The 103510-nt window shown below is 39.1% G+C and carries 85 protein-coding genes (1 of these 85 only partly in view); 66 read left to right on the top strand and 19 right to left on the bottom strand.

Annotated elements, in window-relative coordinates; all coding sequences use genetic code 11:
• The 19 genes from IQ13_RS21550 to IQ13_RS05140 all read left to right on the top strand — a co-directional run.
• Positions 1–223, top strand: a 223-nt coding sequence (locus IQ13_RS21550; RefSeq protein WP_206751761.1) for a hypothetical protein, incomplete at its 5' end; no start/stop codon positions are given.
• 176 nt (positions 224–399) lie between these two features.
• Positions 400–798 (top strand): single-stranded DNA-binding protein, encoded by a 399-nt coding sequence (locus IQ13_RS05225; RefSeq protein WP_144884992.1) that lies wholly within the window; start codon positions 400–402, stop codon positions 796–798.
• 66 nt (positions 799–864) lie between these two features.
• The gene (locus IQ13_RS05220) at positions 865–1899 is read left to right on the top strand and encodes a DUF932 domain-containing protein (RefSeq protein WP_144884990.1); all 1035 of its coding nucleotides are present in this window, start codon (positions 865–867) and stop codon (positions 1897–1899) included.
• Between the two features lie 134 nt (positions 1900–2033).
• Entirely contained in the window at positions 2034–2912 is an 879-nt protein-coding gene (locus IQ13_RS05215; protein WP_144884989.1) for a caspase family protein, read from the top strand.
• A gap of 195 nt (positions 2913–3107) precedes the next feature.
• Positions 3108–3581, top strand: a complete 474-nt coding sequence (locus tag IQ13_RS05210) for a JAB domain-containing protein (RefSeq protein ID WP_144884988.1) — start codon at positions 3108–3110, stop codon at positions 3579–3581.
• A 54-nt stretch (positions 3582–3635) separates the two neighbouring features.
• Positions 3636–5099, top strand: a complete 1464-nt coding sequence (locus tag IQ13_RS05205; RefSeq protein ID WP_144884986.1) for a DUF3375 domain-containing protein — start codon at positions 3636–3638, stop codon at positions 5097–5099.
• 1 nt (position 5100) lies between these two features.
• Positions 5101–5697, top strand: coding sequence for a DUF4194 domain-containing protein (locus tag IQ13_RS05200; RefSeq protein WP_144884985.1), 597 nt, complete (start codon positions 5101–5103; stop codon positions 5695–5697).
• On the top strand, positions 5675–9073 hold the full coding sequence (locus IQ13_RS05195) for an ATP-binding protein (RefSeq protein ID WP_144884984.1): 3399 nt from the start codon (positions 5675–5677) through the stop codon (positions 9071–9073). Before IQ13_RS05200 ends, IQ13_RS05195 begins: the two co-directional genes overlap by 23 nt.
• Complete coding sequence (locus tag IQ13_RS05190; protein WP_144884983.1) at positions 9070–10218, top strand: DUF3322 and DUF2220 domain-containing protein; 1149 nt, start codon at positions 9070–9072, stop codon at positions 10216–10218. Before IQ13_RS05195 ends, IQ13_RS05190 begins: the two co-directional genes overlap by 4 nt.
• 4 nt (positions 10219–10222) lie before the next feature.
• Entirely contained in the window at positions 10223–11944 is a 1722-nt protein-coding gene (locus IQ13_RS05185; protein WP_144884982.1) for a hypothetical protein, read from the top strand.
• Positions 11945–12183: 239 nt separating this feature from the next.
• Positions 12184–12579: a plasmid mobilization protein gene (locus tag IQ13_RS05180; RefSeq protein ID WP_242009478.1), complete on the top strand. Its 396-nt coding sequence runs from the start codon at positions 12184–12186 to the stop codon at positions 12577–12579.
• Positions 12564–13844, top strand: a complete 1281-nt coding sequence (locus IQ13_RS05175) for a relaxase/mobilization nuclease domain-containing protein (protein ID WP_144884981.1) — start codon at positions 12564–12566, stop codon at positions 13842–13844. The genes IQ13_RS05180 and IQ13_RS05175 overlap by 16 nt, the downstream gene beginning before the upstream one ends.
• Before the next feature lie 15 nt (positions 13845–13859).
• Positions 13860–15818, top strand: coding sequence for a conjugal transfer protein MobC (gene mobC / locus IQ13_RS05170; RefSeq protein WP_144884980.1), 1959 nt, complete (start codon positions 13860–13862; stop codon positions 15816–15818).
• Between the two features lie 113 nt (positions 15819–15931).
• On the top strand, positions 15932–16804 hold the full coding sequence (locus IQ13_RS05165; protein ID WP_158637317.1) for an AAA family ATPase: 873 nt from the start codon (positions 15932–15934) through the stop codon (positions 16802–16804).
• Positions 16801–17268, top strand: coding sequence for a CBASS system Cap8 protein (locus tag IQ13_RS05160; protein ID WP_144884978.1), 468 nt, complete (start codon positions 16801–16803; stop codon positions 17266–17268). The genes IQ13_RS05165 and IQ13_RS05160 overlap by 4 nt, the downstream gene beginning before the upstream one ends.
• Before the next feature lies 1 nt (position 17269).
• Complete coding sequence (locus IQ13_RS05155) at positions 17270–17773, top strand: HORMA domain containing protein (protein ID WP_144884977.1); 504 nt, start codon at positions 17270–17272, stop codon at positions 17771–17773.
• On the top strand, positions 17770–18651 hold the full coding sequence (locus IQ13_RS05150; RefSeq protein ID WP_144884976.1) for a CBASS oligonucleotide cyclase: 882 nt from the start codon (positions 17770–17772) through the stop codon (positions 18649–18651). The genes IQ13_RS05155 and IQ13_RS05150 overlap by 4 nt, the downstream gene beginning before the upstream one ends.
• Positions 18652–18663: 12 nt before the next feature.
• Positions 18664–20151, top strand: a complete 1488-nt coding sequence (locus tag IQ13_RS05145; protein ID WP_144884975.1) for an SAVED domain-containing protein — start codon at positions 18664–18666, stop codon at positions 20149–20151.
• Positions 20152–20154: 3 nt separating this feature from the next.
• Entirely contained in the window at positions 20155–20793 is a 639-nt protein-coding gene (locus tag IQ13_RS05140; RefSeq protein WP_144884974.1) for a LexA family protein, read from the top strand.
• Between the two features lie 78 nt (positions 20794–20871).
• Here the strand turns inward: IQ13_RS05140 and IQ13_RS05135 are convergent, their stop codons facing one another.
• Positions 20872–21975, bottom strand: a complete 1104-nt coding sequence (locus tag IQ13_RS05135) for a PDDEXK nuclease domain-containing protein (protein WP_144884973.1) — start codon at positions 21973–21975, stop codon at positions 20872–20874.
• Between the two features lie 18 nt (positions 21976–21993).
• Positions 21994–23286, bottom strand: a complete 1293-nt coding sequence (locus IQ13_RS05130) for a site-specific integrase (RefSeq protein WP_144884972.1) — start codon at positions 23284–23286, stop codon at positions 21994–21996.
• Positions 23287–23759: 473 nt separating this feature from the next.
• Here IQ13_RS05130 and IQ13_RS05125 point away from each other — a divergent pair, with 473 nt between their 5' ends.
• Positions 23760–25010 carry a site-specific integrase gene (locus IQ13_RS05125; RefSeq protein ID WP_144884971.1) on the top strand — a complete coding sequence of 417 codons (1251 nt, stop codon included), beginning with the start codon at positions 23760–23762 and terminating at the stop codon, positions 25008–25010.
• Between the two features lie 58 nt (positions 25011–25068).
• Here IQ13_RS05125 and IQ13_RS05120 read toward each other — a convergent pair whose 3' ends face one another.
• On the bottom strand, positions 25069–25272 hold the full coding sequence (locus IQ13_RS05120) for a hypothetical protein (protein ID WP_144884970.1): 204 nt from the start codon (positions 25270–25272) through the stop codon (positions 25069–25071).
• Positions 25273–25410: 138 nt separating this feature from the next.
• Between IQ13_RS05120 and IQ13_RS05115 the strand changes: the two genes are divergently transcribed.
• The 4 genes from IQ13_RS05115 (at position 25411) to IQ13_RS21465 (ending at position 27026) form a co-directional block, all read left to right on the top strand.
• On the top strand, positions 25411–26169 hold the full coding sequence (locus tag IQ13_RS05115) for a hypothetical protein (RefSeq protein ID WP_144884969.1): 759 nt from the start codon (positions 25411–25413) through the stop codon (positions 26167–26169).
• Between the two features lie 73 nt (positions 26170–26242).
• On the top strand, positions 26243–26644 hold the full coding sequence (locus IQ13_RS05110) for a DUF5675 family protein (protein WP_144884968.1): 402 nt from the start codon (positions 26243–26245) through the stop codon (positions 26642–26644).
• Entirely contained in the window at positions 26644–26853 is a 210-nt protein-coding gene (locus IQ13_RS05105) for a hypothetical protein (protein WP_144884967.1), read from the top strand. The genes IQ13_RS05110 and IQ13_RS05105 overlap by 1 nt, the downstream gene beginning before the upstream one ends.
• On the top strand, positions 26850–27026 hold the full coding sequence (locus IQ13_RS21465) for a hypothetical protein (protein WP_199758173.1): 177 nt from the start codon (positions 26850–26852) through the stop codon (positions 27024–27026). The genes IQ13_RS05105 and IQ13_RS21465 overlap by 4 nt, the downstream gene beginning before the upstream one ends.
• A 463-nt stretch (positions 27027–27489) precedes the next feature.
• On the opposite strand, the gene IQ13_RS05100 is transcribed toward IQ13_RS21465, so the two are convergent.
• The 5 genes from IQ13_RS05100 to IQ13_RS05080 form a co-directional block, all read right to left on the bottom strand.
• A complete protein-coding gene (locus IQ13_RS05100) occupies positions 27490–27930 on the bottom strand; it encodes a DUF6943 family protein (RefSeq protein WP_144884966.1) in 441 nt (146 codons plus the stop codon).
• Between the two features lie 374 nt (positions 27931–28304).
• Positions 28305–29657 (bottom strand): hypothetical protein, encoded by a 1353-nt coding sequence (locus tag IQ13_RS05095; protein WP_144884965.1) that lies wholly within the window; start codon positions 29655–29657, stop codon positions 28305–28307.
• A gap of 85 nt (positions 29658–29742) precedes the next feature.
• Entirely contained in the window at positions 29743–30606 is an 864-nt protein-coding gene (locus IQ13_RS05090; RefSeq protein ID WP_144884964.1) for a hypothetical protein, read from the bottom strand.
• 19 nt (positions 30607–30625) lie between these two features.
• Positions 30626–31444 (bottom strand): hypothetical protein, encoded by an 819-nt coding sequence (locus IQ13_RS05085; RefSeq protein ID WP_144884963.1) that lies wholly within the window; start codon positions 31442–31444, stop codon positions 30626–30628.
• A gap of 1234 nt (positions 31445–32678) precedes the next feature.
• On the bottom strand, positions 32679–36908 hold the full coding sequence (locus IQ13_RS05080) for an NACHT domain-containing protein (RefSeq protein ID WP_144884962.1): 4230 nt from the start codon (positions 36906–36908) through the stop codon (positions 32679–32681).
• A gap of 168 nt (positions 36909–37076) precedes the next feature.
• Here IQ13_RS05080 and IQ13_RS05075 point away from each other — a divergent pair, with 168 nt between their 5' ends.
• Positions 37077–38390: a HEPN domain-containing protein gene (locus tag IQ13_RS05075; RefSeq protein ID WP_144884961.1), complete on the top strand. Its 1314-nt coding sequence runs from the start codon at positions 37077–37079 to the stop codon at positions 38388–38390.
• Positions 38391–38425: 35 nt separating this feature from the next.
• Here IQ13_RS05075 and IQ13_RS05070 read toward each other — a convergent pair whose 3' ends face one another.
• The 7 genes from IQ13_RS05070 to IQ13_RS05045 form a co-directional block, all read right to left on the bottom strand.
• On the bottom strand, positions 38426–38923 hold the full coding sequence (locus tag IQ13_RS05070) for a hypothetical protein (RefSeq protein WP_144884960.1): 498 nt from the start codon (positions 38921–38923) through the stop codon (positions 38426–38428).
• Positions 38923–39237, bottom strand: a complete 315-nt coding sequence (locus IQ13_RS21335) for a hypothetical protein (RefSeq protein ID WP_158637316.1) — start codon at positions 39235–39237, stop codon at positions 38923–38925. Before IQ13_RS21335 ends, IQ13_RS05070 begins: the two co-directional genes overlap by 1 nt.
• Positions 39234–39536 carry a hypothetical protein gene (locus tag IQ13_RS05065; protein WP_144884959.1) on the bottom strand — a complete coding sequence of 101 codons (303 nt, stop codon included), beginning with the start codon at positions 39534–39536 and terminating at the stop codon, positions 39234–39236. Before IQ13_RS05065 ends, IQ13_RS21335 begins: the two co-directional genes overlap by 4 nt.
• 25 nt (positions 39537–39561) lie before the next feature.
• Positions 39562–40026 carry a helix-turn-helix domain-containing protein gene (locus tag IQ13_RS05060; RefSeq protein ID WP_144884958.1) on the bottom strand — a complete coding sequence of 155 codons (465 nt, stop codon included), beginning with the start codon at positions 40024–40026 and terminating at the stop codon, positions 39562–39564.
• A gap of 10 nt (positions 40027–40036) precedes the next feature.
• On the bottom strand, positions 40037–40369 hold the full coding sequence (locus IQ13_RS05055) for a type II toxin-antitoxin system HigB family toxin (protein ID WP_144884957.1): 333 nt from the start codon (positions 40367–40369) through the stop codon (positions 40037–40039).
• Positions 40370–40467: 98 nt separating this feature from the next.
• Positions 40468–40911 carry a hypothetical protein gene (locus tag IQ13_RS05050; protein ID WP_144884956.1) on the bottom strand — a complete coding sequence of 148 codons (444 nt, stop codon included), beginning with the start codon at positions 40909–40911 and terminating at the stop codon, positions 40468–40470.
• Positions 40901–41755 (bottom strand): hypothetical protein, encoded by an 855-nt coding sequence (locus tag IQ13_RS05045; RefSeq protein ID WP_144884955.1) that lies wholly within the window; start codon positions 41753–41755, stop codon positions 40901–40903. The genes IQ13_RS05050 and IQ13_RS05045 overlap by 11 nt, the downstream gene beginning before the upstream one ends.
• A gap of 210 nt (positions 41756–41965) precedes the next feature.
• On the opposite strand from IQ13_RS05045, the gene IQ13_RS21330 reads away from it, so the two are divergent.
• Positions 41966–42103, top strand: coding sequence for a hypothetical protein (locus tag IQ13_RS21330; protein WP_158637315.1), 138 nt, complete (start codon positions 41966–41968; stop codon positions 42101–42103).
• Positions 42104–42345: 242 nt separating this feature from the next.
• On the opposite strand, the gene IQ13_RS05040 is transcribed toward IQ13_RS21330, so the two are convergent.
• A complete protein-coding gene (locus IQ13_RS05040; RefSeq protein WP_144884954.1) occupies positions 42346–42621 on the bottom strand; it encodes a helix-turn-helix domain-containing protein in 276 nt (91 codons plus the stop codon).
• 162 nt (positions 42622–42783) lie between these two features.
• Here IQ13_RS05040 and IQ13_RS05035 point away from each other — a divergent pair, with 162 nt between their 5' ends.
• Both IQ13_RS05035 and IQ13_RS05030 read left to right on the top strand, forming a co-directional pair.
• On the top strand, positions 42784–43911 hold the full coding sequence (locus IQ13_RS05035) for a hypothetical protein (protein WP_144884953.1): 1128 nt from the start codon (positions 42784–42786) through the stop codon (positions 43909–43911).
• A gap of 45 nt (positions 43912–43956) precedes the next feature.
• The gene (locus tag IQ13_RS05030; RefSeq protein ID WP_144884952.1) at positions 43957–45252 is read left to right on the top strand and encodes a hypothetical protein; all 1296 of its coding nucleotides are present in this window, start codon (positions 43957–43959) and stop codon (positions 45250–45252) included.
• A gap of 1 nt (position 45253) precedes the next feature.
• Here IQ13_RS05030 and IQ13_RS05025 read toward each other — a convergent pair whose 3' ends face one another.
• Together IQ13_RS05025 and IQ13_RS05020 are read right to left on the bottom strand one after the other, a co-directional pair.
• On the bottom strand, positions 45254–45775 hold the full coding sequence (locus tag IQ13_RS05025) for a hypothetical protein (protein ID WP_144884951.1): 522 nt from the start codon (positions 45773–45775) through the stop codon (positions 45254–45256).
• A 49-nt stretch (positions 45776–45824) separates the two neighbouring features.
• Positions 45825–46043: a helix-turn-helix domain-containing protein gene (locus IQ13_RS05020; RefSeq protein ID WP_144884950.1), complete on the bottom strand. Its 219-nt coding sequence runs from the start codon at positions 46041–46043 to the stop codon at positions 45825–45827.
• 125 nt (positions 46044–46168) lie between these two features.
• Between IQ13_RS05020 and IQ13_RS05015 the strand changes: the two genes are divergently transcribed.
• Positions 46169–46393, top strand: coding sequence for a hypothetical protein (locus IQ13_RS05015; RefSeq protein WP_144884949.1), 225 nt, complete (start codon positions 46169–46171; stop codon positions 46391–46393).
• A gap of 146 nt (positions 46394–46539) precedes the next feature.
• Here IQ13_RS05015 and IQ13_RS05010 read toward each other — a convergent pair whose 3' ends face one another.
• Positions 46540–47814 (bottom strand): hypothetical protein, encoded by a 1275-nt coding sequence (locus tag IQ13_RS05010; RefSeq protein ID WP_144884948.1) that lies wholly within the window; start codon positions 47812–47814, stop codon positions 46540–46542.
• 318 nt (positions 47815–48132) lie between these two features.
• On the opposite strand from IQ13_RS05010, the gene IQ13_RS05005 reads away from it, so the two are divergent.
• The 37 genes from IQ13_RS05005 to IQ13_RS04825 all read left to right on the top strand — a co-directional run.
• Positions 48133–48738, top strand: coding sequence for an RNA polymerase sigma factor (locus IQ13_RS05005; RefSeq protein ID WP_144884947.1), 606 nt, complete (start codon positions 48133–48135; stop codon positions 48736–48738).
• A gap of 152 nt (positions 48739–48890) precedes the next feature.
• Positions 48891–50153: a FecR family protein gene (locus IQ13_RS05000; RefSeq protein ID WP_144884946.1), complete on the top strand. Its 1263-nt coding sequence runs from the start codon at positions 48891–48893 to the stop codon at positions 50151–50153.
• A 339-nt stretch (positions 50154–50492) separates the two neighbouring features.
• A complete protein-coding gene (locus IQ13_RS04995; RefSeq protein WP_144884945.1) occupies positions 50493–53834 on the top strand; it encodes a SusC/RagA family TonB-linked outer membrane protein in 3342 nt (1113 codons plus the stop codon).
• 2 nt (positions 53835–53836) lie between these two features.
• On the top strand, positions 53837–55216 hold the full coding sequence (locus IQ13_RS04990) for a RagB/SusD family nutrient uptake outer membrane protein (protein WP_144884944.1): 1380 nt from the start codon (positions 53837–53839) through the stop codon (positions 55214–55216).
• 108 nt (positions 55217–55324) lie between these two features.
• Positions 55325–56665, top strand: a complete 1341-nt coding sequence (locus IQ13_RS04985) for a TlpA family protein disulfide reductase (RefSeq protein WP_144884943.1) — start codon at positions 55325–55327, stop codon at positions 56663–56665.
• Between the two features lie 78 nt (positions 56666–56743).
• Positions 56744–57121: a hypothetical protein gene (locus IQ13_RS04980; protein ID WP_144884942.1), complete on the top strand. Its 378-nt coding sequence runs from the start codon at positions 56744–56746 to the stop codon at positions 57119–57121.
• A gap of 180 nt (positions 57122–57301) precedes the next feature.
• A complete protein-coding gene (locus IQ13_RS04975) occupies positions 57302–57754 on the top strand; it encodes a protein-disulfide reductase DsbD domain-containing protein (protein WP_144884941.1) in 453 nt (150 codons plus the stop codon).
• A 28-nt stretch (positions 57755–57782) separates the two neighbouring features.
• Positions 57783–59717, top strand: a complete 1935-nt coding sequence (locus IQ13_RS04970; RefSeq protein ID WP_144884940.1) for a protein-disulfide reductase DsbD family protein — start codon at positions 57783–57785, stop codon at positions 59715–59717.
• 544 nt (positions 59718–60261) lie between these two features.
• Positions 60262–60816, top strand: a complete 555-nt coding sequence (locus IQ13_RS04965) for an RteC domain-containing protein (protein ID WP_144884939.1) — start codon at positions 60262–60264, stop codon at positions 60814–60816.
• Between the two features lie 64 nt (positions 60817–60880).
• On the top strand, positions 60881–61147 hold the full coding sequence (locus tag IQ13_RS04960; RefSeq protein WP_144884938.1) for a hypothetical protein: 267 nt from the start codon (positions 60881–60883) through the stop codon (positions 61145–61147).
• 261 nt (positions 61148–61408) lie between these two features.
• Entirely contained in the window at positions 61409–63175 is a 1767-nt protein-coding gene (locus IQ13_RS04955; protein ID WP_144884937.1) for an amidohydrolase family protein, read from the top strand.
• A gap of 18 nt (positions 63176–63193) precedes the next feature.
• On the top strand, positions 63194–65359 hold the full coding sequence (locus IQ13_RS04950; protein WP_144884936.1) for an AAA family ATPase: 2166 nt from the start codon (positions 63194–63196) through the stop codon (positions 65357–65359).
• On the top strand, positions 65356–66177 hold the full coding sequence (locus IQ13_RS04945) for an HNH endonuclease family protein (RefSeq protein WP_144884935.1): 822 nt from the start codon (positions 65356–65358) through the stop codon (positions 66175–66177). The genes IQ13_RS04950 and IQ13_RS04945 overlap by 4 nt, the downstream gene beginning before the upstream one ends.
• 787 nt (positions 66178–66964) lie before the next feature.
• A complete protein-coding gene (locus IQ13_RS04940) occupies positions 66965–70279 on the top strand; it encodes a T9SS type B sorting domain-containing protein (RefSeq protein WP_144884934.1) in 3315 nt (1104 codons plus the stop codon).
• 233 nt (positions 70280–70512) lie between these two features.
• Positions 70513–71763, top strand: coding sequence for a glycoside hydrolase family 88 protein (locus IQ13_RS04935; RefSeq protein ID WP_144884933.1), 1251 nt, complete (start codon positions 70513–70515; stop codon positions 71761–71763).
• On the top strand, positions 71741–72580 hold the full coding sequence (locus IQ13_RS04930) for an endonuclease/exonuclease/phosphatase family protein (protein WP_158637314.1): 840 nt from the start codon (positions 71741–71743) through the stop codon (positions 72578–72580). Before IQ13_RS04935 ends, IQ13_RS04930 begins: the two co-directional genes overlap by 23 nt.
• A gap of 101 nt (positions 72581–72681) precedes the next feature.
• Positions 72682–73260 carry an RNA polymerase sigma factor gene (locus IQ13_RS04925; protein ID WP_144884931.1) on the top strand — a complete coding sequence of 193 codons (579 nt, stop codon included), beginning with the start codon at positions 72682–72684 and terminating at the stop codon, positions 73258–73260.
• A gap of 68 nt (positions 73261–73328) precedes the next feature.
• Positions 73329–74507 (top strand): FecR family protein, encoded by a 1179-nt coding sequence (locus IQ13_RS04920; RefSeq protein ID WP_144884930.1) that lies wholly within the window; start codon positions 73329–73331, stop codon positions 74505–74507.
• 234 nt (positions 74508–74741) lie between these two features.
• The gene (locus IQ13_RS04915) at positions 74742–78164 is read left to right on the top strand and encodes a TonB-dependent receptor (RefSeq protein ID WP_199758172.1); all 3423 of its coding nucleotides are present in this window, start codon (positions 74742–74744) and stop codon (positions 78162–78164) included.
• Positions 78165–78250: 86 nt separating this feature from the next.
• Positions 78251–79714: a RagB/SusD family nutrient uptake outer membrane protein gene (locus IQ13_RS04910; RefSeq protein ID WP_144884929.1), complete on the top strand. Its 1464-nt coding sequence runs from the start codon at positions 78251–78253 to the stop codon at positions 79712–79714.
• A 129-nt stretch (positions 79715–79843) separates the two neighbouring features.
• On the top strand, positions 79844–81292 hold the full coding sequence (locus IQ13_RS04905; protein ID WP_144884928.1) for a BNR-4 repeat-containing protein: 1449 nt from the start codon (positions 79844–79846) through the stop codon (positions 81290–81292).
• 82 nt (positions 81293–81374) lie between these two features.
• Positions 81375–82790 carry a PQQ-dependent sugar dehydrogenase gene (locus tag IQ13_RS04900; RefSeq protein ID WP_199758171.1) on the top strand — a complete coding sequence of 472 codons (1416 nt, stop codon included), beginning with the start codon at positions 81375–81377 and terminating at the stop codon, positions 82788–82790.
• A gap of 6 nt (positions 82791–82796) precedes the next feature.
• Complete coding sequence (locus IQ13_RS04895; RefSeq protein ID WP_144884926.1) at positions 82797–83999, top strand: NRAMP family divalent metal transporter; 1203 nt, start codon at positions 82797–82799, stop codon at positions 83997–83999.
• 34 nt (positions 84000–84033) lie between these two features.
• A complete protein-coding gene (locus tag IQ13_RS04890; RefSeq protein ID WP_144884925.1) occupies positions 84034–85050 on the top strand; it encodes an NAD-dependent epimerase/dehydratase family protein in 1017 nt (338 codons plus the stop codon).
• On the top strand, positions 85050–86120 hold the full coding sequence (locus tag IQ13_RS04885) for a dihydrodipicolinate synthase family protein (protein WP_144884924.1): 1071 nt from the start codon (positions 85050–85052) through the stop codon (positions 86118–86120). The genes IQ13_RS04890 and IQ13_RS04885 overlap by 1 nt, the downstream gene beginning before the upstream one ends.
• On the top strand, positions 86117–88072 hold the full coding sequence (locus tag IQ13_RS04880) for a ligand-binding sensor domain-containing protein (RefSeq protein WP_144884923.1): 1956 nt from the start codon (positions 86117–86119) through the stop codon (positions 88070–88072). The genes IQ13_RS04885 and IQ13_RS04880 overlap by 4 nt, the downstream gene beginning before the upstream one ends.
• A gap of 26 nt (positions 88073–88098) precedes the next feature.
• On the top strand, positions 88099–90663 hold the full coding sequence (locus tag IQ13_RS04875; RefSeq protein WP_144884922.1) for a family 20 glycosylhydrolase: 2565 nt from the start codon (positions 88099–88101) through the stop codon (positions 90661–90663).
• 8 nt (positions 90664–90671) lie between these two features.
• Positions 90672–91691: a Gfo/Idh/MocA family protein gene (locus IQ13_RS04870; RefSeq protein WP_144884921.1), complete on the top strand. Its 1020-nt coding sequence runs from the start codon at positions 90672–90674 to the stop codon at positions 91689–91691.
• An 8-nt stretch (positions 91692–91699) separates the two neighbouring features.
• Positions 91700–92878: a M20 metallopeptidase family protein gene (locus IQ13_RS04865; RefSeq protein WP_144884920.1), complete on the top strand. Its 1179-nt coding sequence runs from the start codon at positions 91700–91702 to the stop codon at positions 92876–92878.
• A gap of 155 nt (positions 92879–93033) precedes the next feature.
• Positions 93034–94065 (top strand): LacI family DNA-binding transcriptional regulator, encoded by a 1032-nt coding sequence (locus IQ13_RS04860; protein WP_144884919.1) that lies wholly within the window; start codon positions 93034–93036, stop codon positions 94063–94065.
• Positions 94066–94339: 274 nt separating this feature from the next.
• Positions 94340–95068 (top strand): ImuA family protein, encoded by a 729-nt coding sequence (locus tag IQ13_RS04855; RefSeq protein ID WP_144884918.1) that lies wholly within the window; start codon positions 94340–94342, stop codon positions 95066–95068.
• A 1-nt stretch (position 95069) separates the two neighbouring features.
• The gene (locus IQ13_RS04850) at positions 95070–96569 is read left to right on the top strand and encodes a Y-family DNA polymerase (RefSeq protein ID WP_144884917.1); all 1500 of its coding nucleotides are present in this window, start codon (positions 95070–95072) and stop codon (positions 96567–96569) included.
• Positions 96570–96580: 11 nt separating this feature from the next.
• Positions 96581–99691 (top strand): error-prone DNA polymerase, encoded by a 3111-nt coding sequence (locus tag IQ13_RS04845; RefSeq protein WP_144884916.1) that lies wholly within the window; start codon positions 96581–96583, stop codon positions 99689–99691.
• Positions 99692–99995: 304 nt separating this feature from the next.
• On the top strand, positions 99996–100511 hold the full coding sequence (locus IQ13_RS04840; protein WP_144884915.1) for a DUF2975 domain-containing protein: 516 nt from the start codon (positions 99996–99998) through the stop codon (positions 100509–100511).
• Between the two features lie 2 nt (positions 100512–100513).
• Entirely contained in the window at positions 100514–100723 is a 210-nt protein-coding gene (locus IQ13_RS04835; protein ID WP_144884914.1) for a helix-turn-helix domain-containing protein, read from the top strand.
• Positions 100724–100804: 81 nt separating this feature from the next.
• Positions 100805–101668, top strand: coding sequence for an ABC transporter ATP-binding protein (locus IQ13_RS04830; protein WP_144884913.1), 864 nt, complete (start codon positions 100805–100807; stop codon positions 101666–101668).
• Between the two features lie 123 nt (positions 101669–101791).
• Positions 101792–103510, top strand: partial view of an ABC transporter permease/M1 family aminopeptidase gene (locus tag IQ13_RS04825; RefSeq protein ID WP_199758170.1) — the 5' portion only. The gene runs 1377 nt beyond the window's last position; the window shows 1719 of its 3096 coding nt (coding positions 1–1719); it begins with the start codon at positions 101792–101794; the stop codon falls past the right edge of the window.

Genomic DNA, 103510 nt, shown 5'->3' with positions numbered 1-103510 from the left:
TGCCCCGGTTAAACACTATTGGGAATTGAGATTGCTTCATTCTTCAGCAAACACAATTCCAGATAAACAAATCTCAGAGCAATCTCAACTTATATTTTTTTCTTCTTCTCTCGAAGACACAACAAGTAGTTATAACCTGTTTTGTAAGAAAATGGGCAAAGCGAAAGCGAAGTTATGCGGCTGCATTGATGATTTATTAAACGCCAAAAAGACTACGGCATAAACAAGTCTATCCCACACTACTTCAGATTTAATTTATTCCGTTTCCTTTTTGTTTTTCCTGCAGCCGCCTTACTGTAAGGCTTTCTTTTTTTCCATTTTTTCTTTTACAAAACAATTTTTTTTTCATCATCAGAACACAGTTAAACAATCATTTTTTAAACATTTAAAATTTCAGTTATGGAAATCATCGGAAGAATTACAGCAGACGCAACCGTTAGCGAAACAAAAGCAGGGAAAAAAGTAGTGAACTTTTCCATTGCGATCAATGACACTTACAAAACAAAAGGAAGCACGGAGGTACAAAAGTTTACGACGTATGTAAACTGTTCGTACTGGATTAATCCGGGTGTATCGGCGTATTTAACCAAAGGCACGTTGGTGGAGTGTTATGGCCGCATTGGTGCAAATGCCTGGACAAACAAAGAAGGGGAAGTAAAGGCCAGTCTTACATTTCATGTAAACACAATCAAACTGCATGGCCGTTCCACAGGGGGCAATACAGCATCTGCACCGGTAGTGCCAATGAACACCGCACCGGCAGCAGTTTCAGAAGTTGCAGAGGACTTACCATTTTAACTTTCATGGCATCCCGTTAAATGGCGGGATGCTTTCATTTTTTTTAAACAATCAAAATTTACAACTATGGCACACAATATTAATTTCAATGAACAGACAGGTAAACACAGTTTCTTTTCAGTAAAAGAAAAAGCATGGCATGGTTTGGGGCAAATTGTGGAAGACTATCCCAACAGTAAAGAAGCATTGCAATTTGCAGGGCTTGATTTTGAAGTATTGAAACGACCCAATACACACCGTTTAGATGATGGTACAGAAGTGATCTCTAAAAGTTCATTCTACACTTACCGTCCTGATACGGGTGCAGTATTGGGCGACCGATTGGGTAAGGATTATGAAGTGGTGCAAAATGCAGATGCTTTCAGTTTCTTTGATGCTATTGTAGAAGGTGACGGCATTCAATACGAAACTGCCGGAGCATTGGGCAAAGGCGAAAAGATTTTTATTACAGCTAAACTGCCCGGTTATATTAAAGTGGGTAATGACGATATGATTGAAAAGTATTTATTCCTTACCACTTCGCATGACGGGTTTGGTAGTATCATGGCGGCCTTTACACCTACAAGAATTGTTTGTAACAATACTCTCAATGCTGCTTTGAAAAACTGTAGTAATTCCATTAAGATCCGTCATACTGCCAATGCTAAAGAACGATTAGAAGAAGCTCACAAAGTAATGGGTATAACTAACCTGATTTCTGTACAGTTAGAAGGGATTTTTAATCAATGGGCAAAGGTTCGTATTACAGATAAAGAAGTACAGAAATTGATACAACTCGCAATGGTTCCCAATAAAGAAGTATTGCAGAATATTGAAAAAGGTGAATTGGATGAATTAAGCACCTGTTTTAAAAATATGTGCGATGATGTGTATGAGTACAACATGAGCAGCCCATCCCAGCAATATGAAACAACAAAGGGAACAGTGTTTGGCGCATACAATGCCATTACCGGCTATTTTCAAAATGTGAGGAATTACAAAGATGATGAAGCCAAAATGAAATCATTGTTATACGGTGGCACGGCACAGTTAAGAACACAAAAAGCCTTTCAGCTTTGTGAGGATTTTGTAAAGAGTGAAATGGTGGGTATTTATAATTGACGATTATCAAGGGGCATTGCAAAATGCCCCTTGATCTTATAAAAAAGCTGCCCCGCAACATTGCAGCAGAGTTTCGAAAATGGCGGGGCAGCTTGGGGGTTGGTGAAGATTAATTGTATCGGTAAATTTGGATAATGCGCTATACTAATCAAATAGAACCTGTCAGGAAAGCCCTGATAATTGGTAGCCCTGGTACTGAGGGTGTGGATTATTTGTATAGTGCCTCAACAGATGTTACGAATATCACCAATCACTTGCTTTCTTCAAGAGGAGGTAAATGGAAGGATAACGAGATACAAGTGCTATGGAATCCGGGCATTGCAGAATTAGCTGCAATTATTGAGAACATAATCGCAGATTATCTTTTTGTTTATTATGCCGGTCATGGTTATGAGAATACTATCGGAGAAAGAAAAATATGCTTATGTGATGCAGATGTTTCTGACTTTTTTCTGCTGAATAATAGCCCCCGGCAATTAATAGTAATTGACGCCTGCCGTGAAAAAGAATATCCTGCAATCAGTGGTATTCCGGAGGAGGAAGAATGGTTGCCATTTGATGGTTATTATCCGGAAAGAGAGGCTTTTGATAATTATATTTTACAATCGCCGGTTGGAAAGAAAATAATCCATGCTACAAAAAGCGGGTTTGCCTCATGGGAGGATAAAAAAGGGAAAGGTGGTGTATTCACCACAAACCTCATATTAAGTACAAGGAAGATCCAGTGTAATGATTTATATGCACCCATTAGTATAGAGCAGTCAATTTGGAAAGCCAGGAAAATGATTAAACAGGCAGGCGATGAACAAGAACCCGAAATTGTTTATTCAATCGGCAATCTCCAGGTTCCGTTTGCTGTGTATGTTAAAAGCGAAGCAAAGACAGTTTATTCAAATCCCTCCAATTACAATAAACCCCGAACGATGCCACGAAGAGAGCCATCAAATTCCGGAGCATTAACCTTTGGCTTACTCTTAATTGGGATTGCTTTAATAGCAAATAATTCTGATTAATAAATTCTGATTTTCCCTTCATTAATTCCTCACAAAGTTCGCCGTTTGTCTCCGTGGCGGCAATGAAATTCCGGCATAAAGAAAACTATTCCTGCATTATATCAGATACTATTTATTCCGTTGCTTCATTGCCTTGGTCGCCAAAAGGCGGATGCGGTTCCATAATTAATTTCTTAAATCATTAAATGAAATGTTATGGAACAGTTAGCAATGCGATTTCCGCAATGGACAAGAGTAGCAGAAGTAGAATTGGTTTATAAAACAAAAGTGAAAGCTTCCGAACGACCCAAAGTAAATTCTTCAAAGGATATTTATAACATACTCCTGCAGGTTTGGGATGAAAACAAAATTGACATGCTGGAAGAGTTTAAAGTAATATTTCTGAACAGGGCTAACAGGGTTACCGGCGTTTACGATGCTTCATCCGGGGGTATTACGGGCACAGTGGCTGATCCACGATTGATTTTAGCCGCCGCTATTAAGTCTCTGTCTGTATCAATTGTATTATCGCATAACCATCCCAGCGGCAACTTAAAGCCCAGTCGTGCTGATGAGGAATTAACGCTTAAAATAAAAGAAGCGGCCAGCTACCATGATATTAAGGTGCTGGACCACATAATCATATCCAGTGAAGGTTACTATTCCTTTGCTGATGAGGGGCTTATATAGTCCCTTTAAACCTTTCTATTTCATTCTTTTAATCAAAATTTGCTATTTTGAGGAATGACCTTTGAGGAAATCCTTTTACAGTTTAAAACAGCCAAACCTTTACTGCTTTTACGGGCAAAAAATGCTGCGTTTATCATTTCTTTTTTTCAAAAAGTATTTTCTGATGCTAACATAACTACTATTACAAATAGCGAATTGCGAAGTAAACTGGAAGGCTACATGGAAGAACTGTCCTATGAAGAAAGAGATGAAGAATTGGAAGCAGGGACACTGTTTGATGATTTTTCGGTAAGAGCAGCTCAGTATATCGATAAATGGAGCAATAGCGGTTTTTTAAGAAAATACCCTAATGATGAAGGAGAAGATCTGCATGAGTTAACGCCTGATACCATCAAAGCTTTGAAATGGCTTTCTGATCTCGAACGCAGAGAGCATGTTGGAACCAACAGCCGGTTCAAGGATATTTTTTTTAAGCTTCAGAAAATGATTGAACAAACCAATGAAGATGCAGAAGCACGAATAGAAGAACTCCAAAAGAAAAAATGGGCCATTGAAGATGAAATAAACCTGCTGAAATCGGGAAAGAAGCCATCGGTATTTGACGAAACGGAAATAAAGGAACAGTTTTACGATTTAAATAAAATGGCAAGGGAACTGCTTGCCGACTTTAGCGAAGTAGAACAAAACTTTGAGCAAATACGAAAAGATATTCAACGGAAATACACGGAAAAGGATGTAGCTAAAGGAACACTGTTAGTATTTGCCCTTGATGCTCTCGATGATATTGACCAGAAACCGCAAGGAAAAAGCTTCAAAGCATTTTGGGAGTTTTTGATGGATGAAAGAAGGCAACAGGAATTTACACAACTTACAGAAAGGCTTTACCAACTTTTAAATGAACACAATATTGATTATAATAATGATAGATTTTTAAAACACCTGAAACGTTTCCTGCATGTGTCTGGCCGAAAAGTGATTGATTCTAACCGAAAGTTAAGTGAAAAAATAAGCCGGGTACTTTCTGAAAAAAATCTTTTGGAAAGAAGAAGGGCTATGGAATTGATTGGTGATATACGACAGATGGCGTATTCCCTTATCGAAACAAAAATTAAGGAGGATGATTTTATAGTTATTGAAGATGAACCATACATTAATCTTTTTGACAGATGGGAACCTGGTGAAGAGAAAGACGATATTACCGGTATATTATTTCCAGATGGTAGCGCAGATGAAGAAGATGCTGATTTTAAAATACTGTTCGATCAGTTTACAATTGACAGAAAGAAATTATTGCAAAGAATTGATGCAATGCTCGAAGAAAAAACCCAGGTTACTTTAAAAGAAATAATCGATGAGTATGGAATTGAAAATGGTCTAAGCGAAATTGTTGGCTATTTTTCGATAGCCACTTCAAGTACACATCATATTATAATAGAAGAAGCAAAAGAACCAATTTTAATTGGCGAAAGAAAAGTAAATGTGCCAATGGTAATCTATACAAAGCCAACAACAAAGTAATATGGAAATAAAAATCGCAAGGGCTCCATTTGCCGCAGTCATTATTAAACTATTGCAGGGGCCCGTGTATGCAGATGATAAAAACATCTGGCGGGAACTGCTGGGCTGGCAATCTGCCATACAGGAATATTTTGGTAAAATAGGTATGGAACTAATCATTACTGAACAGGATGGCTTTGCAAGGGTGATGCAGCCCGAAACTGATGAAAATGATGATAATCCACTACCACGCCTTATGAAAAAACAATCCCTGAATTATGAAGCTACATTGCTGGCTGTAATGCTCAGGGAAGGACTTGAAGAGTTTGATGTAAAAAGCGAAGGAACAAAATTCTATCTCACCCAAAAGGAAATAAAAGAACGGATTGAATTGTTTTATAAAGAACAAACCAATAAAAGTAAACTTTGGAAAGATTTATCAAAACCAATAACCAGTTTAATAAATATTGGCATACTAAAGCTAAATCGTGAGGATACTGTCAATAAGGATAACAACCAGTACGAAATAAAAAGAATTATCAAGGCATTTATCAGCAATGATAAACTTGAAGAAATAAAGAATAAGTTAAGCAACTATGTCAACCCTATTCAGCAATAATAATTCAGATAGTGGATACCGGCTAAGATACCTTGAGGTGTTTAACTGGGGTACGTTTAACGGGAAAGTATATAAACTGCAGCCGGATGGTCGCACTTCCCTGCTAACCGGCGCAAACGGCAGTGGTAAAACAACGCTGATTGATGCGTTACTCACCATACTTGTTCCTACCAATAAAAGATTTTACAATCAATCTTCGGGTGCTGAATCGAAAAAGGAACGGGATGAAAATTCCTATTTCTGGGGTTATCACGGTAAAACATTTTCGGAAGCTGAAGAAAAATCAAAGACAGAGCAGTTGCGCACCAAAGCAGATAATCCTTACTCAGTTTTACTGGCCTGTTTTCAGAACTCCGGTACACAGCATACAATTACATTGGTACAGGTTAGATGGTTCAGTAATGGCGGGCTTCAGAAAATATTTATAGTTTCTCCTTATCCGCTGAATATTAATGATCACTTTGGCAAAGACCATTTTGATTTTAAAGGGGACTGGAAAAAGAAATTGGTAAAGCAATATGCCAAAACTGAAGTTTATAACAGCTTTAAAGAATATGCGGCCAGGTTCAGCGAACTGTTTGGTTTGAGAGACAAAGCCCTCTCACTTTTCAGCCAGACGGTTGGAATTAAAGTATTAGGCGATTTAACCAATTTTATCCGGCAGGAAATGCTAGAGGAATCAGATGCTGAGGAACAATTCAAAAGCCTCTATAATCATTACAGCGATTTATTGATCAGCCACAAGGCCATTCAAAAAGATGAAAAACAACTTGAATTGCTGGAGCCTGTAATACAAAACAAACACAGATTGGATGAATTGCGACAAAAAAAAGAACAGCTGGATTTTATAGAAGAACAGATGCCTTTTTATCTTGGTAAAATTGAGTATGGACTGCTTGAGAAAGATGTTGAGAGACTTGAACTGGATATTGAAATTGCCAACAAGGATAAAGAGCTAATTTCTACCTCCATAGATAGACTTGACAAAGAAAAGGAACAGCTTGTTATGCAACGGGCTGCATTGAATATTGATAGCCAGATTTCCCTGTTGAATAAAGATATCGAAGGAGAAACGGAAAAGAGAAATCGTAAAAGTGCTGAAAACACCCGGTATGTAAAATTTTGCGAGCAGCTAAAATTGGATACTGAAATTGATGTAGCTGTATTCAGAAATAATTACAATAAAATACTTGAATTAAATACCACTGTTCCTGCGGAATCAGAAAAGTTTGCTGAAAAGAAATTGAGACTAAAAATTGAACAGGAAAGCGTAGGTAACAAAATCGAGGATCTGCAACAGCAAATTACTTCGCTTTTAGCACGGAAAAATCGTATCCCTGATGACCTGATTAATGCGAGAAAAAGATTGGTTGATATACTGGAAACAACGGAAGATGAAATTCCGTTTGTAGGTGAATTAATCAAAGTAAAAGCAACTGAAAATCTTTGGGAAGATTCAATAGAAAAATTGCTGCATAACTTTTCGATGCACCTATTGGTTCCGGAAAAATTCAGCAAGGCAGCTAACCAGTTTATTTATAACAATGACATGCGGACAAAACTGGTATATCATAAAATTGACCGAAGACCATCCAACAGTATTGTACGTTGGCCAACTGAGAGCGATGCTTTGGTAAATAAACTTGAACTAAAAGAATCAGAATATTCGAAGTGGCTTGAAACCACTCTGCTTGACAGGTTTAATTATTATTGTACCGATGATTTGGAAGTATTTTATGGTTCACCCAAGGCCGTTACATCAAATGGCTTGATGCGAAATGTAAACAGGCATGAAAAGGACGACCGGCCGGGAAGATGGAATAAGTCAAAATATAGGCTTGGATGGGATAACAAAGCAACCATTCAATACTTGCAGCAGCAGAAGCATAATGAAGAAAAAATACATGCTGCACTTTCCGGAGAGATCAAAGAACTGACACCGCTTATTGCAGCTTTGCAGCTAAAGGTGCAAACCATTTCTAATCTGATACAGATAAAAAATTATGATGACATAAACTGGGCGCAACATGCAGAAAAGATTAACACATTGAATAAGCAGGTCCAGGATTTAAAAAAATCAACAGATGCTTATGAGTTAATTGAAAAACAAATCAAAGAAGTAGGAAAACAATTACAGACCGAGAACGAGAAAAGGGATGCTTTAATAACAAGGATTAGTAAACTTGATGACGAATATAACAGCAAGAACCTGCGTAAGCTCAACCTGAAATTTGAAGAATTATTGGAAGCAGGCGAACAGGCAATTATTGAATTTCTAAATGAAGAAGAAATTGCTTCATCCGGTATTCAAACATTAACGCAGTTTGATAGTATGATGATGCAATCTGCAATTAAATTAAAGGCAAGGCAAAAGACAGCAGGTAATGCCGTTAATAAACTTGAACTTGATACCACTACGTTAATTGCGGCCTTTATAAATCCGGGAGAAAAAATTACCAATGAATTTGCTAACTGGAGTGGTGATGTAATGAATATTAAACCCGACCTCACAGGACTTGGTGACCTGGAAGATTTGTATAAAACTATACAAACACAGCGGCTCGTTGAACATAAGCGAAGGTTCAGGGACTATATGGATAAAAGTATGCTGGATGCCCTCACCAGCTATAGGGCTTGGCTCAACAATGAATTGAGTAAAATTGAGGATATGATTGAGGAATTGAATGTGCCGTTAAAGAAGATAACCTTCAACCGCAATCCTGATACTTATCTTCAATTGGAATGTCGTCAGCTAAGGGGTGAAAATGAAATAAATATTTTCAGAGGTCAGTTAAACGCTGCTATACCCAATACACTGGATTTTGCAATTCAAAAAGATGAGAGTTACCGGCAGGAGGTTTTTAATAATATCAAGGAGTTAATTACTGAATTACAGAAAGAAGAAACCTGGCGAAGAAAAGTAACGGATGTAAGAAACTGGCTTGTATTCAGTGCCAGGGAATATTCTGCAATGGAAAACAAAGCAGGTCAATACCATGACAATACTGCCAGCTATTCCGGTGGGCAAAAAGCACAGTTTACATACGCTATTTTAGGTGCTGCAATTGCCCACCAGTTTGGAATATTTCAGCAAGGAAAACAGCATAAAAGTCTCCGCTTTATCACAGTTGATGAGGCATTCAGTAAGTTAGATCCTGAAAAGAGCCGGTTTCTGATGGAGTTTTGCGCACAGCTAAATCTTCAGATATTAGTGGTTACCCCGCTCGACAAAATTAATATTGCTGAGCCCTATATTAATGCGGTTCATTTTGTGGAAATAAAAAACAAGAAAAGTTCTGTTCTGTATAACCTTACAATGGAACAGTACTACGAGAAGAAAGAAAGTTTTAAACAGTTAGCCGAAACAAGAGAATGATAACACCAAATGAACTTTTTGAGAAATCTGATAAACTGTTTTATAAGGTTATTACTTCAGTTTTGAAAGAGCAGGATATTTTTCCTCTGGTAATCCCTTCCAACAAGAAGTTGTCAGGTACAAATTTCAGCGAACTCAAGGCCGCAATCGTTCCGCTTTATCAGCAATCAAAGCAAGTAAAAGGAAAAGGTTACACTATTGAGTGGAAAGAAAAAGTGGTTGACGGCACAAAGCAAAAAATACCATCAAAAATCTTTTTTGAAAGCTTCGATGATTACCTTTTTTATACTAAGCGAATAAAAGACTATGAAGCAATTAATAATGCTTTTGATAACATAACCGCATCATTTAATAGCTTGTCAGCCTGGGCGAAAGAAAACGTTATTTTCTTATTTAACCAAGCGGATAAAATAGACGATTTAATAAAAGTCTGTATTTATTTCTGTAATAATAAACCACCTCATAATCTATATTTAAGAGAGTTGCCAATTGAAGTTCATTCTAAATTTGTTGAGGATAATACCACAGCATTAAAAAAAATGCTGGATGTAATGTTACCTGCTAATTGGATAAACAAAACTGAAATTGATTTTTCCAGCCGATACTATATCAAGAAGCCTAATATCTATGCCCAGATAAGAATATTGGATGAAAGTTTGAAACCAATAATTGGATATGATGAGTTAGCATTGACATTAGAAGATTCCGCATTGCTGAATTGGAAGCCTGAAAGAGTTTTTATAGTTGAAAACAGGGCATGTTTTCTTTCATTTCCCAAAGTAAAAAATGCCGTAGCAATATTTGGAGAAGGGTTTAAAAGCAGGATAAGCAAACACATTCCCTGGCTTGCAAAAGCAGAATTATTTTGCTGGTTTGACCTTGATGCGGCTGGGTTTGAAATGCTGAATATAATCCGGCAATATTACCCCGAAGCAAAAAGTTTTTTAATGGATGAGAAAACCTACAATCAGTTCAGTCAGTTTTCAGTTACTTCTCCATACAGAAAACTGCAATTAGAAAAATTAGATACCAATGAATTGAAACTATATGAATTTTTGCAAGCCAATAGCATGAGATTAGAGCAGGAACGCATAACCAATTATTATATTTCAGAACAACTTAAATCACTCTCGGTTGGGGTTTAAAAGAATGGCTAAAAATGAAAAGTTGGAAAATGCGATTGATAAACTGATTCGTAAAGTAAGTACGTTTGAGCCTGAAAGCTTTGCTGGTTTTTTTGCTTATTTGATTAAACGTCGGCCAAAAGATTTTATAGATATAGAACTAAATAAATTCGAGTCCAAACTTAAAGACTTTTTCTACCTTATTGCACTTAATTCATTTACAGAAAATAAAGGTTATGAGCCGTTTGACTTTAACCCGGCGACCATTAGCGAATTAGCTGATTTAGTAAATGAAATTCGTAGCTGTTATCATGTCCAGAATTTCGAGGATTATACTGAAGATGCGGCTATTCATGAGATGGCCTTCAGAAACCATTTTGATAATGGTGTACTAAGTTATGTGGAACAGGATTTAGAAAAAATAAGAACAGTTTTTCAGCCATTTGAAGAGAAAATAAGTGAAGCTTTTGGCCTTGATATAGATTTCCTTATTGAAGTTTATAAAGCAACCGAATTAGTGGCAAAAATCAGGTTCGAACAGGTAATGAAGTTTACCCATACCAAAGAGTTCAATGAGTTTCATGCAAAGTTTCATTCCAAACAAATAACATTCTCTGAAGGTATTGATCAGCTGCCAGAAGAAGTCAGCGATGCGTTGCTATCATTTCATGCTAAAACTCATGCTTATCTGTTGTTTTCAAAAGAGGATTTATACCATACACTTGATAAAGTTAAAGTTGATAAATTCCTGGATCTGTTTTCTTGTAAACCCTCCTCATTAAAATCTTTCAGATACTACACCGAAAATAACCCAATCGAACTGGCACCGATTATCGAAATATCTGAAAATAAATACTTGCATATATGCCAGAAACAAATCCCCATTGCCATTTACAGGCGCATGTATGATTTCCTGTCAAAAGACGAAAGTTTTAAGGACAAAATTCGTAAGCATCGGGAGAAAGAATTGGAAAGAAAAGTTGCGGAGATTTTTAGGTCTGTTTTCAATGACTCTTCTTCATTCTTATATGAAAACTATTTTGTTGTTGAAGGCCATGAACAGGACTTGCTTGTCCTGACGAAAGGCACGGCTATTATTGTTGAAACCAAAGCATCCAAGTTAAGAGAACCTTTCAGGGATATGCAGAGAGCTATTGTAAGATTAAAAGATGATTTTGAAGATTCTGTACAATACGGATATAATCAATGCAAACGGGTTGAGAATTTATTTGCAGGCCAGGAGCGATTTGATATTGAAGACGACAAAAGAAAGGTTCTTTATACAGTAAATCCTGCCAGGTTTCATTCTGTGTTTTCCATAGTAGTTACATTAGAAAGATTCGGGAGTTTGCAAACAGATCTAAACCTGCTGTTGAAAAAAGATAAGACTGATAATTATCCCTGGAGTGTTTATATTGATGACCTTGAAATTTTTCTGCTCACATTAAAGCATCACAGGCGCAATCCGCAAGGTAAATTTTTAGATTTTTTACGCAGCAGAAGGCAGCTTCATGGTCACATGTATGCAATAGATGAACTGGATGTTTGCGGTTATTATCTGAAGCAACCGGAAAAGTTTAAAGACTTTGCTCAAATGTCTGATACACTTTGTCAGTTTTCAGTGTATGAACAGGCAATTTTTGATGAAATTTACCACTCTGGCGGCCTACGTTTTAAGGAAGAACCTATGCCTGATTTTCACAGGTATTTCAGCTCAAATAAACCCCACTCAAAAGCAAAAGACTAACTTCTAAAAATTGTTTTTGCCTGACTAAATTATAGCCATGCAAATGGCAATACTGGTACAGATTTTACACCTGTTTTACTATGAATTTGCAAGAGCTTAAATATTCTCAACGGATAGATTTTATAAAGGCATAATGTGCCCGGTCTTGCACATGGCAAGATGTACAAATGTGCCACATTTGAAATCTTGCCCTTCACTCCGAAGTCGTTTCGGGGAATTGAAACAGAAAATAAAAAGCTATGAAGAAAAGTGAAAAGGAATTGAGGAAGCATTTTGTTAAGACAAGGATGAATGATGATGAGTTAAATCTGTTGCTAAAACTGCAACAAAGAACTACCGAAAAAGACACAAGCAGTTACCTGAGAAAAGTAGCGTTGCAAAAACCAGTAACAATCAAATACAGAAACGAAAGTGCAGATGACTTTTTATTGGACATGCTGAACCTGAAAAAAGAACTCAACGCAATCGGTAATAATTTTAACCAGGCAGTGCACAAATTGCATTTGTTGGATAAGATACCCGAGTTCAGGGTTTGGGTGCAGCAGTATGATAGCTTGCAAAAAGCGTTAATCAGCAAAGTAGATGAAATCAAATTACGGATGAACCAACTCTATGATCAATGGTTGCAAAAATAACAATACCAAAAAGTATTGAAGCGGCGCTGAACTATAACGAAAAGAAAGTGCAAAAAGCAATTGCTTATTGTCTTCATGCAGCCAATTATTTAAAAGATGCAAAAGACATGGACTTTTATCAGAAGCTGGCAGGTTTTGAAAGGCTGAACAGTTTGAATGAAAGAGCCAGCACTAAAACCCTGCATGTGTCTCTCAACTTTGATCCATCAGAAAAATTAGCTGAAAGTAAGTTACTGCAAATTGCATTTGACTATATGCAGAAGATTGGCTTTGGTGAGCAACCTTACCTCGTTTACAAACATGAAGATGCCGGGCATCCGCACATTCATATTGTAACTACTACAATAAAAAATGACGGTAGCAGGATTAATACTCATAACATCGGCAGAAACCAATCTGAGAAAGCAAGAAAGGAAATTGAAAAGCAGTATGGATTGATAAGAGCGGAAAAACAACAGCAGTTGAGAAACCCCCGCATCAAACCTGTTGATGCAGAAAAAGTGGTTTATGGAAAATCAGAAACTAAAAGGAGTATCTCTAATGTCGTGGGTGCAGTTTTCAGTAGTTATAAGTTTTGTTCATTGCCTGAGTTTAATGCAGCACTCAAACAATTTCATGTAGTTGCCGACAGAGGCAAAGAAGAAGGCAGGATTTACAAGAACCGTGGATTGGTTTATCGGGTGCTGGATGCAGATGGGAATAAAGTGGGTGTTCCGATAAAAGCAAGTTCAATTTCTTGCAAACCAATATTAGACAACCTGGAGAAGAAGTTTACAGCAAATCAAACAGCCAAAGAAAGTCTGAAGCCTTTTGTAAAAGTAAAACTAGATGAATGCCTTGCTCTATCTCCTGTTTCAATTAAAGAACTAATGAACTATCTGAAACAAAAGAATATCTACACGGTTCTGCGGCAGAATGCAGAAGGCAGATTGTATGGAATTACGTTTGTTGACAACCAGAACAAATGTGTTTTTAACGGAAGTGATTTAGGCAAGGGTTACAGTGTGGCGGCTATACAAAGCAACCTCTCTAATCATCCTATTGAAAATGCAATCAGGCAGGATGAAAAGGAAAGTAGTCATTCGCCTGGTTCTGCCGGTAAGGGAATGCAGATTTCTAAAGACAAAGAAAAAACTGTTATTGTTTCAGCATCTAAGGAAAACCTGCTCGATGTGTTGCTTACAGCAAAAGAACAATTCGGAAATACACCTTACTCACTACTGAAAAAGAAGCGAAAGAAAAAGCGGACGAATCCAAATTCATAATTCAACAAATATTTTATGTCAGTTACAGGAGAGAATGAACAGGGGCTGCGGAAAATAATTGACCTCACAAGATTTGCAAGCATCTTTGTTTTGCTGCTGCATTTTTATTATTTCTGTTACCGGGCTTTTGAGCAATGGGAAATCACCAGTGCCATTACAGACAGGCTGATGAAAAATATCAGCCAGACGGGTTTGTTTAATGGAGTGTTTACTTCAAAACTGATTGCTGTTGGTTTGCTGATCATTTCTCTTCTTGGAGCGCAGGGCAAAAAGGATGAGAAGATAAACAAGCGAAGTATTGCTGCGTATTTACTAATTGGGTTGCTGCTGTTTTTCGGCAGTAGTTGGTTCTTTAGATTGAATGAAGCTATTGAAATTGTAGCGGTCGTTTATATCGCCGTTACAGGCATTGGTTTCTTATTGATATTGGCAGGTGGTAATTTGTTGAGCCGCTTAATCAAATTAAATCTTTCTGATGATGTTTTCAATTCATTGAATGAAACCTTCCCGCAGGAAGAAAGATTACTCACCAACGAATACTCTATCAACCTTCCGGCCAAATATAATTTGAAGCGAGAGGCAAGAAAGAGTTGGATAAACATCATCAATCCATTTCGGGGGTTACTGGTTATCGGCAGCCCGGGTGCAGGTAAAAGCTGGTTTGTTATCCAGCATGTCATCAAGCAGCATATTGAAAAAGGCTTTGCCATGTTTGTATATGATTTTAAGTACGATGACTTAAGCAGGATTGTTTACAACTGGCTGCAGCAAAATAAGCATCGCTATACTGTAAAGCCATCTTTCTATGTTATCAACTTTGATAACCTTTCTGTATCACACCGCTGTAATCCATTAGATCCATCCACGATGAATGATATAACTGACGCTACAGAAAGTGCCAGGACAATTTTGCTGGGTTTAAACAGAGAATGGATAAACAAGCAGGGCGATTTTTTTGTGGAATCTCCTATCAACTTTGTAACTGCCATTATTTGGTTTCTGAGAAAATATGCGGATGGTAAATATTGCACCCTACCGCATGTCATTGAACTGATGCAGGCAGAATATGATGAACTGTTTCCGGTACTCAATACACAAGCAGAGATTGAAGTGTTGGTAAATCCGTTCATCACAGCCTATCAGAACGATGCGATGGAACAATTGGAAGGCCAGGTAGCCTCTGCAAAAATTGGTATGGCCCGTTTGGCTTCTCCGCAGTTGTACTGGGTATTGAGTGGAAATGATTTTACATTAGACATCAACAATCCTAAACATCCCAAAATTGTTTGCGTTGGCAACAACCCTGAGAAGCAACAGATTTATGGTGCTGTGTTATCATTGTATATTTCAAGGCTGGTTCGACAAGTAAATAAAAGGGGGATGCATAAATGCAGTCTGGTGTTTGATGAATTTCCCACTATTTATTTCAATAACATTGATAGTCTCATTGCAACTGCCCGGAGTAACAAAGTAGCCACTACTTTAGCAATGCAGGATTTTAGCCAGTTGAAAAAGGATTATGGAAGAGAACAGGCAGATGTGATTGTAAACATTACCGGTAACATCATTAGTGGTCAGGTAATGGGAGAAACTTCCAAACTCTTATCGGAACGTTTCGGAAAAATTATGCAGGACAGGCAGAGTGTTTCCGTAAACCGTACCGATACCTCTATTAGCCATTCTAAACAGTTGGATAGCGCTATACCAGCTTCCAAAATTGCGGCCCTTTCTTCTGGCGAGTTTGTAGGTATGGTTGCTGATGACCCCCACGAAAAAATCAAACTTAAAATGTTTCATGCGGAGATTATCAACGATACTGATCAACTGAATAAGGAAGTAAGCTTGTACAAAGAAATACCAGTTGTCTCCAACGTAACCCAGCAGCAAGTAATGGATAATTTTTATCAGGTGAAGATGGAGGTAAAACGATTGATTGGGGAAGAGGTTGAGAAATTAAAGTCTTTAAGCAGTTGATTATCAATCCAAATGACTATATCCACAACTTCTGAATAAATTTTTGAATATAAATTAAAATTATTTCGTCAATTTTGTGTCAAATCGTTTGACGGACAAAAAAAATGACACAAATGCAGGATAAAGGAATATTGGATTTACGGAATTTACCGAATGATGAGTTTGAAGAATTATGGAAGCGAATCGTTCTACCGGACAATATAAAGACCCAGCTACAGGCACAGGTTCTTCTTGAACTTACCCTTCGTACACAAATTACATCAAAAGCCGCAGTTCCATTGCATGGGATAATTCTTTTAGTCGGCCCTCCCGGGACCGGAAAAACATCGATTGCGAAAGGTGTTGCGTCAGCTGCTGTTTCTGCGCTGAATAACGCCAAAGTAAAATTCATCGAGGTTGAACCACACAATTTAAGTAGTTCGGCTCTTGGCAAAAGCCAAAGAGAAATAAGAAGATTTTTAGAAGATGTTATAACGGAACACGCAAAGCAGGGACCGCTCATTGTTTTATTAGATGAGGTTGAAACTCTTGTTTCGGACAGAAGCAAAATGAGTATGGAGGCTAACCCTGTTGATGTACACCGTGCTACAGATGCTATGCTGGCCGGACTTGATAATTTGGCTGCAAGATTTCCTCAACTGCTATTTATTGCTACCAGTAATTTTGAAGGGGCACTTGACCCTGCCTTTATCTCAAGGGCTGATTTAGTCTTGAGAATTGATAAACCTACCCGTGAAGCATGTGAAGAAATATTAAAAGATACACTGACGGCTTTTTCTGAGAAATGGAAAGAAATCAAAAAATTAATGACAGATCCAAAATTTCAAAAAGTGGTTGAAGAGGCTGAAGGATTAGACGGGAGACAGATAAGAAAAGCTGTAATAGGCGCACTTACATTAAGTATTGACACCGTCTTAAACCCTAACTTATTAACCAATCAAATGTTATTAAAGTCATTGAAACAAGCCAAAACAATAAAATTATGAGTGTAGTTGCAAGAAAATTTGCAGCCAGCCCTGCAAGAATACCATCAACAACCTGGCAAACAATTGTAAATATAATAGCTGCTGAATCTGATGAAGTTGAGAAGGACTTGAATGACATTGCTGGAATTGCTGCCTCCTTAATCGCTGACGAGACACCGCTTAACGATGCGATAACGATAGTAGGTAATGGGCCACGGCTAAGAGTCTATTGCTTGTATGGAGATGATGCAATCGGTGACGAGGCTAACGAAGCTTCCTTATCCTGGAAGCCTTTTGAAGGGGAATGGAAAATTTACTTCCCGGTTCACCAAGCGGATTACGATTGGGTAACAAAGGCATTGAAGGAAAAAAATAGCCGGTTCAAAACCTATAAGACCGGCGACCAAATTGAGGAAGAAAAAAGTGAAGAAAACAGAAGTGATGGTTTAACACAATTAACAATAAATACAAATAAATTAAAATAGAATGGCCAGTACAGTAACGGTATATACCTATGCCCACAGTGTTGCTTACGTAACTGAAAAAATGCTTAGCTCAATCAAACAAATCATCCGTGATGTTGGATTGGATCCATCGAAGTTTGCAAGCAATTTTAATGTCTACGATGTCGGTGTAAGAACCTGGCTTGAATCAAAGCATTTAAAGCAGGCTGTACTGGAAGTAGCTAACGCATCGGGGTCTTTGGTTACACGTTGCGACTTTTCCATTGATTATAGTTATTCAAGTGGTGAAGGCTCAATGTGGGTTGATACGGATGCAATAAAATATTCGATTACAAAGTTGGGGGTCCTTCCAAGCTCCTGTACATATAGGGTTATTTTAAGTGTAGCTCCCGGAGCGCCACATGTGGATGGCTGGAGTGATTGTGAATTTCTATCAACTGCTGGATTCGTGAAACAAAGTTTAGGAACAACAATAGGAACAAATTCAATCGGTACACAAGCCGGTTATTGGAGGAAAGCATCATGATAACGACAAATGAAGCGTTTAAAAAATTTAAGTCACGTCTCGAATTGAGAGATGCAGAGCAAAAAGATGCAAGCAGGTTACAGAAAGAAATCCGAGAGCATATTGGTAACAATTTTTCAGTGAAAACTGATTTTCTTACTGGTTCTTATGGTCGTCATACGAAGACAAGGCCATTAAAAGATGTTGATATTTTCTTCGTGCTCGATAAAGAAAAGGAAAAAAAATATTTGACAGATCCATTATTGGTTTTAACAGATTTTAAAAAGTGCCTCGTAAAAAAATATGGTGAATCGAAAGTTTCAATTGGCAGAAGGTCCGTTGGAATTGATATTGCATTAGGCACGACCGATGAAGATAAAGTATTAAGTATCGATGCTGTTCCGGCATTTGAAGTCAGTAATTATTATCAAATCCCCGATAATGTACTTGTTGATTGGGTTAAAACAGATCCGCAAATACATGCCGAAAAAGCAACACAGGCAAACAAAGCCTTTGATGGTGAATGGAAACCTATGGTAAAGATGATTAAGAAGTGGAATGAAACACAGGGTAAGCCAATAAAGCCATCCTTCTTAATTGAAGTAATGGCTCTGCAGATTTTGTATCCTCCTTTCTCCGGCGGCTATGTGTATGAATTAAAAAGTTTTTTTGCGACAGCTTTTGACAGAATAAGTGAGACATGGAATGACCCGGCAGGATTAGGTTCGCCTGTGTCCGACCAAATGGATTCATCAAGAATAACTTTGGCAAGACAGAAATTATCTGAGGCAGGGAAATATATTGACCAGGCAATATTATTAGAGAAGCAGGGAAATCAAGGGGGCGCTCTTCGTATTTGGCGGGATAATATTTTTGGTGACATGTTTCCTCTCTCATAGAAGTTATAAAAAATGGCTACAGTAAAAAAGAAAAATTCAATGCCCGTCTTCTCACTTGTATCGCCACAAGCGATGGGAGGAATACATGGTGGTGACGGCTATTCTTATCAAGATCGATACATCGTTTGTAATATTCCAAAATGGATTTCTGACCCCACGTTTGTCCGGCTTATGCCTGAAGGAACAGGCGATGTTGATGTTGTGTTCATACAAAATAGAAAGCATTTCTATGACCACATTCAGGTAAAAAATCATTTAGTAACGAACAGTGAATTTGCAGATGTGATTAAGACATTTTTACAAATTCATTCAGGTACGAAAAAAGTATATCGAACTTTTTATCTGGCCTGTCCGCAGGTAAGCGCCGATATAAGTACATTTTATAATAAACTAACCAGGTATAGGGATGCTCAAAAGCTATATACGGGTTCAGACAAAAAGGCTTTAAAAACTACAGAAGCGGCATTAAGGGCCAGCCTTGCTAAATTAAAGCTTCAAAAATATTATTCTTTTATTGTCAACCACTTTGAACTTGAAATTGGCAAATATGATTTTGGAGATACTATAATTTGTAAAAGGCAGTTTGTAAGTTACCTTAATGAGCATCCCAAGTATAAAGAAAAAGTATTTGAATTATTAAGCCCTGCCTATCCACACTTAATTGAACAAATTGTTTCTAACAGAGGTAAAGTATTTACAGGTCAACTACTACATAAGCTTATTGATGAGGCAATTGCCGGGAAGAAAGCAGGTTTTAAAACTAATGTTATACATATTCATAATTGGGAGAAAGGAATATTTGAACCAAAGGCTAATATTACAATCGATTGGACAAAATATTTTGACCGCTCAATTAAAAAAGTTCCTGATTCAACACTTTGGGATGATGTTTTAGTTCCTGAAATAGTTGCTGCAAAAAATAAGCTGGCTAATAAAACGTCTGTCCGTCATATTACTTTTCGAGGCAAATGTGCTTTGTCAACAGGAATATCACTTGGCATGATTTTTCCAGAAATTGGGAATTGGACATTTGAGTTAATGCAACCGCCATTAATTGATCCGTGGAGGTCGGATGCTGAAAAGAAATTAAAGTACAAGCCTATTTATTCAGAGATAAGCCCATCGACATTGGGCATAAAATCTAAAGGAGATGAACTAGCTATCGTTTTTAATATAACTGGAAAAGCATTAAGTGATGTTGCAGGATTTTTTAAGAGTTCCGCAATGCCACTAAAGAAGATTATCACCATCCAGCCGGAAGCAATACCGGGAACGTTATCGATTAAAAACGATTCAGAAGCTGTAGCTTTGGCCAGTGCATCAAAAGACATAATAAAAAGGATGATCACTAAATATAATTCAAAGAAGATTCATTTATTCTATTTTGGCCCATACGGATTAGCTGTTTTTTTAGGTCAAAAACTTACTTCAGTCGGTTCTATTCAGTTATATGAATTTCAAGATCCAGGATACAAGCCCTCTTGTTTATTAAAATCCTGATTTATGCATACCATTCAACAAAAGTTGTTAAGGCTTGCCGATACCTACAATATCGGTAATATGTCGTTAAGGGATGTGGCTAAAATTATTGATGTACCCCATCCGCAAATCGTTAAACATCACTTGGAGCAACTAGAGCGTAAGGAACTAATAGAATGGGATAGAGAAAACAAAACCATTGTGAAAAAGACTACAGGGGTAGTTTCTAATTCTGATTTCAGTATAGTGCCTGTGTTGGGTTCTGCCAATTGTGGACAGGCTGACATTTATGCTGATGAGAGAATTGAGGGTCATATCAAGGTATCCAGCCTCCTTTTAAAGAATAAGAAATCAGTTTTTGCAATTAAAGCTGTGGGCGCATCAATGAACAAAGCTAATATTGATGGACGAAGTATTGAGGATGGAGACTATGTAATTATTGATTCAACAGATCAAAATATCCGAAGTAATGATTATGTTCTATCTGTGATTGATGAAACGGCTAATATAAAAAAGATTATTATTGACAAGCAGTATGGACAAGTGTGTTTGATTTCAGAATCCACTCATGAATATCCTCCAATCTACATAGATGAATCAGAGGCTACAAAATATTTCGTTAGCGGGAAAGTCATACATGTTATAAAACATCCAGTTAGTTAGTTTGCTTTTATACCAGCATCCGATGAAGTGATACGCTAAGATGCTGTTATAAAAAGCGGAGGAGGTATCACAAAAAAATTATTTCATCTTTTCTTCCTCCACAATCCTCAACAATTCCTGCTCACTCGGCAAATTCACCAAATACTTACTAACAAATATTGACTGAGGCAAGCCCATAGTAGCATATTTTACCAATGCCTCATTTTTACCACTGCAAAGAACAATGCCAATTGGCGGGTTGTCTCCATTATGACTTTCGTTTTCTTTGTAATAGTTCAGGTACATGTTCATTTGTCCGGCATCTGCATGATCAAATTCGCCAATCTTGAGATCCAGCAACACATGACATTTGAGTATTCGGTGGTAAAAGACAAGGTCAATACGATAATGCCGGTTATCGAAAGTGATACGGCGTTGTCGGTGTTCAAAACAAAAGCCCCGACCAAGTTCAAGCAGGAAGTACTGCAGGTTTGAGATGATGCGTTCTTCAAGGTTGCTTTCGGTGTAAGGGGTTTTATCCTCCAGGCCGAGGAATTCAAGAAGATATGTATTCCGGAATAGAGCCTCTGGTAAGCTGTCGGGCTGTTTGTCAAAGTCTTTCAAGGTTGCAGATTTGTCAGTACTTAGCCCGGTCCTCTCACACAACAGGCTTTCGATGGCCCGTTTTAACGTCCTCACACTCCAGTTATTTCGGATGGCTTCTACTTCGTAAAACCGTCTTTTAATTCCGTTTTCAGTCTTTAAAAGCTCAATAAAATGGGAGAAGCTGAGTTGAGTTAGGAGGGTATTAAGATCAGGATCTCTGCCGTTGAAAGGAGCTGTTTCTGCGGACAGTGTCCGCAGAAAGTCAGTTGATTGAAAATCAATCAAATATGATTTTGCGGACGCTGTCCGCAAAATTTGGGGATAGGCCAAATAAAAGTCCTTACACAGATATAAATGTCTCTCCCGGATTGATTTTATCCCATTCTGAGCCAGTCGTTCAGCAATGGCTTTATAAAGTCCGGAGCCATAATCGGCCCTGTCCTTGCCGGATTGTTCATATTCCAGGATATAAAAACCGATGACCCAATTGCGTAGAGTAAGAGAGGTATTCACCTGCTTTTGTGCCTGTAAAAGAAAGTATTGATTGGTTTGTTGAATTGTATTGGTCAACTGTTCCAGATTTCTCACGGTATTCATACTGCTTCATTTTATGTTTTATAAACCGGGGCGATTATCCCAAAGTTTTTTGATCATGTGGGCCTTTTGCACCTGGTCGGCTTTTATATAGCGGCGAAATGCCTTTTCGGTTTTATGCCCGCTAATTGCCATAATGAGATTAGTAGGTGTGCCATCTAAATATTCGTTTGTGCAAAAACTGCGGCGACAGGTATGTGAAGTAACCCATGCATACTTGGGCTTGATTTCTTCAGTAACCTTGTTCCCCCGTTTGTGAGTTATCTTAATTTGCTCATCAATGCCTGCCAACCTTGCTACTTCTTTGATATGATAATTGAGGTTGACATTGCTTACCTGTGGCATTTGCATGTTGTACTTATCAATCAGGATTTTCTTTGCATCTTTCTTTAATGGCACGACAACCGTTGAGTGTGTTTTGGTTTGATTAACGTATAACATACCATCTCTCACTTCCTCCGGTTTAATATCTGAATAATCACTAAACCGAAAACCAGTAAGACAACCTAAAACAAATAAGTCACGGTATTTTTCTAACTGAGTCTGCTTGGATAAATCAAGATGGTATATAGCAGAGATTTCTTTCCAACTGAGATATATTGCATCCACTTCTTCTTCCATTACTTTAAATGCACCTAAATCCATAAACGGGATAACCTTCTTCCGCATCCTGTCTCTCAGAAATGATTTCAAGTGTTTGATGGTTTTGCCAACACTGTTTGCTTTTAATCCTTTAATTAATTCCTTTCTCCGCACCTGCGGCATTTCATAAGTGAGATAGAATACAAAATCTTCGTAAAACTGTGCATCAAAAGAATCAAAAGTGATAGGTTCCTTTCTGTATTCTTCAAACAATCTCAGATGAGCCTTCATGGCATTAATTACGTTGATGGTACATCTCTTTACTGAACCTTCTTTGCTTTTTGAATAATCATCAATATTGCAGAAGACATCTAATGATTTTTTTTCATCGCTCATTTGTTCAAGCCCCCACTTGTCGTTCCGGTTGAAATTTTCCTTCAGGAATTTCATGGGGCAGGTATTTCTCCGCTTCAATGCATAGCTCACCATGTCTTCAGCCTTACGAAGCTTTTGAGTGAGAGATGTTTCGAGTATTTGCACATCTCCGAATTCAGGGGGTAAATCTTTGGAGATTCTTCCTGTTTTTTTATTCCAGTATTGAAATGGAATACTGATGCCAGTGCTTAATACTACACGCTTGTCAGCAGAATGGCAGTATTGCAACGAGACGGGTGTAACACCATTTTTGTTTACCTTTGCCTTTCGGGCAATGAGCTTAATTGGATAACGCATAGCTTGGTCTATTTTTAGGTCTATAAAAGTGTTACCAAGCTTAATAAAGTTAGAATTGAAGTAAATGCTGAGATGTTTATAAATGTTTAAAAACCAGCATTTAGTGTTAAGATAGATAAAGGAAAGTAAAGTTATTTTTGCGGAACAGAACGGTCTTGAGCACCGTCCGGTCCGCTGAAAGAACTACAAACAGTTCAAAAGCCACTTAAAGCGCAAGTTTTAAGTGGCTTTTCTGCTTTTATACTGCAATTACAACCTAATACCTGCAATTCTAAAAGGGAGCAATCGAGGGAGCAAACCACTTAAATATATTTGGTCCCGAATTGAAAAGAAAAACTGACAAAATAGCTGGTTGAACTGATCACTAAAAAAACCAGATACAGTTAATTGAATTTCAGTTTGAAAGCCTACGTAACAAGCGCAAATAGTTGAGGTGCATTTAACCAAATTTTTCACAGTTAAATGTTCACCACATGTCCAATCAACCGCAAACTTTCAGCATCCTTTTCCGGGTTGCGAAAGCAAGAACAAAAAATGGGAAAGCGCCCATCTCTGTCCGTATCACAGTAAACGGGCAACGTGCAGAAATCTCCACTCATCGAAGCGTATCTCCATTTGAATGGGATGCCAAAAATCAACTGTGCACCGCTAAAGGTGCTGAAGCAAGAGAGTTGAATAATCTGCTTGCTGTAATCAAGGGCAAACTTGTTGGCTGCTATGGAAGGTTATTAGCTACGCAAGAGTTTATTACTGCAGAAGCTATAAAGCAAGCTTACACCGGTGTCGTTGAAAAGCCCAGGATGTTACTTGAAATCATTATTCAACACAATAAGGATATAGCTGCCTTAATTGGACAGGAATATTCACGAGCTACTTGGGTGAAATATGAAACCACACGGAAGCATATTAAAGACTTTCTGCTCTACAAGTACAAACGGGCTGACATCAGCTTAAAGGAGTTGAATATCGAGTTTATCTCTGACTTTGAATTCTATCTCAAAACAAAAAAGAAGATTGATCTTAATACAAATGCGAAGTACATTAAGAACTTAAAGAAAATCATTAATGAATGTGTTGCAAAGAACTGGTTACAAAAGCATCCCTTTCTTGGCTATAAGCTAAAAACAAAACAAACAGAGCGGCCTTACTTATCTGAAACTGAATTGAAAAGTTTGGAAGAAAAGGAGTTTATGATTGAACGGCTGGCCCATGTAAGGGACATGTTTGTTTTCAGTTGTTACACCGGTCTTGCTTTTATTGATTTAGCCAATCTTACTAAAGATTCAATCACTATCGGCATTGACGGGGAAAGGTGGATATACACAAGCAGACAGAAAACAAAAACTGCAAGCAGAATACCTCTCCTTCCTCCGGCACTTGCAATCATTGAGAAATATAAAGACCATCCGCAAGCCAACAATAAGATGAAGTTATTGCCAATACCTTCCAATCAGAAAGCAAATGCTTATTTAAAAGAGATTGCTGATTTATGCGGGATCAAAAAGCAACTAACTTTCCATGTTGCCAGGCACACATTTGCTACAACTGTAACGCTCACGAATGGTGTGCCAATTGAAAGCGTAAGCAAGATGCTTGGGCATAAGAAACTTCAGACTACACAGCATTATGCAAAAATTCTTGACAAGAAAGTTAGTGCAGATATGCAAATGCTTCGTGATAAATTTAAAACAGATACGGTAGAAAAAGAAATGACTGGCTCTTAGGCCTGTCATTTTATTATTTCATGCACTATCCATGCTTTATCCCAGGCTTTGGTATGCTTCATATGAGGAAGGACTTCACAAGATCTTCATCTATTTTGGTGTAAGCACAAAACTCTTTGATGGTAATAAACTCCCCGTTTTCTTTTTTGTACTCCTTTCTGATTTTGGCAAGCAGTTTTCTTGCGGCCCGTTCTTTACGGCCGGTGATATTCATAATGTCTTTAGCATAAATAACTATGCGGTTTGGGATTGATTGCTGCATAACCCTGCATGTTCGGAACGCTTGCTTTAAAAGTTGAAAGCTTCATTCTATTCTTGTGTTGTAAACAATGCAAAGTTATTTATCAGGCGCCGGGTAAGTGAATTGCAAAATGTATCAAACTAAAACAATCCAAATCTTATGGCAAGACAAAAAGGGATTATTAAACTCGAAGGCACTATTGCCGACATCAGCTTTTACAAAAGCAAAGATGGTTACCTGGCAAGAGAAAAAGGTGGAGTGCCTGCCGACCGTATCGCCAATGATCCTGCGTTTCAACGGACCCGTGAAAACGGTGCAGAGTTTGGCCGTGCCGGTAAAGCCGGTAAAATTCTGCGAACTGCAATCCGGGGTCTGTTGCAAAATGCAAGTGACAGCAAAATGGTAAGCCGGTTAACTACTGAAATGTTGAAAGTGATCCAGGAAGATGTTACAAACCCCCGTGGTTTACGTAACGTGATCGATGGTGAAGCAGAACTCATTGAAGGTTTTGATTTCAACATCAACGGTAAACTTGGTACCACCATCTATGCACCTTTCACTTCAACCATTGATCGTGCAGCAGGAACGCTTGTAGTGAACATGCCATCCTTTGTTCCATTGAACATGATTGCAGCACCCGGCGGTGCAACACATTTTAAACTCATCTCTGCCGGTGCTGAGATTGATTTTGAAAACGAAGTGTTTGTTGTAGATGCACAGGCGGCTGCTATTCTTCCGTGGGATGCTGTTGGAACTGCGGTAATCAATCTTTCGAATGCGGTGACACCTAACAGCACAAAGCCGTTGTTCCTTGTTCTCGGTATTGAGTTCTACCAACAAGTGAACGGGCAGATGTATGCGTTGAAAAACGGTGCTTACAATGCATTAAACATCGTGAAAGTGGATGGTGGTGTGTAACCTCACCCTAAATCCCCCTCCTTAAAGAGGGGGACTTTGAGAACAAATTATTAATCTTAAAATCCTATGAAAGATGGAACTGGAATTAATCAGAACTTATTTTCCTGACGGCACGAACGGAGAGTTGCTCCATAATAACAAGCGGGTATGTTCAACTATAGAATTGCCATGGCTTGCGAATAAACAAATGATTTCGTGCATACCTGAAGGAAAATATGAACTGACCAAGCGATACAGCCAACGATACAAGCATCATCTGTATGTGAATGATGTTGATGGAAGAACACTGATATTGATTCATGCATACAATGATGCGTTGAAAGAATCTAAAGGCTGTATCGCCCCGGTTTCCATTTGTACCGGTGAAGGAAAAGGAAACAACTCAATGCTTGCATTAAAGAAGCTGCTTGCAATTACATCCATTGAGTTTGAGAAAGGCAACAAAGTATTTATCATAATAAAATCTGTTATCTGATGAAACAATTAATTCAACGGGTGAATGCACCCACACCAAAATTCTTCAAGAAGCTTCGAACAATTGGATTGGCACTGGCAGCAGTTGCCACAACAATTGCTGCTGCACCGGTGGCACTTCCTGCGGTGATCATTAAAGTGGCTGGTTATATTGCGGTGGCCAGTGGTGTATTGAGTGCAGTCAGTCAGACTGCAGTGGAGGGCGAATGATGTTTGATAAAACAACCAAAGCCGGAACTGCAGGCGGCACTCTCCTAAGCATCTTTGCTAATATCAATAGTGAAGATCTGATCAAGACAGCAGTACTTGCTGCCGTTGGTGCAGTCGTGAGTTTTGCAGTTACATTATTGTTGAAGCTTCTTGCAAAACGAATAAAAAAATAATTGCTTCGATTGTGGTGACCGAAGTGATAGCCCAGGATTTTTATCCCGGGCTTTTTTTTGAACGAAAGCCCTCTTAAAACGGAGGCTCACATGATGAGGAATAACACCAGCCCAGGATGGATGAAAACACAAACACACCCAGAGATACATGCCAACATGAAACCCAGATACTGCCAACGAACCAACGATTAACAAGAACTGCCATAACAAACAATTGAAGGATTAAAAAATAAAATGACCGTCCAATGAATGCGAAGGGTTTGTGGCTGGCTGTATAAATGAAAGGCTTGTGTGTTGGCTATGTGTTTATGCTGCGCTGCTTAGGTCTGTGCCCCGGAGCTAACTTGGCGGTAATTTTATTTTTTTTTCAATTGGATGGTTAGTTCTTGCGTTGGTGGTCGGTTTTACATTGTTGTAATTGGCCTCCTGAAAATTGTCGGTTGCGATGCCAGCATAATGCCCCTTATTTAGGGGCATTTTTAATTTGCTGGAAGTATTGCTGCAGTAAAGCTTTTTGCAAATTTTCTGTTGCAATGATTTGTTGTGCAAGATTTGATTTAAGCTGATTGCATTTTTCAAGTGCAGAAAGGATTTCTTGAAATCGTTGCCAATTGGGATGAATGAGCAAAGCAACCTCCCTGATGCATGTGCGGACATCTTCTAAATTGATGTAAGGAATAACAGAGCCACGCTGATGCACTTTAAACTTACCAGACTGATGCAAACCATACACCAGCCAAAAGAAGAATTTGTAATACTCTTCATTTGAGCAAGTGGCAATAAACGAATTTGGCCATGGAGTTAAGGAGGGCTTGCCAGCATTGTTTCCTTTGCAAAGAATAAAAAATGAGTGTTGCGGAATGGAAGCATTTTGATGATAGCAACGAACCATTGGATACATCATAAATTTTGTAACGCTGTTTTTTTGCTATGCGGCAAGACACCACATTTGGCCAGCGATAGGCAACCCAAATGCAGCGTGGGCAGGAAGGCAAGGTTTTTTGCATAAAAAATACTACCCGGAGTGAGTATAAATTAGCGAAGCAAAAAACGAAATGAAGGGTGGAGATTTTTTTGCAAAAACCTGAAGGGCAAACGGAACGAAGTGGAGAGCAGACCTTGCCGACTAAAGAAGCATAACTTGCCTATTGGCTGGCCATAGTGGATTAGGAAGATGTAAATTGGTGATTATTGATAATTAAGGAAATATGAACAACGAATTAGGTTGTTTTACCGAGGAAATGTAAAGACCTATATTGTCAACTTTTACAGCCTTTTTTATACAAGGTGTTCCTTCAGTCTATGTTGCCATTCTACAAAACCTTCTTTAAAAGCTGAGTTGATGTTGCTATGTTCAATAGTACAGAAAGACAAGTCGTTGTCTACTTTGTTACTTTTAAAATTATTCTTGTAAGCTTCTCTACCCATATCCCTAATGATATTGATTATTTCTTCAACTCTTTTAAATTGAAACATTACGTCCGGTTCAATTTTGTCGAAAGACCAAAGATATGTTGCATGTGAATTTAGCAGCTCCCAACAAAAATGATTTTTAGTTTCGCCCTCAATGAAAAATAGAAAACCAAATAAAGGCTTTAGTGTAAAACGTAATTTCTGTTTTGCGGAGTGCTTCGAGCCGGATAAAAATTGAAGATGCTTTGCATTTCTAACATTCCTTATCTCTATTAAGAAGTTTAAAATGTCTTCTTCTGTTTGTTTGAAAACATTTCCATCTTTCAGATCGTCATCGAAACTGTTAAATATGTCGTCTGATGTGAAAAGAGATTTATCAATTGATTTTCGTAAGGGAGTGGATGTAAGATTTGCAACCCGTTCTCGTTTTATACTGTCAATGATATTTTCATTGATACCCGCAATTTCCATAGACGTAGTAACAATATCAGTAACCACGTTGTCTGTTATGGTAAATGTGATGTTTATTATAAACTGCTTTTTGCCACCAAATGCCTTGGGAAAATAAGATTTAACAGCATTAAACTCAGGTAGTAAAAAGTAGTTTTCAATTTTGAGGTTGTATGTATTGTTCAGCATTTTTGATTTGTAGCTAAAAGCAACAAATCCTAAGTTAAAATCAACGTCTTTAAAATAAATCTTTGCCTCTTCTGTAATTTTTTCAATGACTGGCTCTCGTTGCTTAAACTCTACATTGTGCGGTAGAGATGTATTATAATTTATGCTTAGTTTGTCAGCATATTCTTCTGCCTTTGATTTAAACGTACTTAAAAACGATTTCTCTTTGTCTTCATTTGCTCTAGGTGTTTTATCCTCAATTACGATTTCTTCTTTTAGTAATATTGATTTTGTATAACTTCCCAGGTGCCTCTCAATAAAAGACCACTTTAACGGTTTAAAATGGACAAATAATACAGGGGCTTTAGCGTTTTGTTCTTTGAATTTTTCAATATTCTTGGGTTGATAGTCGATTACATCAAGGGTGATTTTGTTTTCGACTTTGTCATAGTCTAATACCTCTACCTCAAAATAAATATCTTGAACTGACCTAAAGCTAAGGTGCGTACCAGCCAAGCTTGTTTGGGAGAGGTTTAAGCTCATTTCAGGCGTCAAAAAAACTTTGTTCTTTGTGATGCGTATGAGTTTTTTTCTTTCCATCTTGAATCATGTATTTACAGTTGCCGAAAAGTTCAAACATAGACAGTGGCCTTTGTCCAATTGGTTTTAAATTTGCAGGTGGGTTTTAGTAGTCGTTTGGTTTTTCATCAAGATGTACAATGGTTAAAGTATTGCCGTTTAGTGTTAGCTCAGTAAAATATGTCTTTCTATCTTCTCCAATATATTCAAGTAGTAGTCGTAAGCCTTGTAATTGGTCCGGGAAATGAGGCTTCATTATTTGATTAGCTTCTTCACCAGTTCCTTCAAAAAATTTTGATGTTTCAGCCCTTAATGATAAGTCCCGGTAAGGTGGGAGATTATTTATTTTCGGCAGCTTTTCTTTCAAATGAAAGAATGAGTTACAGTGATGATGATGAAGCTTTAAGTTAAATAGGCCCACTGATGAATTGTTGTATATTTTCAATTCGTAGTTCCATGCGATATGATTGTACCAAATAACTTGCATTATTGAAATGGGAGTGTTCCCGTATATTTCATTTGTCTTTTGACTTGCTCCTTGAGGTCTTTTAAAACCATGAGTCCAGATAAGCTCGGCTTCAGCATATGGCCTTGATTGGTCTGCTTTTGGCGTGTCCGTATAATTCTTTTGTTGCAGCGCTTTAAAAGCTTCGTCTTCTGCGTCTATTTTCCATTTTTCCAATAACGACACACTGTACTTAGCAGTGTCTTTATCAATAAGAGTAGAACAATTCTGGCATAGCCAAATTGCGTTGTCTATATCAGCTCGTTCTTCTTGTGTCAAGTCAGAATTGTAACGTGGGCCGCCTACCGAAGCAGCTGTAATATGTGCTGCTACTCCAATTAGAACAGTCTTGTTAGGGTCAGAGTTGGGTCCAATGGTAGGTTTTCTACAGTCAGGGTTGCTACATTTATATGTGACCCTTTTAGCTAAAATTTCTTTTGTTTTTGCTGAAAAATCATCTCTCATAAAATGTATGTTAGCGGTATTACTTTTCGTTTTGTATTTTCTCGTGTAAAATTATTGTGTCCAAAAGCGGCAATATTTCATTAAATGGCTTCACAAATACAGACTTTGTACCTTCAATAACTGAACAAAGAACACCTATACATTTTCCATCCTGATTTAAAACTGGGGACCCGCTTAAGCCAGCCCAATCTTCATAATCTGCGATTTCGTCTTGTGTGTTTAGAAGAAGGTAACGTCCAAATTTGGCAATAAACTTTAGGTCAGATTTAAAAGTACTATCCCAATGCAAAAATAAACCTTTAAAACGTGGTCTAATTTTACCGAATATAAAAAAGGTATCAGCCGATAGTGGTTCTATTATATGTTCATCCATAAATTCAAACTTCAGCTCTTTAGGCGCAACAAGTGACTTCCCATTTTCATCTTTGATATCTTCATCAGTAACAAATGGGGCTTCAAACTTTTTTTTATCTACGAGACTTATCGCTACATCAATTAATTGAGGATTTAAGTCCTCCTTTGCAATGTCGAAACTTTCCATATAGTAAAAGCCTCCAATTGGAGTCATCATTGTTGTGAATGTTTCTCTGTCACTTATGTTGTTGAAAACACAAAGAAAATTATCTACACCTGTTCTTTCGTTTATTTTATGATCGTCAATGTGTATGTTATGGTCTGCAGTAAGAAAAAATAGATTGCTTTTATAGTTTAAGAAAAAACCTGCACCAAAGGCTATTGGTATGCTTTGAAATGATTTTTCTTTACTTATGACAATTTGATACGTAGTCTTCACCAAAATTTCAGTCAAGGGAAACTCTTTTTCAATTACGTTACTCATATATTAAAGTGTGAAAATGTGTAATACTGATAATGGTTGTATTTATGAAAGATTTATAACTCTGTTTCGCATTGTAAGCTAATTTAATGTGTATTTAATAAAGAAAATGTGTGGCTGCTTGAATTATTGAATTTCCCGGTAAAAGCGCCTGCGGCAAAAAAGAAGCAGCGCCCGCCGGGAGTAACGGCGGGGAAGGGCGGGAGCAGAGCGAGCCATGAGGAGCCGGAGAGAGGGACGAACGGAGGCGACGGCGAGCCCCCGCAAGGGGCCAGCAGTAAAGCAGCAGCCCCATTTCAGGCCGAAGGAAAAGAAGCTAAGCTATGGGGCTGCTGCGGTGCTGGCTACATAGGGAGTCCGTGCCGTAATTTATGCGAAGCTTACGGCACGGGCGGACGTATGCAAGTGAACTGAAGTGCAGCTTTGCGAACTGGAGGTACGACAGCAGCAATTAGCAGCACACAGTGAACGCAGCCTGAAGGGGCGGCCGGCGAGCAAAAAAGTGTGGCAGCGGGTGGACTGAACAGTACTGAATGAAACCCGACGGAATGCAGTGCAATGGAACCCGGTGAGCGGTGTGTGCAGGCTTGCGGAAGTGCATGTGCATCCTGCGAAGGGTGTGCTTGTGTGTTGGGCAGGATGCCAAGCGCTGGAGCATTAAAGGGTCAGCGAACGAGGTGCAATGAAACGCAATGCAGGAGTGGTTGAATGAAGGGCTGTGAAGGACACAGGAGCTGCCGTGAGGAATGCGAAGGAGCTGCAAGCAATATGACAAACTGCAGAGTGAAACGGAGCACCCGAGACATGATAAGGGACGAAGCATGCGAAGGGCATTGCAGCTATAAAAATGCCTGTAAGGAACAGCTATTGAATTCATTTTTTTTGCTGCAATGGTTTGGCATACCTGCTTGCCGACGACAAATGACGAACACCATTTTACCGGTCTTTGCCAGCAGAGAGAAACGGCGCTGCAACTAAATAAAGTCGTGGCTTTGCCACACAAAATGGAAAAGCAGAGTTGACCATGTGCGAAGGCCAAGGAAGCGTGGCTTGGCAGTTGTTGCACTGACGCTGCTGATCGGCTTGCCGTCACTGCATCCGGACAAGTACTGCCAGAGGTGGCAATTGAAACGGATGATGGTAGCCGGAAGGCGGTTTGATTGATCCTGTATGCATTTCAATCAAATATGTATTTGTACAGGATAAATCAAACGGCCTGGAGCGACTTTGTTATAATTTATTTCACCAACAGTAGGCAGAATTGTAAGAAGCGATTAAATAACGTAAGGCATTGTTCTTTATCTCTAAGCACCTCATAAGCCTTCATTGTATTAACAAATCCTCCATGTCCTGAATGAAGTGATAGGTAATCAAGGGCCTCTTTTTGGGTGTTACTGTTGCCCAAAGCAGCAGCAAGTCCAAAGTGAAGAAACGATGCATTATGTGTAAAATAATCAGAATGTGGATATAGATTTTTTTCCATAACCTTTAAAAATGGAGATATATTTCCTAGTATTTCATAAGTTTTATTAACCAATGTTGACCATGATTCCTGATTATGCAGAAGCACACTATCACTCTTGTACAACTTATCATATAAAAGATTAATGGCTCTTTTAGTTTTCGCAGATGAAATTTTATACATAAACGCTTTTTCCCTGATTGGGTCATAAGCAGATTTATAAGAATTGTCATCCTTTCGCCGTGGAATATTAAATGGCTTGTTGTAATGAGTGCACAACGACTTATAATTTTCTAAGTCCTCCGAAATGCTATCGCTAAAATTCAGATATTCATAATTCTGAGAGAGTACTTCTTCTATTTGGGAATAAGCACTTTCAAATGCTTTGGCTCTTTCTGCATCAGAATAAAAATAATTTAACGCTGCTGCTAAGTAAGTTTTAAATTTTTCAAAATAATAATCTTCATTTGGTTTGCCATTATTTCTATAACCAATAGAAATGGCATCAAGCTCCCCTTCCAAGTTTTCGAAAGGAAGTCCGTCTTCGATTTTGGCTCTTATAATAGCCGCTTTTGTTGAATTTCCAATGTTACCCAAATCTGACTTCAGTTTCTTTACTAGTTTCTCTGTCAAACTCATATCGTATAAGGCAACAGTTTTGATGAATGTATAAGGGCCATGCTGGGTGCCTTTACCATCGGTTATTTTACTCACACGGATTGCAAGCGACAGAATTTCAAACGCACATTTATTCAACTTTTTTTCGTCTAGCCACCTGTTTCTTAAAACAATTTCAAAGGCATCTACCAAAAGATAGCTGACGATATAATCTTTACGCCAACCGTGACGCAGAATACCATCGTTAATTCCTTTAATAAAATATTCAACAGATTTAGTATCGTTTACCTCGGAAAATAAAATCGATAACTCAAAGCAGTAATCAATATAATCCTGGAAGAAGCCATCTGATTTATTCAAGTCTTTTTCAAATGACTCTAAAACAGGTTCTGTTATCAACGACAAATAAAGCTTGTTATCCGTATGCTTTAAGTTGAGAAAGAATTCAAAAGGATTTATGTTGTATTCGGATCGAACAGTTATTTTGATAAGTTTTTTCAGAAAATTAATGTCAGACCACCCATGATTAATAATGCAAGCTAAAAGCTGAGTTATTTCTGATGTGAAGTAACTTTCGAATTTATTTTCATTATACAGAGTGCAGTATTTAACAAAATCGCCACAAATTGAGGCAACGTTTCTTTCCTTCGATAGCAACAATACAAATTCCTTGAACAGGGTACAAAATATACCTAATTCATTATAGATGTACAGACTGCTTTTTCGTTGCTCGTTTAAAAACAATGAGAATGTGTAGCGATCAAAAATAAAAGAAAGCACTGCACATTGAAAAGCAACTCCCCGCATTTTAAGATCAATTCCTCGCAGCTTTTCCAATTCCTGGAATCTGCTTTTTGCAGCGTTAAATTCCTCTTCCAAGACTGCTTTCCCTAAGATCTTTTTAAAAAACACATAGGCAAAGTGAAACTCAGTCACTTGAAACCTGTTGCTGTCAATTGAGGTATCTATGAATTTTCGAATATCTGCATTGGAATAAAAGTAAGGTAGGAATTCAGGAGTTGATAGGACTTCTAATAATGAAAGGAATTGAAATTTATCAAATTGATCAAGAATAGTCCCCAATTCGTTTATCTTATATTCAACCCCAATTCGTATAAAGTCGTTAATCAATTTCTTTTTGCCTTGTTCTTCACGACTTTCATAATCCATGCCCTTCATAAGCGGATAGTTTCGTTTTATTTCGTCATCATAAACATCAGCAATGCTTTTATTTGAAATGACAACCAGGTGATAGAGATAACTATACCATTCCTTCCAATAGGGGTCAAGAAGAGTATCATTGTAGATTTTTTGATATTTTGAAGCAAAACCTTCCTTAGCATAAATTGCTCTAAGTTCTTCTATTTGTGAGAATATTGATTGCTGAAATCTTGTTTTACCATGTTTATGAAGCTCTGCATTAAGTTTTAACAAGTTGGTCATATGTTCTTCCCAAATGTTTTTCAAATACTGTTCGTCAGGGAATCGTGCACTACTTTGTCTATAATCTTTGATTGCCTGTTTTAAAAACGCAGGTTTAATGAAAAGCTCTTCTGCAATTTGCAGAGACTCATCATTAATGATTTGTTCAAAAACACCGGGGCTTTGGACAGAGAGAGCTGTTACAAATTGCTTTGAATCTTTATAGTAAGCATTGTCTGCGCCCCACCCTTTATGCTTACCTAAATAAACATCAATAAGATTCAGACCAAGAAACCCTGTCAAATTGTTCTCTTTTTGATATTCACTTCTGAGGAAAGGAAGAAAAAGGGTTTCAAAAAAATCATGGCTTGAGAGAACCTTTAACTTCCGAATAATAGAAGGGTTGATTTCAAACTCTTTTTTAAGCTTTTGGGCAAAAAAGAATTCTTGGTACCGCCTATGTTGATATATGAAATTGGTCTCTGAGGGTTGAGAATTATTTCTTTCGAAAAATAACGCAGCCAAATAATCAGTTAAAATATTTACGGAACGATAGTCGAGTCTTGGGTATCTTTTAATAATAAACTCCTGCAGCTCATTTTGTGGAAATCGAAATTGAAACCTTGTCTGAAAAAAATAGGACAGCTCCTGATTTAGTTCCAATATCTCTTTTTCTTTAGGATTTAGCAAATTCAGTTCTTCAATGTTTTTGTGATGTTTTGGATCTTGTATTAAATGAGTAACCTTTTTCTCTAATAAATGTATTGTTGTACTATCAGGGCCCAATTCTTCGATTATTTCCCATAAAATAGTAATAAGAAGAACGTCTTTTATTTCGCCAAGCAATGAGCTATTTTCCTTTTGAAGAAGAGCAAGTTTTTGGGTTTTATTTATATTTCCTTTTGCTTTGAAATATTTTAATGTGTATGAATAATCAAGCTGGTCAATTTTATAGTCAGTAATTGTTTTCAAATAATTTCTTGCTCTTAAAGCATTTAGATTACCAGACCTGCAACTGATAATTATTTTAGCTGTCTGTGCATGATTGCATAACTCTGCAATATATGATAGTGCTTGATTTGCTTTGAATTCATTCAGTTCATCTAATCCGTCAAACAAATAAATAAAACTTAGTGCCTTTCTTCTAAGGTTGTTATCCGTTTGCCTACCCCTGATAATATTTTCCAGTGTATCGGAATTACAAAGTTTAAGATTGATAAGCATTGGCACAGCTCCCTGCTTAACTATAACAGATAACATTTTTGTATCAGTTTTTTGGTCGAGTCCTCCAAATTTTTGAAATAGCCTATGCATCAAAATACTTTTGCCTGACCCCGGGCTTCCAGAAATAACGAAAATGTTGGAACCCGGTTTAAGTATTTCAGTGGTTAAATCGATGCCTCCTTTAAATCCATCAGCTGATAAAGGAAGATTTATGAAAGATGCCGAAAGTAACAGCGTGTTAATTTCCGGTGAGATGTTGTTTTTTATAAAACCCAGCTCATGGCCTAACCCAAAGTATAACTGAGCCAGATCAAGATTCCCTGGTTGAAAGAGAAGTGACTGAAAATTGCTTTCAGTAATCCATTGAATTTTTACAGGGTTTGCTTTTGTCTCAATGTCTTTTTTATATTTAGGACTTCCTGATCCAAATGATTGATGCGTATAAAGTACAATCCTAGTTAATCCGGGATAAGCTTTCTTTGCCTTTGCTATTGAATGATTAATTTGATCAATAGAACTTTTGTCTGAGAGTTTATTGTCGAAAAACTTTGATTGAAAACCTATTACTTCTTTCCCGTTTGTTATAGGATAAGTTTCAAGACCTACCTGATTATAGTCAACCCGAATACCTTCCAGTTGTTTATACTTTCTGCAAAAAAGGTGATAACATAATTCTTCAAATGCCTTCGTATTGTCTTCATTCTTAACTCTGAAAATTTGCCAGTTTATTTTTAACGCCATACCAGGTGTAGATTAATTGGGTAAAGTAAAATAGTCTTAAAAATAAAACAAGTTTAATGACTTTCGACTATTGATGGTTGAGATGATTTGAATAATTTTAACACCTTGAAATGAATGTAACTGAAGCAACTATAAGAAACAAAACGATCTTCCGAAAAAAATAACTTTATGAAAATCGGTATTGACATTGAGTTTTATGAGCCAAACTTGCCCAATGAAGTGAGAGAAGGACTACTTTTTATAGACCAGGACGGTAAAGATTATTTTGAATATAACGGCAGTATGAAAGACTGGATTAAGTCTTACAAAGTTATTTACGCTACCGCAGTTGCCACAAATGAAAAGTACACTTTTATTAACTGTTATTTTAGCCAATCTTCTTCAAGTAGATGCAAGTTTGTTATTAATGAATTATATGAGGGGGATTTTGTCAGTGAGGCGACTGAAAAAAACTGTATTGAAGCCGAGGTGCGGATTACAGGACTTACGAACTGGATTAACCACCCAAGGATAAAGCCTGAAATAACTTTCTCCACTTCGGAACAAAGCAAAGTAATACTTAAAGAGTTTTTCACCAGAACCTTCCAAATTTCAGAGCACACCCAGCTTGAACTATGTGAATTTTGTGGTGAAAATTACAGTCGCAATCAAACCATTCTCCAAAATCTCAGTTTTGTAAAATTAAAAAATAGTAAGCCAACCAGCCGGTTGGAAATGTATCACATTGCAACGGCTTTTTCCAAGCTTCTTTCTTTGTTTTCTGATGATGTGCCAAGGTTTACTTATTTGCAATTTTCTTTCACTAGTAAAAAACAGGTTATTTCTCTGAGTACAAAAGGAGTTACAGAACCTGATAATAATGACACATTGCTTAGTTATGATAAATTGGAATTGTATTGGCCAAAAATTCTTGAAACATATTATAGTAAAAGAGACAAATATGTTAAAGTGATTGACTTGCTGATTGCGAGTATAAAAAACAATACTGCTGAAATTTCATTTCTGAATATCACCACAGCATTCGAAGTTTTTCACAAATATTTTTATGAGAAGGAAAATGAAGCACTTCGTAAAGTATTGCTGAGCGAATTATCAGAAGTTGGTTTAGTAAATCGACCCACTAAAAGATGGGAGCAAATAATCAGATACCATCATCTTTTTAAGATTATTGAAGGTATAGATTTCTTTAAACAAAACTTTCAGAACCCTTTAAAAACAATTGACCTGATCAGGGAATCTAGAAATTACTATACACATTATCATGAAACAGAGAAAGAGATATGGACACCTAACAGACTTCTTTATGCAAACAAAGCTCTTCGGCAACTTTTAAAAGGTGTCATTCTGAAAGAGTTGCAATTACCTGATCACCTTATCAATAAGCTCTTAAGTAATCGAGCTGCAGTATTTTACCAGGATTATGAGAATAATGAATACTCTTTGCACTTTACAGGAGCTGCTTCAGCTAAGAGATCATTATAACGCAATTCAAGAACTATAACCTGATTTACCATGCTTTATTCATTTTCCCTGAGCGGCTCCGGCACTGCGGTTATTGGGCTTGTTTTAGATAGAGCCAATTTTACATTACCTATAAAATCTGTAATTCCATCAAATAACAGATACAAGACAACTATCCCGATAAAAGTGATTTCCAAGTTTGAAAAATCAACGAAAACCTTTTTTATATTACGAAGTTGAAGAAATAGCCCTTTAGCAAGCGATAATGAACAAACTAATGTTAAAGGGTTGGAGATAAAAGACCATACTTCTTCAACAGGCACTTTAAATTGGCTAAATGTCATTGGTCTCGAAAATGCCAATTGCTTATACTTGATTTTAGAAAGAATAGCGGCGGCAAACGATAGGATACCTGCAACAATTTGTGTCCATTCTGAAGAAAGGAACAGCTCTACTCCTTTAAGAAGTTGCTTATTATACATAATAGCCAGAAGAACACAAGCAATAAGGCCTATAAAGTAAAGCGTGTATTTTATATCAATTTTCTTAAACATTACGCTCTGCTATTGTTAAAAATGATTACTCTTTCATTTTCTGTAGTATCTGACCCATTTCCAAGCAGGCCGCCCAATGCTCCACCAATAAGTATTCCAACAGGCCCGCCAAGAATACCAATTAGACCACCTACAACTACTCCTGTTGAAGTATTGTCATCGGAGGCCTCTGCATATACCTGGTTAACATTATAAACCTTCCCCATGATCTGGAATTGTCGACTTCCGAGATGCCTGAACAGCTCCTCCCGTGTACCTGCTGTAACATTCAGGTGAATTTTTTGGCCGTTTCGATCTTTTACATACAGTTTCATACAAAAGGTTGCATAATTTTTTTAGCAATATCATCTTCGATTTCAGCATTCTTACCCCAATCTATTAATTGAAAGGTAAAGGATGACTTAGACGAGATTACAATAGTTGTATTTTGACCGGATTCGGTGAGGGAAATTTCAACATTGTTGCCAAAGGAAAGTAAGGATGTATTTAATGATCCTTTAAGAAAATTTTTCTCCTGACATTCTTCTTCAATATCAATTTCGCAGGAAGTTAAAGCGGTTTTGCAAATATCAAATGCGGTAGTTTTAGGTATGGGCAAGGATAATTCTTTCATAGTCTAATGTTAGAAATTTCAATTGTTATAGATAGGCTAGGGCTTTATTGTCATTCATTTTTTTAGCAGTATTCATTACACTTGCATTACGCAAATGAGAATTTTCAGGTACAGTCAATTTATAAGGTCTGTTAAATGCTTCTTGGGAAACCTTATAATATTCTGCAAGCTTGCGAATTACATCTTTGGATAGTCCTTTTTTGTAGTTAAGGATGTCAGATACATAACCTTTGCTGTGATCTAATAACTCCGCCAAGTCTTTTGCTTTCATGTTATGGTCTTCCATGAGAGATTGAAGTAATTGTATAGGATTGAGTTCGTCAAAAGTATTATGCTCGGCATCCCACTTTTCAATTAATAAGGTAAGTAAGGCAATCTCGTCTTTTGTATTACGATCTTTTGAACCGGAAAAAATAAGCTCTTCCAATGCATTGCTATACTCTTTGTATTGCGTCTTACTTGTGATGACTTTATATTTCAGTGTTGTCATGATTACTATTTTAATAAATACTAACTGTGTATTGCTTATTACTGTCGCAAAGTTTATCATACTCTGCATGTGTTCCTATCCAACAAACAAAAAGATGCACCTGTTTATCTCCAAAGGCATACTTACAAATCATCCGGTAATTATTGCCTCCAATGTCAAAGACTACTCTGTTTGAACTTTTTCCCAATAAATCTGCACTGGGAAAAGTGTTTTGTATATCCGTTGGTTTTTCCCAATCTGCATATTTGATTTTTGACAACCAATCACCAAATGGCAGTTTGCTTTGTGGGTTATGCCGGACAAATTCCTCAATTGTTTCTTTTCGAATCAGGTGAACTTTCATATCAAAGATAAGATTAATTATTGAAAAGTTCTCAAAATGAGAACTTTTTCACATTTTGAGAACCCTCTTATAAATCAATAGTTTACGAATATAGGAATTCATGGCATTAGTAGTTTCACCTTCCCGTTTGTTACTTTATCAAACAAGGTTTCGTTGGATTTGTGATCGTACATGAATGGTAAAAACATCTGCAAGGGTTTGGCCTGACCGAGAAGGATCATGCTGCATTGAATTTCGGTCCAGTTGGAAAGAATCTGCCAGGCTGTTTTGTTTGCCTGGGCCTGCAGTGTTGCTTTGGTATCGGGACGGGGACGTTTAACATCTTTCCAAAGTACCAGGAAACATTCTTCGGTTTGTGCTTTTAGGTGAAAGGGTAAGGTTTGCTGCAGTTGTTGATCGAAGAGCAGAAAGGTGATGCCGGTGCAGACTTTGTTTGCGTATTGCTTGTTTATGTTGGTTGCTCCTATCTCAACAAGTAGCTCTTCAATACGTGCCATGGATTTACTTGCTTCCACGTTTGAAGTATAGTTCTTAATGTTCATTGGTTTGATTTTTTTGTGATTGAAAATGTTTTATTACTGCTATTCGTTTTGCCAGTTCCATTACATTGGGCAAATCTTTTTGTACGATTGGATTGTTTGGGTTATTTGTTAAGTAGGCTTGCCAGATTTGCCCTATTGAATATTGATTGGTTCCTTCAATGTCTTTGATGCGTTGTTGTTTTGCCTGTTCTATTGTTTGATCATCGAGTAAAAGGTTTAGTTGTTCGAAATGCTGTGTTGTGATGTGCTGAAAGATTTTCTTACCGCCTAAAAAGCTTTCATAGAGAAACTGTACTTCTCTTTCTATGTCATTGCTTGTTTGCTCTGGTATGTTTTCTTGCTTTGGTTTCTTTTTAATGTTGAGCATCCACTTGTGAGCAAGTGCCTGCCAATCTTTAATCTTTAGTTTGTCGGTGAGCATCCAGTTCTTGCCCTGGTTGTAGAGGAAGAATTTTTTTGCTTCATCAGGTGGGTATGATTGCAGATGAAAGAACTCTTCGACTTGGTTTAGCGATGGCATATTTCGACTGCGCTCAATATTGCCATCGTTACGCCCTTCGACTTCGCTCAGGACTTTGCTCGATACGTGTACTGATTTTGGGACACGACGGCGGGCATTCTTTTCTTTTGCTACTTCATCTCCTTTCAAAAGAACTACATGTGTGTTGCACACTGTTTTTTGTTTAGTACTGTTTGGTTTTATAATGTGTACCGATTTTGGGACTGGTGCAGTATCATTATCGGTACTGGCCGGTACTGATTTTGGGACACTACCGGTATCATTTTCAGTACCGAAGAGATCAAGCTGTTTGTAACGACTGGGCAGTTCTGGTTGAACATCCAAGGGAATGATGCTGATACGGACAAGATGAAACTTGTTGACGGATGGATGATAGAAAATGTATTTGGCTTCATGCAGTTCTTTGATGCATTTGTGATAGGTATTCTTGCTGCCGATCTTTGATAGCTGCATGATGTTGTCACGGTAGATCGAAAAGGGATTGTGAAAGCGATTGAAGTTCCAGTACTGGAATAAAGCCATATAAAGGCTCACATGCGAAGATGTAAGCCTTTGATCACTACGAACAAGCGCAAAGAAGGCGTTGAGGTGCCTTACATAGTTCATGATGCTGAATGGTCAATGGTGAGTGGTGAATTGGGTTTACCTGCATTGAACATCCTCACTGAATAACATGGTAACAAGTGTTTCCATGTCGGGAATGTTTTTATAAACTGCTTTTGTTGTTTACGTTTTTTCTTTTCGGCAATAGAAAGAGCAGGCTTGCATTTGCATTTCTGCTTTTTGGTATGGTTGCGGCCACGGTAGATGGAATGGTTCATGGTTGATAGTTCATGGTTCATGGAGAATGCAATCGTGAATCGTGAATGGCTAATCCTTCAACGCTTCGACAGGCTCAGGGTGCTCAGGACTTGTTATCGACGGAGGGGCTTTTTGTTTTTGGCCATGAGTGCAAGGATGTCATCGTGATCGAAGAACATGAGGCCGCCGATTTTGGAACCAATGAGTATTTCGTTTTCCTGCATGTTTTGCAATGTACCGGGTGAGATACCGAGCAGCTCCCGGACTTCATAGGACTTTAGCCATTTCTTGGGCTTATTGGGAGCCTCCTGCAGAAGTGCCTTGATGTCGGTAAGTAGTTCTGATTTGAATTGCTGGAGGTCTTCTTTGGTTAGAATGTTTACTGCCATGTGGTGAAATTTTATGACAGCAAAAAGAGAAGGATGTTTGCAGATTTCAAAACTGCAAGGCTTGTACAAGTTGCATGAAATGCAATACCGTTAATGGTTTTAGTAATAAATTTATGTCTGTAAAAAGTCAGATTTATAGACACATAAATTAAAGACGACGCAATGAGTGAAATTATAGATGTTACATTAACGCCGCACGAATCTTATCTGGATTTGTATAAGGACTTTTATGAAAAATACGAGTTGCTTGATATGGTTTTTCCAGAGGACCCAAGGTTTAGCAAGAAAAACCTTAAGCCAAAAGCAAATAGGCAATGTCGATTCTGTGGATTAAAATTCCCAGAGGTCAGTTTTAAAAGTTACTCGCATTTGTTATCTGAACTTATTGGCAATAAGGATTTGTTTACCGACTTCGAGTGCGACATCTGTAATAACAAGTTTAGTAAACTGGAAAATGACCTTGCCAGTTTCCTGGGCATTTCAAGAACAATTCAACGAGTATCTTCAAAAAAAGGAGTACCGGGATTTAAGTCTGCTGGGAAGAAATTAAAAGCGAAATCTAAAAGTTATTTGGGAAATGACTTTGTGGTAATTTCCACTGATGATTTTGAGAATAACGTTATTGATGTTTCTGATAGAGAAAAAGGAATTATTAATGTAAAGTATATTAAGAACCCATATACGCCACTATCTGTGTACAAAGTATTATTGAAATGGGGCTTGTCATTGTTTAATGAAAAACTGCTCCCTTTTTATAAATATGCGTTCATGTTTTTAAATAATGCTGTTGATTTAAAAGGTGCAGCCGTGTATGGATACCGTTTGCCTTTCCATGCAAACCTACTGCCCCGGGCATATATTTTTCAAAAACGTGACTTGACGAGCAGCAACTTTACACATGTGATTGCCTTTGGTTTTCAGAATTATTTTATATGCATTCCTATGCCCCTTTGTGCAAATGATTTTAAACTTAATGGCACAGAAGTAAAGCTGGCAGCATGTCCGCCTTTGTTTACACAATTTGAACCTTACAGCAATGCTGAAGTCGCACCATTTATTGAACAAATGGAGAGTAATTTACAAGTGAAAGATGTTGAGGAATCATTTTTCTTCCAAATAGACCCTGAACAGTTAAGCAGGTCTGCTGCGTATGATTATAATACAGATACACATTTAGAAGGAGTATATAAACCTGAGAAATTGAAGGCTCTTGTTTTTATGCGAGATGGAATCGAGTTTGGCAAAGATGAGATAAGAGATTTTGTGCAAAGTATATTGGAAGATCAGTAGTTTAAAACAAGAAACCTTACGATTATTAATCAATAAGAATATATAATGTCATATCATTTCGTATTTGGAAGCTATGTAGCATCTCATTTATTAATCAGAATAAGAATACCAGATCCAATTAACAACATTAAGGAACTGAGTATAGCAGATCAAAGGGTATTTGTTCATGAGTATATTCACTTTCTTCAAAACATTAGCGGTGGATTTGGAGTAGCACATATTTGGAGTACATATGATCAATTGAGGCAGTTGGTTTATGAACAACAAAAGACTAACGGCGATATTGAAATACCAGTACGAAGTGACAATGCAAATACGCAACGATTTTTTATGAGGTCGCTAACGGCTATTGCCGGTGACAAATATTTGCCGGAGGCCATTGACGATGGTAGTGCAAAGGTTGTTCACATAAGCTTGAAACCAGACGAGAGCTACGATAAACTTGTACCTAATTCTGGTATGCGATTTCTTAAGCTCAAAATCAAGGATGATAAAAACAACGAGGCGGATTATTTATTTGGTGATACGGCTGTTACAGAAACGATGGCCTACTTAATTGAGAAGAAATTCTTTGGAGAAGATACGATTAACAATTTCCCATACCGGGCCTGTCAGAAGGTAGGAGAATACTTAGGCTCAAATCTTGTGGATAACGATGAGTATTTGTTCGCTCTTTGTGATGTTGCAATACTTTCAAGTTACCCAGGAAGAATGTTTTATCAAGTTCTTTTGAAAATGCATCAAGAAGAATTTGTGCCGAGTAAGGCTGAAGAGATTTACGAATTTGGTATTAATTATCTGTATGATAATGGTTGGAGAGTGTGGGATGATTTTAAATCCAGTAAGGATGGAGCGATGATTGTTTTTAATGATTTAATTCAAAGCCCCTTTTTTAAAAATACTGTTGAATGGTTTAAGTATGTTATAGAATCAGGATTTGTTTCAAGATATAACAACCCTTATTTTATGTTGCAACTCTATCGAGAAAACGACCCCTATTCGGGAATGTGGGAAAATGCGATGAAGCAATTTGGCACTCCTCAAATTCATAATTACCATGAGCATCGGTTCTTCAGACCACCACATGAGTTACAGGAGCTGCAAGATATTGAGCCACTCTACTTACTTGCATTACAACAAATAAATAATACTTTGATGTATGGCAAAACAGAATGTGGGTTAGTTAAATGTTGTGGAAATTCATTTAATGGGAATACTGATGATAGATGCTCAACTTCTCCATGGGTTAGGGCAAAGGATGAAAAAACTTGTGCTTACGGTAGTCTTTGGAAATTGTATGGGTTTTCAGATCGAGCAGTAATAGTCGAAGAAGCGAAATAGTTTAATTAGCGAAAAGGCTTTTGCTCTGAAGTGCTTTTAGAAAGTATTCAAATTCATCTGACCATTTATCCTTGTCACTATCAACATCTTCTAATGCTGTCATATATCGGAGTTTGAGCAAATAAATAAATCCTTTAAAAAATCTTTCAAGTGTGTTTGACATCATACCGAATTGTGTGCAGAATTCGAGGATTATTTTGGCTTGAACTATGTCTTTGGAAAACATATATTTCTCCCAAAAACTATGAATAAATTCATTTCTCATTTGCACATAAACATCAAGATCATTTACCAACACCAATTTGGGATTCAGTTTGAGTTGATTGAAAACAGTCCCCAAGGTTGGTTTCTTTAGTTTTTTAAATTTCCGTGATTCGTCTAAAAAGTCTTTGGTATTGAACCCCTTAAAGTCGTCATTAAATTCAATTAAAAAACTTACCAGTGCTTTCGTCATATGTTCAACTCTTTGTGCTGAAATAAGTGCTTTTCCTATGGCATGATATGCTTGTTCCTCGATAGTCATGATCGAAAGATAGAAATGAAAATGATAATTTTAGGTGATTAATTTGTAATCAGTAGTTCAATAACTCAGACTGTGGTAATTCAAGCCCATCTGCAAGGGCTAAGATGGTGGTGAGTGCAAGATTTACTTTTCCTTTTTCAATACGTTGTACCTGGCTATATTCTAAACCGGAACGGGCGGCCAGCTCTCGTATGCTGATGTCTTTATCCTCCCGAAGCTTCTTCAGGTGATTAGCAAACTTTAAGAGTTGTTTTTCCTTGCCCGTCATTGATGGCCAAGGTCATTTGTTTCTGAATATCTAATGACGTATGAACATACTTCATTGTAAAATTTCGATTAACTTTGACCCCTATTCAACAAAATAGGTCCTGTATTTGTATGTTTAACTTGGCTATGGATCAAAGGCAAAATGATTTCCTGAACAAAAAAGTGGAATCACTTACACTGAACAGTGACTTGATAGAGTTATTGACTTTCCATGGCTATCATACATTGGGGGATGTGCTGGAGAAAGAAGTTAGTTATCTCCGTAACAGGAACGGATTAACGCTGCATGATGAACTGGAGCTGTATAAGATAGTGAACGAATATGGCTTAATGGAGTTGTGGAAAGGATAATGGAAAAGGCACAAGATACAAGGTGCAAGAAAAAATCCAAGGTCCAAAAAACAAAATCCAAAGGAAGGCAAGCAGTGAGTGGTGAACGTGCAAGTATCGCCTTCGACTCCCGCTTTGCGGGACAGGTTCGCTCAGCACACGCTTATTCAGGATTTATTTACTTTACGTTTTGTAGTGATTTTTTCTTTTTGTTTCTGGACAACTTCTGATTTTATTTTCTGCAGGTGATTGATGAGTAAGAATAATTTATCGTGCAAGGAGTTGATTGTTGAAAGATCTATGTTGTAAAACAGGTTGTAGAGGTTCTTTGGCGAAATGTTGTGCTGGGTTGATGTGTGTGCAATTTTTGCAAAGTCATCAATCATCGGACGAATTTTTTTATTGCTGATCAAGCCTGCTTCGTGTTCTATGCGTTTGAATAATGCGAGTTCTTCGATGCTGTAATTGTACCAGATGCCTTTGTTGTAAACATCCTGGTTAAAGTTGGCAGGTGTAATGAAACCTATGGTATGTGTTTTCTCCTGGTATTTTATTTCCCGTGCCAACCAATCTTTCAGATCTTCTTTTACTGATTTCGATAAAGGACGTAGCGTTGCCCCTGGACGTACGTGCAACTGACTTATCTGCTTGTAGAAAAATGAAAGTCGTTCTATCCTTGCTTTTGGATCAACCAAGCCAGCTGCATTTTCACAAATGAAATCGACGAGATAATCTTTAAACTCTGTTGTATTGAAATCTAAATAAATGAGCAGGGTTGTTATAGGAGGACATTGGTTTGCAATACGCTTTGTATGCTTCAGATTACTGATGCCTATTAACAGATCGTTCAGGTACCGCATTTTTCGGTACGAGATGGTTGGTTGTATTGTTGAATCAGTAATGTTGTAGAGGTATGCCAGCAGCATATCGATCAAAGATTTGTCTGTTTTTAACTTTGAAAGTTTTTGTTTGATGTTTTTTATTTCATTGCTCCATTTGCTTTGTAATAAGGACCATTCATGGTCGGGTATTTTGTGATCGTAGTTTACATATTGCGGAAAGCAGGTTTGCAGTTCTTCTAAGGTTTCACTACAGGAAATGTACAGGGATTTGTAAACTTTGGAAAGCTGTGTATCGCCGGGGAGTACAGAAAAGGTTTCATTTATGCCAGGCATCAGGAAGTGTGTGAGTGTATCGAGCAAATGAATTAAGGCTGATATGTGTTGGCGTATAAACAGTTGCCGGTGTTTCTCTTTTTCTAAACTATAAGCAACCGGTTTAATGCGTTTCCGGAACCTATTGTTTTCATCGTGTGCCAGTTGTCCAATTATTATCAATTGCTTTTCGAGTTCGGGTGTTGTTGTTTCATGCAGCCAGTGTTTCGGATGAAGGTTTTCTGAAATCATTGTATCTAACGACTCCAATTCGTAAGGTAGCGCCATAGTGTTTTTTTCTCTATCTACTTTCACCTCAACTGAAAGAAGAATAGCAGTGATTTAAATGTCATAAGCAGCATTTATTTTCATTGTGCCCGAAAGGTAGCGGGTGCTCTGAAAAAAATGTCAATATAGTATAACGTTGGTAACCAGTTTTTGTACTTGATAATTTGTACGCCTGTACAATGAATTTGATTTTAATGCAGCTACCGATGTTTATTAACAGTCTTGAAATTGATGTAGTTTGACAGATTATCTTTTAATTTGATAATTTTATATTCACTTGCAGTGAGCAAGTTCTGCCAAAAGCCACTAAACTTATACATGAGGATACTAACCGGGGATACGGAGTTACTTGATGCATTGAAGCAAGGTGAAAGCCATGCATTCACTGAGGTGTATGGTATGTTCTATAAACCCCTGTGTTACTTTGCTGAAAAAATCACCGGTAACAGTTCTCATGCGGAAGATATTGCGACAGAAAGTTTTGTAAAACTGTTGCAAAAAAATCCTGACTTTGAAACGTTACCACATTTAAAATCTTTTCTCTACACAACAACAAAGAATGCCTGCTATGATCTGCTTCGCATGCAAAAGCGGCATGAGCAAACTCATTCAGAAATTAAGTATCTCGCTGATATAAGTGAGGAAGAAACAGAACAGGCCGTTATCATGGCTGAAGTATTACAGGCTATATATGAAGCCATTGATCAGCTGCCTGACAAGTATAAAACCGTACTTAAACTGGCATTGATCGAAGGAATGAATAATGATGAAATTGTGGTACAAACCGGCATGGCTTACCAAACGGTGCGGAATCACAAATCTGAAGCAACCAAATTGTTACGCATTTCACTGTTTAAAAATGGAAGCATCAGTTCTGTTGTGCTTTTCTGCAGTCTTCTTTATATTGGTGAGAAGCTGCAATAGAAACTGCCCGAAATAACCTGCCAAACCGGTTCTGATTTTTTTTTGATCCGACAAAGTACAAACCCGTATTTGAAACGTTCTATTTAAAGCGGCCATTACTTTTTGATTATTTTTCTGTAAAGTTTTGACCATCCTTTTGTTAAATATCATACATGCAGGATAGATTATTTTATATCAGTGAGCTTATTGGCAAAGAGTTGAACGGAACCATTACTGTTGAAGAAGCCGCTGTATTAAATGAATGGATCAACAGTTCTGTTGCCAACAAAACGTTGTTTGATCAATTGCATAACGATGCATTTGTAAAACAACAACTTGAAAAATTTGACCGCTACGATTTAGAGAAGAACAGGGCGTATTTGATGGAAAAGCTGGAGGAAAGGGTGAATGGTGAATCCGTCGACTGGCGCTCAGGACCAATGGTGAATAGTACCCCTTCGACTATCGCTCAGGGTACAAAAAATATTCAACTGTGGAAACGGATTGCGGTGGCGGCGAGTGTGGTTGGGTTGGTGTTTATTGGGTATTGGTTAATGAAAGGCAAGACTACAGACGACGGACCAAAGACCATAATCGTGCAGACAAATGATGTGAAAGCACCAGATAAGAACCGTGCACAAATTACACTTGCAGACGGAACAACAGTTTATTTGGATAGTGCAGAGAATGGACAGCTTGCTAATCTGAACGGAGTCGTTGTTAAGAAAACAGATGAAGGAAGAATAGAATACAATGGGCAATTGACAACAGGCAATGAGCAAATGGTTTATAATACCTTAATGAATCCAAGAGGAAGTAAGGTGATCGATATTACATTAGCAGATGGGTCTCGGGTATGGTTAAATGCAGGAAGCTCTGTTACCTATCCCGTAGCATTTGTTGGATTGGAACGTAAAGTGAACATAACAGGTGAGGCTTATTTTGAAGTAGCTCACAATTCTGCCAAGCCATTTATTGTAGCCAAAGGAGATTTAAATGTAACGGTTTTGGGCACACATTTTAATGTGAACGCCTACGATGATGATCGTGAGATTAAGGTGACGTTGCTAGAAGGCAAAGTGAAAACTTCAATTGGTCCTTCGACAGGCTCAGGAGGTGAATGGGCAATGCTAAATCCTGGAGAACAGGCGCAGATTAGAAAAAATATCAGCATTGTTAAGGGAGTAAATGTTGAAGCTGTAATGGCGTGGAAAAATGGAATGTTCAGTTTTGATAATGCAGACTTGCGGACTGTAATGAATCAGATTGCAAGATGGTATGACGTAGAAATAGTTTATGAAGGTTCATTACCTAATGAAGAATTTAATGGGGGGACATCACGACAGGAAAATGTATCTGCCCTGTTGAAAGTGTTAGAGGCAACGGGTAAGATAAAATTCAGGTTGGAAGGGAAGAAAGTGTTTGTAAGGAAATAGTTTATATATGGCTGAAAGTCGGTAAGACAGAAAAGACAGAAGATACAGATGATAGCTGGTAGAAATTAGTAGCATTAGGGATGCTAACTTGCCTGGGGAATATCCTTAGCTTGAGTTAAGCGATTTTAACCCATTGATCATAAATAACCTTTGAAGAATACTCTGAAAAGTTAACTGAAAAAAAACTGTAGTTCTTTTGCCGCTTATGGCGGTACACTGGTTGGTTCAAATGAAAACCGCTCCGGATTAGGCCCCGAAGCGGTGAGTTGGTTGAGCTGATCCCATAAATGACAATTGCGAAACTGCTTATTATTTCATCAACCCAAACAATGCAAAGTTATGCGAAAGGTTCTTTGTATCCATTCCCCAAAGGGGTTTAACCCAACCCACCTGTCTTCAGGGCAGGCATGGAAAATTATGCGACTTATAACTATTTTTTTATTTGCAGCCTGCATGCAAGTATGTGCCAAAGGCTACACCCAAACTGTAAGCCTGCAGGAACGTAATGCCAAGTTGGAAGATGTATTTCATCTTTTAAAAAAGCAAACCGGACTGCCTGTTTTATATACCCGAAGCATGCTGAAAAACAGTAAGCCTGTAACGGTTAACTTGAAAAATGTTTCACTGCAACAGGCATTAAATGAAATACTGAAAGACCAGGGGCTTGATTACAGCATCGTAAGCAACACCATTGTAATTAAAGTAAAGGAAGCGTCTTCTTCAAAGCAAACAATCCCAAACGAAAAAGTAGAAACAATAATTGATGTAAATGGCCGAGTCACTGATAGTGAAGGTAGCCCTCTCGTTGGGGCCTCAGTAAAAGTAAAAGGAACTACCAACGGTACCACTACCGATGCCAGTGGAGTATTTCTGTTAAAAGGAGTAGATGAAAATGCAATTCTGCTGTTTAGTTATGCAGAACATGAATCGGTGGAATTGAAATTAGGAGGAAGAACCAATGTAACGGTGGTGTTAAAAAGTAGTGAAGCTGAATTAAAAGAAGTGGTTATAAACAAAGGCTACTATACAGAAAAGCAAAAGTATTCTGTAAGTAGTGTAGGTAGAGTTACGTCCAAAGAGATTGAAAGGCAACCTGTATCGAATCCCTTGGCAACTTTAATTGGTAGAGTACCGGGTTTAGTTGTCTCACAACAATCAGGCGTACCTGGTTCTTCATTTAATGTACAGATACGTGGTAGAAATTCAATTGCCCAGGGCTCGCAACCGTTAATTTTAATTGATGGTATTCCTTTCGCTGCAGGTAATGAGAATATGCAATTGATCAATTCTGCAATTAATAATACACTCCAGGGAAGCGGTCTTAGTCCCTTTAATGCTTTAAGTCCTAATGATATCGAGAGCATTGAGGTTTTAAAAGATGCCGATGCAACTGCAATCTATGGTAGCCGTGGGGCAAATGGGGTACTGCTAATTACAACCAAAAAAAGTCGCATAGGTAAAACTAGAGTAACCGCAAACTTTAACTCGGGCATGGCAAAGGTAGGTAATCTGTTGCCTTTGATGAATACACAACAGTATATAGCTATGCGTAATGAGGCTCTAGCAAATGCAGGAACTCCAGCTTCAACAAGCAATGCTCCTGACCTGTTAGTTTACGACCAAACTCGATATAAAGATTATCAAAAAGAATTCTTAGGAGGAATCGGTCATGTAACCAATGCTGGATTATCAATCTCAGGTGGGAATATTAGTACACAATTTTTATTAAGTGGGAACTATTACAGGGAAACAAGCATATTTCCAAATGATTTACCAAATCAACGTGGCAGCTTGTTAACTAACTTAAGCCATAAATCAACGGATAATAAACTCAGTATTAATTTCTCCGGAGGTTTTACAAGTGTGGAAAATAGGTCCGCATCAAGTGATCTTACTTTATACACGTTCATGAGTCCCAATAGTCCTGATTTTTTTGACACTAATGGGAAATTGCAGTATGTATATAATGGCGTCCAGTTTGAAAATCCTTATTCGTATTTACGAGAAAAATATAAAGTACGAACCAACAACCTAACCAGTAACTTAACATTAGCATATACAATATGGAAGACGCTGACCGCAAAAGTGTTGATGGGATATAACCAACAATTCACTGATGAACAGAAATTGTCACCTGCAGATGCAAAAACTCCTACAAGCACTATCCAAGGACATTCAGGTCTATTTGGAAAGAATCAATATAATAGTTGGAATATTGAGCCCCAGCTAGAGTATAGTACAAATCTGTGGAAGGGAAAGTTTTCGGTATTGTTAGGAACGACATTTCTTTCAAAAGTTAATAGTAGTACATCAATAGATGCCCAAGGGTTCAGTAGTGAGGCTTTATTGGAAAGTCTTGATGCGGCAACATTGATCGATGCAACAAGCACTTTGACCAAATACCGCTATCAAGCTGCTTTCGGTAGATTGAATTACAATATTGCCGACAAGTATATTGTAAATGCAACGGGGCGACGTGATGGAAGTAGTCGATTTGGCCCAGGAAAACAGTTTTCAAATTTTGGTGCAATTGGAGCGGCCTGGATATTTTCTGAAGAGAAATTTATTAGTAATAAGTTTAACTTTTTAAGTTTTGGAAAGCTAAGAGGGAGTTATGGTGTTACTGGCAATGATCAAATAGGGGATTATCAGTTTGTAGAAACATGGCGCCCTGCGAGTTTTAGTTATGTTAATGATCCTACATTAGTTCCAAATAATTTAAGTAATCCGGATTATGCCTGGGAACGTAACAATAAGCTGGAAGCTGGATTAGATCTCGGTTTTTTAAAAGACCGGATAGTTTTAGCCGCATCGTATTATCGTAACAGAAGCGGAAATCAATTGATTAATTACAGGCTGCCCTATATAACTGGCTTCTCAAGTGTGATCACGAATTTTCCTGCTGTAGTACAAAATCAAGGTTGGGAATTTTTATTGGAGACAACCCCAATACAGTCGAAAAAATTGCGTTGGAATAGTGTATTTAATTTGACTGTACCTAAAAATACATTGTTATCTTTTCCTAATATTAATACCTCCACTTACAGGAGTCTATACGTTGTTGGTCAGTCTCTGAATTCAATCTATTTATATAGATCCTTGGGAGTTGATCCGACAACCGGCCAGATCTCATATGTAGATGTAAATGGAAATAATGCTGTTGATATAGAAGATAGGCAGATCAACGGACGCACGGATCCACGATTCTATGGAGGATGGCAAAACACTTTGACATATGCCGGAATAGAACTACAGTGCTTCTTTGATTTTAAAAGCCAAACCGGAAGAAATCCATATTATTTTCTATACGGACTTATATTACCCGCAGGTTCGCAAAAGAATCAACCCCTGTTAATTGATGATAGATGGAGAAAGCCGGGAGACGTATCTGATCTGCCAAGGATTACATCAGCATTCCCAGGAACGATTGGCAGCAACAGATCACAGAGCAGCTTCGTTTATAGTGATCAATCTTTCATACGCCTTCGTAATGTGTCATTAGCATATACTTTTCCAAAGAATCTTTTGACAAAGATCGGTGCTACGTCGGCAAGGGTATATATGCAAGGTCAAAACCTTATGACCTTTAATCGTACCAAAGGCTACGATCCTGAAACTCAAAACATATTAGTAATGCCGACACTGCAATCTTATTCAGTGGGTATCCAAATAACTTATTAATTATGAAAAATAGATATTCATGCATATTGTTTCTGACGATTGCATCATACTTCGTCAGTTGTAAAAAGTTTGTTCAAGTTGGGCCTCCTTCAAATCAAGTAGCAAGCAGCACCGTTTTTCTTACAGCGGAAACCGCAACTGCTGCAATCAATGGAATGTATAGTGCTATGTCCAGCACGAGCCTTAATTTCGCAGCTGGTGGCCCAACTGTATATTTGGGCTTATATTCAGATGAGTTAGCAACCGTTACGACAACTGCTAACATTTTGGAATTTGCGGATAGCAAGCTCTCGCCAGCGAATTCTATTGTCTACAATAATTTTTGGAGATTTCCTTATCAATACATTTATCAAGCTAATAGTTGTATCGCTGGATTGCAAGAGTCCCCAATACCCAATACTTTGCGTTCACAGCTTTTAGGCGAGTCTTATTTTATAAGAGCATTTTGTTATTGGCAATTGGTAAGCATGTTTGGCGATGTGCCATTGGTGGTGAGCTCAAGTGATTTTGACAGTAACTCTAAAATGGAAAGAACAACTTCAAATGAAGTAATGAAACAGATATTAAGTGACCTTGCACAAGCAAAATCTCTTTTAAGTACTTCATATCCAACATCAGGAAGATATAGGCCTAATTATTATACTGCATTAGCGCTATTATCCCGTATTCATACTTATTTGGGTAATTGGAACGAAGTTTTGAATAATAGTAATGAGATAATTGCCCAATCAAGTACTTATTTATTAGAAGCTGATTTAAGTAAAGTGTTTCTTATTGGCAGCAATGAAGCAATTTGGCAGACCAGTGCAGGGCAGTCAACTACAGACACATATGAAGGGTTCACATTTGTGCCTGCGACTAGTACGACAATACGGCCCAGTTATTTAGTACGGACTACATTATATGATGCTTTTACAGCTCTTGATAAGAGGAAAGCCAATTGGATTGCTTCGAAAGTAGTGTCAGGCACTACTTATAGATATCCTTTTAAATATAAAGTTCGAATAGGTACAGGAACTAAGGTGGAGACTCAAATGATGATCAGGCTGGCTGAGATTTATCTCAATAGAGCTGAAGCTAAAGCAAAACTCGGAGACGCAACTGCTATTGATGACCTCAATAAAATCAGAACTCGTGCAGGGTTATCTATTTTAACATCATTGAATGGTCAGGCACTAGTAGATGCCATTATACAAGAAAGACGTTTGGAGCTATTCGCCGAATGGGGACTTAGATATTTTGATCTTAAACGAATTGGTCAACTTGACGCAACACTTGCGCCAATAAAAAGTGGGTGGGTTATAACAGGATCTTTGTTCCCTATTCCGTTGACTGAAATGTTGGCAGCCCCAAATCTCACACAAAATCCCGGATATAATTAGGCTTTAGAAGTTTTTCACAGTAAATAAATAAAGCAATGAAGTGACATCGAAAGGTGATAGGATTTGCCTTGTCAAAAAAATCATGTATTAATAAAAAACAGTTTTAAGATGAAAAATAGTGTCAGAATATTATTTATTGCAATTATGCTTTTACCCACGTTGGGCATCGGCCAAGTGATGCCGTTGAATATCGGTTCAAAAGTTCCAGATATAGTTTTTGAGAAGATGTTAAATCATACTTCACCCAAAGGCAAACTTTCAGATTTTAAGGGTAAAGCGATAATTATTGATATGTGGTTTTTAGATTGTGCACCATGCGTAAGTGCGATGCCAATGCTGGACAGTATTCAAAAGGTATATCAAAAAGATGGCTTGCAAATTTTGTTGTACAATATACGAGATAAAAAGGAAGCCATTCAGGATTTTTGGGCAAACCATCGTTATTTAAAATCTTTAAAAATGACGCAGGTTGTGGAAGATACTATGATCAAACAATATTTCCCTGCTATAAGTTTCCCGACACAAATTTGGATCAATAAGGCAGGCTATGTTATAGCGATTACTGACGGGAAAGGTACTACAACAGAAAATTTACAAAAATTTGTAAATGGCGAGAAAGTAAAGCTTCCTTTAAAAGTCGATGAATTAGATTTGAATGTGCGTCATGCAACACTTCCACAGATAAGTATTAGATACGGAGAAAATCTAAATAATTTAATCTATTATTCATATTTCAGTAAATATCGAAAAGAATTTTCCGGAATGTATGCACACCAGTATGACAGTGTCAATAATATAGTTCGAGTGAAATTCATGAATACAAGTATGATCAACCTTTATAATATGGCATATGCGGGAACAATACATGCCAGGTTACCTATTTATGCAAAAGGTGCAGAGTTCAGGATTGTTAGAAAAGATTCTAACCCGATAAGCTCTATTCCTGATTATGAGAATAAGACAAATATTTTTTGCTATGAGCTTATGTACAAGCCGACTAAGGGTGATCCGGTCTATGCAAGTATTTCAACGAAAGATTTGAAGTTAAGTAAGTATATGGTAGCTGATCTGGACCGTTTTTTTGGGTTTAAAAGTCATGAGGAGGACGCAATGATAGATTGCTATGTGATCAGTCCTAACGGCAATGGGAAGCGATATTTAAAACCTTTGGACTCAACAAAAAAGCAATTTGTTTATGGAATAACTCAAAAAGTTGGCAAGCCGCTTTCTGTAAACATGGTTCCCCATTGGGCTCTTGACAATCAATTGACTACCTATTGTGATCGACCTTTTTATCTCGACCTAGAGCCGTCCAAAAAAATAAATTTTGAAGTCACTTGGAATCCTGAACATCCTGAATTAATGAATGCCGAACTGGAGAAATATGATTTGAAGTTTGAAAAAACAAAAAGAAAAGCAAAGGTCATTATTCTTGAAGATGCAGATTAATGGCTAACTGTTCAGGGGTCAAATTCTAAACAATTGAGAAAACATAGCAAAGGAAATATAACATATCAACCACTAAAAATGGCAAAACAACCACTCACAGCTGACGGAGTAGAAGACAAGATTGCAGAGATTTATGCAATGACAACCGTTGACAGGATGGCTGAGGCATCAGCGATCGAAAGCGGATTTAAAACCTGGGTATCTGACAACTTTAATTTGTCAACTGATCAAGGAAATTATCTAACAGGTATGAGCAGTACCATAGCTACCAACTACGGAAGGAGTTGTGCAATTGCTTTTCGTAATATGTTGGGTGTTTCTTTGTACTGGCCTGCACCACCAACACCCCCGCCTACAAAGTGGCTTAAGATGACAAATAATATTTTGATTTCTACTAATACTTACGGCGCTGAAGAATATACAGGCTCATTAACATTCGAATTTGAATATCGTTGAGAGATGCCAAGCTCTTAAATTTTAGTGTGAATTTTTGACGATGATGTAACTGAAATTAATGACATAAAGAAGCGGTGATCCAAACCAAGCGACTTCGGTATATATTATAAATCTTCAAAAAACTATCCTCAGTCGCAGCCTTTGCTGCGACTGAGGTAGCAGAAATAATAAAAAGCATCAATGAATTTACTTAGAACAGTTGCTACATTTTTAAGTGTTTTGACGATAAGCGTTACTGGTTATTGCCAAGATGTTGTGAAATGGAACTTTACAGCGAAGAAAATCGCAGATAAAACTTATGAGATCCATCTCGCAGCGAAGTTAGAAGAAGGTTGGCATATCTATTCTCAATCCTCACCCGAAGGTGGCCCCTTGCCAACGAAGATTGTATTCAGTAAGAATCCATTGATAATGCTGCAGGGAAAGATTAGAGAAGAAGGTAAAATGGAAATATATCATGAAGATGTCTTTGATGTTGACGTGTATTCTTATAACAACAAGGTTGATTTTGTACAGCTGGTAAAGCTGAAGGCTAATGCGAAAACAAGTATTAATGGCTCAGTAGAATTTATGGCATGCAGTAATGGCAAATGCCTTACACCGGAAAAAGTAACCTTCTCATTAAAGCTTTGACATAAGCGATATACCCTAACCAGTTGAAATGAAACTACTGTATTCAATATGTTTTTGTTTAATGTCAATGGCTGCTTCATCTCAGTCGTCGGTAATAAAATGGACTGCATCCGCTGTGTCTAAGGGTGATAATATCTACGAACTATCACTAACCGGTACAATAAATAAAGGGTGGTACGTTTATGCCAGATCAAACAACGATGATGGTTTGGAATCGCTAAGTATTCAATGGGATTATGATAGCATTAATGCTCATGCATCGATTCAGTTTGCTACTCCTTCAAACAAAATAAACGATAGGATATTTCAAAAATCTATCGATGTATACTCCACAACACTTATCTGTTCACAGCTTATTAAAATTAACGGTCAATCACCCAGACAGTTGAAAGTCAACGTCACAGGGTTTGCTTCCAATGGGGATGAATTCTTACCTATTGATGATACCATCAGTTTCCGGTTGCAGCAAGATGTTGAAGTAGTTGATCAGAATCGCATTAAGCTAACTAGCATTAAACTTGATACTCCGGTAGCAGTCTGTGGGGAAGAGCAATCCTCCAACAAAGGAATACTAACCATTTTCTTTATTGGATTTTTAGGAGGTCTTATAGCGTTACTTACTCCCTGTGTTTTTCCAATGATTCCTGTTACTGTATCCTTCTTTATAAATAAATCTTCGTCAAAAGGTGTGGCAATTCGTAACGCTGCAACTTACGGTGTATTTATTTTGTTAGTATATCTCTTGGCAAGCATTCCATTTCATTTGTTTGGTGACATCAATCCGGAGATTTTCAATTCAATTTCTACCAACACTTGGCTAAATCTATTCTTCTTTATCGTGTTCCTTGCTTTTGCGTTATCATTTTTCGGGCTGTTTAATATTCAGTTGCCTTCTGCGATAGCAAACACAGCAGATTCAAAAAGCAGTATCAAAAGTGTTGCAGGAATTTTCTTTATGGCACTAACAATAGCCATTGTTTCATTCTCTTGTACGGGCCCCATATTAGGTTCCCTATTAGTAACCTCTATTTCTGCAGAAGGGGGTGCCTGGCAACTCACGGCAGGTATGGCAGGCTTTGGTTTGGCCTTGGGTCTTCCATTTGCATTATTCGCAATGTTCCCGAATTGGATTCAGCGGTTACCAAAAAGTGGTGGTTGGCTTAATACAGTCAAAAAGAGTTTAGCCTTTATAGAGCTTGCTTTGGCAATTAAGTTTCTCAGCAATGCAGATCTTGTAAATCATTGGGGCATCTTAAAAAGAGAAATATTCATTGGGGCATGGGTTATCATTGCTTTGTCTCTTGCAATTTACCTGTTTAACATAGTCTTGTATTTCAGGTATGGGAAGTTCAATCTCTCTGCTGTAAGAATTGTTTTTGGAGTAATGGCATTGGCATTCGCATTATACCTGATACCTGGAGTTACTAAATCCGAATATGCAAAACTCTCTTTACTAAGTGGCTTTCCCCCACCATTAGAGTACAGCATCTATAAGGACCGTGCTAACATTATGGGAACTGCACCTCCGGTCATTAATGATTATGAGAAGGCCCTAGCATTATCAAAGAAAACAAACAAACCCCTGCTGATTGATTTTACAGGTTGGGCATGTGTTAACTGCCGTAAGATGGAAGAACTGGTATGGACTGACCCATCTGTAATGAACTATATGAAAGAACATTTTATAATGGTGTCATTATACGTGGATGACAGGAAGAAATTGCCTGCAAAGGAACAGAGGTTAGTGCAATTACCTGATGGTACAGAAAAAGAAATTAAAACAGTAGGAGAGCGATGGTCGCTGTTTCAAGCAATAAATTTCAAACAAGTTACACAGCCGCTGTATGTGATATTGAGCAAAGATGAGCAATTACTGAATCATCCGATAGGATACACAGCGGATGTGAAAAAGTATAAGGAGTGGCTTGAGTGTGGTGTGAAGGCGAGTCGTATGCCGTTGTGACGAGTTTTTTGATTATTATTTAAGTGAGTTTCTTACTCTAAGTTTTGTGTATTCAACAATTTGTTTATTTATAAACCATAACGATTTCAATATCCTCCGGGGCTTATTTTAATTCGCTCCTAAAAGTAAAGTTTTGAATAAAGAGGCAGTGGATCAAGAACGTCTGACAATATGTGAAGCTGCCTTTTTTACCCTTCGACTCCTTTTAAACGGGACAGGTTCGCTCAGGATTGATTGATGGAATAAATAAGATTCAGGAACTAACCAGTTCTTTATTATAAAAGAATTTTTCTCATGCTCATTGTTTAGGAATGAGGCGGAGGTTGTTTCTACTGCCTCCTCGTTTTATAAAATGGAACAAAACGATTTCTCATGTTGGTTTAGTCATAAATCAATGGAGTGCTGTTTCTACAGGACTCCGACTTTTAAAAAAATATTATTCATAATCAATAGAGGCTGGCTGTTTGCGCAAGTGTCAGCAGCCCTTTTTCTTTGAAAGGAAACTAGTCAGCAATAACCATTTGTTACACTATAAATCATTTATATGCTCCAGATTCCGGCGAAAACTGAACAAGGTGTCTTTTTAAGGAACTGTATTGACCTTTATGAAGAAATGCACAGGGAAATAAAGAACTGCAAAAATAAGAATGTGCAGGAGGATGAACTTGTGCAGGCTTGTTTTGAAATTGCCGGGTTATATAAAGAGAAAATGATTGCTGCTGTACGTAATCATACATTTGAACGTGTAGAAGATGAGATCCTTTTTTTCAAACAAATTAAACCACTGTTTCATGCTGAGGTAGAATTTTACACGTATTGCTATCATATCATCCTGTTTAAAACAGTAGAACTTGAAGCTGATAAGAACGAACTGAGAAATTTTTACAAAAGGCAATTGCAACGAAAAGAGAAGTTAAAGAAAGAAAACCCGGTTTTCTATGAATATGTGCAAGAACGAAATACTTATGCCGACGCTGAATGGTTTACCCGTCATAACAATAGCAGGGACAGCAGTTTGTTTGATGCTTTGATGGGCAAATACCTTGCACTGGAAAAGTTTGAAGATTACTTACGGACAATCATGGCAACAGAGTGCTAATACCGAATGCCTTCACAAATATTTTTCAACTAAAGTATTGCTGCCAGTGTAAATAAGGACCGCTATGAGTTATTTAAAAGTTGAACTTGTAAGAACGAACTGTGTCTTTGTCTTGCAGATCGAAAACCCAACGGATACATTGCGAAGACTGGCTATGTTCTTCCAAGATAACAATGTGCTACTAAACGATTTTAATCTGCACCGGTACCAGGATGGCACCGCCATGATCATCGCCAACTGCCAGGTTGATAAATTGCGAAATGATGCCATTAATTCGCTGTTGCATTTATTACCGGGTGTGGTGAAAGTGCAGAGGATGGAGGGGAAATAAACTGTTATTTCGAAATTGTGAAGGTAATTGTTACCATTTGCTTGAAGATACCCACAAAGTAGTATGCTAGAAATTTGTAACTATCCCTTTCATATATTATTTTAGTGCCAAGTGTGTATTTCCTAGCTTATTAGAACTCTTTATTAATTCCTTATTTGTCTTTTACCTTTTGAATGCTATTTATCTCCTTTCTCCTTTGGTACCTAAATTAAGTTACAGGTTATAGAAAGGAGCAATAATCAAAATTCACTTAAAGCTAATATGGACAACCAGCCAAAACCATCGATTATTAACTGCCACACTCACATTTTTACAGGTGATCATGTTCCGCCATGGCTTGCAAAAACATTTGTGCCATGGCCATTTTTCTATCTTTTTTCTGTCTCAAAGCTTGTAAAGATATTCAGGTGGTGGTATAGAAACCCTTACACCTTACAATTTAAACCTTGGTATAAGCGAACAAGAGATTTTTTTTATAACATAAAAATTGTAACACGACGTTATAAAATATTAGGAACCTTAGCATTTATGGCTGGAGCCTGGCTACTTATACATTCTATCTTTTATGTTAATGATTGGCTGGCTTCGGTTGGAGACCCAAAAAAGACTATACACGAACAATCGTCTATTGTACGAGATTGGATGAAAAGAAAGCACTTGCTTTGGATGCCTACTGCAAATGGATGGAAAATATTACTAATTCTGTTCTTTTTACTTTTTTTTCAGTCAGGCAGGAACATGTTCTTTTTTATTCTTAAAAAAACATGGTCTTTTTTAGGTATACTGCCCGGGTCTAAAACAAAAGAACTTGCTGGTCGATATTTAAATATTGGGCGATTTGCATTTTATGATAAACAAGGAGACGTATTTAGAAGATTGAAAAGCCAATATCCTGAAGGAACTGGTTTTGTAGTTCTACCGATGGATATGGAGTTTATGGATGCGGGTGATTTAAATAGTAAAAGTGTTTACCGGCAACAAATGGAGGAGCTTAAACAAATAAAGGGAAAAGAGGACAATAAGGATCTTTTTTTCCCTTTTGTATTTGCAGAACCAAGGCGTATAGTGGCTGAGGGAAAATCTCATTTTGATTATACATTCAAAGATGGCAAGGTTACACTAACTGATTGTTTTATTAAAGAATATATTGAAGATTCAAAGTTTAATGGGTTTAAAATTTATCCTGCTTTAGGTTATTATCCGTTTGACGAATCGTTATTACCACTTTGGAAGTATGCAGCTGACAACGGGTTGCCAATTCTGACACATTGTATAAGAGGAACTATTTTCTATAGAGGAGTAAAGAAAAAAGAATGGGATGAACATCCAGTATTTAAGCAAGCAAATGGAAATGGAGATTATGTAAGCTTAAGATTGCTAGAAATCGAGAATCAAGAATACTGTAATAATTTCACCCACCCATTAAATTATTTGTGTTTACTGGAAGAACAATTGCTGCGAAAGTTGGTAGGTAAGGCCACTTCTCAAAGCGTTAAAGATCTTTACGGTTATATAAACGATCATACTCCACTCAGGTATAATCTCAGCCACCTTAAATTGTGTTTCGGGCACTTTGGTGGAGACGATGAGTGGAATCGATTTTTTGAATTTGACAGGGAAAACTATGCTGCTCAACTGGTTCGAAATCCAACAAAGGGAATCACTTTTTTAACAGATGAAAAAGGAGACTCCAAACCCGGAAAGATAGAACACATCTGGAAGTACGTTGATTGGTATTCGATAATCTGCAGTATTATGTTACAATATCCTAATGTTTATGCAGATCTTAGTTATATAATTCATAGTAAAGAAATACAGCCTTTATTAAAGCAAACGTTAATGAATGGCATTTTGCGAAAGCGTGTACTTTTTGGTACAGACTTTTATGTTGTCCGCAATCATAAATCTGAGAAGAATATGCTGGCTGATATGGTTGATGATTTAACTGAAGAAGAGTTTGACCAGATTGCGAGAGTAAATCCAAGAGAGTTTTTGTACAGCAGATTACACGGTGCTGTGAAAATTTAATATTTAAACTTTTTGCAAATGATTAAAATAAAAAGGACAGCATCCCCTGCCTATCTTAAATCTGATCGAATCAGGAATGCAAAAAAAAAGCTTGAGGAGAACTTTCAGAAAAGCGATCAAATTGAAAGGATGCGTTTTGAGTTAGGGATATTGAATCCAATTAAGGCTGATCTGAACAAGATGTTTCAACGGAAGTGTGCTTACTGTGAAGTGGGTATTGGGATTAATAATATAGCCGAAATAGACAATTTTCGACCCAAAACCGGATCAAGAGGGTTGAATTCCAAAGAATATGCACCCAGTCATTATTGGTGGTTAGCTTATGAATGGGATAATCTTTTTTTGGCATGCCAAGTGTGCAGCCAAAAATATAAAAGAGATTATTTTCCTCTTGAACATGAAAATTTGCGCTGTGCGATAGGTACAAAGGGTCAGGGTTTGTTAGCAGAAAATCCATTGTTAATTAATCCATGTATTGATGAACCCAAAGAGCATATTTTATTTGAAGAAAATGGAAGGGCAAAAGAGATTACAAAAAAAGGCAAAGTCACAATTGAGATTTTAGGATTAAATAGACGGGAGCTAATAAGCAAACGGAAAACGGTTGTAGCCAATTTACGAACCAGACTAAACAAGTTGTCTTCTTTAATGAGCTTTAGTAGTGCATTGGGAAAAAGATTGGTAAAAGAAATTGGGGATCTTTATTCTGAAAGGCCAAAAACAGAACATGTGGCAATTCAAAGGATGGTGTTTGAAAAGTGGTTTAGAAATAATGGTAAAGTTTGGCAAAGCTTAGCAAGGGTAAATAAAGCTAACAGTAAAGTTAATTTGCCAAATCTAGTTGGAACCGAGATAACTAATGATTTTAATAAAAAGCAAATTAAAGCTGTTACATCAGAACTCACATCGCTGAAAAGGTTTTCTATAAAATCAATTGAGATAGAAAACTTCAAGTCAATCGAGCATTTAAGACTAAACGTTAAACCATTAGAAGAAGATAGCAATCGTGAATCTTGGCTATTATTATTAGGCGATAACGGTATTGGGAAAAGCTCAATTTTACAAGCAGTAGCTTTAGCATTAACTACACAAGAGCAGTTAGCTAAACTGAATTTGGATGTTGTTGATATTCTTAGACGGGGCAAGGAGAATGGAAAAGTTATAATCAATAGCTATGAACATGACGAGCCAATTGTTTTAGAATTTGATAAAAATGGCTTCATATCAAAACTTAAAGAAGCTCCCACATTTATTCTAGCATATGGTTCTACACGATTACTGCCGAAAGGTGGGATACAACCTGACAGTAACAAAGAGCCTTATCAGAATGTAAGGAATTTGTTTGATTATAGTGTTTCATTGAACAATCCAGAGAATTGGCTAAACAGTCTTAGTTCTCATGAATTTAAGGAGCGAGTTGCACCTGCTTTTTTTGATGTATTGGCACTAAGAGGTGATGATAAGATTTGGTTGAAAAATGGAAAAATTAATATACAGCAATTCGGAGAAGATCATGATTTAGAAGATAACAGTGACGGCTACAAGACAATAACAGCATTGGTTGCAGATATAATGTCAACACTTTCACTAGATATGGCAAGTTATCACAACTCTCAGGGAATTGTCTTGATTGATGAGATTGGAAATCACTTGCATCCAAGGTGGCGTATGAAAATAGCAGGTGCACTTCGCAGGGCTTTCCCTAAACTACAATTTATTGTAACAACACATGAACCTCTTTGTTTGAGAGGGTTATCGCATGGAGAAGTGATAGTACTTGTTCGTGATCAAAAAAATACCATTAAAGCACTAGATGATCAATTGTTACCTGACCACAATCTTATGCGCATTGAACAGCTTCTGACATCAGATTTGTTCGGTCTGATCAATATAGTTGATGAAGAAGTTGAAAAGACTTATGAGGAATATTACCGATTGTTAAGTAAAAAAGAAGAGGATAAGTCTCAAGCGGACATTGACAAAATAAATGAGCTATCAACAAAGCTGTCTGAAAAGGAAATGCTGGGCAATACACCTAGGGAGCAAGTCTTATTTAAAGTTATTGATCAAACAATTGCTCAAAAAATACGAGATGATGGTTTCAAAGCACAGGAAGTATTGAAAAAAGAAACCATTGAAGAAGTAAGCAATATCGTAAAATCACAAAATTTGGACTGGTTATGATTCATATAAATCGACCACCAGCACCTACGTTTCTAAATGATCCCTCCGGGAAGTGGGTAAAAGAGACTAAAGAAGCCATTGCGCATTATAAAAGTGGAAGTTCGGAGTCATTTGAGTTTGAGATGTACAACGATGCAAGACTTAAGGATGAATTGAAGAAGGTGTTTGTAAAATGTGCTTACTGTGAGAGCATTTATGGCCATGTTTCAGATGGAGATGTTGAGCATTTTCGACCCAAAGGAAAAGTGAATGAAAAGAACCCTCAAACACCAGGTTACTATTGGTTGGCAAATGATTGGGGTAATTTATTCCTGGCATGTATGCATTGTAATCAACGACGGAAACATATTCTGTATGGTGAAACCACTCTAACCAGTTACGGGAAGCTAGATCAGTTCCCAGTAGCCGACGAATCAAAGCGGTTGCTTAAACATACTCATAGGCTAAGTAAAGAGGAGAAGGTTAGATTGTTGATCAATCCGTGTGTTGATGACCCATCAAAAGAACTTGAATACGAAGACAAAGAAGCTGTAGTCATTCCACTTACTAATAAAGGGAAAAAGTCAATAGAAGTGTTTGTATTACAAAGGCACTTGTTAGTACAAGAGCGGAAAAAGCAGCTGTTATTATTGTATCAGCAAATGGACCGGGTAATTCGAGAACTTGTACGGTTCAATAATGACAACAGTGCAGGTCAAAAAAAAGTATTTGAAGATGAATTAAAGATTTTGCTTTCATTTACTGAGAAAGAAAAGCCATACGCCGGGATGAGTCGTTTTTTTGTAAAGAAGTTTCTTGCCAAGAATAATATAACTTAATTTTCTTGCTATAAATAAATTGTGCTATTCCTTTGCAAACTGTTTTCAAAATTGGTAATTTTATAAGGCATCTTTGCTATTTGTAATCAATGGTTAATGAATTGTAGCCAAAGGGAGCAATTCGGTTAGCAAGATAAAAGAACACGGATAAAATATTGTGTTTTAAGTGATAAAGGGCGGATGGGAAAGTCCCGTCCGGTCCGCAAAAAGCCACTCATATTTTGAGTGGCTTTTTTATTTTGCCAGCAGTGGTATTTACAAAACAGTTATGTAAGATCCTCAACAAACTGTTTTCTCCTTGTTTGCATAGCCGCAGTATAAGGTAATAACTGCATTCCGGAACCTCCTTTTATACGATCCTGCACATTGGTAAAAGTGTCTGCATTGATCAATAGATTGACGTAGATTAATGAAGCGACTATTTTTTCTTGTCACTTTTTGTGTGCCCCGAAAGTAACCTGAAAGGCTACTGCTAATGGACTTCCTAAGTTGGCGGCTTGAACCCTGATTTTATTTTTACACAACTGTCGTCTCATCATTTGTAGTGTTCTGTGCATCCTTGTTTTATCAGGTTGATTAATAGTCGAATGCCCTGTTTAACCGGAGTTGCGTAAAAAAGGCCGGTGACTTATATTCTAATTCGGCAACAATCTTTCCACAGTTATCCCTGCAATTAACACGATTATGAATAAGTTCAACGCTGTCTGCTTTAACCATCTTTCAATGGTTATCTTTAGAAATACCAAGATGGGTATAACTCCGTTTACCTGTTTCTTTTTTAACTGCTATGGTCGTACTTCGATTTCTGTTTTTACTGCTTACCTGTATTACACTGCATACATGGGTGTATGCGCAACAAACAGGTCATTCCAACATGCCTTCGGCTACATCGGCTCAAAACATCACGGTCAATGCCCGTACGCTTGATTCGTTGCATACCATCCATACAGCAACAAGAAACGGCCGATTAAAAAATTTCGAACAACAATTTGCCGGTGCCCAACTTGTTCCTCAAAAAAATAAAGCGGTCTATAACAAGTTGCAGCAACAGGTAACAGCGGGGCCGCTTGCTACGAACAAGGCCTTCTCTCTGCTCCAACAAAATGCGGTTTGTTATACTATATCCGGAAGGAATTTTTTGAAACAGGATTCGTTGGTACTTTATACAAATGACGCCTGTAAAACGAGAGATGGTAATGTGCTTGTAACCGGTGAGTTTGGGGAATATACACCTTACCTTGTTGAGAGCGGAGCTTATTGTATGAAGACGGATATTGAAGGCAACGTGCTGTGGGCAAAGCTATATGACAGTGTAGAAGTTGGCGGAAGCGATTACACTTATTACACAAGGGTCATTGAATTGGCCGATGGCTCTATCTTACTTGCCGGGAGAACAAAAAACAGAATTTCCGGTAACGATGATTTCGTATTGACCAAACTGGATACTAACGGCAACCTCATTTGGCTGAAAACTTATGAAGCGAGATTGTGGCAGGGTTTTAATGGCAGCGGAGATTCTTTTCCGCTAACCGATCTTGAAGAGGACCCTGCAAACGGTGCGATTTATTTTACAGGTGGTCTATGGGGAGGCATCAGTTGTGTAACAAAAGTTTCTTCATCAGACGGCAGTGTTTACTGGAGTAATGGTTATGACGGGTTCGATAGTGAGCAACCATTTGGTATTGTTATCAACAGCGATCACCTGTTGTTGTTTGATCTTGTGAATGGTTATTATAACCAGAGCTATGTGCAAGTGACCGCACTTAACAAAACAAACGGCGACACTTTATTTTCCAAATCGATCAGCCAAACGGGCGACGTATCGCTGGCTCGTTTATACAGAGGCACGCAAGTGGTGAAATTGAACAACGGGCATTATCGTTTATGCGGATCTACCACCCGGTATTTTCAGTTTCCCGCTTTTACCGGAACCATTGATCTTTTTCATGCAGGTGTAATAGACCTGGATGCGAACCTCAATTTTGTGAAGGCCTGGGGCTTTAAAAACCGGTTGGAGGCCAATGGCTATAATACAAAGATCAGTTTGTTCCCTGACGGGAGTGGTCTTTTTACCATGCTGGATTATGTGAGCAGTTATAACGCTGAAACAATTATTTGCCTGTTCAAGGATGATCAGATCTATCACCAACGCAAGCGCATTCATGCCAATGAAGGGATACCTTATGAGCCAGCAAGTCTGCAACTTGCTGATGGTGGTTTTTTGAATATAAAATTGATGGGTGACAGTACTAAAACCGGAGCTCAAGGTTCACGCATTGACTACTACCGTATTCATACTTCCGATACCGCCTCGTTATGTATCGGGTTAAAGGATTCATCCACCTCTGTTTATTATTTCAATTTCGAACCGGCGAACAGGCGGATTAATTCAGTGCTTCCAAATATGTTCAGGGAAAGCCGGGTTAAGCAATTCGAGCAATGGAACTTTTCGCTTCATCCCGATCCTGCCTGTGTGGTGGTTTCTAATTGCGATACGTTGGTTCTTCGTTCAACTGCTACTACCATCTGCCCCGGCAATGCTATTACGATTACCATTGGCAAGAATAAAGCGTGCGGCAGTCTTATACCTTTGGAATATGACAGCAGTTTTGTGAGCGGCGTTACTCAACTTACTGACAGTACTTACCGCTTTCATTTTAACAAACCGGGTAAAGGATTTATCCGTGCAAGTTTGATGGGCTGTGTGTTGAGAAAGGATTCTGTTTTTATTGAAGTGCTGCCGGCAGTTTATTCGCTCAACTTAGGCGCCGATACCGTTATATGCCCGGATAACCAGATTGTATTGCATGCACGCAGCGGTTTTGCGTCTTATCAATGGCAGGATGGTTCAACCGATTCAACGTTCACTGTACGAAACCCGGGCAAATTTTATGTAACAGCGATCAATGGATGCGGCACTGTTTACTCCGATACCATTTTGGTGAACAACCATCCTCCGATTCCACTTAACGTTGGTGCCGATCGTACAAAGTGTAATACTGATACTCTCCGGCTAACCGCTCCTGCCGGATTTATCAACTATAACTGGTCGCCTGCTTACGGATTGTCTGCAACAACTACACAAACCGTTATTGCTAATCCAATGGTCGATACTTCATATGTACTGAAGGCTGAATTAAAACCAGGATGTTTTGCATTCGATACTGTGCGGGTATCGGTATTTCGTTCGCCGGTTATCCATCTCGGGGCCGATACCAGTTTCTGTAAAGGCGATAGTCTGCAATTACATGCAGGTGCCGGTTTTGTCAAGTATCAATGGAGTACAGGTGGCAATGCGCAAACGCAAACTGTTTATGCTGCAGGTAACTATTCGGTGGCAGCAGTTACCAATCAAGGATGTACATCGTATGATACGCTACGCATTCTGAATGTCTTTACTAATCCGGTTGTCAGTCTTGATCAACAGGAAGCTATTTGTACCGGCAGTAGTAAACTGTTGGATGCAGGCAGTTTTACATCTTATCTCTGGAATGATGGTAGTACAGCAAGAACATTCACTGTAAATCAGCCGGGTGTTTATGCTGTAATGGTAAAAGATAACAACGGTTGCTTGGGCAGAGATACAACCCGCATCACCACTTTGCTACCGCTGCCTGCACAATTTTTACCTGCCGATACATCTATTTGCACGTATGATCAATTAACGCTGAAACCAACACAGGGATTTCGTTCTTATCTGTGGAGCAACAATTCGACCAACAACACGCTTACCATTGCAGCTCCCGGTTTGTATTGGCTTACTGTAACCGATCAAAATAATTGTGTTGGCCAGGATAGTGTTCTTGTTTCTCCGAAAGAATGTCTCACCGGTATTTATGTTCCCAATGCGTTTACACCCAACAACGATCAACTCAACGATGTCGTTTATCCCATCATCGGGGGTAATGTTATCCAGTACAGGTTCAGCATTTTTAACCGCTGGGGTAAACTGCTTTTTACAACAACGGAAAGAGGGAAGGGGTGGAATGGAACAGCTGCCGGCTATCCGCAAGATCCCGGTTTGTTTACATGGACCTGTACCTATCAGCTGGAAGGAGGGCAGCCGCAAACGGCAAAAGGATTTGTTATGCTGATGCGTTAGATTACAGCAGATTACTTCAGCGAAAAATCTGCATTTGGCCAGGCCCTCACCAATTATCACGGACTGTTGTGTAGCTATGGATTCTTGCAGAAGAAAACATCCATTCTTTATTCAGCTGCATATTCCCAAACATCTGTTCAGACATTTAAACCTTACTTTTTTCATACTGCTGTGGGATTTTTGAATGCAGGGCGGTCTTATTAGGTGAACGCAATTTTTAAAACCGTTTGCCAATGACTTTTATTCGCCGCTTTTTTTTAGTGTTTTTTCTATTTACCGTTGCTACACAAAATCTTTCTGCACAAAAGCAGCAAGACTTCGTCAAACGCAGCTTTTCCACTGCCGCACCGCTTTATACCAACCTGCTGCAGAAAACGGCGGGTAACTATACCCGCTATCCGCATTCGATGTTTGGTAACGACACCATCAAGTATTTCGGTATCGACGAATGGACAGGCGGTTTTTGGCCCGGCATTTTGTGGTATATGTTTGAGTACACAAAAGATACAAGCTGGCAACGTGCAGCTACCGTATGGACGGAATCCTTGGAAAAAAATCAATTCAACACAGCACATCACGATATCGGCTTTATGATGTATTGCAGCTATGGCAATGCGTTGCGTTTTCAAAACAACCCTGCGTACGAAAAGATATTGCTGCAGTCGGCCGAGTCGCTTACCAAACGTTATTCACCGGTGGTGGGTTGTATTCAATCGTGGAATAAACGCAAATCGAAAGGCGATATCAATACCTGGGAGTACCCGGTGATCATGGATAATATGATGAACCTGGAATTACTGTTTTATGCAAGTCGTGTAAGCAAGGATCCGAAGTACAAACAGATTGCCATCAGTCATGCAGAGAAAACGATGCAGTATCATTTGCGAAAAGATTTCAGTTCGTATCATGTGGTGAACTACGATCCGAAAACCGGAGCTGTACTGCATCAGCAAACATTGCAGGGTTTTTCTGATGGATCAACATGGGCAAGGGGGCAGGCATGGGGCATTTATGGTTTTACCATGAGCTATCGTGAAACCGGCGACCAACGTTTTTTGAAAACAGCAATGGGCATGGCCGATTTTTTTCTGCAGCACAAAAATTTACCCAAGGATAAAGTGCCGTACTGGGATTTTAACGTAGGTGAACCCGGCTTTACTCCCGATTGGACTTTTGATGCAAACCGTTTTAAAGAAACGCCGAGAGATGCGTCTGCAGCAGCCATCGTCAGTTCGGCTTTGTTTGAATTAAGTACGCATGTAAAAGGTAAAAAGGCAAAACAATATTATTCAGCAGCGGTTGCGATTGTTCAATCACTCAGCAGCGATGCGTATTTGAACACTGCACAAACCAATCCTTATTTTTTATTGCAGCACAGCACCGGTAACTTGCCCAGCAATCGGGAAATTGATGTGCCGTTGATCTATGCCGATTATTATTTCCTCGAAGCATTGTTACGTTATGAACGCAGTAAGAAAAAATAAGCAACAGTTGATTGGCAGCATCGCAGTGCTGTTTTGTTTCATTGTTATTTTAAACGCATGCAGCAACAGACCAGTTAACAAAAGCAACGAAATGCAGTTGCGGTTTGTGAGTTATAATATTCATCACTGCAACCCACCTGCGGATGAAAAAACAGGAAAAATTGATGTAGATGCAGTAGCTGCGGTATTGAAGGCACTCAATGCTGATGTAATTGCTTTGCAGGAAGTGGATGTAAACACGAAACGAAGCGGCAATAGCAACGAGGCAAAATTGCTGGCTGATAAATTACAGATGCAGGTTGTGTTCGGCAAGGCCATCAATTACGATGGAGGCGAATACGGATTGGCGATCTTGTCAAAGTATCCGTTGAGCAATGCAACTGTTTACAGGCTTGCTTCTGATGCGGATACGACTGCCGAACCAAGAATATTGTTTACAACTACTGTTACATTGCCCGGCAATCAGCAATTGCTGATGGGTAATACGCATCTTGATGTAAAGGCGGCGGGTAACAGAGAACTGCAGGCAACAAAAATTGCGTCCATTGCCAATGAACAGAAATTGCCTTTTGTATTTGCCGGCGACTGGAACGATCATCCCGGAAGTACAACGCTGAACATACTCGATCAAACGTTTCAACGTACCTGCACAGCTTGTGCAGTAACTTGTCCGGAAGAAGGCGAAAAAGGCATCATTGATTTTATTGCTTTTTCCCGCAGCACCAATGCAAGCATCATTCAATATAAAGTATTGCCATCTGCTGTATCAGATCATTACCCTGTTGTATCGGATCTGAAAATCCGTTTTTCCCAATGAACAGCAATGTAATCATCAGCTGATTGACTTTGCCGGTTATACTTTTGATTGCTGCAGTAAAAATCAAGTGAACAATTTTTCGCTACATTTGATTTTGCGTTATGGCCGAATTGCAGGAACAAACTTCAAATGATCAATTACTGTTGCAGCAGTTGCAAAACAACGATGCTGCGGCGTTTGATACCCTGTACGATAAGTACTGGAAGCTTGTTTACAGTGCTGCTTACAAACGCCTGAACGATGAAAACTATGCAAAGGACATTACGCAGGATATATTTTTGCAGTTATGGCAACGACGCCATCAATTGACGATTACCCATCTTCCTGCTTACCTGTACACAGCCGTTCGCAACAATGTGCTCAAGTGGATGGAAAAAACGCAACGCATTACGCCTGTTCCTGAATTACTGGAGCAAACAGCCAACGAAGGCGCTGATGCAGCGTTATTGCGAAAGGAATTTATGATCAAGTACGAGAATCTTATTAATACCCTCACGGCTTCGCAGCAACAGATCTTCCGCATGCGTTACCAGCAGGAGCTTTCTACTGCAGAAATTGCAGAGAAACTCAACATCAGCCGTAAAACCGTGCAGAACCAGTTGGGCAAAAGCATGAACAATCTGCGGGAGTTACTCGGCTCTCTTTTCTTCGTTTACCAGCTTCATTTGTACGTTTCTTAAAAAAAGTTTTACCGGGCGTGGGAGTTTTTGCATGCCGGCGGTCTTTATAGTAAGAACCGAAGGTCTGCATGGATAAAATTGATATACTCGAACTGCTGAAAAAGCACAAAGAAGGAACTGCTTCCAAAGAAGAAGTGGAGTTTCTGCACGCTTATTACGATCTGTTTGATGCAAAAGAAGATGTGCTGGCAGCAATGGATCCTGCCGACATTACTGCATTAAAGCAAAGCATCCGTGCAGGCATTGATGCGCAAATAGCAGCAACAGAACCGGCTGTTGTTCGTTCCATCAACACCCGTTACAAATGGCTGGCCGCTGCATCGGTACTATTGCTCTTCAGCATTGCAACATTTGTTTTCATTTCCCGTAAACCCGCAAACGAAACAGCGAGTGTAAAAAATGAGCCAACCGTTTCTCCTGTAGTAAATGATATTGCTCCGGGTACCAACCAGGCCGTACTTACATTGGCCGATGGTACAGTGATTGCGCTAGATGATAAAGCCAATGGTGTGATCTCCGAACAGCAAGGTGCAGTAGTTAAAAAAGCAGCCGATGGTCATGTGTTGTATGCTTCCAATGAAAAAGCCGCAGCAGTCATCAATACTATTTCAACTCCTAATGGTGGACAATACCGTCTTACGCTGGCCGATGGTACAAATGTGTGGCTCAATGCTGCATCTTCCATTACATTCCCTACAGCGTTTACCAGTGCAACAAGAGAAGTAAAGATAACGGGTGAAGCTTATTTTGAAGTAGCGAAAGACAAACAGCATCCGTTTAAAGTAATCTCCGAAAACCAGGTGATCGAAGTGTTGGGTACACATTTTAATGTGAATACTTACAACGATGAGCCTGCAGAAAAAACAACCCTGCTCGAAGGAAGCGTAAAGGTTTCACGCAACAGCACAAGTAATAAAGAAACAGCAACAAAAATATTAGTGCCTGGTCAGCAGTCGTTGCTGCACCGTTCAAAAGCATCCATTCGTGTACAGTCGGCCGATACGGAAGAAGCGGTTGCCTGGAAAAATGGTTATTTCAAATTCGATCGTGTAGATATTCAAACTATCATGCGGCAGGTAGCCCGTTGGTACAATGTAGAAATTGAATATCGTGGTGGTATAAGTGATGATGTATTTGTAGGAAAGATAGCCCGCAGCGAAAATGTATCGGGTGTTCTGCGCATACTCGCTTTAAGTAAAATTAAAACAGCAGTTGAAGGACGCAAAATCATTGTCATCAATCAATAACTAAACCACGCAAGCATGAAAACATAAAACGCATTCATTCTAAAAACCAAAAAACCGGTAGTGCTACCAACACTCCCGGTCCGAATTTCGAAACGAAATTCATTTTGGATCAACATCAAAACTCTCAGGAAAGAATCTCAATCATTAACCCAATTCAGTAAAAGTATGCAATTGATTGCTTATGGGCAAAACCGGACGGCTTCCGGCCTGCGCCTTCACAAACTGTTTCTCCGCATGAAACTTCTTTCGATTCTTATGGTTATTGGCTGCATGCAGTTATATGCAAGCGGCTATTCGCAAACCATTAATCTTTCGGTTAAAAATCATCCGCTCGACAGGGTATTAAATGCTATTGGCGACCAGAGCGGTTATTTCTTTTTTTACAAGTACAACGAAATACAGGATGCAAAACCTGTAACATTAAATCTCAAAAATGTTCCGCTTGAAAAAGCATTGCAGGAATCATTGAAGGGGCAACCTTTTACCTACACCATCGACCAAAAAACGATTGTTATAACAAGACTTAAAACTGTTCCCGTACAGGAACCTGTTGCGCAGGTTGCCGTAGAAACAAAAGGAACAGTCACAGGCGAAAACGGCGAGCCATTAGCCGGAGCCACGGTGCAGTTAAAAGGTACAAGCCAAATGAAGGTGACCGACGCAAAAGGAAACTTCAGCTTTGATGATTTGCCGGCGAATGCTGTTTTAATTGTAAGCTACACCGGTTACGAAGAGCAGGAAGTAAGTGTTGCAGGTAAAACAACCGTAACCATTCGTATGCGTGTAGCCACACAAAGCCTTAACAGCATTGTGGTAGTTGGTTATGGTACACAGTTGAAAAAAGATGTTACCGGATCGATCAGTTCAATTGGTGCACAAAAATTAAAAGATCAACCCGTAGTAAGTGTTGACCAGGCAATGGCTGCTCAAATGGCCGGCGTGCAGGTAACGCAAACAACAGGTGCGCCCGGTGGTGGTGCAGCAGTGCGCATCAGAGGTGCAGGTTCGTTGAGTGCAGGTAACGAGCCATTATATGTAATTGATGGGTTTCCTGTAACGAATGATTATGATCAACGTAACAATCCTTTGAATACAATCAACCCTGCTGATATTGAAAGTATCCAGGTGTTGAAAGATGCATCGGCTACTGCCATCTATGGTTCACGTGGTTCTAATGGTGTAGTGATCATCACAACAAAATCGGGCAAGAGTGGTGTTACCCGTATGAACTTTACGGTTACTACCGGTGTGCAGACTGTTGAAAAATTAATTGATGTATTGAATGCAAGAGAATTTGCCAACTACATCAATCAGTCAAGAAATAATGCATGGGTAAATTCAGCACCCGGCCGTTTGGCAACAGATCCAAACTCTGTTCGCCAGAACAATGTAATGTATGTATTGCCTGCAGCCCTCAGCAATCCCGATTCGTTGGGCGAGGGTACCAACTGGCAAAAAGAAATTTTCCGTCCGGCATTTACACAGAACTACCAGTTAAATATTTCCGGAGGAAATGAGAAGACCAACTATTTTATTTCTGCAGGTTATCTCAATCAGCAGGGCATCATTTTAAATTCTGATCTCAAACGTTATTCCTTCCGTATTAATGTTGAATCAAAGTTGCGTGATAATGTAAAAGTGGGTGCCAACCTGATGCCTGCCTACACCTTCACCAATCTTGTAACGGCAGAAGGCAACTGGCAGGGTGGTGCAATCATTCAGTCGGCCATTACAGCTGCACCGCATCTGAAACCTTATGATGCAAATGGTAATTATACAAAAGTAACCGGGCAGGGCATTGGTTTGAGCGAAGTAGATAACCCGGTAAAACTTGCCAAAGAAGGGATGAACAAACTGGGTAGTTTACGTTTACTGGGAACTGCTTTTGCTGAAATCAGTATTGCCAAACAATTTACATTTAAAGCGTTGGTAGGTACCGATATTCGTAATAACAGACAGGATGTATTCAGCCCTTCCATTGTAAATCCGAACAGTGTAAATGCTACCAAAATTCCAACAGGCAGCAGCAATACATTTGAAAGTAAAAACTGGTTGTCGGAGTTTACATTGAACTATAACCGCTCATTCAACCGTCATAAAGTACAGGGTTTATTAGGTTATACCATTCAAAAAGAGTACATCGATAACAATGCCGTAAATGGAACCAACTTTCCGAACGACATCATCCGTACTATGAATGCAGCCGGTTTAATAACCAGTGCAACTTCAACGAAAGAAGAATGGTCGTTGCTTTCTTACCTCGCAAGGGTTAACTACAGTTACGATGATAAATATCTTGTTACGGCTGCTTTCCGCCAGGATGGTTCATCCCGCTTTGGTGCTGATAACCGTTGGGGTTTCTTCCCTTCCTTCTCACTCGGATGGCGTTTAAGCGAAGAAAACTTTTTAAAGAATGTCAGCTGGATCAGCGATCTGAAACTGCGTGCCAGCTATGGTCTTACCGGTAATAATTTTATTGCCAACTACGGCCATATTGGTTTGACCACTGCCGATAACTATGTGTTTGGTAACAGCGGTGGCTCGGTAAGTAACGGTATTCGCTTAAACAATATTCCGAACAGCGAATTAGGTTGGGAAAAGAACAGACAAATTGATGCCGGTTTAGAATTAGCAGCATTTAACAACCGTCTGACTTTTATTGCTGATTATTATAACAAGCGTACATCCGATCTGTTGTTGAATGTACCGGTGCCAACGCTTACCGGTTATTCAACTGCGTTACAAAATATTGGTGCAATTGAAAACAGAGGTGTTGAGTTTACCCTCATCACCCGAAATACAGTTGGTAAGTTCAGATGGACAACCGACCTGAACTTTTCAACCAATCAAATTAAAGTAGCTGCATTAGGTCCTGATGGTTCGCCCATTATCGCACGCCAGGCAACATCGGCAAGTGCGCCTACGCACATTACGCAAATCGGAGCTGCTCCGGGTTCGTTTTTTGGATACCAGGTAATTGGTGTTTTCCAGAACGATGCTGATGTTGCGAAAGGTCCGGCCTTTTACAATGCTAACGGAACAGTGCAGTCTCGTCCGGGACAATTGAAATTCCGTGACGTCAACAACGATGGAAGAATTACAACAGATGACCGTACGATTCTTGGTAATGCGTTCCCCGATTTTACCTATGGTATTACCAACACGTTTAATTACAACAACTTTGACTTTGCATTTACCTTACAGGGTGTACAAGGGGTAGAAGTACTCAATCTTGCACGTCGTTATTACGGTAACTATACCGGTACATACAATGTGCTGCGCAGTACTGCGAACGGCTGGCAGTCGGAAGCAAATCCCGGTGATGGTGTAACACCCATGATCGACCGCAACTTTAATGCATATGCAGGAAGTAATGCTGTGAACAACATCATTTCAACCTTTGTAGAAGATGGTTCGTTCCTCCGCATCCGTAATATCACACTGGGTTACAATTTATCGCAGCAGGCGTTGCGTACACTTCGCTTAAGCTCTGCACGTGTAAGCTTTACGGTACAGAATGCCTACACATTCACGAAGTACGAAGGTTATAATCCCGAAGTAAGTGCACAGGGCGGAAGTCCGTTGGTACCCGGTACAGATGCAGGTGGTTACCCGCTTGCCAGAAGTTTTAACCTCGGTATCAATATTGGTTTCTAATTCATAAGATTCATTGCATGATACAGCAGTAACAGAACAGTGATAGAAGGAAAGAAAAACTGTATTAAAAACAAAACATTAACGACATGAAGACCAGTCATAAATTAATTACCATTTGCACTGTTGCACTTTTAACCGGCAGCAGTTGCAAGAAAGACTTTCTTGATCTTGCTCCCATCTCGCAGCAAAACAGCAATAATTTTTACCGTACAGGTGAGGATATGAAAAATGCATTGTCATCTGTTTACAGTGCATTGCAGTACGGCGGTATGTATTATTCCTCCATGCACATCATTGGCGATCTGCGTTCGGATAATACAGAGATTACCGATCCGGCAGCAGGTGCCGATATGCAGGCCGTAGATATGTTTACCAACAATGCGGTTACATCGATCAGCAGTACAACATGGAACGGGCATTACCAAGGTATTCAATCGGCCAATATCGTCATCAATAAAATTGATGCGGTAAACATGGATGCAACATTGAAAGTCCGTTACAAAGCTGAAGCCCGTTTTTTAAGAGCGTTGATGTATTTTAACCTCGTACGCATTTTTGGTGATGTACCCCTCGTAACCGATATCATCAATAATCCGCAGGAAGGTTATAAGTATGGTCGTGAAACAACTGCAAAAGTGTACGAGCAGATCATTGCCGATCTGAAAGATGCAGAACAGAATCTGCCGTTTGAATATGCAAGTGCCGATATCGGTCGTGCAACAAAAGGCGCAGCGATGTCGTTGTTGGGCAAAGTATACCTTACACAACAAAACTGGGCACTTGCAGCACAAAAGCTGAAGGAAGTAATTGATGCAGCAGCTCAAACTAAGTACCAGTTGGTTACTTCGTACGCCAACATTTTTGGTGCAGCAAATGAAAATAACCGTGAATCGATTTTTGAAGTGCAGTTCCGCAAAGGAGCAACTGGTGAAGGAAGTCCTTTTACCAACCAGTTTGCACCAATCGGTTCGGGTACAGCAGTTGTAAGTGTTGGCAATCCATTGGGACAAAATATTCCAACCGCCAACATGAGCAATGCGTATGAATTAGGCGATTTGCGCAAAGCAGCGTCTATGCGTAACAGCTATGTGTTGAACGGAAATACAGTCAACCATAATTATATCATCAAGTATGCAGGTGTGCCCGCTGCATATCTGGACAGCGATAACAACTGGATCGTACTGCGTTATGCTGATGTGTTGCTGATGTATGCTGAAGCCTTGAACGAACAGGGTTATGTAGCAGATGGTCCCGCTTTTACTTATCTCAACCAGGTAAGAACAAGAGCTGGTCTTGCATCGAAAACAAGCAGCAATGCCAATGCCGCATTACAGGTGGCTGATCAGGCTGCATTCCGTTTAGCTGTTGAACAGGAGCGCAGAGTAGAACTGGCGTTTGAAGGTCATCGTTGGTTCGATCTCGTACGCACAAACCGTGCATTGGCTGTACTTGGAACATCAGGTATGCAGGCGCATCATGTGTTGTTTCCTATTCCACAAAGTCAAATCGATATCAACCCGGCATTGATCAAACAGAATTCCGGTTACTAAGAGCGAATCTTTTTTATACAACAGGAGGCCGGGGGAGTAATTCCCCCGGTGTATCCTGTAACTGTTTATGCTGTGCAAAACGCATAACAGAAAAACTATTGCCCTGTATTTTCAAATTCAGCATTCGTAATGAGGAGTCAACTTTTTTTTATTGCCGTGTGCATTTGTTTTTGTGCAACTGCACAGCAAACAACTTTAACGCTCAATGTAAAAGATGATGGTTACCGTGGCATCTGGTATGCCAACCAGCCATCAAACGATGCATACGTGTACAAGTATGGCGGGGGATTAGCAACCTATCCGGCAAATCATTATCCGTTTTCGGTGTATGCAGCAAAGGTGAACAAAACGTTTTTCTGTTACGGCGCTACAGATAAAGCAGGAAAAACGTTGTTGCATGCAGTTGCTTATTTCGATCATAAAACCGGATTAGTACCTCGCCCAACGATTGTATTAGATAAAAAAACAAATGATGCACATGACAATCCTGTGCTGAATATTGATGCTGAAGGTTATATCTGGATATTCTCAACGGCACATGGCACCAGCGGCCCATCTTATATTCATAAAAGTGTAAAGCCTTACGATATAACCGAATTCAGAGAGATTAAGCCTACTAAAATTGAGAAGGACGTTGCTGTGCCGATGACAAACTTTTCTTACCTGCAAACATGGTATCAAAAAGGACGTGGTTTTATCAATCTGCTTACCCATTACGATCGTAATGTCATTCCCGGTCAGCCATCGAAACCACGCCGTACGATCAGTTATATGACCAGCAGCGATGGCGTTGCTTACAGCTCATGGATCGATCTGGCGGTGATCGAAGAAGGGCATTATCAAACAAGTGGTCAGTTTAAAAACACTGTTGCAACAGTGTTCAATTTTCATCCGGTTAAAAATGGTGAGAATGGTTTGAACTATCGTTCGAATCTCTATTACATGCATAGCAAGGATTTTGGAAAAAGCTGGCAGAGTGCAGATGGAAAGCAATTGACATTACCGCTTTCTGCTATTCAGAATCCTGCATTGGTGAAAGATTATTATGCTGAAGGATTGAATGTGTACATCAACGATGTCAACTTCGATAAAAAAGGAAGACCGGTTATTCTTTATATCACCAGCAAGGGATACGAAGCGGGTCCTGAGAAAGGCCCGAGAGAATGGCATACTGCTTATTACAATGGTAAAGCCTGGGAGATACGTAAAGTAACAACATCGGATAACAATTATGATATGGGTTCGCTGTACATCAACGGCAATACCTGGCAGATCATCGGCCCAACAACCGATGGGCCACAGCAATACAATACCGGCGGTGAAATTGTATTATGGACAAGCACGGATAAAGGACGGAGCTGGAGCAGCAAACAATTAACACGCAATAGTCAATACAATCATTCCTATCCACGCAGACCGGTGAATGCACACAAAGATTTTTATGCGTTTTGGGCCGATGGAAACGGAAGAGCAAAATCTGTATCACGTTTGTATTTCTGCGACAGCAAAGGCAACGTATATCAACTGCCCGAAAAGATGGAAACTGAATTTGCAAAACCTGTCAAGATCAATCCGTAAAATGAAACATACCTGTAAGAGAACTTATCTTTTTTTTAGTCTGCTCTTATTTTCTGCATGTACGAGTAAAAACAAAAGTGATTTGCAGATAATTGACAATGTACAACTGCAAAATACATTATTGAAAGTGGAAGTGCTTGCTTCAGAAATGGATGTGCCCTGGGATCTGCATTATGGAGAAGATAATCAGTTGTGGGTTACTGAACAGGGTGGCACTGTTTGGCGCATTGATGTAACAACGGGTGAACGAAAACAACTACTGCATATTAATGATGTGTGGCGCAAACGGACAGCGGGTTTGCTGGGCATAACACTGCATCCTGATTTTACTACGCAGCCTTTTGTTTTTGTGAATTATACATTGATGCGTGACAGTGTGATCTTTTCAAGACTGGAACGTTACCGTTTTCAAAATGATACATTGGTTGAGCCAACAACTGTTTTAGAGATTGGTGGTAATACGGCGCACAATGGTTCACGACTCACCATTTCTCCTGATAAAAAAATCATCTGGGCTACCGGCGATGCCTACACGATCACCAATGCTCAGAGCGATACCTGTTTGAATGGAAAAATTTTACGCCTCAATCTTGATGGAACAATTCCGGCAGATAATCCCAATCCGAAAAGTTATGTGTGGGCGAAAGGTTTCCGCAACATGCAAGGATTGGTTTATTCTGATAAAGGACTTTTGTATACTGCTGAGCATGGTGATGCGATTGAAGATGAAATCAACCACATTAACAAAGGAGCAAATTATGGCTGGCCTGTTATCGAAGGTTTTCATAACCTCGAAAGCGAACATGTTTTTGCAGCTAAAGAACATACTGTTGAGCCCTTGTATTCCTGGACACCTGTTGTGGCTCCATCGGGGATAACATTCTATGTACATACTGCCATACCCGAATGGAAGAACAGTCTTTTAGTGGGCACATTAAAAACACAAAGTGTACGTGTATTAAAGTTGAACGATGCAGGAACTGCCATCGTTAACGAAGAAGTTTTTTTTGCTGATCGTTATGGACGCATCCGTGATATCTGTGCAGGTAAAGATGGAGCTGTGTACATCAGCACCAGTAACCGTGACTGGAATCCGGCAAGCGGTTTTCCAAAACAAGGCGATGATCGCATTCTAAAAATTTCAGCAACAACAAAAGCAATACATCCTGTATTGAAAGGAAGTTCTGCAGGTGCTGTTACAAAATTAAACGGCGAAGAACTGTACAAACAGTACTGTGCTTCCTGCCACAAACCCGATGGCACAGGTGTACAAGGTATTTTTCCTGCACTGAAAGGTTCGGCAATTGTAAACGGTTCATCGCAGGAACTCATTGATCTGTTATTGAAAGGAAGAAAAGGAAAAGACGGATCGGCCATGCCTGCATTTTCTTTTTTGAAAGATGAAGAAATGCGTTCCCTCATCAATTACATCCGCAACAGTTGGGGCAACAAAGCGGCATCGGTAAATAAAGAAATCATTTTTCAAAAACGTTCGTGATCTGCAATGGAACAAACAAAAACGATATTCAGCAAAGCAAGAGCCATTGTACCGGGCATCATTACAGCCGCATTGGTATTTGGCCCCAGTAAAATGACCATCACCTCACGCCTTGGTGCCGACTATGGTTATTCAATGCTGTGGGTGGTGGTACTCGCCATTTTTTTCATGATGGTATTTACATCTATGGGAGCAAGAACAGGTGCCGTAAGTAATCTCAGCTTACTTACACAGATCAGAAAAAAATGGGGTAACAAGATCACATTGCTCATTGGCATTGGAGTATTTTTGGTTACTACTTCTTTCCAGGCAGGTAATTCGGTTGGTGTTGGTATTGCAGTAGCAGAAGCAACCAATACACCTGTTTGGTTTTGGATCGTGTTGTTCAATTTGCTCGGTATTGGTTTATTGTTTTTCCGCAGCTTTTACAAAACACTGGAACGCTTAATGATTGCTCTGGTAGCACTCATGTTATTTTCGTTTATTACAACATTGTTTTTTGTAAAACCATCTGCAGCTGATGTTGTGACGGGACTTGTTCCAAACATTCCCAAAGGTTCAGCAGGTTTACTCATTGCATTTATCGCTTCCTGCTTTTCTATTGTTGGTGCGTTCTATCAATCTTATCTCGAACAGGAAAACAGGGCAACAGGTTTAGCAACAGGAAAAAGCAAAAGCAGCACCGGTATTTTGTTGCTGGGTGTAATGAGTGCGGTGGTGATCATTTGTGCGGCCGCAGTATTACATCCGCAGGGAAAAAGTGTAAACAGTGCAGCAGAAATGTCGGGTGTACTGGCACCATTGTTTGGTTCGTATGCAGCAAATCTTTTTTTAGCCGGTTTGTTTGGCGCATCATTTTCATCGTTGATTGGTAATGCAACAGTTGGTGGCAGTTTGCTGGGCGATGCGTTAGGTATGGGCAGTAAACTAAACAGCAAAGCAGTGAAAGGATTGATTGCATTGGTGATGATCAGCGGTGCAAGCATTGCGTTGATATTTGGTAAGCTGCCGTTGGAGCTCATCATTTTTGCACAAAGCGTTACTATTTTTTTGGTGCCACTTATTGGCTTTGCCATGTATGCAGTTGCAAACGATGCATCCATCATGGGCGAACGTGTCAATTCGCTTTTTTATAAAATAGCCGGAGCTGTCGGTTTGCTGTTGCTGACCGGTTTGGCTGTATGGAATTTTTATCAACTCGTTTTTTAATTGCTATTACTTCAATTAACTATAACCATTTGTAATGAATGAACTTTTGTTATTAGAAAAAGAAATCCTTGCTCCATCCGATGCGTTGGTGAATGATCTGCGCAGTATTGATGGTGATATTTTATTGTTAGGTGCCGGTGGAAAAATGGGGCCATCGATGGCTGTGCTGGCAAAGCAGGCAATGGAGAAAGCAGGATTGCCGCATAAGGTGATTGCTGTTTCCCGTTTTTCAGATGAAGCCATGCGTACACAACTTGAAGCAGCAGGTGTGCAAACAATTTCTGCTGATCTGCTGAATGATGCAGAATTGCAGGCATTACCTTTTGCGCCGAATGTGATTTACCTGGCCGGACATAAATTCGGCACAACAGGTAAAGAAGCGTTTACCTGGGCCATGAATGCCTACTTACCGGGACGTGTAGCCGAAAAATACAAACAGAGCCGCATCGTTGCTTTTTCAACCGGTAATGTATTGCCGTTTGTGCCTGTGCATTCGGGTGGTTTATCAGAAGAAGCAACACCTGCTCCATTGGGTGAATACGGACAATCCTGTTTGGGTCGTGAACGGATGTTCCAGTATTTCTCTGAGCTCAATCAAACAGCTACGCTTATCTATCGTTTAAATTATGCCGTTGATTTTCGTTATGGTGTTGTGCTGGAAGTAGCGAAAGCTGTGAACGAAGGTCGTGCTATTGATCTGCGTACCGGCAATGTCAATGTGATCTGGCAGGGCGATGCCAATGAAATTGCAATCCGTTCCTTGCTGCATTGCAGTACTCCTGCAAAGGTTTTAAATGTAACCGGACCGGAAACTGTTTCTGTTCGCTGGCTGGCACATCAGTTCGGCAACATCTTTGGTAAAGAACCCATCTTCATCTATGAAGAACAACCAACAGCTTTACTCAGCAATGCATCTGAGTGTCATCGTCTGTTCGGTTATCCAACCATTACCATCAAACAAATTATAGATATCACTGCAACCTGGATGCAGAAGGGCGGCGCTATTTCGGGCAAGGCCACACATTTCCAGGAAAGGGAGGGCAAATTCTGATGAAAACATTACACGCAACACTCAAACAACATTTGCATGCAGGTACAGTTATTCCTGCGCATCCGCTTGCATTGAATGCAGAACGGAAATTAGATGAACAACGTCAACGCCTGTTAAGCCGCTACTACATTGCCAGTGGTGCAGGTGGTATTGCGGTTGGTGTGCATTCAACACAATTTGAAATACGACAGCCGGGTATCGATCTGTATGCGCCGGTGTTGGAATTGGCAGCAGAAGAAATTGCAAATGCCAATTTGCAACGTCCGTTTTTAAAAGTGGCCGGTTTATGCGGACCAACTGAACAAGCGTTGAGTGAAGCTGAAACAGCTTTGCGTTTTGGTTATGATATGGGTTTGCTGAGTATGGGTGGTTTGCAGGGCTGGACGGAAGATGCCATTCTTGATCGTGTACGTGCAGTTGCAGCTGTAATGCCGGTGTTTGGCTTTTATCTGCAACCTTCTGTTGGCGGACGAATTTTCAGTTACGATTTCTGGAAAGCCTTTGCTGATATTGAGAATGTGGAGGCAATTAAAGTTGCATCGTTTAACCGTTATCAAACTCTCGATGTAATGCGTGCCGTTTGTAACAGCAAACGCAAAGATGATATTGCGATGTACACCGGTAATGATGATAACATTGTTGCTGATTTATTAACTACCTATCGCTTCGCCGTAAATAATACAATTGCAGAAAAAGAATTTGTGGGTGGTTTGCTGGGACATTGGGCAGTATGGACCAACAAGGCAGTTGAATTGTTAGCGGAAGTAAAAGCGGTGAAACAAGATCATGATGCTGCAAAGCTTGCTGCATTACTCACAAAGGGAATTGAAATTACAGATGTGAATGCAGCGATGTTCGATCCTGCCAACCAGTTTCATGGTTGTATACCGGGTATGCATGAGTTTTTACGCAGACAAGGGTTGCTAGAAGGAACCTGGTGTTTAAATCCGAAAGAACAAATGTCGGCCGGACAAAACGAAGAGATCAGCCGTGTATATGCTGCTTATCCGAATTTGCACGATGATGCATTTGTCAACGAATTTCTCCACAGCCAAAAAGCTCTTCAATGAAACATAAACTGATCCTGCTTTTTCTGCTTTTGTATGCTGCACAAAATTTTGCACAGCAACAACAGGGAACGTATACCAATCTTGGTCCGCAGTTAGGTGCTTCCATGATACAGGGAAGTATCTTTTTAAAAGACAGCAAAGGAAAAGAGCTGGTGTACACCGTTGTTCGTGGCGAACCAGCACATTTGCTGGGCTATGAAGTAGCAACAGGAAAAATGATTCTGGATAAACCATTGGAAGGTGCAGATGGTGTGTGGGATCTGGCTGTTGCAACAGATGGCATGTTGTACATACCCGGTGCAAGTGGTTTTTTGTTCAGTCACAAACCCGGCACACAGGAAGTAAAAAATCTTGGACAGGCTTTGCCCAATCAAACTTATGTATGGAATCTTACAGCAGGTAAAGCAGGTGAAGTGTTTGGTGCAACCTATCCTGGATGCAGAGTATTTCGCTATCATCCCAAACAAGGTTTTTCTGATGTGGGTAAAGGTCCGTTGGTGGAAGGAGAAAATTATGTACGCAGTTTAGCCTATCATGCAAAAACAGGATTGCTGTATGCAGGCGTTGGTTCGCATGCGCATTTAATTGAAATGAATCCTGCTACGGGCACAAAAAAAGAATTGCTGCCACACAAATACAGCGAACAGGAATTTGTATATGGCTTGGAATTGGTGCCCGGTAAAAATGGAGAAGACCGTTTACTGGCGTTACTTACTGCAAGTAATGTTACACTCGTGTATAATCTCAAAACAAAAAAGTTTGAGCAGGAGATAACGGGCATGGATATGAAAGCAGTTGTAACCGATGCCAACACACAAACGGTTTATTATACTGCCAACAAAAAGCTGATGAAGTTTGATGCATCGAAACCGGTTACTGCTGCCAAAGAATTAGCTACGGATATCGGTACAGGTAATGCATTTGCTTTTGGCGGAAAGAAGAAATTGTATGTGCTTACTTCCGGTGCTAACCTGGTGAAGTATGATCTTGCAACAGGCAAAACAGAAAAAATAAAATTACAGATACCACCACAACCGATTCCCATCAATGCATTGTTGTATGGCCCTGATGAAAAAATATGGATGGGTGGATATTTAGCAGGTGGTCATGCTACCTACGATCCACGTACCGGCATCAATACAAAATATGCAGGGCTCGATCAAACAGAAGGGATGACAGTGAGCGGCAACAAAATCTTTTTCGGTATTTATCCGAAAGGAAGATTTTATATGTATGATACCAAACAGCCTTGGAATGTTGCTGATAAAAATCCGTTGTTGATTGGTGAAGCAGAAGGACAAAGCCGTGCATTTGCAGTATTAAAAGTTGCAACCACTATCGAACAAAAAATATTTTTTGGTACAGTACCTGAATATGGAAAGCTAGGTGGCGCATTGGTAATTTACAATGAACAGACGAACGCATTTAATGTGCATGAACAACCGGTGGCACAACAGTCGGTAGTAAGTTTGGTACAGCACAGCAATTTTGTTATCGGTGGTACAACCATATCGGGTGGGTTAGGTATTAAACCATCAACGAAAGAAGCCGTTTTGTTTGGATGGGATATTACAACCAATCAAAAAACATTTGAACTGGTTCCTGTGCCCGGTGCTGCAGCTATTACCTGTTTAATGCGAGGCCCTGATAATTTTATTTGGGGTGTAGCCGACGGTACACTGTTTATTTTTGATGCAGAGAAAAAGTCTGTCATCTCTACACATAAGTTGTACGATTATCCTCCGTTCAGCAGTCATATCTGGCGAAGTGCGGCCATGGTCATTCATCCTTCGGGAATGATTTATGGAACAGGCAATAACAACCTGTTTCAAATTGATCCGAAAACAAAGGCAGTAACGATTCTCAATACCAATGCATCATTGCTGGCGATGGATAAAGAAGGCAATCTTTATTTCCGTCGTTTAACAGAGTTATGGAAATACAAACCCTGATCGTCCTGTTTCTAAATTAAACCGAGATGAAGCAAAAAAGAACTGAACGAAAACAACCTGTGCTGTTTGCAATACTGTTAAGCTGTCTGTTGTTTTCAATGCTTACTGCAACCGCACAGCAGTTTGATGTTTCAAAACTTTCGCTGCAATGGAAATTACTGCAGAATAAATACGAGGGCAGGGAAGAGTTTGAAGCAGCCTTTGTATTGCAGAACAAGAGCAAGCAGCTGTTTCCTGCAAAAGGATGGCGGTTGTATTTTTCATATCCGAGAACAGTTGTAGCAGTAACAGATCAGCAGGCATTGTTTACAACCATCAACGGCGAGTTTTGCAGTCTGCAACCCACTGCTTTGTTTACAGCTATTCAACCAAGTGCTACTGCAACCATCCGCTATATCGGTAAAGGAAAGTCATTCAGCTATACCGATGCGCCTTCGGGTGTATACCTGGTATGGGATGCTGCACCCGATAAGGCAATTCCCATTCAGCAGTTTGCCGTTGATGCAGTGCCACAACAGGAACTGGATTTATTAAAACGTTCGCCGCAAATTGCTTTTGAACGAAACAGACAGATACATGCTGTAACAGCAGATGCATTGCCCCTCTTTCTTCCTTCACCGATGCAGGTGAGGAAAACGGATGGTACTTTTTTGCTGAACCATGCAACAGTTATTTCATTCGATGAAGTATTTGCAAACGAAGCAACGTTATTACAGACCGATCTTGCTGTTGTACTTGGGAAACAGCCTGCATTTACAAAGCAGCAAAGTAATTTTATTTCATTCAAACAAATTTCCGGCTTGCCTGCGGAAAGCTACCGGTTACTGATAACCGCTTCCGAAATCCGTATCGAAGCATCTGCAGCAGCCGGTGCGTTTTATGCAGTACAAAGTTTGAAGCAATTGCTTCCTTCGGAAGCATGGACAGTGAGCAGAAAAGAAGTACAGTTGACCACAGCAGATATTACAGATGCTCCCCGTTTTGCGTATCGTTCATTCATGCTCGATGTTGCCCGTAATTTTCAAACGAAACAGCAAGTATTGAAGATCATTGATCTGCTGGCTTTGTATAAGATCAACACACTGCATTTTCATTTAACGGATGATGAAGGATGGCGTTTGCAAATACCAACATTACCTGAGTTGACAAACGTTGGCGCTCATCGTGGACATTCCCAAAATGAAAATGACCGCATCAATCCGGCTTACGGTTCGGGCGGCACTCGTGGTAGTTTTCCCGGTAGTGGTTTTTACAGCAAAGAAGATTTTGTTGAGATACTGAAGTATGCAACTGCACGACATATCCGTGTGATTCCCGAACTGGAAACACCGGGTCATGCAAGAGCAGCCATCAAGGCAATGAAAGCCCGTTACCTCCGATTGATGAAAGAAAATAAATCTGCTGAAGCCACACGTTTTCTTTTGCATGATACAGCAGATCGATCTGTGTATCGTTCCGTGCAGGGTTACAACGATAATGTGATGAATGTGGCATTGCCATCAGTGTATACTTTTATTGAAGAAGTGGTTGATCAGGTGCGTAACATGTATGTTGATGCGAATTCTCCGCTGCAAACCATTCACCTGGGTGGCGATGAAGTACCGGCAGGAGTGTGGCAACAATCACCAGCAGTTGAACGGTTGATGAAAGAAAATACAACAGTAAAAACAACAGACGATCTTTGGTATTATTATTTGAGTAATGTCCATACATTATTACAAAAACGGAATCTTTATTTGTCCGGTTGGGAAGAAGTGGCGATGCGTAAAACAAAGCTCGATGGCAAGCCGATCTATATTCCCAATCCTGATTTTGCCAATAAACAGTTTCATGCATACGTTTGGAACAATGTGTGGAGCTTGGGTATGGAAGACCTGGCGTATCGTTTAGCCAACGCCGGTTACAAAGTTGTATTGGCACCTGTTACGAATTTTTATTTTGATCTGGCGTACGAAAAAGATGCAGACGAGCCGGGCTTGTATTGGGGTGGTTATCTCGATGAAGAAAAGCCGTTTTATTTTCATCCCTTCGATTATTACAGAACAGCAAAAGAAACTCCCGATGGCAAACTACTCGATCCAAACATTTTTGAACGCAAAGAACGACTGACGGAGTATGGTCGTTCGAATATTGTAGGTATGCAGGCGCAGATATGGTCGGAGAAAATAAACAGTGCAGAAAGTTTAGAGCACATGTTACTACCAAAGCTCATCAGTTTTGCAGAACGTGCATGGGCAAAAGAACCGGCATGGGCAGCAAGTACGGATACAACTGTACAACAACGATTGTATCAACAACACTGGAATGTGTTTGTAAACAAACTGGCGAAAGATGAACTGCCACGATTGGATCATTATGCAGGTGGATTTGCTTATCGGATTCCTCCGCCGGGTGCAGTTGTAGAGAAAGGAGCAGTAACGGCCAATGTATTTTATTCCGGAATAACCATCCGTTATACAACCGATGGTACAGAGCCAACAATAAAAAGTCCGTTGTATAACAAAACGCTTGAGCAAAAAGGCATCATCAAGTTTGCTGCATTCAACAGCAAGGGACGAAAAAGCAGAACCATCTTCGTTTGTAATCCATAACAATTCGCATGAACAGGAAAGTTTTCATTCAACAAACAACCGGAACTGCATTGGCTTTGTTTGCAGGTAACAAGCTGTTTGCAAAACAAACTGCTGCAGACGAAGTTGAAAAAGGAAAACGTGTGGGCATCATTGGTCTCGACACTTCGCACAGTATTGTTTTCACCAAACTGCTCAACAATGCAACAGATGAAACCTTTCATGGTTATAAGGTAGTTGCTGCTTATCCTTTCGGCAGCAAAGAACTGGAATTAAGCAAAACACGTATTCCTGTTTTAACCGATGAAATAAAAAAGATTGGTGTGGCAATCGCAACAAGCATACAGGAATTATTGCAACAGGTAGATGTGGTTTTGCTTGAAACAAACGATGGACGCTTGCACAAAGAACAGGCATTGGAAGTGTTCCGTGCAGGCAAACCGTTGTTTATTGATAAACCCATTGCTGCATCGCTCAAAGATGCGATAGCTATTTTTACAGCAGCAGAAAAATACAACGTGCCCGTCTTCAGTTCATCTGCATTACGTTACTCCACTGTTATACAGGAAATACAATCGGGCAAGTATGGAAAAGTAAATGGAGCCGATACGTTCAGTCCGGCAATGATTGAGCCCACACATCCCGATCTCTTTTGGTATGGCATTCACGGAGTGGAAGCCTTGTATGCATTGATGGGGAAGGGTTGTGTTAGTGTGCAACGGAATTTTACAAAAGACAATGATGTGGTGACTGCTAAATGGAACGATGGACGCATCGGCACCTTCAGAGGATTGCGTGCAGGCAAAACAGATTTTGGCGGTACCTGTTATTGTGAAAAAGCAATTGTACCGTTGGGCAACTTTGCAGGTTATGAACCATTGCTAAAACAGATTACCTCTTTTTTCAACAGCGGTAGAAATCCTGTTGCAAAAGATGAAACACTGGAGTTGATTGCTTTTCTGGAAGCCGCAGAAAAAAGTAAATTGCTGGGTGGTAAACCGGTGCGGATAGAAGAAATGATGAAGAGAGCAAAAGCAGTCAATAAATAACAACCAGCATGATCGAAGCAATTCAACAAAAAGCAACAGTAATCAGTGAGAAGATCATCAGTTATCGACAACACCTGCATGCGCATCCTGAATTATCGTTTCACGAATATGAAACCAGTGCTTTCATCAAAAGTAAATTGGATGAAATCGGTGTTGCATGGAAAGCTGTTGCAGGAACAGGAGTGCTGGCAATCATCAAAGGAGAATTGTCATCTGATAAAGTGATTGCATTGCGTGCTGATATGGATGCATTGCCGATTACCGAAGCCAATCAATGTGCTTATACTTCAACCAATCCCGGTGTAATGCATGCTTGTGGTCATGATTTTCATACAGCTTCATTGTTGGGCACTGCTGAAATTTTACAATCATTACGTCATGCATTTGGCGGACAAATAAAATTACTCTTTCAGCCGGCAGAAGAAGTTTTGCCCGGTGGTGCCTTGCAAATGATTGCTGAAGGAGTGTTAAAAGATCCTGTTCCATCTGCTGTAATCGGTCAGCATGTTTCTCCTTTTTTAGAAGCGGGAAAAATAGCCGTACGTAAAGGCATGTTCATGGCATCAATGGATGAGTTGTTTGTAACCGTACGGGGCAAGGGTGGACATGGCGCACAACCGCATCGCAACATTGATCCGGTGATGATTGCTGCACAAATGCTGGTATCGCTTCAGCAACTGGTAAGCCGTAATGCTAACCCATCAATGCCCACTGTTCTTTCGTTTGGAAAAGTAATTGCCAATGGTGCTATCAATGTGATTCCCGATGAAGTATATATCGAAGGAACCTTCCGTACTATGAACGAAGACTGGCGCAACGAAGCGCATCAACGCATGAAAACAATGGCCGAAGGTATTGCACAGAGCATGGGCGGCAGTTGTGAGTTTAACATCAACCGTGGTTATCCTTTTCTTGTAAATAATACTGATGTTACAGATCATGTAACAGCATCTGCTGCTGCCTATCTTGGAAGCAACAATGTAACCGAAGCAGAAATATGGATGGCGGCTGAAGATTTTGCACGCTATTCGCAACAGGTGCCTTCCTGTTTTTATTTGCTGGGAACAGGCAATCAACAAAAAGGAATTAATTCATCGTTACATACATCAACTTTTGATGTGGATGAAGACGTGCTGGTGAACAGCATGGGGTTGATGGCTTGGGTGGCGGTGAAAGCGTTGGTATAGTTGCTTTATTCTAACCACAATTGTCTTTTCATGTGCGCTGGTTCTGTGAAATTTTCAGCGCATACAAATCACACATTGATTTGTATGCAGTTAAATTAAATGGAAAAGACTAAACAGGAATTTATTTATGCGCATACTTTACTGTAACAACAGTAATGACTATTACAATGATTAGCAAGAAGAAAAAAGTATTGACGATAACGTGTATTGCAGATGCATTGGGCGTATCTGTTTCAACAGTTTCCAGAGCATTACAAGGACATGCTAAGGTTGCCGACGAAACAAAACGAAAAGTGAGTAACTATGCGTTGGTTAATGGATACGAGCCTAACATACTTGCCGTTAATTTGCGGTTGCAAAAAAGTCGTACGATTGGCGTGATTGTTCCAAGTTTCACAGATCCTTTTTTTGCAGAAGTGCTGGATGTTATTGAAACGAATGCAAGACGACAGAATTACAATGTTTTATTGGGTAACAGTAATGATAACAGCGAAAAAGAAGCTGATCTTTTTCATTCATTGCGCTTGCGGAGAGTAGATGGAATGATCATGAGCTTATCGCCTAAAAGTATGTTTCTTAAAAGGCGGAATTTCGAATCAGGAGCAACTTTGCCTTTGGTTTTTTTTAATCATGTACCTGGCTTTTCAGGTATAAGAGCAGATGCTATTAGTTGTGATGGGTATAATGGAATGTTGAAACTGATGAGTTGGTTTTTTCAAAATAATCGGAGGCATATCGGATTTATTAACGGCCCCTCTGATTTGTTATTGAGTAAAGAACTATTACAGGCCTATATGCATTCATGGTCTATACGGCGCAGAAAAATTGATATGCAGCTAGTTGAATCAACAGATCTTTCTAAAGAAGGAAACAGGCAGGCGATTTCAACACTGTTAAAGAGAAATTGTAAACTAGATGCAGTAATAAGTTTTAATGATCATGTACATATTGATGCAGTTGAAGCAGCCGCTGAACTGGGAATTGTAGTAAATCAAGATATAATTTTTGGTAGCACTGCCGGTCGTTCTTTTTCGCAATATTTAAGACAACCACCTCGTGTATCTTTAAATCCTTTTCCGGCCAAACAGGGGCAAATGGCATTTAATGCGCTTTTGCAACAAATTAATAGAGGTAAAATTGTTAGTCCGTTTTCTTATAAAAAAATTGAGGCGGATATTATAGTTTAATGTGATTTGTATATTTTAACGGTAGAGATTTTTTCACTCGTTACCCCTTTTCTCGGTTTTATTTTTTTTACGTGTAAAAATAAATCTTATATGAATTTTCGAAACCTATTTATTAAGTTTTCTTTAGTCGATTGACTTTAATTCTATTCGATCTGTTATAGTAGATAGAATGCAAAAACTCTAAATAACTTTTTTATCCATTATTAGTTCGGGAGAGAGAGGGTGGGTTTAAAAATACTAAAAAAATTAGTAATTTTAGTTACCTTTGTTTCCCATGCTCCCTGCCAAAGCCTATATTATTGCCCAGCTTCAAAAAGACCTGCTGAAACTTTCCGGTATGAAACCAGCAGGGCATGCTTCCGATTTGCCAAAGGGTTTGGGCTTTTTAAAAGATCATTTACCGCAGGCAAATTTTCCAACGGCTGCTGTACATGAGTTTGTTTGTGCGAACAAAGAGGGTGTTGCTGCTACAGAAGGTTTTGTGTCTGCATTGGTTAGTACAATCACGCATCCGGATGCTATTACAGTTTGGCTGAGCCCAGGTAAAACATTGTTTCCTCCGGCAATTAAATTGTTTGGTCTTGATCCCGACCGTATCATTTTCATTCAGCTTCATCAAGAGAAAGAGCTGTTATGGGCTACAGAAGAAGCATTAAAATGCAGGGGACTTGCTGCTGTTGTTTGTGAACTGCAGGAACTTAGTTTTACTTCATCCCGCCGGTTACAATTAGCTGTAGAACAAAGTGCAGTAACCGGATTTATTCTGCGAGTCAATCCTCGAAAGTTAACAGCAACAACCTGTGTAAGTCGTTGGCGAATTTCTTCCATAGCAAGTGAAACAAACGGAATGCCGGGAGTTGGTTTTCCGAAATGGGATGTGGAGTTGTTGAAAATGCGGAATGGTAAACCGGGATCGTGGGAAGTTGAATGGAAAGAGAACAGGTTTCATTTGCACGAGCATATTGCAGCGGTTGAACCGCAACTGCACAGAAAAACAGGATGAGATGCCGAAGCGATTTGTAGCAATATGGTTCCGTTATTTAAAAACGGATTGGTTTGTGCGTCGGGAAAAAGCATTAAGCAAAATTCCATTTGTTTTAGCCAGTCCGGATCATGGACGTATGGTGGTTACTGCAGTAAACCCATTAGCAGAACAGGAAGGTATCTGTACGGGAATGCTGGTAGCAGATGCAAGAGTAATCATTCCTTCATTAAACGTGTTGGATGATCAGCCTGGTTTACCTGAAAAGCTATTGGGAGGTTTAGGCGAATGGTGTATTCGGTTTACACCAATAGTTGCCATGGATTTGCCGGATGGACTTTTACTTGATGTTTCGGGTTGTGCTCACTTATGGGGAGGAGAGCAATTGTATATCGAACATATCCATAAACGGTTTAAAGAGCTGGGATATCATGTACGGATGGGGATGGCAGATACTATTGGGACAGCATGGGCTTTTGCACGGTATGGAAATGGTTCTGCTATTATTGAGTCAAATAAGCAGGCAACAGCTTTACTGGTATTGCCGGCAGCAGCACTTCGACTGGAACCGGAAACGGTTGAACGTTTGCATGCATTAGGTCTTCGAAGCATTCAGCATTTCATCAACATGCCTCTTTCTGTTCTTCGCAGAAGATTTGGAGAAACCTTTATTACACGCTTAAACCAGGCGTTGGGTAACGAAGAAGAAATGATTACACCCGTTCAACCCATTGCAGTTTACTGTGAACGGTTGACCAGTCTTGAACCGATCATTACGTTAACCGGTATTGAAATGGCTCTGCAACAATTATTGGAAACACTTTGCAACAAACTGCTGCACGAACAAAAAGGAATACGCACAGCTTGTTTCAAATGTTATCGTGTAGATGGAAAAACAGCAACTGTTGAAATCGGCACCAACCGTGCAACAGTTAATAGTAAACATCTATTTAAACTGTTTGAATTAAAACTATCTGCCATTGAGCCTGCGTTCGGTATTGAGTTGTTTACACTGGAAGCCAAGCGGACAGAAGATATTGTTTCTTCTCAATCAACATTATGGCAACAAACAGCAGGATTACATCATACGGAATTAGCTGAACTTATGGATCGCATTGCAGGCAAGTTTGGCGCACATACAATCAAGCGCTATTTACCTGCAGAACATTACTGGCCTGAACGTTCTTATAAAGCTGCACAACAGTTATTAGAAGAAAATAATGTGACATGGAAAGTAGAAAGGCCCCGACCGATACAACTTTTATCTACACCTGCACCTATTGAAGTAACAGCACCTGTTCCCGATTATCCACCCATGCTGTTTCGTTATAAAGGAACATTACACAAAGTAATAAAAGCAGATGGCCCCGAACGGATTGAACAGGAGTGGTGGTTGCAGCAAGGGCAGCATCGTGATTATTATGTTGTGGAAGATCAAAACGGTGCACGGTACTGGATCTTTCGTTTGGGACATTATACTGATGAAAACTATCAATGGTTTTTGCATGGATTTTTTGCTTAAAAAATTGCTGTATGCGTTATGTGGAATTACAGGTAACAACAAATTTCAGTTTCTTAAGGGGTGCCTCTCATCCTGAAGAGTTGGTTGAACAAGCTGCTGCTAATGGATATAAGGAAATTGCTATTGCCGATCGCAACAGTCTTGCAGGAATAGTACGGGCACATGCTGCTTCAAAAAAAGCAGGGATACGCATTGTGCCTGGATGCCGGCTCGATTTAACAGATGGGGCAAGCCTGCTTGCGTATCCAACAAACATAAACGCTTATGCACAGTTATGTAATTTGCTTTCAACCGGTAATCTTCGTGCAGAAAAAGGAGAATGTCGTTTGTACAAAGCAGATGTCTACCAACATGCAAAAGATATACTGTTTATTGCAGTGCCGCCAACAACATTGAGTAGTGCATTTGAATTTGAGGACTCATTCAAACAAAACTTACAGGAATACAAACACAATCTGGGCGATCAATTATACATTGCTGCCTGCAGATATTACAATGGAGATGATGCAAAATATTTATACCGGTTTGCACAACTGTCAGCAGAATACCATGTGCCACTGGTTGCAACCAATGATGTGCAGTATCATTATTTGACAAGAAGGGAGTTGCATGATATTGTTACCTGCATCCGGGAAAAATGCACCATCTATACTGCAGGATTTCGACTGCATCTGAATGCTGAACGCTATTTAAAACCGGAGGAAGAAATGTTTCGGTTGTTCCGGCATTACCCGGAAGCAATCAGAAATACAGCCGCTATAGCAGAAGCTTGCAAGTTCTCCTTAGATGAATTAACGTATGAATATCCGGAAGAGATTATTACAGAAGGACGGACACCGCAGGAAGAATTAACACACTTAGCCTGGCATGGTGCCAAGCAACATTTTGGTGAAACTATTCCCGCAAAAACAATTGCTGCCATTAAACACGAATTGGCATTCATTGAACAAATGAACTATGCGTCCTATTTTTTAACCGTCTATGATATAGTACGGTTTGCAAGAAGTCAAAATATTTTATGCCAGGGGCGTGGTTCTGCAGCTAACTCCACCGTTTGTTTTTGTTTAGGTATTACTTCTGTTAATCCGGAAAAATTTGATTTGTTGTTTGAACGGTTTCTGTCAGCAGCACGCAATGAACCACCCGATATTGATGTGGATTTTGAACATGAGCGAAGAGAAGAAGTGATTCAATACATCTATCGAAAATATGGCAGAGACAGGGCTGCTATTGTTGCAACTGTAACACAACAGCATCATAAAGGAGCCATCAGGGATGTAGCAAAAGCCATGGGGCTTTCAGTTGATATGATCAACCGGTTATCGCAAGCAGTAGGATCGATGGGAGAATTTCCGGAAGAAAGTTTTGCGCAGAATCGTTTTGCAGAGCAGGGATTTGATTTTAATGATCCGCATTTACGGAAAGTTGTATCTCTCACCAAACAGTTTATTGGTTTTCCAAGACAGTTGGGACAACATACAGGAGGTTTTGTCATCACAAGGGGCAAATTAACTGATCTATGTCCTGTACTCAACGCAAGAATGGAAAACCGCACCTGCATTGAGTGGAACAAAGATGATATTGATGCACTAGGATTCATGAAGATTGATGTGTTGGCCTTAGGTATGCTCACCTGTATCCGCAAAGCATTTGATTTGGTAAAGCAACAGTATGGAAGAGATCTTACACTGGCGAATATTCCACAAGACGATCCGGCTGTTTATGAAATGATTGGTCGTGCAGATACGATTGGTGTATTTCAAATTGAAAGTCGTGCACAGCAATCGATGCTTCCCCGGTTAAAGCCCCGTACATTTTATGATCTTGTGATTGAAGTAGCGATTGTAAGACCGGGACCGATCCAAGGCGATATGGTGCATCCCTATTTGCGCAGGCGTAATGGTGAAGAACCGGTTGAATATCCATCAAAAGAGTTGGAAGATATCTTAGGACGCACATTAGGTGTTCCCTTATTCCAGGAGCAGGCGATGAAGATTGCTATTGTTGCAGCAGGCTTTACTCCCGCAGAAGCCGATGAATTACGCAGAAGCATGGCAACCTTTAAAGCACAGGGCAAAGTTTCAAAGTTTGAAAGGAAGTTAACAGCAGGTATGTTGAAGAATGGATATAGCCTGGAGTATGCACAGCGTGTCTTTCGTCAGTTGGAAGGATTTGGCAGCTATGGTTTTCCCGAAAGCCATGCTGCCAGCTTTGCATTGCTGGTATATGTTTCATCCTGGTTGAAGTGCTATTATCCGGATGTGTTTGCCTGCGCTTTGTTGAATAGTATGCCGATGGGATTTTATCAACCTGCACAAATTGTGATCGATGCACAGAAGCATGGAGTAGAAGTGCGGCCGGTAGATATTAATTATTCTGCATGGAATAATCTTTTGGAAGAAAAGGCAGGCAATTACTGTGCACTGCGATTAGGTTTCCGACAGGTGAAAGGAATGCGGGAAGAGGATATAAATGTATTACTGAAAGCAAGAACTGCTACTTACAAAAGTATGGATGAGCTTCGGCACATCGGTTTATCGGAAAGCTCCTTAAAGCTGTTGGCAGACGCAGATGCTTTTCGTTCAATAGGAGCAGACAGACGAGAGGCATTATGGGAAATCTCAAAAAAAGATACTGCCATTGGTGTATTCGAAGGACAGTCGAATGATGATCCCGATGAACAGGAGGTAACATTACCACGCATGAAAGAATCGGAACATGTGGTACAGGACTATGCCACAACTTCTCTTTCATTGAAAGCACACCCGGTGAGTTTTGTAAGAGAAAAACTGGAACAGTTACGTGTGATCAACATCAATTCTTTACCCAATTGTACAAACGGACAACTTGTAAAAATTGCCGGACTGGTGTTGGTGCGCCAACGGCCTGGCACAGCCAAGGGCGTGTGCTTTATGACCATTGAAGATGAAACCGGATTTGCCAATGTTGTTTTTTTTGAAAAGCTGTTTGAAAAGTTTCGAAAGGAAATTCTTCAAGCAAGACTGATCATGGTAGAAGGGAAATTGCAGATAGAAGGGGAGGTGATACATGTAATTGTGAGCAACTGTTTTAATCTTTCATCGTTTTTGAAAAATCTTACAAAAGCAGATGACAGTAAGTAATGCGTACGGGAAGGACTCTTTGTTTAAACGTAACGAACAGCAAGAATCGCAACCGGTATTTTATAAAGGCAGGAACTTTCATTAAAAAAAAGTGGATTAACCTTCGTCTGCCGTAGTTTGGTGCAACCGATCGGTGGAGTAAGGAATTGCAAGCTTAAAACAAACTGCATCGAAATACCGGGGTCACTACAGGAGACCCCAAGCCGGCTATAAATGAGAAATTAGGGCAAAGAATATTTTAAATTAATTATTGTTTTACAATAATTAATTAATATATTTGAATGATTAATTAAATAATTGAAGAATGGGTAAAACAAAGCTTATTGCAAAATTTATTGCATTTTTTAGCCGTGTATTGGCTATAGCCTATTTGCTAATGGCTGTTTACAGTAGTATATGTTTGACAACAAAATGCTTTGTTACACCATATGGTAATGGACAGTACTTGCATATCAATTATCCTTTTTCTCAAAAGCCTTTTTTAAATGTTGACAACAATGCCAGTTATATTTTTTTCTCTTTTCTGCTGCCGATAATTTTATATGCTTTGTTTTTTTTGCTGACTGGAAATCTGTTTGCTGTTTTTTCAAAAACAAAACTGTTTACGCACTATAATTTGTCAGAGTTGAAAAAATTCTACCTGTTTAACTGGTTCATACCTTTTCCTGCAATTATCATCAGCAGTTTTTTTGTAGAGATAATTAATATGATATGGCTTCTGGCGATTATCCATTGCATCTTTGGCATTTTTACCTGGATGGTAGCAGCCATTTTCAAACAAGGTCTTCGATTACAAAACGAACAAGATTTATTTATATAGCCATGCCAATTATTGTAAATGTAGATGTTATGCTTGCAAAGCGTAAGATGCAATCGAAAGAATTGGCAGAACAGTTAGGAATTACGCCGGCCAATCTCTCGATACTGAAAACGGGTAAAGCAAAAGGTATCCGTTTTGATACACTTGAAGCCATTTGTAAAGTATTAAACTGTCAGCCCGGAGACATACTTGAATACATAGCAGAACAATAAAAATAATCAACTAAAACCTGGGTTTTACATATCACTCAACTTGAGTGTAGCTATTCTATTGCCCATACTTAATACACGCAAATGAAACGATTGGAAATAAAAACATTGCAGAAAATATATCCTAACGGAGTCAAAGCCATCGATAATATTTCATTGGAAATTTCGAATGGAATGTTTGGATTGTTGGGGCCGAATGGCGCAGGTAAATCCTCGCTGATGAAAACAATAGCAGGACTTCAGAAACCAACAAGCGGCACCATTCATTTTAATGGTGTTGATATAGTCAAAGAGCCTGCATTTGTTAAAAAAAGTCTAGGATTTCTGCCTCAGGATTTTGGTGTTTATCCAAAAGTGTCTGCTTACAACTTACTTGAACACCTGGCGATTCTGAAAGGAGTAGGTAATCCACGAGAAAGAAAAAGCCAAATCATCAATTTGCTGGAAAAAGTAAATCTGTTGGCAGTGAAGAACAAAGAGGTGTATACTTTTTCCGGAGGTATGAAACAGCGCTTTGGTGTAGCCCAGGCGCTCTTGGGTAATCCTCAGTTGATTATCGTAGATGAACCCACTGCAGGCCTAGATCCTGAAGAACGTAATCGTTTCAATATGCTGTTAAGTTCAATCAGTGAAGATGTCATTGTAATGCTGTCTACCCACCTCGTCGAAGATGTATTTAATCTCTGTAGTAAATTGGCCATCATCCAACAAGGGACAATAAGGGCTATCGGAAAGCCCTCCGAAATGATCGCTTCCTTAAAAGGTAAGGTATGGACAAAAGCCATCGATCATTCAGAGCTACAGGCTTATCGCTCCAACTATAAAGTTATCAGCCAACATCTAGTGGAAAGAGTATTACATATATCCGTTTACGCTAATGTGCAGCCTTCCGGATTTTTTCCAGTAACGCCTACTTTGGAGCTGGCATATTTTCAGTATCTGCAATAGATGTAATTGATGAAATGGCCTAAAACCGAATATAAAAAGAGTAAATAATTGAGCATGCGTACAATTGCAGTGTTTGACATCAACAGCTACTTCAAACAAATCCCAACGTATTTTATTGCCGTATTGTTGTTTTGTTTTGGCGTTTTTGGGGGGAGCAGATTTAATCTAAGTGTCGGTGAAGGGGTGTATTTAAATTCTCCTTATACAATCGGGTTTATGCTTGGGTTGCTCAGTCTTTCAGTAATTTTTATAGCTACGGTCAACGGTATTCAGCTTTTATTTAAGGAATGGGATTCACGATTTGATTTGTTGTTGTTTTCCACAACAATCAGCAGAAATCAATTTACAAATGGTCGCTTTTTATCGTTTTATATCGTAACGATTTCAGGTTTTTTCCTGTTAACAGCAGGATTTATGGTTGGCCAATCTCTAAGAGAAGGGCCGGCCATACAAGACTGTTTTTATCTTTCCTATTATTTATATCCATTGGTTTTATTTGGATGCGTTAATACCTTTTTTGTCTGTAGTGTATTATGTATGGTTGCATGGCTCACGAAAAATAAACTAATGGTGGCACTAAGCGGATTGCTGTTATATGTCCTTTATATGGTTGCATTGCTTTTTTCCGGTTCGCCATTTATGACGCAGTCTATGCCTCAGTCGTTAGAGATACAACGCATCTCTGCATTTGCAGACCCGTTTGGTCTGACTGCTTATTTTTTTGTAAGTAAGGATTTTACTATTGCACAAAGGAACACTGTTTTGACTCCGCTTAGTGGAAGCCTGCTGGCAAACAGGTTGATGATTACTTCAATGTCAGTTGTGTTTTTCCAACTTGCCAGGAAGTATTATACCAATATAAAATCTTCCCGAAGTAAAAGACAAGAAGAAGGCAGATTTACAGATACTGCTGTATCAGCTGCATATAAAACGACAGCAGTTAGTTTCAGTAGTCTGCAGTATTTGAAAGCAGTCCGTTCATTTTTTAAAGCAGATTTGATTTATATATTCAAAGGAATTGCTGTTGCCGCAGCTGCTGTATTGTTATTATTTAACCTCGGTATGGAAATGTATGCTGATATCGAAAAAGGTATCCGGCTTCCACAAAAATTTGCATCTTCCGGATTACTCTCATCCACCATTCTGGAAAATTTACATTTGCCAGCCGTTTTACTGATCGTGTATTATGCGAATGATTTATACTGGAAAAGTAGTGTTTCCCGTTTTTCGATATTGGAAAATACAACAGCTTTCATGTCCGCAAAACTTTTGGGACATTGGTTTAGTTGTATTGTTCTTATAATTTTTTTTACGGTGATATCTATTCTTTTGGGATTGTTTTTTCAAATGGGTTATCGTTTTACGACTGTCAACTGGGAACCTTATTCCAGTATTTTTCTGTTTTGTAGTTTTCCATTGGTAGTGCTGGCAGGATTTATGTTGCTTTTAAATCAAATCATTCCTCATAAATATCTATCGCTCGGCGTTACTTTATCCATTGCATTTTTTGCAGCAAGTCCTTTTACAGGATTAATCATCAATAATCCGTTGTTTCGCTTCCTTACAGCCTTTAGGGGACAATACAGTGATTTTAATGGTTATGGAACCTATATGCTTTCATATGCACAACGGGCGATGTTTGGTTTATGCAGTTTGTTGGTTTTCTGGCAGATTTCAAATATGATAAAAGAGCGCAAAATGAAAGTTCATTTCTTGATTCTGTTCATCTTTCTAGTTTTTTCATCTTTTTTCTTTGCCAATCAATTCTTAAAAGGGTATGTACCTGCAGATAAACGCCAGAAGCTGGAAATGGCAGTTAGCTATGAAAAAAAATACAGAAAA

Source organism: Lacibacter cauensis, from assembly GCF_007830055.1.
GTDB classification, from domain to species: Bacteria; Bacteroidota; Bacteroidia; order Chitinophagales; family Chitinophagaceae; genus Lacibacter; species Lacibacter cauensis.
The sequence above is the reverse complement of the archived record's forward strand: the minus strand, read 5'-3'. Positions and strand labels throughout refer to the sequence as shown.

Coding starts and splice junctions, on each gene's coding strand:
- IQ13_RS05225 (WP_144884992.1), top strand. CDS start 400: ATGGAAATCATCGGAAGAATTACAGCAGACGCAACCGTTAGCGAAACA.
- IQ13_RS05220 (WP_144884990.1), top strand. CDS start 865: ATGGCACACAATATTAATTTCAATGAACAGACAGGTAAACACAGTTTC.
- IQ13_RS05215 (WP_144884989.1), top strand. CDS start 2,034: ATGCGCTATACTAATCAAATAGAACCTGTCAGGAAAGCCCTGATAATT.
- IQ13_RS05210 (WP_144884988.1), top strand. CDS start 3,108: ATGGAACAGTTAGCAATGCGATTTCCGCAATGGACAAGAGTAGCAGAA.
- IQ13_RS05205 (WP_144884986.1), top strand. CDS start 3,636: ATGACCTTTGAGGAAATCCTTTTACAGTTTAAAACAGCCAAACCTTTA.
- IQ13_RS05200 (WP_144884985.1), top strand. CDS start 5,101: ATGGAAATAAAAATCGCAAGGGCTCCATTTGCCGCAGTCATTATTAAA.
- IQ13_RS05195 (WP_144884984.1), top strand. CDS start 5,675: ATGTCAACCCTATTCAGCAATAATAATTCAGATAGTGGATACCGGCTA.
- IQ13_RS05190 (WP_144884983.1), top strand. CDS start 9,070: ATGATAACACCAAATGAACTTTTTGAGAAATCTGATAAACTGTTTTAT.
- IQ13_RS05185 (WP_144884982.1), top strand. CDS start 10,223: ATGGCTAAAAATGAAAAGTTGGAAAATGCGATTGATAAACTGATTCGT.
- IQ13_RS05180 (WP_242009478.1), top strand. CDS start 12,184: ATGAAGAAAAGTGAAAAGGAATTGAGGAAGCATTTTGTTAAGACAAGG.
- IQ13_RS05175 (WP_144884981.1), top strand. CDS start 12,564: ATGGTTGCAAAAATAACAATACCAAAAAGTATTGAAGCGGCGCTGAAC.
- mobC (WP_144884980.1), top strand. CDS start 13,860: ATGTCAGTTACAGGAGAGAATGAACAGGGGCTGCGGAAAATAATTGAC.
- IQ13_RS05165 (WP_158637317.1), top strand. CDS start 15,932: ATGCAGGATAAAGGAATATTGGATTTACGGAATTTACCGAATGATGAG.
- IQ13_RS05160 (WP_144884978.1), top strand. CDS start 16,801: ATGAGTGTAGTTGCAAGAAAATTTGCAGCCAGCCCTGCAAGAATACCA.
- IQ13_RS05155 (WP_144884977.1), top strand. CDS start 17,270: ATGGCCAGTACAGTAACGGTATATACCTATGCCCACAGTGTTGCTTAC.
- IQ13_RS05150 (WP_144884976.1), top strand. CDS start 17,770: ATGATAACGACAAATGAAGCGTTTAAAAAATTTAAGTCACGTCTCGAA.
- IQ13_RS05145 (WP_144884975.1), top strand. CDS start 18,664: ATGGCTACAGTAAAAAAGAAAAATTCAATGCCCGTCTTCTCACTTGTA.
- IQ13_RS05140 (WP_144884974.1), top strand. CDS start 20,155: ATGCATACCATTCAACAAAAGTTGTTAAGGCTTGCCGATACCTACAAT.
- IQ13_RS05135 (WP_144884973.1), bottom strand. CDS start 21,975: ATGAATACCGTGAGAAATCTGGAACAGTTGACCAATACAATTCAACAA.
- IQ13_RS05130 (WP_144884972.1), bottom strand. CDS start 23,286: ATGCGTTATCCAATTAAGCTCATTGCCCGAAAGGCAAAGGTAAACAAA.
- IQ13_RS05125 (WP_144884971.1), top strand. CDS start 23,760: ATGTCCAATCAACCGCAAACTTTCAGCATCCTTTTCCGGGTTGCGAAA.
- IQ13_RS05120 (WP_144884970.1), bottom strand. CDS start 25,272: ATGCAGCAATCAATCCCAAACCGCATAGTTATTTATGCTAAAGACATT.
- IQ13_RS05115 (WP_144884969.1), top strand. CDS start 25,411: ATGGCAAGACAAAAAGGGATTATTAAACTCGAAGGCACTATTGCCGAC.
- IQ13_RS05110 (WP_144884968.1), top strand. CDS start 26,243: ATGGAACTGGAATTAATCAGAACTTATTTTCCTGACGGCACGAACGGA.
- IQ13_RS05105 (WP_144884967.1), top strand. CDS start 26,644: ATGAAACAATTAATTCAACGGGTGAATGCACCCACACCAAAATTCTTC.
- IQ13_RS21465 (WP_199758173.1), top strand. CDS start 26,850: ATGATGTTTGATAAAACAACCAAAGCCGGAACTGCAGGCGGCACTCTC.
- IQ13_RS05100 (WP_144884966.1), bottom strand. CDS start 27,930: ATGATGTATCCAATGGTTCGTTGCTATCATCAAAATGCTTCCATTCCG.
- IQ13_RS05095 (WP_144884965.1), bottom strand. CDS start 29,657: ATGGAAAGAAAAAAACTCATACGCATCACAAAGAACAAAGTTTTTTTG.
- IQ13_RS05090 (WP_144884964.1), bottom strand. CDS start 30,606: ATGAGAGATGATTTTTCAGCAAAAACAAAAGAAATTTTAGCTAAAAGG.
- IQ13_RS05085 (WP_144884963.1), bottom strand. CDS start 31,444: ATGAGTAACGTAATTGAAAAAGAGTTTCCCTTGACTGAAATTTTGGTG.
- IQ13_RS05080 (WP_144884962.1), bottom strand. CDS start 36,908: ATGGCGTTAAAAATAAACTGGCAAATTTTCAGAGTTAAGAATGAAGAC.
- IQ13_RS05075 (WP_144884961.1), top strand. CDS start 37,077: ATGAAAATCGGTATTGACATTGAGTTTTATGAGCCAAACTTGCCCAAT.
- IQ13_RS05070 (WP_144884960.1), bottom strand. CDS start 38,923: ATGTTTAAGAAAATTGATATAAAATACACGCTTTACTTTATAGGCCTT.
- IQ13_RS21335 (WP_158637316.1), bottom strand. CDS start 39,237: ATGAAACTGTATGTAAAAGATCGAAACGGCCAAAAAATTCACCTGAAT.
- IQ13_RS05065 (WP_144884959.1), bottom strand. CDS start 39,536: ATGAAAGAATTATCCTTGCCCATACCTAAAACTACCGCATTTGATATT.
- IQ13_RS05060 (WP_144884958.1), bottom strand. CDS start 40,026: ATGACAACACTGAAATATAAAGTCATCACAAGTAAGACGCAATACAAA.
- IQ13_RS05055 (WP_144884957.1), bottom strand. CDS start 40,369: ATGAAAGTTCACCTGATTCGAAAAGAAACAATTGAGGAATTTGTCCGG.
- IQ13_RS05050 (WP_144884956.1), bottom strand. CDS start 40,911: ATGAACATTAAGAACTATACTTCAAACGTGGAAGCAAGTAAATCCATG.
- IQ13_RS21330 (WP_158637315.1), top strand. CDS start 41,966: ATGCGAAGATGTAAGCCTTTGATCACTACGAACAAGCGCAAAGAAGGC.
- IQ13_RS05040 (WP_144884954.1), bottom strand. CDS start 42,621: ATGGCAGTAAACATTCTAACCAAAGAAGACCTCCAGCAATTCAAATCA.
- IQ13_RS05035 (WP_144884953.1), top strand. CDS start 42,784: ATGAGTGAAATTATAGATGTTACATTAACGCCGCACGAATCTTATCTG.
- IQ13_RS05030 (WP_144884952.1), top strand. CDS start 43,957: ATGTCATATCATTTCGTATTTGGAAGCTATGTAGCATCTCATTTATTA.
- IQ13_RS05025 (WP_144884951.1), bottom strand. CDS start 45,775: ATGACTATCGAGGAACAAGCATATCATGCCATAGGAAAAGCACTTATT.
- IQ13_RS05020 (WP_144884950.1), bottom strand. CDS start 46,043: ATGACGGGCAAGGAAAAACAACTCTTAAAGTTTGCTAATCACCTGAAG.
- IQ13_RS05015 (WP_144884949.1), top strand. CDS start 46,169: ATGGATCAAAGGCAAAATGATTTCCTGAACAAAAAAGTGGAATCACTT.
- IQ13_RS05010 (WP_144884948.1), bottom strand. CDS start 47,814: ATGGCGCTACCTTACGAATTGGAGTCGTTAGATACAATGATTTCAGAA.
- IQ13_RS05005 (WP_144884947.1), top strand. CDS start 48,133: ATGAGGATACTAACCGGGGATACGGAGTTACTTGATGCATTGAAGCAA.
- IQ13_RS05000 (WP_144884946.1), top strand. CDS start 48,891: ATGCAGGATAGATTATTTTATATCAGTGAGCTTATTGGCAAAGAGTTG.
- IQ13_RS04995 (WP_144884945.1), top strand. CDS start 50,493: ATGCGAAAGGTTCTTTGTATCCATTCCCCAAAGGGGTTTAACCCAACC.
- IQ13_RS04990 (WP_144884944.1), top strand. CDS start 53,837: ATGAAAAATAGATATTCATGCATATTGTTTCTGACGATTGCATCATAC.
- IQ13_RS04985 (WP_144884943.1), top strand. CDS start 55,325: ATGAAAAATAGTGTCAGAATATTATTTATTGCAATTATGCTTTTACCC.
- IQ13_RS04980 (WP_144884942.1), top strand. CDS start 56,744: ATGGCAAAACAACCACTCACAGCTGACGGAGTAGAAGACAAGATTGCA.
- IQ13_RS04975 (WP_144884941.1), top strand. CDS start 57,302: ATGAATTTACTTAGAACAGTTGCTACATTTTTAAGTGTTTTGACGATA.
- IQ13_RS04970 (WP_144884940.1), top strand. CDS start 57,783: ATGAAACTACTGTATTCAATATGTTTTTGTTTAATGTCAATGGCTGCT.
- IQ13_RS04965 (WP_144884939.1), top strand. CDS start 60,262: ATGCTCCAGATTCCGGCGAAAACTGAACAAGGTGTCTTTTTAAGGAAC.
- IQ13_RS04960 (WP_144884938.1), top strand. CDS start 60,881: ATGAGTTATTTAAAAGTTGAACTTGTAAGAACGAACTGTGTCTTTGTC.
- IQ13_RS04955 (WP_144884937.1), top strand. CDS start 61,409: ATGGACAACCAGCCAAAACCATCGATTATTAACTGCCACACTCACATT.
- IQ13_RS04950 (WP_144884936.1), top strand. CDS start 63,194: ATGATTAAAATAAAAAGGACAGCATCCCCTGCCTATCTTAAATCTGAT.
- IQ13_RS04945 (WP_144884935.1), top strand. CDS start 65,356: ATGATTCATATAAATCGACCACCAGCACCTACGTTTCTAAATGATCCC.
- IQ13_RS04940 (WP_144884934.1), top strand. CDS start 66,965: ATGGTCGTACTTCGATTTCTGTTTTTACTGCTTACCTGTATTACACTG.
- IQ13_RS04935 (WP_144884933.1), top strand. CDS start 70,513: ATGACTTTTATTCGCCGCTTTTTTTTAGTGTTTTTTCTATTTACCGTT.
- IQ13_RS04930 (WP_158637314.1), top strand. CDS start 71,741: ATGAACGCAGTAAGAAAAAATAAGCAACAGTTGATTGGCAGCATCGCA.
- IQ13_RS04925 (WP_144884931.1), top strand. CDS start 72,682: ATGGCCGAATTGCAGGAACAAACTTCAAATGATCAATTACTGTTGCAG.
- IQ13_RS04920 (WP_144884930.1), top strand. CDS start 73,329: ATGGATAAAATTGATATACTCGAACTGCTGAAAAAGCACAAAGAAGGA.
- IQ13_RS04915 (WP_199758172.1), top strand. CDS start 74,742: ATGAAACTTCTTTCGATTCTTATGGTTATTGGCTGCATGCAGTTATAT.
- IQ13_RS04910 (WP_144884929.1), top strand. CDS start 78,251: ATGAAGACCAGTCATAAATTAATTACCATTTGCACTGTTGCACTTTTA.
- IQ13_RS04905 (WP_144884928.1), top strand. CDS start 79,844: ATGAGGAGTCAACTTTTTTTTATTGCCGTGTGCATTTGTTTTTGTGCA.
- IQ13_RS04895 (WP_144884926.1), top strand. CDS start 82,797: ATGGAACAAACAAAAACGATATTCAGCAAAGCAAGAGCCATTGTACCG.
- IQ13_RS04890 (WP_144884925.1), top strand. CDS start 84,034: ATGAATGAACTTTTGTTATTAGAAAAAGAAATCCTTGCTCCATCCGAT.
- IQ13_RS04885 (WP_144884924.1), top strand. CDS start 85,050: ATGAAAACATTACACGCAACACTCAAACAACATTTGCATGCAGGTACA.
- IQ13_RS04880 (WP_144884923.1), top strand. CDS start 86,117: ATGAAACATAAACTGATCCTGCTTTTTCTGCTTTTGTATGCTGCACAA.
- IQ13_RS04875 (WP_144884922.1), top strand. CDS start 88,099: ATGAAGCAAAAAAGAACTGAACGAAAACAACCTGTGCTGTTTGCAATA.
- IQ13_RS04870 (WP_144884921.1), top strand. CDS start 90,672: ATGAACAGGAAAGTTTTCATTCAACAAACAACCGGAACTGCATTGGCT.
- IQ13_RS04865 (WP_144884920.1), top strand. CDS start 91,700: ATGATCGAAGCAATTCAACAAAAAGCAACAGTAATCAGTGAGAAGATC.
- IQ13_RS04860 (WP_144884919.1), top strand. CDS start 93,034: ATGACTATTACAATGATTAGCAAGAAGAAAAAAGTATTGACGATAACG.
- IQ13_RS04855 (WP_144884918.1), top strand. CDS start 94,340: ATGCTCCCTGCCAAAGCCTATATTATTGCCCAGCTTCAAAAAGACCTG.
- IQ13_RS04850 (WP_144884917.1), top strand. CDS start 95,070: ATGCCGAAGCGATTTGTAGCAATATGGTTCCGTTATTTAAAAACGGAT.
- IQ13_RS04845 (WP_144884916.1), top strand. CDS start 96,581: ATGCGTTATGTGGAATTACAGGTAACAACAAATTTCAGTTTCTTAAGG.
- IQ13_RS04840 (WP_144884915.1), top strand. CDS start 99,996: ATGGGTAAAACAAAGCTTATTGCAAAATTTATTGCATTTTTTAGCCGT.
- IQ13_RS04835 (WP_144884914.1), top strand. CDS start 100,514: ATGCCAATTATTGTAAATGTAGATGTTATGCTTGCAAAGCGTAAGATG.
- IQ13_RS04830 (WP_144884913.1), top strand. CDS start 100,805: ATGAAACGATTGGAAATAAAAACATTGCAGAAAATATATCCTAACGGA.